This window comes from Undibacterium paludis (assembly GCF_022568815.1).
Classification (GTDB): Bacteria; Pseudomonadota; Gammaproteobacteria; order Burkholderiales; family Burkholderiaceae_D; genus Undibacterium.
On record NZ_JAKZHX010000008.1, the window covers coordinates 228448 to 329347 of the forward strand.

The following is a 100900-nucleotide window of genomic DNA, read 5'->3' on the forward strand; positions in this document are numbered from 1 at the left end:
TGCTGAAGCCATACGTGCATGCCCGGCCATATACCAACCCTTGATAGAAAAAGAATATGAAATCCGGGTCACGGTCATCGGCAATCGGGTCCTGGCGGGGAAAATTTCAGCAGATAATACTTGCGTTGATTGGCGTTATGATTCGCCGCAGGCATGTAGAAACGTGACTTTTTTTGAACTCCCAGCACATATTGCTGATAAGTGCATTTCCCTGAGCAGAAGCATGGGACTGGAATTTGGTTGCATTGATTTGATTTATTCAAAGACAGGGAATATCATTTTTCTGGAGATCAATGAGGCAGGGCAGTTTATGTGGAAAGAATTGGCTGATCCAAAATTGAATGTGCTTGATGCGTTTTGCAGATTACTAGCTGCATCGGAATTCTCTGATACTGAATTGCAAACCAAGCCTGTGATTTCGCTGCAAAATTATTTTAAGACTGACGAGTATAAAACTACATTGGGCAACATCATCAATGCCAGTGGCACAAAGCCATCCAATATTTACGAAGAGGCCTGAATGAGATTCACAGCTTGCCTATTGTTTCTTTTTTATATGCCCCTTTGTATTGCGCAAGAGCCTTGTTCCCCCGCCAAATTGAATGCAGACCTTGAACAGGTGCTGGAGCTTGACCAAGGCTTGCGCAGGACCCATCAGTTCGCTGTCTATGACCAGAAATTTTCGCCCAGTGCAGAGCATCAGGCGGCAGTGGACAAGGCTCTGTCGGATATGCGCGTTGCGGACCAGAACAACCACGCCATTGTAGAAGGTATTTTCAATACCTGTGGCGCACCTGATGCCAGGTTATTGAGCTATAAAGCTAATACAGCCTTGTTTCTGACCATACAGCATGGCAGTAAGGCTGATCGCATCACCTATTTCCCCTACTTTGAAAAACAATACCAAGACAACCAACTACATAGTTTTCGCTATGTGATGATGGTTGATCGCATGCGCTTTGACCAGGGAAAGGGGCAGCTATATGGCACGCAATTTTTCCCCAATAAAGAAGGTGTGGATGCCTACGGTAATGTGGAAGAACCCGAAAAAATCAATGAACGACGCGAAAAAATGGGCATGACACGCCTGCTGGTATTTGATGAGGTGTATCCCCCAAAAACAGAACAGGGTAAATCCATGGAGAAATCCAGGTAGTTTGTATTGAGGCATTTTTGGGGTTGACCGCTCTTGCTGCACAATGATATGAAGGTTTAACAGTTGCGGTCGGAATCTGGCCGAGAGGACGATTAAAAAGACACCCGTGGACCGTGAAAGCGGAAGTGAAGGACATGTGCCCGGCGAATCAGGGCAAGGCAAGATGTTGACAAATAAGCACAGCGATAGCTTGGCTATCGCTGGTATTTGCAACGCCGCCATGATCGTCGAGCACATGGCAGGCACTTCGCTTTTCACTGTTACGGTCCGCTAGATGCCGGATCAAGCCCGGCGTGACGTGGTTGGGACTTGTAGTCGTCAATGCATGGCTGCACACGTATCAATGCCCAAAAAATACTGTTTCTGTGAATTAAAAACTCAAATCCACACATCCAGCGCACTGGTCCTGTCACCGCCTTCATCCCCGGTATTGACCACGCCGCGTGGTTCTATCAGCAGCAGTTTGACTTCGTGTTCTGCATAGGGTTTGTGTTCGACACCCTTTGGGACGACGTACATTTCACCTGCCGAGATCAGGACATGGCCATCGCGAAAATCAATGCGTAGCAGGCCTTCCAGCACGATGAAACTTTCGTCTGTATCGGCATGGGCATGCCAGATGAAATCACCTTCCAGGCGCGCCAGCTTGAACTGGTAGTCATTCATCTCGGCAATGACTTTTTGTGACCACTGTTCACTGAACAGGCTGAACTTGTGGTTGAAGTTGATGCTTTGATAGGGTATCGATGCGGTAGTTTGCTGCTTGTCCATGTTGCTTGTCCTGTGGCTGGTTGATGGAAACATCAGCCTACAAGGACGGGGACCATAAATCTTGTACGATTGTGCGTCGTTGGTGTCTTTTCTGTAATGCTGTTTTGATAATTGCTTAAAACCGCTTAACGATGCCTGTGCATGTTCAGCCAGCGCAGCGGTGTCAGCCCAAAGGTTTTGCTGAAATGACGGCTCATGTGGCTCTGGTCGGTAAAGCCTGCATCGAGGGCGCTGTCTGCCAGGCTGCGGCCCTGCATCATCATGGTCTTGACCAGGTCCAGACGGCGCATGGTCAGGTAGCGGTAGGGGCTGGTGCCAAACAGCAGGCGGAAGTCGCGTGACAGGCTCCAGCGGTCACGGCCGCTGTGGGCTTCCAGTTCTTCCAGGCTGATGTTGCGACTGACGGCGGCGTGGATGTACTCGCGCGCTTTTTCTGCTGCATGGTAATCGGCACGTTGCCTGGTCAGCGGTCGCTGTGATACTGCATGCATGGCCTGGGCCAGGTCGTACAGGGCATCCTGCTCTTCCAGCACATCCATGGCTTTGTCCATGCCTTGCAGCAGGGGCAGGGTGGCCGCATGCAGGCGTGGGTCGGCAGAAATACCGTCCCTGATGAAAGGCAGAGCCTGGCCGCCCAGTATCTGTTGTATCAGCGCCGGTTCAACATAGATCATCCGGTAATGAAAACCATCGCCGGTACCGGCCTGGCCGTCATGTGCTTCATCCGGATGCAGGACGATGGTGCCACCCGGCAGACTGTGGCGCTCGCCACCGCGATAGGCAAAACTCTGCACCCCCGCCAGGGTACAGCCTATGGCATAGGTATCATGCCTGTGCATGGCATAGGCGCTGCCTGCGAAATAGGCTTCAATGCGCTCCAGCCGTTCAGAGCCGGGGGCGTGGTGTATCCAGTCTTGGCGTTGTGGGTTCATGATGGAATAAGGGGTGTCCAGTATATGCTACCACTCCCCCGGTTTGCCCGCAGGCATCAATACATGCCGTTACACCGGGCTTGTCAGGGCAGGGGCAGGTGATGCTATGATCGATGCCAACTTTAAGCCCGAAGACCAGCATGCAAACATCCCGACTCCTGACCAGATTGATGCCAGCGTCCATGGTGCTGGCCGTGTCCTGCCTGTCATCAGCTGTCAGTGCTGCACCTGCCTGGCAGCGCCTGCATTTACCACAGCCAGCGCAGCAGGGCGGTTATGACTTCCCTGTGTATGCCAATCATGCGCTTGCCGGTGATGCCGCTGACCTGAAAAAAATACGTGAAGTCATCCTCATCCAGCATGGCATACAACGTAATGGTGACGATTATTTTGCCGGCGCGATGGAGCTGTTGAAAGCATCTGGCCGTTCTGCTGACGAAATACTGATCATTGCCCCCAACTTTCCTGGCACGCCTGACAAAGACAAGGGCTTTGATCGCATGCCGGTGTGGAGCGTGCAAGGCTGGACTGGTGGTGATGTCGCCTTGCCCGGCGCGGGTACGCCTGTCGGTCTGAGTTCACTGCAAGTCATTGATGACATCGCCCAGCTGCTGGCTGACAAATCACGGCTGCCGCAGTTAAAGAAAATCACCTTCGCCGGTCATTCAGGTGGCGGGCAGTTGATACACCGTTATGCCGTACTCAACCATGTCGATGAAGGTTTGCGCAGCAAAGGCATAGACGTGCAATATGTGGTGGCCAATCCGTCGTCCTATCTCTACTTCACACCTGAACGCCCGGCACAATCCGGCTTTGCCATCTATGACAAGGCAGCCTGTCCCGCTTATGATGACTACCGCTACGGCATGCAAAACATGGTTGCTTATGCCAAAGGCATGTCAGGCGCAGACCTGTACCTGCGTCATTTGCCGCGCCAGGTCACCTACCTGGTCGGCAGCCTCGATACCGATCCCAACCACCGCGTACTCGACAAATCCTGCGGGGCCGAGGCAGAAGGGCCAACACGCTATGACCGTGCCCATGGCTATTGGGCTTATGAACAATACTTGGGCAAGCACATCCCGGTGGCGCGGCCTATACCGGCAGCCAACCGGCAATACTTTGACGTGCAGGGGGTAGGGCATGATCAGGGCAGGATGTTCGGTTCACAATGCGGAGTGGCGGTGTTGTTTGGGGATAAGGCTGTGGTCAGCCCGCAGGCGGCGGTTTGTCAGGTGGTGAGGCCGTGAACCGGGGCTTGCCAGCCACGACTCGTTCTCTCAACATCATTTGATTGTGGTTGTGGTTGTGCGTGTTTGGTTTTCTTACATGCGTTCGTTGATGTGAGAGTACAGGCCGGGGGTAGCCCGGCGGCTACTCACTTTTCTTGTCTCGCCAAGAAAAGTAAGCCAAAGAAGGCGCCCCAGGCGTAGCCGCCCCCTAAAGGGGGTTCCCGGTTGTGCAGTACAAAAAATGGGAAGATCCGAAAACTCACTCCCCTTGCAGGGCGCACAATCGCTTGCAAGCGATTGCCGTTACGCAGGCGTGGTGCATGCACCACGAAACCCCTGCTACACCTCAAACATCGGCTCTTCTTGATCCATTTTCTGTACCGCACAACCGGCGTCTACACATGGGAACAGCAAAAGTCAAAAGCAACAGCAACAGCAACAGCAAAGTCAAAGGCAACCCCAAACCCGTAACGGCTGATTTGCTCTTTATTTAAAAATTTGAATGCTGGCTGTATTGACGTTGTTTTTGACGTTGGCCGTTCCGATGTGTCGATGCCTTTGTTGCTAGGCAGAAAATGGATTAAGAAAGGCCGATGTTTGAGCGCCAGCGAGTTTTCGAGCCTTCCCATTTTTTGACTTGCAGCAAAGGGAACCCCCGCAGGGGGCAGCGACGCCTCGGTCGCCTTCTTTGGCTTACTTTTCTTGGCGAGACAAGAAAAGTGAGTAGCTGTCGGGCTACCCCCGACCTGTACTCGTCAATTAACGCATGCAGGCAAAAAAGATTTAACACGCACAATAATGCTGTACAGGGTGATTTCGAGACCGGGTGTTGGGCTGATGAAGCGCTAGCCCAACCTACCAAACTGAGATTGCGTCAGACGATGTTCATCGGCGGCGAAAAACTTTCAGGGTATTTCTGGAATCTGTCTTGCTGGATGAATTAGGCGAAGCCTAACCTACGAACCACAATCGACCACCAACGAATGCCGTACAAAGAAATCAGCGATGAAAGAGGCATAAAAAAATGCCCTCAAAAGAGGGCATTGTAAAGAGCGCGTCCAGATCATGACTGGAGCACTACCGGGTTTTTATCGTGTTCAGCGATTGAGCCGGTTGCTGGCTTCGATCAGGTCATTGTAGGCACGCGATACTTTTTCCTGGCTGCCGTCTACCATCCAGGCTGAACCGGGTTTCAGCATCATCTTTTCGCCTTCGCTGTAAGGCACCTTGTCGCGGATGCGGCGTACGCGTTCCTTGGCGGCTTTGCGGAAGTCTTCTGTCTTGTGCTCCAGGTTAGACCAGCCGCTGCTGGCGCTTTCGCTGTTCTTTTTGACATAGGCGATCGCTTCGTCGGTCAGGCTTTCGTAGTCGGCCAATAGCTTGGCTGCTGCGGCGGCGTCAAAGCTCTCTTCACCGATCAGGCGTATCAGGTGCTTGGCTTTGGCCATGAAGGCCATGTGCAGATAGGGCAGTTGACGGCCTTCGGTTTTTTCCAGCTGCTGCATTTCTGCATCCAGCGCCTTATCGTTTTCGACTTCGATTTCGTCGGAGAAGATGCTGCTCTGCTCTTCAAAACGTTTCATGCTTGCAGCCAGCGGCGCATGCAGTTTCTTGCCTTTGGCAAAGGCATCGTCCTTGTAGTTTTCACGGCTGTAATAGGTGTCGGCGTCGGCTACCAGGTCACCGAGTTCTGCCAGGGCGTCAATATAGCTCGCACCGGCGGCATCAAGCTTGGCCAGGGCAGGCTGGATTTTTGCTGCCTGGGCGAAGCTGTTTTTGCATTTGGCGATGGCGTCGACATCGATCTTGTAGAGTCCGTATACAACCATTTCCTTGCCGCTGGGGCCGGTCGCCATGTCCTTGACCCAGCTGCGGTAGCGGTCAATGCTGCGGTGGGCATTGCCGTCGAGCTGGTTATAACAGGCGATGTAGTCCTGCAGCTTGTTGGCATTGGCATCTGCTGTTGCTGGTGCAACTGCGCTTGCTGCTGCTGATGCACTGGCCAGTATGGGCGGCGGCGTGACTGCCGGCGCTGGTGCATCCTCATTTTTTTTACTGCAGGCGCTGATCATCAGACCCAGGCCCAGGCAGGCAAGCATGGTTTTTACCTTGTGCCTGTGTTGCCCCGGTACTGGCAGTTGCGGGTGTACGGCGGATGAACTGGGTGTTGCAGGCTGATGAGTCATGTGGGCTGTGTATCGTAGTGTTGCATTAACGTGCGCTATCTTAGCCGCTGATATTTACAAAAGCTGCAACAATTTGTATCTGTCCTCTATGTGTAGTTTGCCATGCCTGCCATGGCCATGCTCGCTTAATTTCATTGAACGTCGCTCTTTGTTACGTCTTGTTACGTGTTTGTGTCTGGCCGGTCGCAGGCTGGCGACCAGCGGTCGTTAGTTTTTATTGTTGTTTGGTTAATATATGGATGGCAATACATGGCAGGCACCGTAGGGCCTTGCTGATGACAACTTCACACCAACAACTAGCGACAAATAGAGGAAATGATCATGCGCAATCTCAATCTGGCTGTCTGTGCGGCAGCCATCATGGCGGTATTTTCAGCAGGGCAGGCAAGCGCTGCAGGTAGCAACGGTGCACAGGCGCTGCAAGTGACTCGCAGTACAGTGATGCCGCTGACCAGTGTACGTATATCGAATACTGGTGATACCGTGCAAAGCAATGTACCGGTTACGTTTGGCCAGGTATTTGCACCCGGTGATGTACCGGCCGGTTCCAGCGTGCAGGTTGGACTGACCGGTGGCGCAACCATTGCTGCCCAGGTTGATGCCAAGGCCACGCATGCCGACGGTTCCCTGCGTCATGCCGTCATCACGGCGGTGTTGCCGCAACTGGGCCGTGACGCGCCGCAAAACCTGCAACTGAGTGCAGTACCAGGCATTGCACCAGTCGGGCAGTCTGCCAAGCCGGCGGACCTGCTTAATGCCGGCTTCAGCGGCAGCGTCAATCTCACCATTGCAGGCAAGCTGTACACGGCATCCATTAACGATGCGCTGAAATCAGGCAGGGTGCAGGAATGGCTGCGTGGTCCCGTGGTGACTGAATGGATAGTCGCCAGCCCCCTGGTCGATGCTGCCGGTGTGCCGCATCCGCACCTGATGGCGCGCTTCAACGTGCGTTCTTACACCGGTTATGGCAAGGCCAGGGTCGATGTCATCATAGAAAACACCTGGGCTTACCAGCCCGGCCCGCAAAATTATCAGTATGATGCGCAGGTGGTCATTGGTGGCAATGTCGCCTATACCCAGAACAATCTCACGCATTATCATCATGCGCGCTGGCGCAAGACTTTCTGGTGGGGCGTCGCGCCGCAAACGCATATTGCCCACAACACGGCTTACCTGATTGCCAGCAAGGCGCTCCCCAATTATGACCAAAGAGTGCCGATCTCCAACACCGCACTCAATGACATGAAAACCCGCTTCAGCGGCGCGAAGGCGCAGCCCATGGGACCTGGCCTGGCAGAACCCTATATGCCAATGACAGGTGGCAGGCCAGACATCGGCTTGCTGCCAGGCTGGTCGGCCGCCTACCTGCTGAGTATGGACCAGCGCGCCAAGGAGGTAACCCTGGGCACGGCTGACCTGGCGGGCAGCTGGTCGGCACATTACCGCGACCAGAATACCGACAGGCCGATCCGCCTGCGTGACTACCCTTACATGACCATACTGGGCACTCCCGGCGACACCTATAACCCGGTCACCAAAAAACGCGAAGCCTTCCCGGTATGCGGCGGCACCTGCACCAATCCCAACGTGGCTGATGCGGCGCATACGCCGGCACTGAGCTACCTGCCTTACCTGGTGACCGGTGATCATTACCATCTGGAAGAGCTGCAATTCTGGGCGATGTGGGATGTGTTCCAGACCAATCCCGGTTATCGCAGCAACATCCAGGGCCTGATCTACAGTTCCAACGTGCGGGTGCAGGCCTGGGACTTGCGTAACCTGGCACAGGCTGCCTACATCATGCCCGACGACGACAGCATGAAGGCTGACTTTGCGACACTGCTGTCGAATAACCTGGATTACTACAACACCACCTATACCAATAATGCAGCAGCCAACAAGTTTGCCGCCATCACCGGCCCCGGTGCGATTGTCTACAACAATAACATCGGCATTGCGCCATGGATGGATGACTTCTTTACTTCGGCGATAGGGCATGCCGTTGAACTTGGTTTCACCAAGGCGCAGTCATTGCTGAACTGGAAAGCCAAATTCCCCGTCGCCCGCATGCTCGCTGCAGATTATTGCTGGATTTTTGGCGGCATCTACAGCCTCAATCTCAGAGCCACTGCCACCAGCCCCTTGTACACCACGTTTGGCGAAGCCTTTGCCGCCAGCCGTCCTGCATCGGTCAACGGGCTGGCCTGCAACAGTCCTGAAATGGCCAAGGCGCTGGGTCTGAAAGTGGGCGAAATGACCGGCTATTCCAGCAGCTATGCCGGTTACCCGTCCAATATGCAACCGGCACTGGCCTATGCCGCAGATTCTGGTGACGAAGGCGGACAGGCCGCCTGGAGAAAATTCATGCAGCGCAGTGTCTTGCCTGATTATTCTGCTTATCCTGAATTTGCGATCGTGCCACGTAGCGTGACGGGCATTGGTGCTGGTACCGTGTCGCCTGCGGGAAAATAAACGGCATCCGGTATTAAAAAAAGCACCCATGCGTAAGCTTTGGGTGCTTTTTCCTGTGCGATGTGCGGGACTGAGTTTTTGTCTTACTCAACCGTCAGCATATACGTCACAGCCTGGGACATATCACTGCCGCGCCCGCCAAAATTGATCGTATGTTTGCCAGGGCTTAATGGCTTGAGCATGACATAGTAGCCATCGGCAGCGGAGGGGAACAGTTTGATCCTGCCACCAGTCAGAGCGCCGGCGTCGAAGCAGTCAGGGCTGACCTGTCGATGCGCTTCCAGCCGGGTGGCGCGCACGCCATCTATCTCCAGTACCAGCATGTGGATACCGTCCATGGCATCCCTGACTGATTCAGTGACCGCACTGCAACTGAATTTATTCGGTACATGCGAGTTGACCATGTAATTGATCAGGGGGAAGTACAGGTATTTCCCCCTGGGGATGGTGCAAGTCCTGATCGTTCTTTGCGTGCCATAGGTGCCGGCCAGAAACCAGACCGGGCCTTGTTGCCCCAAGTGACAGAATTCGCCGCTTTTGTCTGCAACCGGGCTGTCTTCGCCATCAAATGAACGTGCCCATTGCCACCAGGCGCTTGACCATTCTCCCTGCGTTTTGTCCGCCACCACTTGCTTGGGGCTGACCAGGGCGGCGGGGGTAACTGGGGCGGCCGCAAGGCTGTTGACAGGTAGCTGACTGATAAGGGAGAACAACAGCGCCAGGGAAAGTTTGCAATTTTTCATTGAAGTGCTTGTATGTGGATCAGCTTGCCTGACAGGCGCGATTCAACTCGCCAGGCATGCTTTTCACGGATAAGGGAAGGGCGCAATTCTACCAAGCTTTTGTTCAAACAAATCTATCCAGTCAAGATGGGGCGCAAGTCATCAGCAAATCAATGCATCGCTGCCACCTCTGTTTGCCCCGGTGTGATGATGGTCCCATCAGCCTTGTCCAGCCGTCCCGCCAGCGTTGTCAAAGCCCAGGCGCCAACCACGACCAATGCACCAATCCAGGGTGTATGCATCAGGCCCAGGTGCTTGACGATCAGGCTGCCGCCCCACGCGCCGCCAGCGATACCCACGTTAAACGCCGCGATGTTGAGGCCAGACGCCACATCCACCGCCTGCGGCGCATCACGCCCGGCGCGTTGCACCACATACACCTGCAAACCGGGCACGTTGCCAAAAGCCACCGCACCCCAGGCCAGTACGGTCAGCAAGGCGGCCCATTGATTGTGTGCCGTTACCGTCAGTACCAGCAGGACCAGGGCCAGCAGGGCAAATACGATCTGCAGGGCGGCGATGGGGCCTTTTCTGTCGGCCAGTTTACCGCCCCAGATATTGCCAAAGGTGACAGACACCCCATACACCAGCATCACCAGACCAACCGCATTGGCGCTGAAACCGCTGATGTCCTGCAATATCGGCGCCAGGTAGGTGAAGGCGATGAAACTGCCGCCATAACCAAGCGCCGTCATCGCATACACCAAGAGCAGGCGTGGCTTTTTGAGGACTGCCATTTGCGTCAGCAATGATGCCGGTGCACTGCCGACGATATCAGACGGTATCAGCAGCGCGCTACCGACCAGGGCAATGACACCGAGCAGCGATACCGCCAGAAAAGTCGCCTGCCAGCCCAGGTGTTGACCAATGAAAGTGCCAAGCGGCACACCGGTCACCAGGGCCACCGTCAGGCCGGTGAACATCAGGGCTATCGCACTGGCGGCTTTTTCCTTGCTGACCAGGCTGGTCGCGATGGTGGAACCGATGGAAAAGAACACACCATGCGCCAGGCCAGTCAAGACCCGCGCCGCCATCAGCGCTTCATAATTCGGCGCGACCCAGGCAACCAGGTTGCCGATAGTGAACAAGGCCATCAGCCCCAGCAGCAATTGCTTGCGCGGCAGGTGACCGGTCAGGGCGGTCAGCACCGGCGCACCAATGGCAACGCCGAGTGCATACAGGCTCACCAGCAGACCAGCAGAGGGCACGGATACGCCCAGGTTGCTGGCGATGGTAGGGATAAGGCCGACAATCACAAACTCTGTCGTACCGATGGCAAAGGCGCTGAGTGTCAGCGCCCATAAGGCGAGTGGCATGCTTGACTCCAAAAGGGTAAATAAACAAAACCGCAGTCTGGACCCTGCCACCACAAAGAAAAATAGCGTAAGCTACACTTGACCTTTGACTTGGAATCAATAATGCTCAGTCTGGAAACCATGACAGCCCTGGTGGCCGTTGCCGATACCGGTTCTTTTTCTGCCGCCGCAGAACGCCTGGGGCAAACCCCGTCTGGCGTCAGCCGCAGCATAGCGCGACTGGAAGCGCAACTGGGCATGACGCTCATGACGCGCACCACCCGCCGTCTTGACCTGACAGAAGAAGGCCACTGGCTCTTGCAAAAAGCCAAAAAGATACTGGCCGATATCTGTGACACCGAAGAACAACTGGTTGCCCGCCTGGCCCAGCCGTCCGGCCTGGTGCGCATCAATGCCGCCACGCCCACCCTTGACCACCTGCTTGCGCCCCTCGTGGCCGATTTTCTTGATGCCTATCCCCTGATCCGGCTGGAACTGGTCAGCGGCGAAACCTATGTCGACCTCATCGAAGAACGCGCCGATATCGCCCTACGCATAGGTCCGCTCAGTGATTCCAGCCTGCATGCACGCCGCCTGGGCAGCAGCCGTTTGCGCCTGGTGGCGGCGCCACACTACCTGGCGCGTCATGGTGAACCTGCCAGCGTGGCTGACCTGGCCCGGCACCGCCTGCTTGGCTTCACCGCCCCCGCCAGCCTCAATACCTGGCCTTTACTTACCAGCAATACCGGCAGTGATGAAGCCAGTACGATGACAGAAGGCTACCCCATCGAAGCCACAGTCCACGCCAGCAATGGCGAAACCCTGCGCCATCTGGCCGTGCAAGGCGCAGGCATTGTCTGCCTGTCCGACTTTCTGACCATGGCTGACCGCGCCCATGGCAGGCTCAAACCCGTGCTGCCAGCCCTCAGCCTGCCCTGGTCGCAACCGGTCTGGGCCGTTTTCTACAAGCAGGAAGCAATCCCCCCGCGCGTAGCTGTCCTGCTCGACTTTTTGATGACAAGACTGCCGCTGGACCAGGTATGAACAAGGCTGGACAAGACTGAACAAGCCCGAACAAGGCGGGGTGGGCAAAAGAGCATCGCCTGAATAATTGCAATTTTTACCCAAATGACATTAAATGCAGCGATCCCTGATATCAAGATTTCACCACCATACCCATGCTGAACCGCCACAAACCTGAATGCTATTACTCTACCGGTGTGTTGCTGCTCATCCTTGGTTTGAGCGCCTGCCAAAAAAATACAGGCAAAGAAGTACAAATCAGCTCTGCTCAGTTCAACATAGCGGCGGCATCGCTGGCCGTGCAGCCCCCTGCTGCGCCATCTGATGACGACGATGTGGCAGCACCGGCCACGGCCCATAACAGCCCCTTCGGTCTTGCCATGGGCATCAGCGAAGCCGACCTGACTGGCCAGCTGGGTTTTACCAGGTCCGGCAAGGCTGCCCACCTGTTCCAGGGGCAGCCCCCCCGGCCCGCGCAAGAATTCAGCGATTATTACGCCGTCACCGCCCCCATCAGCGGTGTCTGCAAGGTTGGCGCATCCCGGACCATTACTGCCGTCAGCGGCAACGGCGAACAGTTGCGCGCTGCCGCTGACCACATCGCCAGCACATTGCAGCAGCAATACGGCCAGCCCAACATCAAAAAAGACAAAGCCAGGGCAGACATCTACACCCGCCGCCCGCAGTTCTGGATGGTCGGCCTCAAGGAAGGTTCCGTCAGCTATGGCTACCTGTGGGCCAGGGGTAAGACAGAGCGCGAACTGCCCGACAACATCCTCAACATCATCGTCTTCGCCCGCGCCCACGCCATCAACTACGGCGAAGTCGGTGTCAGTTATGAGTTTGCGAATTATGCCGATTGCGAGAAAGAATGGCGGGGGAAGACTGGGGCGGGGAAATTGAAAAACAAGGATTAGAATGTGCTACGCAATATGACTAACCACTCTGCATTGCAAAAACAATATAGGAGATGAATTCCACAAGCTGCTTACTCTGGTTTGAACAGTCCTGATACGTTGATAAAGCTTGTGGTGTAACTATATTTATTGCTGATTCACAGATTCCTGTCGCTCACACCCCGCAGCAGTAATTTCCCATCGTGGTATTGGACCGTTCATCATGCTACTGCGGTTTTCCACGATCAGTGCAGCATGATCTCGGGTAGTATCCAGCCAATAAGTGTATCCGCCATACATGCCCGGTATGCGGAAATGCATCCTGGGCATGGCAAGTTCCAGCATGGGTCTTAATTCAGGGAGACGCAAGGGATGGTGGTTTTGGTTGACCAGGGAAGATTTTTGCATAAGCTGATGAAAATGGATTTGTATGCAGTTCATTTCAACAGATGAATACGAATGTAAAAATACCGGTTCCAGCAAATTGATCAGATGAATGTGTCCATATCGCCTTGCAATGTCGAGCGGGCGTTCGCCTCCAGCATTGGTAATGCTGCGCCATGCGCCCATATTCAGCATTTCATGCACGATTTCAAGTGGAGCGGCTGCTTCTGCAGCCCAATGCAATGGGGTATTGAACGAAGCGCCGCTTAATTGCCAGTCGTTCGGGTTTGCCCCCTTGCCAAGCAGATCAAAAACCTGGTCCCATTTGGCAGCCTGTACTGCCCGGACCCAGTTCACACGCGCTTCTCCCCAGCCGTATTTGAGTGTGGATGACTGGATCGCTCCATCCCAGTGATGGCTATGCGAGAGAGAGATTTCTTTTTTTTCTGCCTCGGTCAAGATGTAGTCGGCATCACGGACAGCTTCTTCCTCCTGGAGGGCAGTAGTGAATTCACCATAATCAGGGCGTTGATCTTCCTGGTAGCGGACATTGATCTCAAGCATATTGGAACTACATCCACTTGCTTCCAGACTGATCCAGCTATCAGGATTTTTATAGTCCTTTGGTATGTTATACATCTGGATTTGTTTGTGATTTCCACCTGCCGGCGATAAATCCAGCGTTACTTGCAGCGGCCTGCCGGCAATATCCTGACCCAGGTCAATCAGGATCTTTTCTGCATCGAGAGGTGTAGTCGGTCCACTGTTTTCTGTCAATGCATATGCCTGGTACAAGATAGTCTTTCCTTGCCTGGCCTTACGCTTGTTGGTTAACCTGATGTGAGCCAGGTCAGGGCCGTGGATGATTGTGTTGAAAGCAGTAATTAGCCTGTCGCTGAAACGCATGATGATAGGTAAGGTATGGTTGACCTGGTGTCATTGTACTCTGCGCTTGTTTGGCTCGCACCGGCACGAGGCGCAGCATTCAGCATGCAGGGGCGTCATGCACGAATACGGCCACTGCGATCAATGCCGGGGCTTGCATCGCACCTATGATAATCAATGTGCCTTGCTGTTTGCTGTTGCGTAATGACGCAACAGCAAACAATCGTGTACAAAGGTGTGCCGTCAGCTTATCTACATCGAGATTCCGCAAGCAAATTAAATTGGCTCTTTACTGTCCCCAGCAAGCAGCAATTGCGGAACCTGGGTGAAACTTGTAAAGGCGCCGCTACCGCTTGGACGATCAAAAACCAGAACCATGTCGAAGCGGCCACCTGGCCACGGACCAGCTGGTATGTTGGTGAGCGCAGTAGTTCTGGTCTGTGAAAGCAGTTCTGTGACAATGGAATCGTTGGGATTTGGGCCCTTGGGGTCAGGAAGGATGTCCTGATGTTGCCAGCTGATGAGAACGGTGCCAGTTTGATTACTCAACACGTCCGTCACCATTTCTTGATATGAGTCTTTGTCGAATTCTACAATTGGGGATATTTTCAATTTTGCTGCCAGGGCTGAGATGGTTTCAAGCGGCCTTTGGCTGGCTTCCTTCGGCGGTTTATGTTTCTTCCCGGGTTTGTCTGGATTGGACGCATAGATCGCCGAGGGCGTCGCTAATTCCGCATTCTGAAACACGCCACAACCTGGGGCGAACAAGGCGGCGAGGCCGCCTGCCCTCTCCCATCCCTGGACGATCAGGGATTTGTCATCCTGATTTCCATTACTGTCTACACCAAAGGGCGGGGGGAGACTCGGGGATTCAGGTGGTTTTTCAGCATGGCGGATGATCATGACTTTAGTAGGACCGTTTGACATTTACAACTCCTCCTCTGGCTGATTTTTGCATGTATCGCATCACAAAGCGATCTCAGGGAAACACGGAAATCTTACCCTGTTATGTCCCTGACGAAGCTGTAAATATGAATAGCGTTTCGTTAATTGAGAAAACGTTGTAAAAATATCCCTTTTACAGATTGCCAGTCGTGGACGTTAAGATTTATTTTTAAGATTTATCTGTTTGACCTGCGTGTATGTTCTGCTGATTGTAGTTATGGACTGTCATTTTTCTTGCGCTTCTCATATACGGTCTCAACCAGCCCCATCAGCCAGCAAGCGGGGCAGCCGCGCATCAGTACAAGGGCGGTGATCACTGCCAGTGCCTGCCAGATGGTGGCCAGGTCAGGTACGGCGAAGGCGACCAGCAACAGGGTCAGCGCACTCAGGCCGCGCAGCAGGTGCTGGGTGATGGAGGTGCTACAGAACATGGCTGCCTCCATTCTGCTCAGGTATTTCAGGCGCGCCATCCTTCATCCAGTAGCCGCTGTTGAGCAATTGCTGGCGCACCTGTGTACGGGCGCGGTGCAGGCGGCTTTTGACGGCTTCCAGGCTCAGGCCAAGCTGGGCGGCGACTTCGGGCGCGGTCAGTTCGTGTACATCACGCAGTATCAGCACTTCGCGGTAGGGGGCAGACAGACCTTCCATGGCACGCACCAGGTCCAGCCGCAAGTCGGTCGGCACCATGGCGGCTACGGGCATGTCGCCTTCGCCAAGTTCATCGAGGGCATCGTGGTATTTCTTGATACGGAACAGACGAAAGCACTCACGCTCAACGATGCGGAACATCCAGGTGGCAAAGGTTGCCACACAACGCAGTGCGCCTACCTTGCGGTACAGCGCCCACAGGGCTATCTGCACGGCGTCTTCAGCATCCTCGGCGTTGGAGCAGGTGCGGCGGGCAAAACGTTTCAGGTCAGGCTGGCAGACGGCCAGCAATTCGGTGATGGCTTGTGCATCCCCTTGCTGTGCTGCTTCCAGTAATTGTTGTCTGGGCTGGTTCATGTCATTTATCCAGGTATTTACGTCCGGCCATGGCGCAGGCCGGGCAAAAACCGGCAAAGGCGGTCAAGATCATGGTGGCGGCGCTGGCAATGAGCAGCCAGTTCAACATGCCGCTTACCTTGCCGCTGTAGGCCAGCCAGGCCAGCAGCAGACCAGCGATAATGCGCAAGGCGCGTTCCCAGTGGGGCAGATTGCGTTTGAGATAGAACATGACAGACTCCTCTTGGTGGATGATACAGTGCCAGAGTGCTCATCCACGCAAAAGGATTCAGCCTTTCGAAAAAAAACTTGTTTGCCGTCGGTTACCGGTTTTGTCTGATCGTGCCCTGTGACATCGTAGGAGCGGCTTCCGCCGCGAAAGCCTGGCTGTCCCGTCATGCGATGCCGGTGATTTCCCTGTACGGGCTGTTCGCGGCTGAAGCCGCTCCTACGGGGGGATGTGCTCTGTCGGGTAGTCGTGACTTCTTTTATTTATCGCTGATGAGCCGGAAGGCTTCGACGATGTCGTGGTCGAACTGGACTTCTGATCCGATTTATCCGTAAGCATTGCCTGTTCCCTTGATGCTGTCGTCGTTGGTGGCATCGAGGGGATGCAGCTATGTAAAAGTCACACAGGAGTTCGCGCTGCGAGAAGGTTAAATCCGGCCCTGGAAAGTGGCAACGACGTTATACGCTGTCCGGTAGCGGCGAATAGTGCATTTGTCAAAGCGGGAGCCAGTGGTCCGACAGCTTCTTCACCAACACCGGTCGGCGTGTCCGCACCTTCTACGATGGCTACCTCAATGACGGGGATATCGGCCAGGTTAACAAGGCGGTAATCATGGAAATTGGACTGTAATACTGCGCCATCTTGAATGGTGATCTCCCCATAGAACGCGGCGGACAGGGCAAAAATCACCCCGCCTTCAATTTGTGCCCGGATATTCTGCGGGTTGACTGCCACACCGCAATCAATCACGGTACATATTTTGTGCAGCTTCACGCCGGCTTCCGCATTGACACTCAGTTCGACCACAGTGGCAATACTGCTGCCATTGGCACGACACAGCGCAATACCCCTGCCGTGTCCTTGTGGCAGGGCTTTCTGCCAGTGCGCCATGTCGGCGACTTTATCGAGCACAGCTTGTTCACGCCCAACAGGCAGCAGGGCGTGGCGATAGGCATATGGATCACGCCCTGCACGGTGGGCAAGCATATCAATCAAGCTTTCATAGGCGAACACATTTTGAGATGAGGCAACCGATCGCCAGAAACCCACAGGTACCCCGGCGTCAACGCTTGTTACACGCATTTGAATGGCTGTTATCTGGTAGTAGTTTGGCAGCTTTCCAACGGCAGATGTGTCAACTGGTTTCGCGTCCGCACGAAATTCCCCCAGATGGGTATACTCGTACAAAGACTCGCACGCGCTGTCTATTCGCAAGGCGACAGGCATACCGTGCTGGTCCACACCGGCCCGCAATCTGACGACGGCAGCAGGGCGGTAGTAATCATGCCGGGTATCTTCCTCACGACTCCAGATAAGTTTTACGGCAGCGCCGCAGCGTTTCGAGATTTGTGCCGCCTGTAGTGCAAAATCGAGCTCTTCTCGTCGCCCAAAACCGCCGCCAGCCAGTGTCGTGTGCACCGTTACTGCGCTGGCTGGCATGCCGAGCGCCTTGGCCACGGCAGCCTGGGTTGCGGACTGGGATTGCGTCGGTAGCCAGAGTTCGGCTGAATGCGCCGTCACATGGGCAGTGGCATTCATGGGCTCCATGGTGGCGTGCCCCAAAAATGGCACGCTGAAATCCTGATCAAGCATGTCCACAGAACTACGCATTGCCTTGTCATAGGCGTCAAGTACCTGTTCTGAACTGGATGACGAAGGAACATACAGTGCACCGTCCTGCCTGACAGCTTCATGCAGCATACCCATATACTGGGGTGTGCTGTGTGTGCTTGCCTGTGACAAGTCCCACTGTGGTTGCAGTGCATCCAGGCCCTGCCTGGCTCGCCAAAAGCTGTCTGCGACGACAGCCACGGCATCCCCAAGGTCCATGACGTGTAACACGCCCGGTTTCGCCAGGGCTGGCCGTGCGTCAAGACTTCTGACACGTCCGCCAAACTGGGGGCATTGCATGATTGTAGCCAGCAACATATCGGGCACCCTGACGTCAATGCCGTATATTGCGCCGCCGTCAACCTTGGCAGGTAAATCCAGACGGGCCAGGCTTTTCCCTATATGACTCCAGTGCTCTCGCGGCTTCAATCGGGGGTTCTCAGGTACCGGTTGATCTGCCGTCAACTGGACCAATTGGGCATATTGACTGCTTCGTCCACTGGGCTGATGCCACATAACACCGGCTTTGGTATCGCATTCATCCGGACTGACACCCCATTGCCTGGCAGCGGCACTCACCAGCATTTCCCTGGCCTGAGCACCTGCCTTGCGGAGCGGAGCGAACTGATTGGCAACCCCGCCACTACCGAACGTTGCATACTCATCCCAACCAGGATTGAAGTAGCGCGCCTCTATAGGCGCCATCTCAATACGCACGGTATTCCAGTCAAGATCCAATTCGTTGGCGATAATTTGCGCCAGTGCTGTACCTGTGCCCTGTCCAAGCTCGCTCGTATTGGACAAGAACGTCACTATTCCGTCTGATCCAATTCGTATCCAGCCACGCAATTCAGTTGAGCTGAATTTTCCAGTCGCTGCCGCAAACTCTTTCGCCGCGCCAGGAATGGCAATCAACAACCCGCCGGCTGCAACCCTCTTGAGAAATAGCCTGCGTCCGGTATTCGTCAGACTCATACCGTAGCTCCGTGACGCTCACCTCTGACCCTGGCCGCGCGCTTGATGGCAAGCCTGATGCGGCTATAGGTACCACAACGGCACAAATTGCTTATTGCCGCATCAATTTGTTCATCATTCGGCGATGGAATCTGTTTTAACAGTGCATCTGCCGCCATCAACATCCCCGACTGGCAATACCCGCACTGGGGAACCTGTTCTGCGATCCAGGCCTTTTGCAGCGGATATCTGGAGTGTGCCGAAAGCCCTTCTATCGTTGCTACGCTGGCGTCACCGATTTCGCTGACGGCAATCGTGCAGCTGCGCTGCAGTTTCCCGTCTATCTGAACAGAACAGGCGCCGCATATGCCTATGCCGCAACCGTATTTTGTCCCCGTCAGTCCCAGATTGTCGCGCAGCACCCAAAGCAAGGGAGTTTGCGGCTCAACGTCAGCGCTGTGTGAAACACCGTTTACTGAAATTGATATCAGCATCTATTTTCCTCCTGATCTGTGTATTTGATCTTTAGGACTTACGCAAAACTGCCCCGACTGCGTTGCAGCTCCCGCATTTGGCAAATTCGGTACTATTCGTACTGTCTTCGTCGCTGCGGTGTAGTCGGGATTTCAGACAACATGTTGTCTGCCGACATAACGAACAGCCCTTGCAAGGGCTGTTTCCTAAAGCCTTAGCCTTGCCGGGACAATTTTGCGTAAGTCCTGATCTTTATAGGGAGGTCACAGTATGTTGAATCACATCGTCTTGTACTAGCGACAATTTTCAACCAGGGCCATGAAAAAAACTGACCACGTCAAATCCTGACGAAGATTTTTCTATCGAAGCAATATCGAGATATTCATCGGGTGAGTGCGCATCACTGCCGATAGCGCCGAGCTTGTCAGTGCTGGCGAGGCAGGGGGGCGGGCTGGCGGCCGTTTGCACGGCAATTCTTGATGGCAGCCGCGCTGCTCAGGCGATGCTGAGTTTCTTTTCCACCGCGTTCTCGCTGTCTGCATACAGCTTGCCTATCTTCTGGAATTCATCGCTGATGCTCATGAAGGCTTCGACGATGTCCGGATCGAAGTGGCGGCCCTTGCCTTCTTTGATGATGTCCACCGCCTGCTCATGCGGCAGGGCGGGTTTGTAGACGCGGCGCGAGATCAGGGCGTCGTAGACATCGGCCAGCGCCATCAGGCGGGCTGACAGCGGGATGTTATCGCCGGACAGGCCTAATGGATAACCGCTGCCATCCCATTTTTCCTGATGGCTGTAGGCAATTTCCAGTGCGCAACGCAAAAAGTTGCTGGATGTGCCCAGCATCTGCTCGGCAGCGGCGATGGTGTCCCGCCCCAGTATGGTATGGGTTTTCATGATCTCGAATTCTTCCGGCGTGAGCTGGCCCCGCTTGAGCAGGATGCGGTCGGGGATGCCAACCTTGCCGATATCATGCAGGGGGGCAGACTTGAACAATGCTTCTATCATGTCATCATCCAGTACTTCGTAAAAGCGCGGATGTGTTTGCAGCTTCTGTGCCAGCAGGCGCACATAATGCTGGGTACGGCGGATATGGTTGCCGGTCTCATTGTCGCGTGTCTCGGCCAGCGAGGCCATGGCCATGATGGTGACATCCTGCACCACCTGCACCTGGCGGGTGCGCCGTTCAACTTCCTGTGACAGGAAGCTGTTCCTGTCGGCCAGAAAGTCGGCTGCAGCCTTGAGCTTCAGGTGCGTTTTCACACGCGCATGGACGATGGCAGGCGAAATTGGCTTGATGATGTAGTCGACGGCACCGGCATCAAAGCCGGCCTGTTCATCTTCCATTTCAGCCATGGATGTCAGGAAGATTACGGGAATGTCTTCCGTCAGGGCAGAATTCTTGAGTTGCCTGCACACTTCAAGCCCTCCAATGCCTGGCATCATGACATCGAGCAGGACCAGGTCCGGCAGCGGCTGGCTGGCGATGATCTCCAGCGCCCGTTCACCGCTGTTGGCGACCTTGACCGCATACTTGTCCTTGAGCAGGCCTGTCATCAGGATGAGATTTTCCGGTGTATCGTCAACGATCAGCAAGGTTTTGCGTTCGCCATCAGCATAGCTGGTATTCATAAGTCCTCCTGCAAGACTGTACCGGGTTCGGCGCTCTTGCGCCGTAATTGTTCCAGCGCCGCGACAAAATCGAAATTGGTCACATTGCGATTGAATTCGCTAAAATCTTCACCGACAAACAAGGTGCTGATGGCAGGTGCATGTTCCAGGAAGTAACTAACTGCTTCACCGTCATTGGCAGCCAGCAGGCTGGTCAGACGGTGCAGATGCAGGACGGCATCGCCATCTGCAATGTGCGCCGGATGATCTGGCTTGCCAAATGCGTCATTGAGTGCTGCCAGAGAGCGGCCAAGTTCGGATTTGAAGGCATCCAGTTCATCACCTGTTGTACCGTAGACCCGCAGGATATGCTCGGCCGCTGCCGCACTGGCTTGCAGACGGCGAAACCCGATTGAACCGGCTACACCCTTGATGGTATGGGCAATGCGCTCGGCAGTTTGCCTGTCATTTGCCTGCAACGCTGCGGACAGGCGCGCAACTGCATCCGCTTCCTTGTCCATGAATTGCCTTAACAGACTTTCGTAAAGTATGCGATTGCCGCCGGTATGTCGCAGGCCGCTTGCCTGGTCCAGGCCTTCAATCTCAGACAGGGGGCTATCCTTGTTTTTAATGTGGCTGTCATTGTGCCGACTGTCACTGCCGCCGCTGGCTGGCGGAGTCACTGCCTTGCCGGACTGGTCGGGCAATTTGAGCCAGCGCGCCAGGGTCTGGAACATCAGCGGCGGATCAAGCGGCTTGACGATATGATCAATCATGCCGGCTGCCAGGCAACGTTCACGTTCTACATCGAGGGCATGCGCTGTCATGGCAAAAATGGGCAGGTCGGCAAAGCGCGCATCGGCACGTATGAGCTTGACGGCTTCTATGCCATCGAGGACAGGCATCTGCACATCCATCAATACGGCATCATACCTTGACGGGCCTGCCGCTTTAAGCATATCCACGGCTTGCTGGCCATCGGCAGCGACGTCAATTTCTGCGCCGGCGCCTGTCAGTAACTCTGTCGCAATCTGCTGGTTGATCTCGTTGTCTTCTACCAGCAATAGTTTCAGGCCGGCCAGGCTGGGTTGCGATTCGGCCAGGGGAACTGCCGGGGACGGTGTGCTGACCTGCTGCCCGAACAGGGTCAGCACGGTGTCAAGCAATGAGGACAGGCTGACGGGTTTGACCAGGAAGGCGTTGATCCCTGCCTGCTCGCTTTGCGCGCGCAACTCATCCCTGCCAAAGGCCGTCACCAGCACGATGCGCAGCCGCGGGCTGATGATGCGCAGTTGCTTTGCTGTCTCGATCCCGTCCAGCCCTGGCATTTGCCAGTCCACGAATACCACGTCAAAAGGATGATCAAGTTCAGCATGCTTGACAGCCGTGATGGCATCGACGCCAGAGGTGACGGCACTGGCGGCGAAGTCGAGCGAATTCAACTGCGTCGTCAGGATTTCGCGTGCCGATGAATTGTCATCCACCACCAGCATGCGTAAACGCTTGATGTCTTCGGGCACCACCGCACGTTTTTCCTGGGACTTTGCTGATAGCTCCAGCCAGATCGCAAAGCTGAAGCTGCTGCCACGCCCAGGCTGCGAGTCGACATCAATGACGCCCCCCATCAGTTCCACCAGACGCTTGGCAATCATCAGGCCCAGACCGGTCCCGCCGTATTTGCGCGTAGTTGATCCATCGGCCTGGGTAAACGCCTGGAACAGCCGCGCCACCTGCGCCTCGTTCATGCCTATGCCAGTGTCGGTCACGGCAAAACTCAGTTGCAGCTTGTTGCCGACTTGTCCCAGGTTCTGCAGCACGATCGAGACCTGGCCCTGCTCGGTAAACTTGACGGCATTGTTGAGCAGATTAGTCAGTATCTGCCCCAGCCGCAAAGGGTCACCCACCAGGTACTGCGGTACACCAGGGGCGACGTCGATCAGCAGCTCCAGTCCCTTGTCCGTGGCTTTTTTTGCGACCAGCGAAGAAACATGTTCCAGCACATCATCAAGGGCGAAATCAAGTGACTCGATTTCCACCTTGCCTGCCTCGACCTTGGAAAAATCCAGGATGTCGTTGATGACGCCAAGCAGAGATGTGCCTGCATTGTGGATCTTGCCGACATAGTCGCGCTGCCTGGTCGTCAGCTCCGTCTTCAGGGCCAGGTAAGACATGCCGATGATGGCGTTCATGGGCGTGCGTATCTCGTGGCTCATATTGGCCAGAAACATCGACTTGGCCTGCGTTGCCTTTACGGCGACATCCCTGGCATCACGCAGGTCTTCATGCGCCTGGGCCAGACGTATGTACAGCATGCCGTTTTCCAGCAGCAATACGATCAGCACAAAATTGGCAGCCAGCAGCCCGTACAGACGGCCAGCATAAAAACCCAGGTCAAAACGCCCGCCGTTGAGCATGGCTGACAGCGCAATGTCAAACAACCAGGACAACAGCACCACCATCAACCACAGGTCCAGCACCGTATGGGGACGTCGCCGCCATAACAGCAGCAGCGCTGTCAAACTCAGTACCCAGACGCTGGAGACAATCAGCAGCATGACCGGCGTATAGCGGTTACCCTGCATGATGCTGGGCAAATAGCCATGCCCGGCCGTCGCCAGCAGGGCGAGCCCGCACACGGCAAGCATGACGGTGATGACACTCGCCAGTACCAGAAGAGCGGGATGCCGTTGGGATGATGCCGCCGTCCCTGTGCGGTCTTGATACAGCGCATAGGCAATCAGCAGCAGGGGAAAGCCGCCATGCCAGAGCATATACAGCCAGGCGGTCGTCTGCGCCCCGCCGCCCAGAACACCTTGTGCGGCAAACAGTCCGGGAAAAGTCAGTGCGTGTACGATTGCCATGCAGGCAGTAAACAGGTAGGCGCTGGCAAGTATCAGCAACGCCCTGAAACGCAAGATGCCAAACTGGCCAAACAGCAGTACCGCCGTGACCAGGTCGCTGACGATCAGCGCAGCCTGGTACGCGGGGATAAAGGCCCAGACCGGTGTCAGCGCCTGTTTGGCGAACGGCACCGCCATCGCGAAGAGCAGGGTGGACACAATTACAGTGCCCAGGGCAAGACGGCGCTGGGCTGGTGTCGCAGGCATTGTCGACAAGAAGACATAATCCCCATCAACCATCAGTTGCGGCCTTTGTGTCTGCACCCTTGCCTCCCAGGTTGAGCATGTTGCAATTTTTCATTACATCAACGACAAAGGCGATCAGCGCAACAGCATCAGTGGAATGGCAGCAACCCTGTTTGCCATAACGGGCGCCATCCATGGCATGGCCGGTCAAGCCTGCGATACCGAGTATGCCCGCAATTTCCCCGGAAAATGCAGATTTACGTCAATTTCGCGTTAAATATTGAGCAATACAGGTTTTAACCATTGTAGAAATGATATCTCAATAATACAAGCTGAACTGCAAGGCAGTCCACTGACCGCACATCAGGGATCGGTGTTGAGAATTGAACAGTTGCCCCTGGTATTGTTGCGCCCCTCCCGGCGTCATTCAGCGTGTCAGGCGGTACAGGTAAATCGCAGTCCTGATGGTGGCTCTTTCTATCGAAGAAATATCGAGGTCTTCGTCAGGCGAATGCGCACCCCTGCCGGTGGCGCCCAGGCCGTCCAGGCTGTCGACATAGGGCGCGACGAACTGGATGTCGCCGGCGCCGCGTTCGCCAGGAGGGAAAGCCTTGATCTCACCCAGGCCGGCATCATTGCTTGCCTTGGAATACAGGTCCAGCAGCGCATAGTTGCCAGGGGTGGGCGACATGGGCGGGTAGTTTTCGCTAAAGCGTATGGCAGCGCTGGTGCCGGGCAGGCTCTTGCTGACGATGTCTTTCATACGGTCTTTGGCGCGCTGTCCCTGCTCGGCACTGATGTAGCGCAGGTCGCCATGGACTTCTGCGCTGGGGGCGATGACATTGGTCTTGCCAAAGGCTGTGCCCCTGCTGCCCAGGCTGTCATAGCTGACTTCTGTGCCGCCCAGGATGTTGCCAGGGTTGAAGGTCAGGTCGGGTTCGATCAATTGTTCGCGAAAGCTGTTGAGTATGCGTGCTGTTTCATAAATAGCGCCATAGCCGTTGTAGCCAAACACGCCGGCAGAATGCCCCTGCTTTGCCTTCACATCCAGCACAAAACCGCCCGATGCGCGGCGGCCGACAGTGCCGGTGGCATTGCCATTTTTATCGAGCGCCGTGCCTTCAAAGGCCAGGGCCACATCGCTGCGTTTGGCCGCATTGACCAGGTCGGCGCGGGCGATGGCAGTGGGGTGGCCCACGCTTTCTTCATCACCAGAAAAGATGACCTGTATGCGCGTGTTGTCGAGTGCGCCCATGGCATGCAGGGCGCGCAGTGCTTCTATCATGATGACGTCACCGCCCTTCATGTCGTTGACGCCCTGGCCGCGCACCCGGTTGCCTTGCCTGTCCCACAATTGCACCGGGCTGTCTTTTTCAAAGACGGTGTCCAGGTGGCCTATCATCAGCACGCGTTTACCCTGTGTGCCTTCACGCTCTGCCAGCAGGTGCCCGGCGCGATTCATGGCGGCTGGCATGTCCGACCAGCTGGTCTTGAAACCCAGGCCATCCAGTTCAGCGCGGAACAGCTTGCCCACCTCACGTACACCCGCATGGTTTTGCGTGCCGCTATTGATGTTGACACTGCGCTCCAGCAATTGCAGCGCCGCTTCGGAGCGCGCCTTGATGGCATTGATGATTTGCTGCTCGGTCGCTGACAGCTCGCGTGCCTGTGCAGGCGCGTTGCAAAGCAGGGCGGCAAGACAGGCAAGGGTGATTCGTGGTTTGGTCAACATGGCGTTTTCCTCAGGCTGGTTTGATCAGTGATGAGGTGTGAATGTACATGGTTTTTTGCGGGTTTGCTGGGTGAATGTATGGACATCAGCATCATCGCACTTGCCTGCGGCGGCTTGCGGATAAAGCCGTTCCTGAATAGGGAGAGGGTAATGAACACAATGCACACCAAACCGTCATTCCCGCCTGCTTTTAGCGGGAATCCATCGTTGATCAATCGGGCAGGCAGTAAGGCGGGCGAGGCTGATCAGGCCTGGATACCCGCCTGCGCGGGTATGACGAACCGCAAAGTACGGTAAGCTGCAACACAGCTGGGGCGGTTTGCGTAAGTCCTGTCAAGAAAATATCTTCCACCATGGTTTTTTTAAAGACTCAGCTTGACGGTAGATAAATGCGGGCAGGGTTTGCATTTCACTGGCGACTGTCAGCGTCTGTTGTATATCGCGCAGATAGAAGCGTACCCGGCTCAGGGGATGATCGGGAAACAGGCTGTCATGACTTTCGTCATCGGCTGCATTGCGCATGAAATCTGCCTCGTGCACAGGGTCATAAGGATCACGCATCCAGTTCTTCATCTTGCCCGTTTCTTCATCAAAATGAAAATCACCATTCGCCATGACGACGGTTTCACGCATGCCAGTCGGGTTGCCTTCGAGGGATTGAAATTTGATGACGTATGAGCGGTCGCTGAACGGCAGGGTGATCGCGCCAATAAATGCCAACCCGCTGGGCTGCATGCGCACTTTGATAATGCTGCGTATGGCCGCTATTTCGCAGATGCGCAAGGTGTCGAGTTCGATAAAACCGGCCCCACCTGCTTCTGACATCTTGCGGTAATAATTTCTCAATGCGGACAGGTCGTCAAGTGAAGCGTCAATATCCGGGACCAGTGCAAAGAAATTGATGGATAACATGTCACCATTAGGGTGTCTGTAACAGGCGATGTTGCCATCTTCTTTGTCAAGCTGCCAGTCGGCACCGGGCTGAAATAGCTCGCTGATTTTCTTCATGGTTGTCGTAATTGGGGGATGATGCCCCTATACCTGTCTGTGATAAGACAGGCAGAATAACAGTGATTAATTACTTTTTGTGCTGATTCAGGTCACTTCAGCTTACTTCAGCTCAATGAAGCAAGCCCGCGCCCGGCCATCTTTCTTGGCCTGGTAAAGCTGCTTGTCGGCCGCTTCTATCAGGTCGGCGGTGTTGTCGATGACGCTGCCGGGGATGGTGGTGACCACGCCCATGCTGATGGTGACATGGGGGCTGACGCCGGATTCTGCGTGCGGTATTGCCAGGCCGTGTACGCTGGTCTGTATCTGGCTGGCGATGAAGGCGGCGCCGTCGGGGGCGGTCTTGGGCAGGACGCAGGCGAATTCTTCGCCGCCGTACCTGGCCACCAGGTCGTACGGGCGTTGCAGGCTGGTCTTGATGGCATGGGCGACGCGGCGCAGGCATTCATCGCCTTCCGGGTGACCATAGTGATCGTTATAGCGCTTGAAATAATCGACATCTATCATGATCAGCGACAGGTCGGATTTTTCGCGGTTGGCCTGCTGCCAGTGTACCTGTATGGCCTGGTTGAACTGGCGGCGGTTGGCGATGCCGGTCAGGCCGTCGATCAGGGCGATGGAATGCAGCAGGTCGGTCTGGCGTTTCAGGGCGATCTGGTTGCTGACCCTGGCCTTGGTGATGACGGCATTGATGGGCTTGTGGATGAAATCGGCGGCGCCCAGTTCAAAGCCGCGCACCTCGTCGACTTCGTCAAAGTGGGCAGTAATGAAAATCACCGGTATGCCTGATGTCAGCGGATTGCTTTTGAGTTTTTCACAGACGGTATAGCCATCCATGCCATCCATGACGATGTCGAGCAATATGACGTCGGGTAGCAGGGATGCGGCCTGTTCCAGTGCATGCTCGCCATTGGTGGCCATGAATACATCGCAATCTTCCTTGAACACTTCATTGAGCGTCAATATGTTGATCATCTGGTCATCGACGAGCAAAATGCGCGGTCGCGGCGAATCTGCTCTGAAAGCGTCAGGGAATAAGATATTGAGACTGGTCTTCACGAAACTGTTCCCTCAATCTGTTAATAAGGTGGTGATGGTTTGCGCTGCCGATGGAAAATCGAGGGCATTGATCTGTTTCACCAGCAGTGTCAACTTTTGTTTGTCTTGCTCGCCGGCCCGGCTATACAAGGCGTCCATTTTATCAAGCACGCTCAGGTTATTTGATTTTACTAGCGGTAACAGGGCTGTCAATTCCTGTTTGATATTGCTTGTTGCATCTGCCATTTGCGGCTCTTGCGCTATGATGTCTGTTGATGCTGCTGTTGTCGCCATCACCGGCGCTGTGGGGGGCATGGAGCTCTTGTAAGCTTGGGTGGCGGCATTCAACGCTACCAGGCTGCTGTCGAGCAGGTTACGCAGTTCGGTCACCGTGCTGTCGCTGAACATGCTGTTGACGGCCCTCTCAGGATGTAACTTGAGCATGCTTTCCAGCTCGCCCGCCCGCCTGGCCAGGCCGCTGGCGCCTACGGTTGCCGCCACTCCCTTGAGCGAATGCAGGGCCACCTTGGCATGATTGTTGTCGACCTGACGGATGGCAACGATCAGGTTGCCGAGCAGGCGATGGACTTCCGGCTCAAACAGCTCGAAGATGCTCTGGTACATGGGGAACTGGTTGGAAAAGCGTTTCAGTACGGTGGTCAGTTCTTCAATCTCAGCGTAGGTGTCGGTATCGGTATCGGTGTTGGTCGATGCCCGCAGGGCAGCCAGTTCTGGCCCGGCCTGGCTGCTTATGACCCCTGGCTTGGGTGGTTGTCGCGCCTGGTCTTGCTGCGGTTGAGGTGGCGATTCATTGCGCCCCAGCAATTGCAGGATGGCGGGGACGATGGTCTCAAGGTCTATCGGCTTGCCGATATGGGCGTTCATACCTGCGGCCAGGCAGGCGTCCCGGTCTGCCGGTGCGGCGTCGGCGGTGACGGCCAGTATCGGCAGGTTGGCAAAGCGGCCATCAGCACGTATGTGGCGGGTGGCTTCGCGGCCATCCATGTCGGGCATTTGTACGTCCATGATGATGACATCATATTCACGCTGTCTGCCTGTGACCTTGGCGACGCCTTCGGTACCGCCTTCGGCCAGTTCGACAATAGCGCCCTGGTTGCTCAGCAGTTCAAAGGCGACCTGGCGGTTCAGTGCATTGTCTTCCACCACCAGCAGGCGGATACCGTCCAGGCGGCGGGTTCCGGCCGGTGTCGGCAACAGGGCTTCAGTCGCCGCTGGCGTACCGGACACGGCACGCTGTACGGACTGCAATAATTGCTGTGGTGTGACAGGTTTGGTCAGCAGCTCATAAAATGGCGCCGCTGTGCCGCCCCTGGTTTCACTGAGTATCTCGCTGCCATAGGCGCTGACCATGATAATGATGGGGGCGTCGTGCGAGTCGGTCAGGCTTTGTATCTGCCGGGCGGCGGCAAGACCGTCAAGGTCAGGCATGCGCCAGTCCATCAGTATCAGCTGGTAAGGGCGCTCGCTGGCCAGTGCAATGGCGCACATCGCCACTGCATGGTGGCCGCCGTGCGCCTGGTCGGCATGCCAGCCCATGGCTTTGATGGTATGCAGCAGGATGTCTGCAATCACGGGATTGTCATCCACCAGCAATATGCGCAAATCCTGCATGGCCGGGCTGCTGTCAGGTACGGCAGGGCGTGCATCGCTGACCGGCAGGCGAAGGTCAAAATGAAAACGGCTGCCTTCACCCGGCGTGCTGTCGACCTGCAATTCTCCGCCCATCATGGCGATCAGGCGCTTGCTGATGACCAGGCCCAGGCCTGAGCCGCCGTAGCGGCGCGTGGTCGATGTTTCTGCCTGCACAAAACCGTCGAAGATGCGGGCCAGCTGTTCTTTGCTGATACCGATGCCGGTATCGCTGACGGCGATACGTATGCTGACTTCAGCATCGCTGAGTGCCAGCAGCTTGACGCTGACAACGACATGGCCTTCGTGGGTGAACTTCAAGGCATTGCCAGCCAGGTTGAACAAGACCTGTTGCAGACGCAGGCGGTCGCCGACCAGCACGGCTGGTATGTCCGGCGACAGGTCAAACATGACTTCGACGTCTTTGTCACCCTGGTTGCCGGACAGGACCACGCCGAGGTCACGCATCAGTTCTTCAAACTCAAACGGGTGCGCGTCCAGTTCCAGCTTGCCGGCGTCAATCTTGGAAAAGTCGAGTATGTCATTGAGCAGACCCAGCAGGGATTTGGCTGCCGTATGCGCCTTGACGATATAGTCCTGCTGGCGGCTGGTCAACTGGGTTTGCCGTATCAGTTGCAGCATGCCAAGCACGGCGTTCATGGGGGTGCGGATTTCATGGCTCATGTTTGCCAGGAAGCGTGACTTGGCGGCGCTGGCATCGTCAGCGTTTTTCTTGGCCAGCCGCAACTGGGTTTCCAGCTCGCGCTGGGCGGTGATGTCGCGGTTGATACCGGTTACACGGGTGGCGCGGCCCTGTTCGTCCCGTTCCACCAGGCCACCGGCCTGGATGTACTGGATCTGCCCGTCCGGCCGGCGCAGGCGGAACACCACGTCATAGATGCCACGACCGGCCACGGCCTCTTGCAGATTGGTTTCGGCGGCGTCGACATCATCTTCATGCACGCGGGTTCGCCAGTGCTGGTAATTCAGGCCGTGTTCTTTCAGCGACAGGGGCTGGTGGTACATGTCAAACATACGCTCGTTCCACTCCAGGCTATCGTCTTCGATGTTCCAGCTCCATACCCCCAAATCGGCAACCTTGGCCGCCTTGACCAGCTGTTCGCTGGCGAAGGCCAGCTTTCTTTGCTGTACATGTTGCTGGGTGACGTCAATCGCCAGTCCCAGATACCCGGCCAGCTGACGCTGGTCATCATAGATTGCCGTGACTGCCAGTGACACGGTAAGGAGGGAGCCGTTTTTGCGTACATAAGTCCATTCGCGGACTTCAGCGCCTTCCAGTTCCGGTTTATACACAAAAGTGCGGAAACCCTGTATGGGCTGGCCATATTCAGCCGATAATTCTTCACTACGTGCTTTGACCTCTTCTTGCAGATGCAACACAGACGGCGTGGCTTTACCGACCATCTCATCCGCACGATAACCGAGCATGCGTTCGGCCCCTGCATTGAAAATGCTGATGATGCCGTGGATATCAGTAGCGATGATGGAAATCTCTGAAGCCGCCTCGAGCACATTGCTGAACAAGATGTTGAGACGCTTGATTTCGTCTTCGGCCGCTTTCTTGAGTGTGATATCGCTGTACAGGCCGACATAACGCTCCACTTTGCCATTGGCGTCAAGAAAAGGCGAGACTACTGCTTCCAGCCAGAAATGACTGCCGTCCTTGGTGCGGTTGCAGATTTCCCCCTGCCAGCTCTGGCCCTTCACCAGGATGGACCAGATGCTTTTCCACATCGCCGGCGGGTGCACGCCAGAATTGAGGATGATGTGGTTCTGCCCCACCAGTTCCTCCTGGCTGTAGCCGCTGGCCTTGCAGAAATTCTCATTGACCGACAGGATGGTGCCATCTGCCGCCGTCACCGATGACAGCATTTTTTGATTGATGGTGCTGAGCAGGGCTTCATTCTCGCGCATGGCTGCATCAAGCTGCAGGCGCTTGTTGGTGATTTCGGTGATGTCATACATCAGTATGTAAAAGCCGCGTACTTCACCCTGTTCAATATCCGGCAGGTACTGCACCAGTGCATGCCGCATACCCTGGCCGTCTGCTCTTGGCATGGTGCGCTCAAAGGTCTGGATTTCACCGGCCAGGGCGGCTTCTATGTAGGGCAGACTGGTGGCATAGGCTTGCGGTCCGATCAGCTCGCGTACAGGGGTGCCGGGTACAGTTGCCGGGTCCCGGCCAAACCAGTCGATAAAGGCCTTGTTGGCGACCTGGTTGATCAGGTCCTTGTCGCAATAACCGATGACGGAAGGCACAGCATCAAGCACCGTCTGCAGGGTGCTGCGTGCTTTTTCCAGGGCAAGGGTACGCTCTGCAACCTGCTGTTCGAGCATGATGTTCATGTCCAGCATGCGCTGTTCGGCTTCTTTTTCAAGACTGATATCGCGTACCGTCTTGGATGCGCCGATGACACGGTTGTCACTGTCAAAGATAGGCGATACATTGACAGATACGTCGAGCATGCTGCCATCCTTGCGCTGGCGGCGGGTCTGGAAATGCGTGACTTTTTCACCCCGGGCGATGGCCTCCAGAATGTCTTTTTCCTGATAACGTAGTTCTGTCGGCACGATCAGGTCAACCAGTTTTTTGCCGACTGCTTCGGCCGCAGTATAGCCAAACAAATCGGTAGCCCCGCTGTTCCAGCTGGTGATCTCGCCCTGCAAGGTCTTGCTGATGATGCCGTCGCTGGAACTCGACACGATGGCGGCCAGGTGCGCCTGTTCCGCAATCAGCACCTCCCTTTGTTCTTGTGCGCGCCGCCAGACTTCCAGCAGGCAGGCCAGCAAGATGCTGATCAGCGCGCCCAGTATGAACAGCCAGTCTGGCCGTATCAGGTTTTGCTGGTCGACAAATTCGGGGCGCAGGCCGACTTCGACCTGCCAGTGACGGCCAAACACTTCAATCTGGCGTGTCTGGACTGAACTCAACAATTCGGGTTGCTGTGTCGTGTCCGAATCAAAAATCACGCTGGCAGTACCTGCCGTATGCATGTCACTGAGGCGCAATTCCGCACGGTGACCATGGGCATCAAGTCCCGCCAGCACTTCCGGCATATACAGTGGCGCATAAGTCCAGCCTATCAGGTCGTTCATGCGCCCTTCGTCAGTGGACGGGGTGCCCGCTGTCTTGTAGACCGGCAGCAGGAGCAGAAATGCCTGATTCAGCGTACCCTGGGGCTGGACCAGCGTGATCGGGCCGGTCAATTGCGCCACACCGCTGTGCATGGCTGCATGGGCGGCATTGCGGCGCTCGGTTTCTGAGGCGATGTCCAGTCCCAGCGCCGACTTGTTGGGTTCTTCTGGCTCGATGAACTGTATCAGGTATTGGTCGCCCGCATGCGGCTGCATCTGGTGTGCGTGATAATCACTGGCGTCGTCAGCCCGCACGGTTTCTACAAAACGCGCCACGTCGGTTTCTTTGACGCGCCGGATGAAGCCCACGCCGCGCGCACCAGGGAATTCAGTCTTGAGGTCGCGGCTGCGGCTATAGCGCAAGAAGGTGTCGCGCGTGATCACATCCGGACTGACGCTCAGGATCACACCGCGCGCGCCGCGCAGGCCATATTGATAACGTTGTAGCTGAAACTGGATCTGGCTGGACAGTTGCTCGGTCAGGTAGCTTGCTTCTCCATCCAGAAATAGCCGGTTCTGGCGAGACTGGTGCCAGGCCAGCAAGCCGCTGAGCAGTAAGCCCAGTATCAGGCTGAACGTGAAAAGCCTGGGGAATCTCATGTCAGTCTCTGTTCTTTCAGGGCCAGGCGTATCGGATTGTGCGGGCGGTAATTCAGGTTGCCCTCTTCCCCATGTCTGGCTGGCAGCTCCACTTGTGCATACCGCACAGGGCCATGCTGATATTTTGCATCGTCTATGAGGCGGCACAGTTGCAGGTGGGCCAGTATGCGGGCGTGGGCGACCGGGATAGGTAGCGGTTTTTGCAGAAAATCAACGCCGTCATCGCGCAGGGCCTGCAACGCGTGCGATGCAGACTCGCTTGGCGCCACAAAAATGACCATGGTATCTGCCATTTGCAGGTCAGCCATATCCTGGACAACACCACGCAGTAAGTGGATATTGCTGGCAATATCGTCCACAATCAGGATGGAACCACAAGAGTTCGTCGCGTCCGGGAACATATTCATTACCAGAAAGATAAAAGGAATAGCCGATTGACCAATGCTACGATAATTTTGAGTTCCTGCAAAGAACAATCAGGATGGCCGGATTCAATGCCAGGTATTTTGCATCTTGCTGACGTTTTCCCGGCCGGGCGTCCCCAGATGAAAGACAGTCAGGCGCTGTCTTTCACTCTGCCGCCGACAACATTCCCCCTGCGTCTTATCCTCGCATTTTATCTTTATACTTTGCCAGAAAACCCATTCCCGCTATGGCCAGCAATACACAAGCCATGCCAGAAATCTGCCTGCCATTGAGCACCTCGCCGAGCAGGCAGACCGCCAGCACCAGGGCAGAAACCGGGGCCATTGCCGTAAACAAGGCGGCTTCACTGCCACTGACCCTGGCGATGCCGGCATACCACAGCAAGAACCCGGCGACCGTCGGCACCATGGCATAGTAGACGGCAGCCCAGATGGCCAGGCTGTCAAAGGGAATGTTCCAGGGCGTTTCAAACAGGGCCGGGACCAGGGACAGCACCAGCCCAAAACCGGTCATGACAGTGGACAATGCCAGTGGAGTAAGGTCGGCCTGAAGGCGCTTGTTGAGAAGAATGAACAGGCCCTCACAAATGATGGCGGCAAACACCAGGCCATTGCCGAGCAGGGAATGGCCGTCACCGCCCGCAGGCTGGACGGCGATAGACAGCACACCCGCACCTGCCAGCAGCACAGCCAGCAACTGGCTGACTTGCGGCCTTTCGCCCAGCAAGACAATCGCAATCACCGCAGAGACGATGGGCAGGGTACCGATCATCACGCCCGCATCCGCAGCAGAAGTCAGATGCAAACCCGCAATCAGCAAGGTGGTATAACCGACACTGCCCGCACCCGCCTGCAAGACCAGCAAGAGCCAGTCACGTCTGCTCATCTTGGGCAGGCGTACGCCAAACACACGCATCAGCAGCAAAAAACAGGGGAAGGCAATCGCAAAGCGCAGCGCCGTGGCAGAAAACACCGGCAAGCCATTGCCCATGATCTTGCTTGCTACCACCGTACTGCCAACCAGCACCATCGCCAGCGCCAGGTACACATATCCCCATAATCTGTCCGACATGATCTGCTCCTCTGTTTTAAAAAACAAAAGAGTGCCAGCGGGAAGAGCAGGGGTCTTGAATAAAATTGCAGCCTTGCTTAGGCTCGGTCTGGTCTACCCCAGGCTGGCATAGCTGCCGGGTGACACGCCAAAATTGCGCACGAACATGCGCGTCAGATGACTCTGGTCAGCAAAGCCGCATTCCATCGCCACCTCCACCAGCGGCACACCCTTGCTGATCAGACGGCGGGCAAGTTGCAGGCGGCGCTGCAAAATATAGGCATGCGGCGTCATCCCCGTGACCCTGGCAAAGGCGCGCAAGAGCTGGAAGCGGCTCAGCCCGTTTTGCGCTGCCAGCGTTTCCAGGCTCAATGCAGCGGCCGGGTTGTCATCAATCAGGCTGCGCGCATGATGGATGGCAGGCATTGCCACCTGACCGGGGGCCGTTGACTGTTGCATGACACGGGCAAACAAAAACAGCATCTGCTCCTCGGCAGACAGGGCGCTGGCATGTGGCGCTGTCAGCGTGGCAAACAGTTGCGCCACACTGCGGCTGATCAGCTTGTCAGCAATCACCGGCAGCCTGAATTCGGCCTCGCTGGTTTTGCCTTCACTCAGGTCAGCCATGAGGCTGCTAATCAGTTCCGGCTCAAAATACAGCATCTGCCACGACCGCCCGGCGTCGCCCAGCGGCGCGCCATCGTGGATTTCACCGGGGTTGACCGTAATGGTATCGCCCGCCACAGCCTCGACCATACCCACGCCGCTCAAGGACTTTTGCGCACCTTGCAACACCACGCCTATGCCAAACTGCGCATGCATATGCCGCCCGAAAGAATGCTTCGATTGCGCCTGCACCGCTTCTACACCCGGCAGATGGCAGCGCAACATGACAAATGGTTTTTGAGCTGGTACAGACACAGGCAGGACTTGTATTTGAATGAAAATCAGGGCAGTTAGTGGCTGTAACAGTGTAGCGCGACCGTCAGATTCCGGCAACGACACATGCCGGCGGCTGAACATTCACAAATTCAGCACGGCCCGCACATAATTGACCGGCGCATGGTCAGCCAGGGAACGAAAGCCGACATTGGCACTCTTCCAGCTATATTCAAGCAGGTATTCTGCCCTGGCAATCGTCTGGTCCTGCAATATGTCCAGCTCGCTGGCAGCGACAATCAGGCGGGCATGGCGGTTCAGGTAATGCAAACCCCTGACATGCTCATAGTATTCCGACTCCGGCGGCAGGCTCGTGACAATATCGGTACAGTTGACATAGCGGTCCACCGCCCGGCCAGTGAAGGCAGCGACGAAGGCGGCGTCACCCACGCGCGGCGAGCCAAACGTCACCAGGTGGCTGCCATTAGTACAGGCCGCCGCCAGCGTGGCCAGCGCCGCGCCCAGACTATGCCCGGTCAGGTACACCCTGCTGGTTGCAGGCTGGCCCGCCAGCCAGTCATCGAGAGCGGCGGCAACACTGTTGTAGGCACGCAAAAAACCATCATGCACCCGCCCCGGCCCCTGCCACTGCACTGGCAAAAACAGGGCGTCGGTCAATACATCTGTCGGGTCATCCGGCTGCGTCCCCCTGAAGGCCACATACACCGAGCCAGCCTTGCTGGTGGCAAAACACTGGGTGCCGCTGTCAGCATTGACAAAAAACACCGGCACAGCAAACCCCGCCTGCGCCAGCACCGCTGCCAGCTTGTCCCTGACATTCGCTGACGCCTCAAACCGCCAGTAAGCCAGCCGCGCCAGTTCCGCACACAGGGCATGCGTCGTCCACGGCAAATCCTCCCCCAGCAGCGCAGGCTGCTCTTCAGGGTGGAACAGGGCGGTCTTGCTGGGGTCGTAAGCTGTATCGTGTGACATGTGTTTTCCGCAAAGGTGAATCGGCACTAAATGGATACGATTTAACACGCTAATTCATGATTAAAATTTTTGCAAGTAATTCTGTTGTGTCGCTGCCATGCTGCTGACGCTCGTTCGAGACGACCTGAGTGAGACATTTAATAGCAGCACTTACGCAAAATTGTCCCAGCAAGGCTATCGCTTTAGGAAACATCCCTTGCAAGGGATGTTCGTTTCGTTGGCGGACAACATGTTGTCCGAAACCCCAACTACACCTATCGCTTTAAAAACCACCCTTGCAGGGGTGGTTCGTTGCGTCGGCAGACAATTTATTGTCTGAAACCCCGACTACACCGTAGCGACGAAGACAGTACTTTAGTACGGCTAGGAGCTAACAACGCAGCTGGGGCGGTTTTGCGTAAGTCCTAAATAGCTTGTTGACAGGATAGGACATTTGTCCTAATATGATTTAGGACAAATGTCCTATTTTTGCCAACTACTCATCAAAATGCCAACACGCGACCACATCCTGGAAGCCGCTGATCAGTTGTTCTATGAGCACGGTTTCGACAACACCTCGTTTGCCGATATTGCCGATGCGGTAGGTATATCTCGTGGAAATTTTTACTACCATTTCAAATCCAAAGACGACATCCTGACGGCTGTCATCGCGTTGCGCGCTGAGAAAATCCAGACCATGCTCGAACAGTGGGACGTCGAGGGCGGCTCGCCGGAAGAGCGCATCCGTTGTTTCATCCGCATTCTGATCACCAACCGTGCCAGCATCATGATGCATGGTTGCCCGGTTGGCACACTGACCAGCGAACTCGCCAAGCTGGACCACGCCTCACAATCACAAGCCAATTCTTTGTTCACTTTGTTCCGGGCCTGGCTGACGCGTCAATTCGTCGCGCTGGGGCAGAAGAAAGATGCCGACATGCTGGCCATGCATCTGCTGGCGCGTAGCCAGGGTGTGGCAACAATGGCGAACGCCTTCCATGACGAGGCTTTCATCAAATCAGAAGTCGATCAAATGTATCGTTGGCTGGCCGCAGTCGTGGCGGGCAAACGCGGACCAAGATCGTAAACAGGTTCTAAGAGGAAAACTGTTATGCATATCGTACTACTCAAGTTCGCTGAACACAAAGATCAGGCAGCCCTGCACATGGATGCGCACAATGCCTGGCTGAAGCAGGGTTTCGATGACGGTGTTTTTATAGTGGCTGGCAGCTTGCAGCCGCGCCGTGGCGGTGCAATCGTCGCTCACGGCTGTGCGCTGGATGCGCTGCAGGCGCGTGTCGCTGACGACCCTTTCGTCGTTGCCAGGGTGGTCGAGGCGGAGATTCTTGAGATATCTCCATCCAGGGCTGATGACCGCCTCTCCTTCTTGCTGGGGTGAGGGATGGATAAGACCATAGTCTGCCCTGACGGCCTTAAACGCTGTCGCTGGTGCGCCAGCGCGCCCGAGTTCCTGCGTTACCATGATGACGAATGGGGCTTCCCGGTTGCTGACGACCGACGCTTATTTGAAAAGCTCTGCCTGGAAGGATTTCAGTCAGGCCTCAGCTGGCGGACCATCCTGGCAAAGAGGGAGAATTTCCGCGCTGCTTTTTGCGACTTCGACTTTCATCAGATAGCCAATTTTGGTGACAACGACGTGCAGCGACTCATGCAGGACGAAGGCATCATCCGCCATCGTGGCAAGATTGAAGCCGTGATTAACAACGCCAGACTCGCCAGGCTGATCGTGGAGCGGGAAGGATCGCTGGCTGCCTGGTTCTGGCGCTACGAACCAGCACCAGACGAGGTAGCTGTACCGCAAACCGTTTCTACCTCAGCAGCGTCGATCGCGCTATCGAGGGATATGAAAAAAATGGGCTGGAAATTTGTCGGGCCGACGACGGTATACGCCTTCATGCAGGCGATGGGCCTGATCAACGACCACGCCGAACACTGCGTGACCCGTGCCAGCGTCCAGCAAGCGCGGGAGAGGTTCAAGCTGGGTAAGTGAGATTAATGCACTGCAGGAATACCCCCCACCCGTCTGCCCTAGACATCCACCGCCACCTCAAACCGCCAGCAAGCCAGCCGCGCCAGCTCCGCACACAGGGCATGCGTCGTCCACGGCAAATCCTCACCCAATCAACGCAGGCTGCTCTTCAGGATGAAACGGGGCGGTTTTGCCGGGGTTGTAAGCTGTATCGTGTGACAGTGTTCTCTGCAGAGTTGAATCGACACTGAGTCACACGCTAATCCATGATTAAAAATTTTGTGTCGTCGCCAGCAAGAAAAACCAGCATCCGAAAAACTTATCCACCATGGTGGTAGGATTCATCGGTTCTGTCATTAATAATCATGATGTCGCACTCTACAGACATGACGTCTTTCTTGAAAAATACAAGCTCATAATGAGCCTCTGGTCCTCGAAAATTGAGAGTTGAACTCAAGTTTTCTACATATGTTCGATTTTTTTAGAGTCACATAAAATGTAAATTCGAGAATTCTCATCTGATGTTTTTTCAGGAAAAAAAGTAAAATGAGCTCCTGATACAAGCAAGCAGTCAATGACATCTTTGAACTTTCCTCCTTCAGATAATATCTCAACACACCCTGATCCGGAATATGAGCTATCTGGAAGAAAATAAATTTGCTTGGATGAAAGTGATTTAGCAAACACGCCAATCGTTTTAATAAATCGCTCCTGAAAGCTTACATTATCTTTAAACTCTCGCCATCTTGTATCATGTTCAAAAATAATTGAATCTTGAAACAGTTCTGCACTAAAGCCATAAGGGCCTCTTAAAGAAAAGGCTATAGAATTCGTTTCTACTGAATTGACAATACAGTTTCCCCCTTGACGCCCAAGTACGCTCCAGTTCTGAGTATATTCATCTTTAAATCGATGAGTATCTAACGCTTTTAAGCCTGCATTAACTGGAATTTCAAACGACGAATCCCATAAATCAATCACGTCCAAATGAGTTGCCTGAAGTCGCACAAGTATCTCGCTTACTTCCAAACAAGCAAGCTCAACATCCATCAATACCTCAATATTTACGCCCATATTTAACTTTAGCTATACTTAACCGAAAATTATTCGCCCAGTACTAGTAGTGAAATCGTATTCAAGTCATACGCAGTGACATCACCATTATCGTCAACTGCTTGACGAAGAAACTCTATTCCTAGTGTTTTGTCTTGGGGGACACCATTTGAACCATAGAAAAGATCTAATCCATACAATGCTTTCGCTTTCGAATTTCCACTTTTTTCTGCCCGCTTAAATAAATTGGAGGCATTCACCAGGTCTTTCACAAAAAAGTCCTCAGCATCGTATTTGACGCCGAGACGGTGTAGAGCTTCAGGATGCCCTAAATTGGCAGTTTCAGTCAGCAGATTGACTGAGCGCTGCTCAAAATCCTCATCAGTTTCTTTGCGAAGAAAACTAAATGTCGAGTATAAATATAAAGCTTCAGGACATTTAGCTTTTATTAGTGGTACCAGTATCTTATAAGCCGCTCGGCAAGAGCCCGCCTCGACTTTTGTTCGCGATTTTTGCAATAAATCATTTTGCTCTGAATTATTCATGAATTGTGATTGGCTGTTGATTTGCAGGCTGATCATGGCGTATTCGCCGGCAGACAGATTAAGAACACCTGTCAAGGTTTTGGCGGGAGCAGGGTCTGGCCGGCGCAAGTGACGGCAAGTTGCCCACCCCCATTCTACATTTCCCCTCATCCTCAAAGAAGTCAAATCCCGAAGGACTCTACCCGCCATGGTGGAGGTAGGACTCACTGGTTCTATCGTTAACAATAATCATGATATCGCCATCGACAGACATTACTTTTTTCTTAAAGAATACAACCCAGGATTGATCCTTATGTACAAGCTCATAATGAGCCTCAGGTTCTTGAAAATCAGCTAGTCTGAGGCCATTTATTTTTGCAATCTGCCGAGCTATCAATAAAACTTTTTTCTCGGTGAGTTTCGTTTTTGACTTGATTTGAGATGAAACTGTAGACTGTATCTTTGCATTTCCAGCATCTGCTATTGACAAACAAAACATCGATGCACCAAGTACCAGAAAATATTTTTTGAAATACATGGTTTTTACCAAGTGAGAAAAACAATTGCCCTTTGAAAGCCTATCAATTCTTGTGCTCACATTCCTGGCTCTATCTCAACTCTGCCATTTTCTTTCTGTACAAATACAATCGTAACTGCCCCTATCGGAAGGTCCAAGTCTCCTTCTTCGCATCCAAAAGCCCACCCTTTTTTATTTTCTTCAACTAACCTGCAGGAAAAAAGTTCTGCTTTTTTATGCGAATACCTGGCAACTGCTTCAATCGAAATTTTCTCTGCCTCTTTTAAGGTCGTAACCTTTTTATTGTTGTTATTGCCGCCTTTTGCTAAAACGGGGCCAGGCAACGCAAAAATTCCGACTGATAAAAACATAAAAAGATATTTTGCAAAACGCATAGTTGATTTCTCAAAAAAACGCATAGGTGTGGTTAGTGTAAGGTAATTTCACACATGTCTATTCTTGCAGTGTATTTGCAAAAGGATTGAATTCGCTCTCAGAATGGCGCTTCCGAATTTTGTTGAATATCCGAGCAATTGCGATGCTCAGCAATAAGCAAAGCATTGAAATGATTAAGGCAAATCCACTGGTAGTTCGGAACAATTCAGAAATGCTGATGGTGTCGTTTATTTTGTATGCCTGGAGCGCTGCATTTTTACTGCTGAAACCGACAATATCGTACATGGCATGCAATGTGACCGCTGCCACGATGGATTGATAACGTAAGGTTAGATACCCCAAAAAAAGTCCAAATAAAAAAAATGTTGGCAAAGTCGAGAAATGGGCAGCAAAAAATGCCAGGGAAGTTAAAACAAGTGCCTTTTGTTTCGACATTGTTTTTTGAAATAAATCCAGCAAGAATTTTCTGAAGAAAATTTCTTCAGCAACTGCTGCACCCACTGCAATTGCAACGATGTTTATCGCCAGTCGAAGATCAATATGCTTTGATACTTCGAATGAAATTTCTGCGACATATCCCGAAAAATACAAAAACAAAGAGAAGCTGACAAGATAAATGAATGGATACAAGCTTTGCCAAAGTTGGTTTAACCTGAATTGAAATCGCTTTTCTGCCCTCACAAATGCAATCGCAGATACCAGCAGCAACAAGCAAGCTGCCCACAGAGGTATTTTCTCTATCGGGAACTCAACAAAGATAACATTCAATGCAAAAACAAAAAACGTTGCAAAGAACAGCAAGTGATCATTCTTTTCCATTTATCTGACTTCTATGGCGAATTTAAGTGCGAACTACATTTTTCAATACTTGGCTAATGGAAACGGTCAGGTTTAAATTGCAGGATGAGGTTGAACTTTGTAAAGCATTGCGAATCTCCTAAAACCTGACCTGACTTGAAAAGCTGGCATTGATTTGATTACTTTGATCCTTCGACAATCACACAATGGTCGAGCGGGTTTTCTAACGATGCGGTTACATCGGTACCAAAATCCATTACGCGAAACGGTACTTCTTTTGAAAATTCTGAATATTTTTTTTATTGCTTTCTACGATTTTCAACGCGATCAACACTGATGTTGCGGGCACCCAAAAGGGTAACCCAATGCCATGGCATTCGTACTTTGTGGTTTGATTCGGCCAGTAAGCAAAGTGCCTTTTGCAGCTAACACCACTCTTTGCGCCAATTTTTCTGATGTAAGGTTTTACGTAGCAAGAAAATCATAAACGAAAGGCAATTTAGACTGCAAAATAAAGTTAAATATGTATTATTTGCAATTATCAACTTTCCCTAAAAAGTCATTGCTAAAATCGTGCGCACTTGGGTATTGCTGAATGGCAACGTACTTTTTAGATTTATTTGCAAATGCTTTGTCATGTACGGTGACTTGGGACTGTAAGCACGTGGTGTACGTCGATGTACATACCCAACTCACCCCAAACTCCTCTCATACTCCCCCGGCGACATGCCGACCAGCTGGCGAAAGTCGCGTACGAAGTGGGCCTGGTCGAAGTAGCCTAGTTCCAGGGCCAGGTTGGTCCAGCTCAGGGTTTTGCCGGCTTGTACTTGCGCGACGGCTTCGTGCAGGCGGTAGCGTTGTATGACCCATTTGGGGCCTATGCCTACGTATTTCTGGAACAGTCTTTGCAGGGCGCGTTTGTCCATGCCTGTGATGTCCATCAGCTGTTCGACGGCGATGATGCTGCGGTCCTGCTCGATGTTTGCCAGCAGTGCGCTGACGCGGGCGACCTGTTCGTCTGGCGGGGGCAGGTGCTGCAGCAAAAATGCTTCGGCCAGCGTGCACATGTCGGTATGGCTGTGGGCGGCCAGTATCTGCTGGCAGAAATCTGCACCGGCCTGGCCAAAGCAGTCGGTGATGGCGATGGAGCCGTTGCCCAGCGTGGCGATGGCCTGGCGGTAAAACGGGTAGAAGCCGCCTGCCTTGAACTTGATGCCGAAGACTCTTTCCTGCCCTTGTAGCTGGCGCATGAAGCGGCCGCTGTGTACGCCCCAGATGCGGGCTTCACCGTTTTCCACCACCAGGTGGATGTTGGGGTGGGGCAGGGTGGCTTGCTGTTGGGCAGGCAGGCCGCGCAGGTCCCAGGCCACGTACCAGTAATGCTCGACCAGGCCAGCGAGCGCAGGTGAGGGGGCTTGCCGGTGATGCTGGAAATCACCCTGGGCAAAGCTGGGCCGCAAGACGCCACGCGGTTTGCCTGTCGGCTCTGCTTGCTGGGCCGGGTCAGTGTTCATGCCTGCACCTTGCTGATACCTATATCTATGTCTGTCATATGGTTTGTCGGCCTGTCGCGTTTTTCCTATCATCGCCCTGTCTGTTGCTGGTCTAATCTGTCCTGTGCTGTTCACAGAGGGGACAGCCTCTTGTCCATGAGGATGCCATGAAAAAAAATTTATCCGGGTCGGGTGCAATCAGCATCATCTTGTGCGCCTGCCTGTACACTGCCATGTCGCCTGTTGCGGCAGGCCCGTCTTCACCAGCCATTATTGTAAAGGAGCAATCCATGCAACACAGTCAGCATGCCAGCGGCAGTTTCCAGGTCAAGCTTGCTCCCCAGCCAGCCACTGCGGGCATAGAAGCCGCCAAACTGGGCCGCATGAGCATAGATAAACAATTCAGTGGCGACCTGGATGCGCACAGCCTGGGTGAGATGCTGTCTGTCGGTACTGACGTTAAGGGGTCTGCCGGTTATGTCGCCATTGAACGGGTGACCGGCAGCCTGCAAGGCAGGAAGGGCAGTTTTGTGCTCATGCACACCGGTACCATGAACCGGGGTGCGCCTGAGCTGCTTATCCAGGTCATCCCTGATTCCGGCACCGGTGAGCTGACCGGTATCAGTGGCAACATGGGAATACAGATTACCAATGGCCAGCATTTTTATACTTTTGACTATAGCCTGCCTTGACATGCAGAAATGAAAACCAGGGTGATTGTTGTATTTGTCATTTACTCATGATTTTGTCTTGATCTTTTAATAATCCATCATTAAGCTGATGTGCATTTTACAAGAGAATATAACCAGACTTGTCTGGCTATGGGCACATTTTCAGCACATCATCATGAGGATTTGAAGCATGGATACTGTCAGCGCGAGCAACACGGTCATTATCACGATACCAGTCGGCACCGTTACCAGCTATGTCGGGTCCAACCCGCCAGAAGGCTGGCTCTTGTGCAACGGGCAGACGATAGATCAGGCGACTTATCCCAACCTGTTCCCGCTGCTGAGCGGTGGCAAGGTGCCTGACCTGCGCAGCCGCTTCATCGTTGGGGCGGGGCAGGGCGACAACCTGAGCAGCTATCCGATCAACCAGACCGGCGGGCTTGAGTCGGTGACGCTGACGGTGGACCAGATTCCATCGCATTCACACCAGATCAATAACGGCAATTTTGGCCTGCATTACCAGTCCTTCCAGGGGGAAAGTGACGACGACATCCCGTTTGAGAGCAATCCCAACACCAACCTGGGCGGCACCAATAATACCGGTGGCGGCAAGTCGCATGAAAACCGTCCGCCATTTTATGCCCTGACTTATATCGTCAAATACTGAAGCGGCCAAGGCGGTCAGGCCGGTGTGCAGCGGCCATTGCCTGTACGGCGCTGAGCCGCTATGCTGCACGCATGACTGCCCTCACTCCCGCTATTGCCTACCAGGTGCGGCAACCGCCGCCCCATCTTGCCGAATTTATTGAAAGCTACTGGTCCGTCACCTGCATCAGCGACATCCCCAAGAACGTGGTCGTCATGCCGGATGGCCGGGTGGACTTGCATTTTTTTTCGTCACCGCATGAGCCCTACCATGCTGCCCTGGCCGGGCTGGAGTGTGAGCTCTCGCCCGTCACGGTGATGCCGGGTTCACGCCTGACATCGGTCAGCTTTAAACTGCTGGCCATGGAATATGTGCTCGGCTCCAGCGTTGCCCATTTACTGGATGACCGCATGCTGGTCGATCCGGCAGAGTGGGGCATCTGCATGGCGGACGCGGCTGATTTTGATGTGTTCTGCGGCAAGCTCAACGACAAGATCAGCAGCCTGGTCAAACCCGGCGTGGATGAGCGCAAACGCAGGATGTTTGACCTCATCTACAGCAGCAAGGGCAGTGCGACGGTAGCGGATATTGCTGACGCAGCGCAGTGGAGCAGCCGGCAGATTAACCGCTATTTCAACCAGTGGTTTGGCATGTCGCTCAAGGCCTACTGCAGCATATTGCGCTTTCGCGCCAGCCTGGTGCAGATCAAGGAAGGCAAGTTCTATCCGGAAGATTTCTATTTCGACCAGGCCCACTTCATCAAGGACATCAAGAAATATTCCGGCATGACGCCCAAAGAATTGCATAAGAACCGGGATGACCGATTTATACAATTACTGGCGCTCAAAAAACCCTAATCTTGCTCCATTGCAGTCCACGCATGGACACTAACGGAGCAAGAATGAGCAACAACAGAATGATAGACAACAAGACCATCGCCATCATCGGCGGTGGCCCTGGCGGCCTGACGCTGGCCCGCCTTTTACAAATCCAGGGCGCCAGCGTCAGGGTGTATGAACGTGACGCCAGCCGGGACGTGCGGGTGCAGGGCGCAACCCTGGACCTGCATGCAGAATCCGGTCTCAGGGCCTTGCAGGCTGCCGGCCTGATCGCTGACTTCAGGGTCAGCTACCGCCCTGATGCCGGGCGTTTTCGCCTGATGGACAAGCATGCCCGCATCATTGCCGACCAGCATGCACAGACGGACTACAGCGAAGACAGGCCAGAGATAGACCGTGGCCCCTTGCGCGACATACTGCTCAATTCACTGGAAGCCGGCACGGTGGTCTGGAACAGCCAGTTCAAGGCCATGCAGCCAAAGGGGGCAGGCTGGCAGATCGGTTTTTACAATGGTGATACGGTTTATGCCGATATCGTCATCGGGGCAGACGGCGCCAATTCCCGGGTGCGGCCCTACCTGACCACCATCAAACCGGTCTTTGCCGGCCTGACGGCTATTGAAGGCGCAGTCTGCGACGCACAAGAAAATGCACCTGGCCTGCACGCTCTGTTAAAAGCTGGCAAAATATTTGCCTTTGGCGATGACAAGAGCCTGATACTCAGCGCCAAAGGGGATGGCAGCATCAGCTTTTACGCTGGCTTCAGGTCGGGCGAAAACTGGCAGCAGCAATGCGGTATCGACTTTGCCGATGTACGGCAAGTGCAGGACTGGTTCATGACGGACTTCCCCGGCTGGCACACTGTCTGGCATGAACTGGTGACGCAAGCCAGTTACCCGCTGATCGTCAGGCCGCAATACAGCATGCCGACCGGTTTGCCCTGGCCCAGCCAGCCCAACCTGAGCCTGCTGGGTGATGCCGCCCACCTGATGCCGCCTTATGCCGGAGAAGGCGTCAACATGGCCATGCAAGATGCGCTGGAACTAAGTATTTGTTTGGGTGGTCTACAATATCCTGACGCCACAACCGTCATCGCAGGATATGAGCAGGCCATGCGAGCCAGGGCGACGATCGCCGCAGACATGACACATGAGTCCATGGCGGCCCTGCATTCGGCAGAAGCGATCAGCTACATGTCCAGGCTGGTGGCCTGAAAACAGGCCGTGCCAGCACGGAGCACAGGCTGTCGGCGTCAAAGATCACCACTCTGGCTGACAACCAGAAACCAGTGCTGACTGCTTCCTGTCTCTGACAAGCCAGGGGGCAGCAAGCATATTGACAATTGACTCAACAACCAAACCAGGGAGGATACAACCATGAACACCACGCCAACAATCCGCACCACGTGTGTAGACATCCATACAAAAAAATACGCGCCACCACTGACATCGACAATAAGAAAACTATGAAACCAGAATCCACATCCAATTCCGCAAATTTTACCAGCTATCAAAAAATCATCCTGCTCCTGCTGGGGCTGATACAGTTTTCCGTCATCCTTGATTTTGTCATCATCGCGCCTATCGGCGACATCCTGATGAAATCGCTCTCCATCAATGTTGAACAGTTTGGCCTGGTGGTATCGTCCTATGCCTTCAGCACAGCCCTGTCCGGCATTGCCGTGGCAGGCTTCATCGACAAGTTCGACCGCAAGAAAGTGCTGCTGTTTTTCTTTACCGGTTTTATCATCGGCACCGTCTGCTGCGCCCTGGCCAGCACCTATACGCAAATGATGGCGGCGCGCATACTGACCGGTGTGTTTGCCGGTGTTACCGGCTCGGTCGTCATGACGATTGTGTCTGACCTGTTCGTTCCCCAGGTCAGGGGCCGTGCCATGGGCTTTGTACAAATGGGCTTTGGCGCGGCGCAGGTCATGGGCGTGCCGATCGGCATCTTCATCGCCACCCACCTGGGCTGGCACATGACGTTTTTGTCCATCGTTGCCGTTGCCATCGTCATGCTGGCCGCCCTGTTCTTTGTGCTCAAGCCCATGCAGGACCATATGAAGATACAGAGGGACAAAAATCCTTTCCTGCACCTGTGGCATACCGTCATCAACAAGGACTACCAGGTTGGTTTTCTGGCAGTCATGTTCCTGACCATAGGCGGCTTCATGATCATGCCTTTCAGCTCGATCTTCCTGATCAATAATGTGCACCTGACGTATGAACAACTGCCCTTTGTCTTCATGTTCACCGGTCTTGCCAGCATGATTTCCATGCCCGTCATCGGCAAGCTCAGCGACAAGTTTGACCGCTACAAGCTGTTTGTCTTTGGTTCCGGCCTGGCAGCCATCATGATTCTGATCTACACCAACCTGCACGTCACACCGCTGTGGATGGTGGTCATCATCAATATCCTGGTGTTTGTCGGCATCATGTGCCGCATCTCACCGGCGCAGGCGTTGAATTCCATGGTGCCGCAAAAAGAAGACCGTGGTGCATACATGAGCATCTCGGCCTCCCTGCAACAGACCGCAGGCGGCCTGGGTTCTGTCATCGCCAGCATGATCGTCTTCCAGCAGACCAAGACCAGCCCGCTGCAAAACTTTGATGTACTCGGCTACGCCATCGTCTGCATCTTTGCCATGTGCGTATTCTTTGTCTACCGCGTCAGTGTCAATGTGAAGGCGCAAGCCGCACAGGCGGCACAGACAAACCTGACGCCACAGGCAGCGCGCTGATTTGCTGATGCGTTAGTAAAAGTATTGCCGTCATGCCGGGCTTGAACCGGCATCCAGTGCCGTTCATGTCGCCAATGTCACTAACTTGCCATGTTGGTTGGCGCAAGTCGCTGGATGCCAGATCAAGTCTGGCATGACGCAAAGAAGAGCCGGGGACGTTCGCCTCTGCAACTCTCTGCCCCCATGCGACCTGGCATGAATTCCGCACACCATACATCATATTCCATCTTGTTTATCTGCAAACAGTCCACCTGAGCTGCACAAGGGATGTCCAGATCCTGTCCGTTTTATGTCATTGCGTCATTTATTGAACGCTGACTATTCGCTATCCTTGCTTTATTCCCCAAAAACAGCGTTTGTCGGCCTGGTACTGCGTTTATCGCAAGCTGGCCAGTAAGAGGCAATATGCCGTCACAATGAAGCCATCTTGACTATGATGAGACAGGAAAAATGAAACCTTATTTTGTGACAATTCCGGCAACTGTGACCTTAATCCTTGCTGCCTTCATGGGAAGCGCGTCCGATAACCTGCCCGCAGGCTGGGAACTTACCGGCGATTCACCGGCGCTATATGTGGCGGGAATCGATGACAAGGTTGATGGCGGCACCGGTGACAGCAAGTTTCTCAAATTTACCGAAGGGAACAAAGTCTCCTGGGCGATACTGAAGCAGAGTATTTCGGCAAAACAGTATCTGGGACAGCGCGTGCGCTTTCAGGCCAGGATGAAGACCAGGGGTGTTGATGAGTACTGGGCCGGGATTTATTTTCAGGTCAAGAAGGACAATGGCCGGAACGCCTTGTTCTATAACAGCTGGGATGCCCCTATGAAAGGAGACAACGACTGGCAGGTCAGGAATGTGGTGTTTGATATTCCTGACGATGCCGGTACGATTTCCTATGGTTTCATGGACGGAGGGCAGGGTCAGGTCTGGGCAGACAGCATGAAGTTCGAAATTGTCAGCAAGGACGTGCCTGTATCCAGGGTACAGAAGGTACCCGGACCTCTGAAAAAAACACCAAATCTGTTATAAGCACCATGCAGAAAGATAAAAGAAAATGAAACCTTTCATGGCATCGATTGCTGCAACAATCGCCCTGGTGCTCACAGCGGTGGCTGGCAAAATTCCTGAAAAACTGTCATCAGACTGGCGCGTTACTGGCGATTCTCCAAAATCTTATGAGGCTGGCATTGATTCACAGGTAAAGGGTGTGCATAGGAATGCCAAGTTCCTGCGTTTTGTTGAGGGGAACGGCACGTCCTGGGCGGCACTGACTCAGAATATCTCTGCCGAAAATTATCTGGGCCGCAGAGTGCGCTTCCAGGCCAGGCTTAAGACCAGGAATGTCGATCAAAACTGGGCCGGTATATGGTTTCGTGTCGCCGGTGAGGACGGGACTTCAAGAATTTTGTATAACTGCAGTGATGTGCCCCTGACAGGTGACAACGACTGGCAGGCAAGAGAGGCTGTTTTTGATATACCTGAAGATGCAATCATGATTTCGTTCGGGTTGCTGGTCGGCGGCAAGGGGCAGGTCTGGGCAGACGATATGAAGTTTGACATCGTAGGCAATGAAGTCCCGGTATCGCAGCAATACCGGGACAGGCCGACAGAGAATAAAACATTGGAAAAACCCCACCTATGAAGATGAAGAAATATTATTCGCTGGTTTTTGACAGCGGCCATGACAGTGCATTTGGCGCTGCCAATGATGACAGCCATCGAACCGTGCCGGAGCAGGTCAGCGAAGCACTGGGTTTTACCTGGCGGCAGGCTGGCTTCACGCTGAGCGCGACACTGGTACTGTGGGGGCTGAGCATATGGCTTCAGATGGAAAACTGGTTTGCCCTGTATGCATTGATGTTTCTCCCCGCAGCAGCCAGTTGCCTCATCATTCTGGCCAGCCAGAAATGGCGTATGCTGGGCAGGAACTGGATTACCGTCTGGGTGTTGCTGATCGTGCTGGTACTGGCCAGCAGTTCTGCGGCGACCGCCCTATACTGGTCGTGGACAAAAGAATGGCACTGGGTCAGGCCGTCGATGATAAGCTGTCTTTTGCTGACGCTGGTATTCAGTTTTCTTGGCCTGGGCCTGCCCTTGTGGAAGGTGCAGATGCAGACCCGGGCTTTTCAGATCGCCAACCTGAAAAGCGCCATACTGAGTGCAGAACTCAAGGCGCTGCAGGCGCAGATCGAACCGCATTTCTTGTACAACACGCTGTCCAATGCACGCTATCTGGCGCGCCATGATGCAGAAAAAACGGTGTTCATGCTCGATCACCTGATCTCCTACCTGCAATGTCTGCTGCCGGACCTGCGCAGCCAGACTGCCAGCCTGGAGCGCGAGTTTGAACTGGCCGGACACTACCTGGCGCTGATGTCGCTACGTTTTGGCGACAGGCTGGAATACCAGATCCATTTGCCCGAAGAGCTCAAGGCAGTGCAGATTGCGCCCATGATGCTGATGACCCTGGTAGAAAACGCAGTGCAGCATGGCGTTGAACCCACACCCGGCCAGGTGGCCGTGCGGCTGATCGCAGAGCGGCGGCATGGCAAGTTGCGCATCATGGTGACAGATAGCGGCGCCGGGCTGGGGCAAAAAATCCTGGGGACGGGGGTGGGATTGCGCAATCTGCGTGACCGTCTGTGCGCCATGTACGGCAAGGCCGCTGATCTGAGCCTGCACCGGCTGGATTCGCAGGTAACAGTGGCAGAACTGACATTGCCCATGACTGAACTACAGGTGACAGCATGAGACCACACAGTACAAACATACGCATTCTCATCGCTGATGATGAACCCATGCTGCGGGCAGAATTGCGCGAATCACTGAGCCTGCTCTGGCCAGAGGCGCAGATCGTCGGCGAGGCAGCTGATGGCATCGAAGCCCTGCGTATGGCGCGCGAACTGTCGCCGGATGTCGCCTTTCTCGATATCCGCATGCCCGGCATGAGCGGCATGGACGTGGCCCGCACATTCGGCTCGCGCACCCATGTGGTGTTTGTGACGGCATACCAGGAGCACGCCGTGGCCGCCTTTGAAGAAGGTGCACTCGACTACGTGGTCAAACCCGCCAGCGCCGCACGCCTGGCACGCACGATCAACCGCGTGCGCGAACGCATCATCACACCGCCGCCCGATCTGTCAGCCGTCATGCAAAAGCTGGACCCCAAGCCGACAGCGCCGACCTGGTTGCAGGCGTCGGTGGGCAATACCATTCATTTCATCGACCTGTCAGACGTGATCTATTTCAAGTCAGAACTCAAATACACCCGCATCGTCACTGACAAGATGGAAGCGCATATCCGCACACCTATCAAGGACCTGGCGGCCTCACTGGAAGAAGCCGGCTTTTGGCAAATCCACCGCAGCTATGTGGTTGCTGTCAAGCGCATCGCCAGCGTCATTCGCGACCAGGACGCCGCAGTCTGGCTGAACCTGCGCGACCATGCCGTTCGCCTGCCTGTCAGTCAGCGATATCAGCATCGTTTCAAGGGGATGTAGAAGCGGCCTCTGATAGCGCCCCCTGACGGCGCGCCCTCATCCCGTGAAGAACGCACAGACTTTGCCGCCTGCAATCTGTAGCGGCCGTAAGCCAGAATCATTTCAACGCCATCTCAAACCGCATCTCAGCAAAGGGCTGTGGTGCGGTTTGCTGTTCTTGTGCTGATCCTCGTCTCACATGCATTGCACCTGCCTGTACCTGAAGCGGGCGAGCAGGTGTGTTTCTTCGGTAGTTCTTCTCGCTCTTGCCCGGATTAAACATCGTCAAATGCAGGAATAGTGCAAATTTAACAAAATAATACTGGTAAAATTGTTAACATATAGTAAAGTCATATTATTAATTTTTACCTGAACTGTAAGGCGGTATTGCAAGCCGATATTGCAGGGCGGGGCCGCTGTGGGGATTGCGCTGGTTTCATGGAACCGCAATCCCTTTTTCATCCTTGTTGCAATTCACCATCCAGTCACAGGAGAGACGTAAATGAACACGCCATTGGCTCTTGCCAGCTACACAGCCCGCGGGGAGCAAGCATGATACGATTACACCTATCCCCCATCACCAGCGTTGCCGATGCACAGGCGATGTTGCAGACCGCCATCAATGTTGAATTTGGCACGCTGCCACCTTATCTGTATGCACAACTGACGCTGCTGCCGGACAGTAATGCAGCAGCCAAGGCGCGCCTGCAGACGATTACCCATCAGGAGATGATCCATCTGTGCCTGGGTGCAAACATCCTCAATGCCCTCGGTGGCAGTCCCAAGCTGGTGCCGCCGGTTTATCCCGGCCCCTTGCCTGGTGATATCGGCTTTGATGGCAAGGTGTTGACCTTGCACCTGCTGCCGTTTGGCAAGCCAGCGATGAAGCAGGGCATGGATATAGAAATGCCTGAGGACCCGATAGATTTTCCGCAGCTCAAACTGGCGGCGGCGCCTTTGGCTCAGCCTGTCACCATAGGCCAGTTTTATGAGGCGCTCGACGCCTATCTCAAGACCCTGCCTGCCACAGCCTGGCAGGGGGGCCGTCACCAGATTGTCGACAAGCAGTTCTTTCCCGGCCAGCTGTTTGCCATCAACAATTATGATGATGCGCACAAGGCCATACAGATCATTGTCTCTGAAGGTGAGGGGGCGAGTACCAGCCCGCTGGACTTCAGCAATGAACTGGCGCACTTCTACCGTTTTGAAGAAATGTACCGCAACCAGGTACTGACCAGCAGCGATTCCAAACAGGGTTTTTCCTGGGGTGGGCCGTTGGGCGTCGATTACACTAAAGTCTATCCGGCCATTGCCGACCCGCAGTTGCTTGATTATTCCAAACAGCCCGATGCCGCCAGACTGGCGCAGCAGGCCTGCACCACTGCCTACACGGCCATGGTCGACAGCCTCAATCTGGCGCTCAATGGTGAGATCACCCAGTTGGGCATTGCCGTGCGCAAGATGTTTGATTTGCGTATGGCGGCAATTCACGCCCTGCAGACGCCGCTGGCAGACAAGAACACCGTCGCCGGCCCGGCCTTCATCTACAAAAAAGCCTGAGTGCATCTCAAATAAACCTGAATCGGGAGAGAACAGCATGAGTATCCTGCAAACGCCGCGCATCCATTTCAAGGGGCAGATATCCTGGGACCCCATCGTTACCAATAATTACCAGAGTTTTTATAACGAAAACGCTTCGCAATCTGTCATCACGCCAGCAGAAAGCATGAACCAGTTCCGCCAGGCCGCCATCGAATCGGCCAAAGCGGGTAACTGGAATCCGCATGGCACCCACAGATCACAATTCTTTGAAACTGCCGTGTCGGCAGTCGACTTGGGAAAGGGCCTGGTCACCACGGACAAACTCTGCGGTGCACCCGCCACATTGAACGCCATGCTGGTTGACCTGGAACCGTATGGGGTGTGCAGTTCGCAACTCTATTTTGACAGACTCAACTTTGGCATTGATGGCGGCTGCCGCATTGTCGCTTCGCGCAATGAACGTTTCACGGCGCGCTACATCAACTTTGCCCGTAATCCTGGCCGTTTCAGTGCTGGTGTTGCGTCGGTCAACTGGCAAACTACCTTTGCCAAGGATCACCTGATCATCGACGCCCACAAAAGCGAAGCGCTGGTTGCGCTGCAACACGCCTTGAGCGAGCCCGACGCCCTGGGCCTGGTAGTCAGCTTCAATGCCTACCGCACCGTGTATTTTGATGATGCCAGCTTGATCAAGGGTGACCCGGTGCCTGTCCAGGTGCAAAAAGGCATTCTGTACCGCAAGCTGCTTGCTGGAGGCTTTCAGCCCAATCCGGCACGTAGCCTGATTGTTGGCACCATTGGTATCTGGCGACAGGGTGAACCCAGACACGAGCCTGGTGACCGCGCCCTGCTGCCTGACGCTAACGCCAAGGTATTTGTCGGCACCGCCCATGCCCGCATCGACAGGAAACATGTCACGCTGGACTTGTCCAACAGCATCAGCGAAACCGGGGCCGACCTGCAAAAACAGGATCTGGGCACCCTGCAAGTGTATGCTGTGGACAAGGCCAAAAAAGAAGAGCAACTGCTGGGCAGTTTCGATTATGCCAAATATGATCGCGCTGCCTACGAGGCCAGTGCCGGTATCGTCAGCTTCCCCATCAGCGATATCCACACGACGTATGCCGAAAAAACCGACTGGGAACTGCGCAGTTCCACCCAGGGCATACTGCTGTCAGAATCGGCCTTGCGCATCATCCCCGCTTCTCCCAATCTCTATCTTGACGAGGGGCAAACCGGCGCCAGCAAGTTCCAGGTCTACAAACATGGCAAACCCCTGCATCAGGTCAGTGATGTCAGCTTTGTCCAGACATCGGCGGATGGTTCAGACATCACCACCACCCTGCAACTGAAAACCAATGCCGAAGGCCAGGTCACCATCAACCCTTCCACCACCACGGGGAAAGTGTTTGCCTATGTGCCGTTTGCAGGCAAGGACCTGCCTGCGCCCGACCAATGGCAAGGTATTATTAATAATACCCAGACCTACACTTATGCCTATGTGCGCGTGCTCGGAGCCGACAGCGATATCGCCGCGCTCTCGCCTACCTGGACCAATGTGTACAACAACGTGCTCATCAACTGGAACGCCATGGCCCCCTGCATGGACAACTGGCTGGACCTGGCCAACCCGGTCGACGTGCATGCCTATGACAAGATAATCCGCCGCCTGACCGACCCTGCCGCCTTTGAAAGCTACATGTACATGCCCGTCACCCGCGACCTGACGGCAGGCCAGCGCACGCTGCTGTACAAGTTCCTCAACAGTACGCCAGCACATCTGGCAGAAGCAGGCGAGGCCGCAGCCCCGGTACTGGCGGCAGCGGTGCAATCTGAGGATGAGAAAGCCGTCCCGGCCGATTTTGCCAAAATCAGCCGTTCACTGCGCAACCCGGACAGTCATTAAGACGGGAAGGGATGCGGGCAATGCCAGTGTTGCCCGCATCCCGTATTGATCAAGCCGCCTTGTTGGCATCTGCTTTGATATTCGTGCACAAGACAATAGCTGAAAACTGTCAGTGACAGGCAATGATAAAGGCGGCAATGTTTTTGCTGTGGTACTTGAGCAGTTCATGCCAGGCCGGGGACGCGCACCTGCCTATGCATGCCCGCCAACAGAAAAAACTTCGCTTTCTCTGTGTATTCTCTTCGCCACCTCTGTGTCTCTGTGGTGAGCTTCTCGGTCTTGAATTGGTTTTAATTTTGACCGAAAACCTCAATCCACAAACACAATATCCCCCTTGGCCTGCGGCGGTATCTTGATCGCTATCGCCTTCACCGGTCCGCTGCTGACGATACTGCCGGCATGCGCTGTACCCTTGGGGATGACGATCAGGCTGCCAGCTTTAAAATCTTTGCGTTCACTGCCCAGCCACATGCTGCCGCTGCCTTCGATGATGTACTGGATTTCATCGGTCTGCGGGTGGATATGCTTCGCGACATTGCCCGACTGTATGCCCACGGTGGCATGGTCCGTCGTCACCAGCGTGCGCGCATTGAGGTCGGCATTGGTGGTCTTGGGCAAGTCATCATGTTTGATCGCCAGCAGATCGATCACCGCCGCCGACAGCGCAGGTGCATCAGCACGGGCATCGCTGACGGCGTGCTGTATCAGCGGCGAGGCGACGATGCCGGCAAAGAAGGCGAGGGCGATGGCGGGTGTCTTGGCGATGCGCATGGAGGGCTCCTGTTCAGGGTGATGTGATCTGACGAAGAATCAGTGTGCAATACAAAGCCATTGCAATCAACTAACGGCATTCCCAGATTAGCGAAATAATGTGCTGGCGGTGTTTTGTAACAACATGGCGGTGCAGGGACCATGTACTCCTGACCGAATTTGCAAAGCAGTGTCGTAGGTTGGGCTGGGCTTTATCGAGCCCAACTCCTGGTCCTTGACTGGTTGATGCCGGTTATTTGTGTGGGTGCTCAAGTGACAAAATTTTAGCCTATATGACCGGTCACAAGCTGCGATACAGAATCGGTGCGCACGGCGCACCCTACGTAGACCGTAGCCTGTAGGGTGCGCCATGCGCGCCGATGAAGACAAATTTTCTTTGAAAATTTTTCCCGCACACCCATCGCATTCCGGCATCCATGTAGCAGGTTTTTCCGTTTTCCCACATCTTACTCTACAAACTCCCGCGCCAGTTTCACAAAGGCGTCAACCAGGGGCGCCCGTTCGCCCTGGCGTTGCACCAGCAGCAGGGCGGTGGTGGCGGCAGCGTCCGCAATGGGCACGTAGCAGACACCTTCCAGATGGATACGCTCGAAAGAAGCCGGCAGGATGGAGATGCCGCAGCCAGCCGCCACCAGGCCGATGATGGTCGATGATTCACCTGCCTCTTGCGCTACCCGGGGGGCAAACCCGGCATCGCGGCACAGGCCGACAATCTGCGGCACGATGCCAGTTCCGGCGCTTTGCGGGAACAGTACAAAGTCTTCCTGCGCCAACTCTTTGATGGCAACCTTGCGCCGCGCAGCGAATGGGTGATCGTGTGATAACACCAGCACCAGCCTGTCCTTGAGCAGGCGCGTCACCTTGAAGGTGTTTGCCGCCATACTGGCCACGCCCCCTGCCGGTGGACGGATAAAACCGATGTCCATCGTCCGCTGGCTGATGGCGTCCAGTTGCGGCTGGGTCGCCATTTCATGCAGCTTTAAGCTTACCGCCGGGAACTGCTGGCGATAGCGGTTGATGAGCGCTGCAAACAGCGGCGTAAACGGAATGGAGAAGGTAAAGCCTATACGTAATTCACCAGCCTCGCCGCGCTCGGCGCGCCGGGCCGTCTCACTGGCCTGCTCCGCCAGGGCCAATATGCGGCGGGCATCCGCCAGGAACAGTTTGCCCGCTTCCGTCAGACGTACCCAGCGTTTGCTGCGCTCAAACAGTTGCGCACCGATGTCGGCCTCCAGTACCTGTATCGCCTGACTGAGCGGTGGCTGACCGATGTGCAGCCGTTCTGCCGCCCGCGAGAAATGCAGCTCTTCAGCAACGGCGACAAAATAACGCAGATGACGTAATTCCATGATGCTCAGATGAGTGATAGGGAAGCTTAATAAATGAATTTTTCACAAAATACACAAGCCAGGACATACGCAAAATTGACCCAGACGGCTTTTGTGTCGGCCATACATGCATACATTGCAATGAACACAATGCACCCCCAAAACCGTCATTCCCGCGTGCTTTTAGCGGGAATCCATCGTTGATCAAGCGCGCAGACTTAAGACAGGCGCGGCTGATCAGGCATGGATACCCGCCTGCGCGGGTATGACGAATTGGAAAGTACGGTAAGCAATAAGCTCTGGGGTGGTATTGCGTCAGCTCTGCAAGTAAATAAATAATCGATTTTTTATATTATAAACGTCAGAGATATATATTGGACAGTATAAATATCCAATCTTAAGATGGCCATGTCGTCACACAGCAAGGCCATCATGAACAGCACAGCGGTCAGCCACACAACTGGTCATTCAGACAATATCAACACCGGTGTCAGCAAAGGCGGAGCAGGTCTGTCCGCAGTCCCCAAAATCACCGCAGGCACGCCAGAATTCAGGCGCATCAACCGCGCCATGGTGTTTGGCGGCTTCTCGGTATTTGCGCTCTTGTATTGCATACAACCATTGATGCCGGTGCTGGCTGCAGAGTTCAGCCTGAGCCCGGCGCAAAGCAGCTGGGTCTTGTCGATATCGACACTGACGCTGGCCCTGTCCCTGGTCATCAGCAGCGCCGTCAGTGAAAAACTCGGTCGCCAGCCCCTGATGGTGTTTGCCCTGGGCTTGTCCGCCTTCACTACCGTACTGTGCGCCTTTGCCCATAACTTCGAACAACTGCTGCTACTGCGCGGCATCATGGGCATTGCCCTCGGCGGCATGCCCGCCGTGGCCATCGCCTATCTCGGTGAAGAGATTGAAGCCAAATCCCTGGGCCAGGCCATCGGCCTGTATATCGCCGGCAGCGCCCTGGGCGGCATGCTGGGGCGCTTGCTGGTGGCGGTGGTGACGGACCATTTCTCCTGGCGCGTCGCCATGACGGTGATGGGGACGGCGGGCCTGTATGCCGCATGGGAATTCTGGCGCAGCCTGCCTGCCGCACGCCACTTCAAACCGGCCAGCCAGGTCTGGGGCACGATAGCCGGCGGCCTGCGCCTGCATTTTGCTGATGGCGGCCTGACACTGCTGTTTGGTCTGGCGTTCCTGCTGATGGGCTGCTTTGTCAGCCTCTACAACTACATGGGTTATCGCCTGCTGGCCGCACCCTATGGCCTGAGCCAGAGCAGCGTCGGTGCGATTTCTGTCATGTACCTGCTGGGCATGGGCAGCTCGGTCTGGATAGGCAGACTGGTGGACAGGGTAGGCCGTCGCGGTGTCTTGTGGATCGTCATGCTGACCATGTTTTGCGGTCTGCTGCTGACGCTGTTCAATGCACTGCCGCTGATATTGCTGGGCACCGCCATCTACACCTTCGGTTTTTTCGCTTCGCATTCCGTCGCCAGCAGCTGGGTGGCCCGTCGCGCCACCGCCCCAAAAGCGCTGGCATCGGCGATCTACCTGTTCTTTTACTATCTGGGTTCCAGCCTGATCGGTTCCTTCACCGGCATCATGTGGGCCAGCCACGGCTGGCACGGCGTGGTCGCCGTACTGGGCGCCATACTCAGCGCGGGTTTGCTGATTACATTAAAGCTGCGCAAGCTGGAGCCGTTGGCAGCGTAATGTCTCGTGTACGTTGCCCTGGTTCAGGCATGCCCATGCATCAGCCGCATGGCAAGGCTTTGTACTTCTGCCCAGCTGATTCCCTGTTTTTGTTGCAGATACAAAGGGTGATCGCACTCCTGCAATTCTATGCAAGGCCGTTCACCGACCGGCCTGGTATGCAGCTTGGCTTTCAAGTGCAGTGTTGTCGTTTCGTAGGGCAGGGCGGATGAAAACCAGGCAAAATACGGTGGTTCATTCTCGCGTCCCTGCTCTTCCCATAGCTCATGGGTCCGGACAAAATTCTCTTTGCTCAAGGACACCCAGGCCAGCCAGACAAACATGTCGTCTGAATCTATGATCGGTATCTCGACACAGCCAAGTACAAAATAATGATCGTCATCGACCATGCATACTTCTGGCGACAGCAGGCAGCGCTGCTCGCGTTCTGCTTCCGGTATATTAAACCAGAGCTGCGGTGCAGGCGGTCCGTAGCATAAGGGATAGCCTTCATGAAATTCACCACAGGTGGTGCATTGAAAACCGGCTGGCATGGATGATTCCCTCCTCTTAGCTTGCATCAAAGTTGAGCATGTGCGGGTAATTCACATGTTGATGCAAGCACCTCGTGAACCCGTTGACGTACCTTGCCCGTAGCATTAAATCTGCGCGGAGAGTCCAATAAAGTCAGCGAGCATGTGAGCAAACACTACCGGCCACAACTTGCGACTGCGCCAGTAATACGCCGTAAAGATAACGCCGAAAACAAGGATAGACACTGCACCTACCGGCCCCTGGTAAAGGTGGTAAAGCAGTCTGACCAGCACGCTGATGCCTATTGCCGTTGATGCCCCCAGTTTGTTGACAGCAGTCATCAGATAGGCCAGGAGGAATGTCTCTTCATACCAGCCATTGATGATGGACATCAACAGTACGCCCGTCATTGTCGGATGCGATTGCAAAGCCATTTTTTCGATGGGCTCTCGCATATAATGTGCGGCATTAAAGAACTGGCACACGAAAGCCCAGGCCAGGTAAGCCACCAACAGTAAAAGGCAGCCAGTACCACTGTCACGCCAGTCTGGCGCAGCTAGCAGAGACTTTAAGGGATAGGCTTGCCAGCGCAAGACCATCATCGCCAAAAAAGTGAGCACGCATTCTGTTAATGCTATGTTGATCAGGTAGCTATCACTAAACCCGGCCCCACTGGGAAATCCGGCAGAGACAGCCTGCAAGGACCAGTAGATGAATATACCAAAACAAATGGTGGTAACGATGATGACTTCTGTTGCACTGGACTGCCGGGCTTGTATTTCTTTCATGCGGTATTTTTTTGTGTGAATGTCGGGGCAGTGCGTGGGTTTGCTGATAATGCCTGAGTGTCAGCGATAGCTCAGCGATGGGTATCCTCATGGATTGTCATGACCTGCTTTTGTTCAACAAGCGGTTGCTCAAAACGGCCTGCGACGATGGGCTCGAAGTTTTCACCTTTGAGCAGGAACAGCCTGGTCTCATGATTCTGTGATTCAACGGATTGCACATTCCCCAGACTGTAATGCATGAACGGGTCCAGCGGTATGATCAACATCTTCGGCACATCTTTGGCGCTGGTGACCAGGACCTTTTCAACACGGACATGCAAGCGTATGGTATTGCGCAAACCCGGCCCGGTCATTTCTTGCCTGCTGGTGATTTTCTTCCCCTCACCATCGATCATGTCGACATCAACGACTTTGCCGGTCAGTATGTGATCTGCCTGACTAGCCATTTCTTTCTGTGTGATCTGGAGTGGGACCGATGCCTGGGAGTAGCTGGTGACGAGCGTAAAGATGATGGCGATGATTGATTTCATGACAATGAATGCTTTTGGCTTGCTGCAATGGTGTGTTCAGTATAACAGTTCAGCCAGGCGTAAACTGGCGCAGCGACATAGAACAAGGTCGGCACTGAGCTCAAGTGCACAGGGGGGCTGATTTTTATTCGGGCAGACTGTTGGTGTGAGACAGCATGCTTGTCGACATCAGGTGTTGCAGTATTTAGGTTATTTCATTCGCAGGCATCGCCATTGATAAGCGTTCAGGCAACAGGCACTCGCTCAGCCATAGCGTTGATCGGGATGCCAACGTACTGCCAAAAAGCTGTTTTCTTAACCAGGTAATCATCGCAGGGACGATGCGGACCATGCCTTCTGCTGCGCAGTGTGTCATCCCCCGCATGAGCCAGACTTGGTTGCCAGGATATTGTGCAAAAATGGTACTGTCGCGTTGAGGGATGTATTGATCAAGTTCTCCGTTGATGAGCAGCATGGGGGCACAGGTACTTTGTTCGAGCAGGCCCTGGCCCCTGAGTGAAAAGGCTTGCATGCGTGAATTCAGATCTTCATCATCCGGCATGGCGTCAAGCCCCCAGGCATTGGCGATAATGCCTGGCATACCATTGGGAAGTGCGCGGGCGAAATCACTGCCAGCATCAAAGACGACAGAAGGTCCGCCAAGATTGACCGCAGCGTCCACAGCCCCGAGCAGGGCAAGTTTGGCTGCCCAATGACCACCGAAGCTGACGCCGATGATCGCTTTGCGTCCGGTGGGTGCAAGCGTGGCAAGCAGATCCCGGTAGATGTTTTCCGCATCTGCTGTGAGCGCCATCCGGTTTTCACCCGTCCCTGGCATGTCCATGGCTGCGACGCGAAATCGCCCTATTTTGGCGAGCAGGTAGGCGAGCCGGTGCAACTCCATCTTGCCGGTATCGACGCCGCCTGAGAGCAGAACCAGGGGCTGATCACCTGCGGAAGATGGGGCATACAAATGAATCGGTATGATGCCATCGATAGAGCGTTTGAGCTTGACCTGGCGTCGTTCGAAATGAACAGGCAAGCTGCGCATGGCCTTTTCAAAGCAGGCAACCTGACAGCTAAGCGCATGTTCGCGCATGGGGGTGACGATGACTGGGAACCGCGCCGCACCATACAGCATGGCAGCCCGCAAGAAGCGCCCTTCTGCTTCTGCTTTCTCTGCTTCTCGCAGCCATTCATCAGTCCAGCCACCGGGGCCTTCATGCCAACTGTCGCGTACTTGGGCCTGTACGCGAGCGATGGTGTTGCGGGGGATGCCCCAACTGGCAAATTGTTGGCTACGCTCCAGAAAAAGCTCGTCAGGGTCGAGAGGGAAGGTGAACATGCGGCGTTCCGATCGTTTTTGAGGTGATACCAGTCAGGATAATAGCAAAGACGGATGCAATATGGTGGCGGCTCTCCTTGCCAGACGAGGCCAGGGCAGAGTTTGGACGCCTGGCCTGTATTGATGATGTGCAACAACGTTATGCAATTTTGCGTAACCTCTTGAAAAAAGTGCGGCGGGAGTGATGGGGCTGCCCAAACAATCACAGGCATCACTCAATTGATAGGGAGCTCACCTCACATCTTGGCCAAACGGCGTGCAGTGCCAATGACAATTCGGTAGCCAGGCACGACAGATCATCTGCGGCTGTTTCATGTAAAGCTTCAGCGACGATCAGGGCGGAGGTGGTGGCCTTCTGTACAGCCGAATAGCCGCTTTGCCGGTTCGACCATCTTCTTGCATGCGCGCGCCCGTGTTGATCAGCAAAAATAATTTCCCCCGCTTCAGGGTTTTCCAGCTTGCCTGAAAAGGCCTCGTAGGTTTCCCGCCCGGTTGCAGGGCGTACTTCCAATCCGTTCCCGATTTGTTCCGAGTCAAAAACTGCGATGGGGATACCATAGGCAAGCGAAGCCGTATTGCAAAGATCAACAAGGGGATGCAGGCTGGGTAGCATGCCCTCCTTGCGAAAACGGCGTAACAGCGATTCGGACGCGCACCTGTATTGTGTTGGTTTCAGTCCCATTTTAGAGAAGGTGCGCCTCCATGCCTGTATTTCGATGAAATTGCCCTCATTTGATTGCGATAGCCGCTCAGAGGCAATGGTGGTGAATCTTTGGGATACACTAAAAATGTCCGCAGTAGCGTCAATATGTTGTACATGCAAGGTACGTGTGGATAACTCAGGAAAGGCGGAACGGATGGGAGCCGCATAGCGGAAAAAAATACTCATTTAACTAGTCCATGATGATGAGGTCGGATACCTGCTATTTTCTGCCCTGAAAATCCGCTTGTCTTGAACAAAATTGCAGGCGGAGTATATGCCTGCGGTTTCTGCCCTGGTACTGCCGATGCATCGCTACGGTCAGGAGGATCGCTCATCCCCTCCCGCCATTCGTTCCCCTCAATCGTGTCCCAGACAGCGCAGACCGTCACTCATCGCAAGGCACTGGAGAACGCCCCGGGCTTTGCTTACAGTGCATGGCGATCAGACTTTATTTGCCAGAAAGGATAACCATGCATTCCCCCGTATCAACATCCCCAACAAGCTTGCAGGCCCAGCCTGGGCCTGTGCGTGACTGGGCCGGTTTTGCTTTCAAGCACACCACCCGCCTGTGGTGGACCGTCACCCTGGCCGCACAACTGCTGTTTGCCGTGACGATTGCTGCATTCTATGGCCGTGCAGCAGCGCGCGGCGACATCGCCGCCTGGAACCGTTACATGCAGCATGGCTATGACCGGGGCGATGCATTCGGTAATACCCTGGTGGCGATACACCTGTTGATGGCGCTGCTGGTCATCATTGGCGGCGCCCTGCAACTGAGCACGACGCTGCGTGCCCGTGCGCCGCGTTTCCATCACTGGCTGGGGCGCAGCTATATTGCGGCGGCTTACCTGATCAGTCTCAGCGGCCTGTACATGATGTGGGTGCGCGGCACCATAGGCGGGCTGGCCCAGCACATGGGCATGACGATACTGGCGCTGATCATCATGTTCTGCGCAACCAGGGCCATACAGGCCGCTATGGCGCGCAACTTTGTGCTGCACAGGCAATGGGCGTTGCGCCTGTACCTGTCCATGAGCACGGCACTGTTCCTGCGTGCCGGCCTGTTCCTGGCATTCCTGATACCGGCAGATTATCAGGAAGCCTATGCCATCGTCGTCAACTATGCCCAGTTTGTGCTGCCTTTGACCATGCTGGAAGTTTACTTGCGCATCAGTCACCAATCCGGCAATGCCAGACGTTACGCCATTGCCGCCAGCATGCTGGTGCTGACCCTGGTGATGGGCGGCGGCCTGGCGGTCGTGACCCAGGCAAACTGGCTGCCACAGATCAGAATGGCGATGGCCAATCGCCCCGCGCTGACCGAGCAGATCGATGTCACCATCCGTGCCGAAGGCGTTGATGCAGGCATTGCGCAATACCGAACATACAAGGCCAACCCGGCAACAGCGGCTGACATCAAGGAGGGCGACATCAACCGCCTCGGCTATCGCCTCATCACCGCCCAAAAATACCAGGACGCCATCCGCATACTGCAATTGAATGTTGACGCCTACCCGCAATCAGGCAATGCCCATGACAGCCTGGCCGAAGCATATATGCTGGCTGGTGACAAGGCGAGGGCGGTAGCTCACTATCAGCAATCCCTGCGCCTGAAGCCGGACAATGACAATGCGGTGGCGATGTTGAAGAAGTTGAGATGATTTGAGGGAAGACCTGACAGCTCACCACAGAGGCACAGAGACACAGAGAAAACCAAGAGAAAACCAATAGGACTTACGCGAAATTGCCCAGACTTTTTTGCGTCGGCCATGCCTGCATCTCATTGAGCACGATACACCCAAAACCGTCATTCCCGCGCGCTTTCAGCGGGAATCCATCATTGATCAACCGAGCAGACAGTAAGACGGGCGAGGTTGGTCAAACATGGATACCCGCCTGCGCGGGTATGACGAATTGGAAAGTACGGTAAGCTGCAAGCTTGATGGCGGTTTTGCGTAAGTCCTAACCAAGAGAAAACCAAGAGAAAACCAATTTGAAATTGGGTTTACATTACCGAATATTTTCTTGCGTATCTCTCGTCCTTCTCTTGAATTTCTCTGTGACTCGGTGTCTCTGTGGTGAGATTTTTGGTCTAAGAATTTTTATGTCCGGTTGATCGACACCCCACCATCAACCAGCATCGCCGCCCCCGTCATGAAGGACGAGGCATCCGACGCCAGGTACAACACAGACTGCGCGATTTCTTCCGGCTGCGCCAGGCGCTTCAAGGCATGCAGGCTGGCGACCTGGGCCAGCGCTTCGGGCGTGCCATTCATCTGCTGCGCCATCGGTGTCATCGTGCCGCCAGGCAGGATGGCATTGACGCGTATGCCCTGCGGGCCAAATTCAGCCGCCAGCGCCTGGGTCAGCCCGACCAACCCCGCCTTGCTGGCCGCATAGGCAGCCGCACCAGGGAAGCCTGCCGTATGGCCGACAAAGGTCGACGTAAAAATCAGCGAACCACCACCGCGTTGCTGCATGGCCGGCAGCTGGTATTTTGCACCCAGAAAAGCACTGGTCAGATTGGTTTCCAGCGTGTCGCGCCAGCCAGTTGCAGACACATCCGGTGTCGCGCCCAGCTCACCCAGGCAACCGGCATTATTGAAGGCGATGTCGAGACCGCCAAATTCCTTCACGGCCAGTTCCACCAGCGCCTGTGCATAAGCTTCGTCCCTGACATCACCGGCCAGGCAGATAGCCCGCCCGTCTTCTTTGCGGATGTCTGCCACCAGATCCGCCAGCTCTGCCTGCCGCCTGGCCGCAACGATGACGCTGGCGCCCATGCGGGCAAACAGCAAGGCCGTTGCGCGGCCTATGCCAGAACTGGCGCCGGTGACGATGGCGACTTTGTTGTGTAGTGAATGGATGGTGTTCACGTTTGTCCTTTTCTGTGGTGTTCAACAAGAGCAGGCAGTATTGGTTTTTAGTGTGTGACTGTCTCGCTGCAAACGGACGCGAGATTGTCGATGTCTGCTTGGCAGGCAATCAGCCTGCAGGTCTTGAGTCAGATGCAGCCAATCGACGCAAGTCTTTGCGCCGTCATGCTGGACTTGATCCGGCATCCAGTGTCGTTAAACCCGCGAATATGACGCCAGAAGACGGTGCTTAAAAAATCGACGACAGTTTCCTTATCATCGGCCTGTTGCAATATGTACGCACTAATTTGAATAAATTCGTCATTGCATGCTTGATTTATTCAAATTCATGTGGCAAGATGCTTTCACTGTAGACAGCAGCAAGTGCGTTGCAGTCGCCTGAAACCGCAGGCAATATCAATGAATCGCAGCATCAGAGAAAAGAGAATGATCGTGAAAACCACTGCACAACAACACAGCCAGAACGTGCGCCAGCGTGCGCAGGGCGCGTTGCGTGTGTGGCAGAACCTGGCACTGCTGCCGGGCGATCAACTGCGGCCCGCCACACAATGCAAGAGTGTTTTTATACAAGCAGATTTGCCGGCCCAGCCGTCGCCGTCTGATTTGATCAACTTTGCCTTGCCCACGACTTTATCGGGCACAGACTTACAACCCAGCATCCGGGGCGCAAGCCCGCAGGTTTTTGCCCCGCATTGACGGCGCACAACACCTGAAGCGACCAGCCCGGATGCCCTGAAAAGTATCCGGGCTTTTTTATTGCCAGCAAAAATGCAGCGGCAAAAAACAGCAAAAGCCCAGCAGTGAAACCCGCGCAAGCGGTCACGGCCAGCGCATGCTCGTCATGTATGCGACGACCGTGGTAACACGATCACACCGTTCCGCTCTGCTGACCGGCGTGATCAAAAAGAACAAAGGAAGCGTGGCAGAGTGGTTTATCGCACCAGTCTTGAAAACTGTGAGGCCGCAAGGTTACGTGAGTTCGAATCTCACCGCTTCCGCCAGTTTTAAAAGAACAAAAAACTCGTTAAAAAAATACAGAGTCAAAAGAAAGTACAAAAGAGAGAAAAAGAGAAGGGCGGAAATCCGTTCATCGATTTTTACAACAGGGGATTAGCCAAGTGGTAACGGCAACCGGCTTTGAACCGGTCATCCGGGGTTCGACTCCCCGATCCCCTTCCAGTTTTTTGAAGTAATCGGTGTGTAGCGCGTCTGCTTTGGGAGCAGAAGGTCCGAGGTTCAAATCCTCGCACGCCGACCAGAATTTTTGTAGCATAAGCACGTGTGGTGGAACAGGAAGACACACTGGTCTTAAACACCAGTGCCAACATGGCGTGCGGGTTCGAGTCCCGCCACGTGCACCAGCTTGTACAGTAGCAGCAAACATCCAAATATGAAAACGTGGCAGAGTGGACCAATGCACCTGCTAACATACAGCATCGCTGTCGGGGGCCGTGAGTTCGAATCTCACCGTTTTCAGTTTTTGGGATGAACATATTCCGGTCGGTGGTGATACGGATGCCTGCCACACATAAAAAAGTTGCATGCTGTCAGGATGCTTTGCTGCGAACGGTACATGTAACGGCGCGCAAAACTTTGCACTGGCTTGCGAATAAATTTGAATTTTTATCCTCCCCCAAAAAAACCGCTATTGCGGGTTAAATCCCAGTTGACCAATGTGTAATTTGACGCCGACTTCACCCCTCATTACGCGATAGAGTATTTGATTATCTGTCGGTAAGTCTGTTGTAAGCTTATTAATTCACTGGCAATGCCAGGCTAAATCGACAACGGCAGCAGAAAAAAGGAATGATCGTGAACCACACTCCGCTACAACAACCTAAACAGAGCCTGCGCCAATGTGCACAGAGTCCGTGGTGTGTTGGTTTTCCGATCCGCGAAAATTGGAACTAAAATGGTTATATCTACCTAAAAGTGTAAACAACAAAATTTCCTCTATGAGAAATATTGATTGCTTAGCTGTGCAGATAAATTAAGGCATCTCTGATTAAGTCCAAAATCGTAAAATTAATGCTCGAAAAATCAATAACTTACAAATGGTATGCTGGAGTTAATCAGAGGTTCCTTAAATAGATCACTATGAAAGATTAATATGACAACGGCGGAGACTTGCCTATCATGTACTCCGATCGTGGCACCACTATCATTGGTTTGGGTAATATTCGTGGGTGCACAACGCAAAGTCGATTCCTTCGATGTCGCGCAAAGTGGCACGAATTTATTTGCGCGCCACTTTTGTGGCACGAAAACATTACACTATTGAAAGTCTGCAGACTCAACTAATTTCCCGCCCACGATACGCGATTCGAATTCTCCATATGCATTGGACCGCAAAAAAAACTTGGACCGCCAGCAGTGTGTATCCAACCAGAGATTGGCACTTATGTCTTTTTCTCTGGTGCAGTACCTCATGCGGTTACACCTGTGTCCTCTGTTGATCGCATATTGTTGGATTGATTGCCGACATTTTCAATGTAAAAGCAGCTTTTGAAGTCATGATTGGCGGGCTTGTTGTGCTCGGCTTCGTTTTTGCTTTGCACGCGCCCGTGCCGAAAAGGGATGGGCAAGTGGCGACCGGTTGAATTGATCAACCGGCATAATATTTCGACCAGAATCGTCGACGCCACTATGCATCTTGGTAAAGGCATGTCGACAACGAGTCATTTTCCACTTAAACATGCGCATGCAATAATGTGACCAAGAAATATCAGTCGCTAAAATTATAGAATCTCTGATTAAGTCCAAAATCGTAAAATTAATGCTCGAAAAATCAATAACTTACAAATGGTGTGCTTGACTTAATCAGAGGTTCCTTAGATTTAGCAATAAAAAGTGGCATTACGACAACGTAGGCATTAGCGCGTTGGACAGTATGCAATTCACCGCCGTTTAATTCTGGGAGTCATTCATGTTCCGATACACTAGGTTTTTCATTACGGCAGCCGTAGCCATGGTAGTCGCGCCACCTGTCTTGGCTCAGGAAATTACTATCGGTATGTCGTCCGAGGCCTCCTCGATGGATCCGCACTATCATCTATTAACTCCCAATGAGCAGCTCAGGAAACATATTCATGAATCGCTGACAGGATTTGACCTGCTGCGCCGGGTCAAACCGGTATTAGCCGAATCATGGAAAGAGACCGAACCTGGAACATGGGAATTCAAGCTTCGCAAAGGCGTCAAGTTTCAGGACGGCAGCCCGTTCACCGCGCAAGATGTGATTTACTCTTTATGCAGAATACCTAAGGTCGTCAATAGCCCGGGGTCGTATTCCATCGCTATGCGTAAAATTGTAAACGCAACAGCAAAGGATCCCTTGACTGTCGTGCTGAAAACCGATGGCGTCTATCCTTTGCTGCCGAACGAGTTGTCGAAAATCGGCATCATCTCTGCAACGGTTAATAAAGGCGAGAACGTCATATTCAACCATGAAGGATGCGCCGCACCATCTTGGCCTGCAACCAAGGATTTCAATAACGGCAAGCTTTCAATCGGAACCGGCCCTTACAAATTCAGCGAATTTTCTCCTGGAAGCCGTATTGTGCTTACTCGAAACGACCAATATTGGGGAACCAAACCGCAATGGTCGAAAATCACTTTTCGTCCTTTAGTGGCTGCAGGGCCGCGTGTCGCGGCACTTTTGTCGGGTGATGTGGACTTAATTGAAGCGCTGTCGCCCCAGGACGCCGCGCGGCTGCGCAGCGATCCGCGTTTCAAGTTGGTGAGCGAAAAATCCGCACGCGTCATTTTTCTTGGGGCCAATGTCAGTGCCAGCAATCCTGCGGTCGCGGGTCCCAATCCTTTCAAGGATGTTCGCGTAAGAGAAGCAGTCAGCCGCGCGATTGACCGTTCCGCCATTACCAGCAAAGTGCTGGGCGGTTTCGGGGTGCCTGCAGGTCAATTGATGTATGGGAGTGAAGATGGCATCAGGCTCAAGGATTGGTACGACGTTGCCAAGGCAAAAGATCTGTTGACCAAAGCGGGATATCCGAACGGATTTGAAGTGACCTTGTCCGGTCCAAACGATAGTTCGCTCAATGACTCGCAAATTGTCCAAGCCATCGCGCAAATGCTCAGCGCAGTCGGCATCAAAGCCAAAGTCAATTTGATGACATCCAGCGTCTTCTATTCGAAGAAAAACGAGGGATCGCTTGGTTTTTATATGGGGGGATGGTTGGCAGCCACCGGCGAAATGTCATATTCATTGCGGTCGCTGGTGGCGACAAAGGATAAGGAAAAAGGTTACGGCAATGCCAATCCCAACAAATACTCGAACCCGGCTTTGGACAAACTGCTAGACGAAGCTTTGTTGACGAGGGATGATATGAAGCGGCATGACATTCTGCAACGGGCAAGCAATCTCGCCATGGACGATTTTGCAGTCATACCTCTTCACTATGAAGTCAATTTGTGGGCAATGAAAAAAAATATCGACTACAAAGGCCGGTGGGATCGGGAAACTCATGTTCCGGAAATCACACTAGGGAAATAGAAATGTCATCACCGATAAGCGCTGCAAATTGCTGCAATGTTGAATACGATTTAATTTCTTGGGAGGTTGTATGGAGGTGACCCGTCATTTGGGTAAATGGGCAGCGGAAGTGTCGCCCCAGTGGTCCGAGTCCGTAATAGATTTGGCGTTGCATGCATTGGAAGATACCTTTGCCAGCGCCGTTTCCGGCGCGACCGATTCCGGTTCCGCCATTATGCGCGAGACGATTCAAGGTCAGGGACGTGCCACCGTTATCGGCAGCACGCAACGTGTCCCCGCAACAGTAGCCGCGCTCGCCAACGGCTATATAGCCCATGCCAGCGAAATGGACGATAATTTTCTTCCCGGCTTGGGCCATGCCGGATGCGTCATTTTTCCGGCGCTTTGGGCGCTGGGCGAAGAGATCGACGCTTCGGGCAAGGCAATCCTCGATGCCTTCATTGTGGGAACCGAGATCATGGCCCGAATCGGTGGCGGCATAGGACGGGCACATACCGACCGTGGCTGGCATGGCACCTCGACGGTCGGCGCGCTGGCCGCAGCCGCCGCAAGCGGCAGGCTGTTGAAACTCGATGCGGCAAAAATGACGGCGGCAATCAGCCTGGCCGTGAGCATGAGCGCAGGCGCAAAGGGACAGTTCGGCACGGCGGCCAAACCGCTGCAAGCGGGCCTTGCCGCACAGTCCGGCGTGCTGTCTGCGAAACTGGCTGCCAACGGCCTTGCAGGGAACGAAGCGATCTTGGAAGGACAATCCGGCTTCGGCGATCTGTACGCCGGCATTGTTCCGCCCGACTGGTCATTCGCCGAAATACAATCGAACGAATCACTTGCAATTGAAAAATGGGGATTTTCGTTCAAACGCCATCCCTGTTGCGGATCAACGCATCGCGCCGTCGATGCCATTCTTGAACTGCGCCATGAACATGGTTTCTCGGCAGCCGATGTCGCAAACGTAGTCGTGTATGTCGGTTATGGAAACATGCTCAATCTCCGTTACCCCGAGCCGCACGACGCGTTGGAAGCGCGCTTTTCGATGCCGTATTGCGCTGCCGTGGCTCTGCTCCGTGGCCGGCTCGGTTTGGCGGATTTCACCAATGCGGCCGTGCAGGACCCGACGACACGCGCATTGATGGCAAACATCGACATGCGGCTGCTTCCGCATGCCAAAGAAGGCATAGAGAGCAACGATCCCGCTACGCATCTCTCGCATTCAGCGGTGGTCACATTGAAGAATGGCAAATCTTTTGAGCGCAGCGTGCATTTTGCCAAAGGCACATTACAGAATCAGTTCGACGCCGCCGACCGGCGTGCAAAGTTCGACGATTGTTGCATCGGTATTCTTCCTGAGAACAGCATCGAACCAATACGATCGGCGCTCGCCAATGCAATGGCGCTACCGACGATCTCCGATCTGATGCGGCATGTCGCTTTCGAGGTATAACGAATACCGCATAGCAGCATCGACCTCGAATGCAGGCCGCAGCGCTTGGAGGGGGAAATGCGACGGACGGCATTTCTTGAAGCTACCCGGTCCAAGCGCTGTTCATGCATTACCCCGAACGCACGGTTGGCCACTCCTTATGCCTCTATCGGACGAGCGCAAACTTTATTGCGCCCTGCCAGCTTCGCTTCGTAAAGCGCTTTATCGGCATTGCCGAACAGCGACTGCGCATCGTCGACAGAATTGGGAATGGCGGTCGAGGCGCCTATACTGACGGTGATCGGTATTTTATTCCCGTCAAAAAGAAATTCCAACATGTCGACCTGACGGCGAATAAGTTCGGCAATGTGGATAGCGCCGTCTAAATCGGTATTGGCAAGCAGTACCACAAACTCCTCTCCGCCATAGCGGAATACCTCGTCACAGGAACGGCGCAATGTCTGTTGAATTGTATTTGCGACACACCGCAAGCAAACGTCGCCGCAAGGATGGCCATAATTGTCGTTCACTTTTTTAAAATGGTCGATATTGACCATCAGTATGCTGATCGCCGTTTTAGCCCGGTGCGCCCGCCGCCATTCCGTATCGAATCGTTCGTTGAAATAGCCCCGTGTTATGGACACCGGTCAGCGCATCGTAGCGACTCAAGTCGCGCAACTTCTCGTATGCGGTCGACAGACAACTCATCATTTCCTTGAGCGCCTGCATCAGTTCGCCCACTTCGTCTTTTCCAACCACGGAAAATGTGGTGGAAAACCCGCCGCTTGCCACTTCCTTAGCAATGGCCACGGCTTGCAACAGTGGGGAAATGATGTTGAGGGTGATGATCTAGGCAATGGCCGCGCCGATAACGACTGCGATAGCGCTACTAAACAGCAGTAACAGTTTCAGTTTTGAGTCGTCTTCGTTATATTTCAGCAGCACTTCGTCCTCGACGGTCTGCTGGTTATCTACGAGCGCATTAATTTGCCTGATTACTTTCTGATTCAACGAATCGACGCGGTCGGTCAGGATTTTCGCTGCGCCGTCGGGATTGAATGCGAGATCTTGCGTTACCGCCTATTTGACCGACTCCCGAAGTAGCTCATCGATTTCGGAAATGTTGTCGACAATACCTTTTTTCATCTTGGTTAAGCACATCGCGACAAAACTGTTCCTTGTCCAGACGAATATCGCGCGTTCCCCTTCAGCCACTTTTTGGATTTTTTGGAGTAAATCCAGGTCGGAGGTCAGTCCAATGTTGCGCAGGGATATGCCGCCTTCGAGCAACGCGCCTTTCATTGTTATCGCCAATCAACTTTTACGTTCAACGATCTTCAACCCTTCCAACAATTTGGCTTTACTTTGGGCATGCAGGACGCGATCGATTCCCGTCATCGCAACCAAGATCAACAAAATCGCACCAAACCCCAGGATCAATCGCGTGCCGATACGGAAATCCCGCAAGCCGAACACATCTCCATTTTTAAAGTTTGATCATCCATCCTCCTGGATATGGGTTTTTCTGAAATTCGCCAGCAAATATTTTCAACAGCGCGTTCAACCCACTATTGCGGCGCTCTCAATCCAACAAGCACTGGCCGCTAAAAATTGTCTGTAGCACTATGCATGTTGGTAAAGGCGCGTCGACAACGGGTCATTTTCCATTTGAACGCGCACGGGCAATAATCTAGCCTACGAAACACGGAAAATGCGATCGAGTGGCAATGCTGACTGCGAATGAAGAATTTCCAATCACGGCTTACCCTCCTTTACAAGCTCACAATATGCAACACAGTCGGCGCAATTATTGGGGGGCTGCCGTGACCAATCTGTTGGATTAAATGATATCAAACACATATGAGAATTTTGATGCATAAAAACTACACACTGGTGCAACCGGATGACGCTGTTCCGCTAGTGATGGATTCGCCACACAGTGGCGTAGATTACCCGGCGGATTTCGAATATGCTTGTTCGCTTGCGGATTTGCGTTATGCTGAAGACACTCATGTCGAAAAGTTATGGCAAAACGCGCCTTCAATGGGCATACCGCTCCTGGCTGCAAATGCGGCGCGCACATACATCGACTACAATCGCAGCCTTGACGATCTCGACGTTAATATGCTTTCCGACAAATGGCCTAATGCGATCAATCCCGGCGAAAAGTCTAGCCGCGGTTTTGGTTTGATTTGGTCGAATATCGCAGAGGGAAAGCCGATCTATGCTACCAAACTTTCCTCCAGTGCCGTATCAAAACGCATTGAAGAATATTATTTACCATACCATAGTCAGCTCAACGAATTGCTGGATAGCCTGGCCGATCGGCACGGCGGTGTCTGGCACCTGAATCAGCATTCAATGCCGGCTGCTGCGTACGCCAGGATGGGATTTTCGGGCGACAGGGTACTGGCCGACTTCGTACTAGGTACGCGAGATGGCACAACCTGCGATCCGGAATTTGCGGATTTGATCGCAAACGTATTAAGGGGTCTCGGCTATTCCGTCAGCATCAATGAGCCATACAAGGGCGCAGAGTTGGTTCGCCTGCACGGCAGGCCGCTGGAAAATCGCCATAGCCTCATGATTGAAATCCACCGTCGCCTTTATATGAGCGAGCTCACCCGTGAAGTCCATGACGGCTTCGGTGTCTTGCAAAAGGATTTGGATCGCCTGTCGCAGACGCTGGTCGAATACGTCAAGCATAAGATTTCGCGCACCGGAGAATGAATGTGCAATTATCCGTGAAAATCATTGAGACGCGAAGCTACGTACTGATCCAGCCGCGGCATGCGGTCGCATTGATCATGGATTCACCAAATAGCGGTGCGACCTATCCCGATGATTTCGGTTATACGTGCCGCTTGGAAGACTTGTGTTCCGAAGAAGACACGCACGTCGATAAATTGTGGTCGGTAGCGCCAAGTCTCGGGGTTACTTTGCTCGCAGCCAATGCTCCGCGATCCTATATCGACTGCAATTGCAGTTTGACGGATGTCGATTGTGAAACGAATGACAACCGATGCGGCGTTTCCGTCCATCAAGCGGATCTTACCGATATGCGGCATGGCGTCGTTTGGAGAAATTTGAGCGGAGGATCGCCCATATATTCCGTCAAGCTGTCGCCGCTGGCGGTGCGCAGCCGCATCGAAAGCTACTATCTTCCGTACCACGATGCACTGAGGAAGACGATTAAGTCACTGCGCAGGAAGCACGGCGTGGTTTGGCACTTGAACCTGCATTCCGTAACGGCGAACGAGCACGGGCGTTTTGGTACGGCGTCAAACAAGCCGCTGACCGATTTTGTTTTAGACGACTGCGACGGAACAAGCTGCGCGTATCAATTCACAAAAATTGTGACCAAACTCTTGCGCGAACTGGGCTACACGGTAAGCATCAACAAGCCGGGCAACCTGACGGAGATCGTGACGCGGCATGGCCGGCCGCGACAGAAGCGGCATAGCTTGCAAGTGGGCGTAAGACGTAATCTATATATGGATGAGCGGACCAGGGAGCCTAACGCTGGATTCGAACTGCTAAGGGCCGACTTGGCACTGGTCACCAAGTCATTGGTGTCAACTTTGTCGGACTTGACGAAAAAATTGTACAAACCAAAAGTGCCTAGTAAAAGAAGTATTGGAAAAGTGCGGAACTCTTAACATGCGACATCATATCCGGTCATGCCTTTTGCAAGGTATCTCCTCGCAGTAAGCCGCGAAGTATCAAGACAAAATTAATTACAAGAATGAACGCATCAAGGCGCGGGGCAACGTCACCCAAAGAGATAAAATTGACGATCAAATAGTTTCGCTCGCTTATGAAATAACGAAGTTAGATGTAGCAATAAAAAGTGGCACTACACCGACGCCGGCATTAGGGGCGTAGAACAGCATGCAATTCACCGTTTTTCAATTCAGGAAGTCAATCATGTTTCGACTCGCTAGATTCTCATCACCGCTGCCGCAGCCATGCTGGTCCCATTACCCGTCTTTGCGCAGGGAATCGCCATCATCCCGATTCACTATGAAGTCAATTTGTGGGCAATGAAAAAGAATGTCGACTTCAAATACCGCTGGGATCAGATAACGTATGTCCCAGAAATGGCATTGGCCGAATAGAAAAATTAGTCAATCACAACAAGTAAATTGAAACTATCCGCATTGCGGATAGCTTGGAGGAGGAAAAAAATGTTGGCGTATCTTTTGAGGCGGCTTTTGCAAAGTATGGCGGTTTTGCTTGCAATGGCCACAATCGTATTTCTGGGCATCTATGCGATCGGCAATCCGGTAGACATCATGCTCAGCCCGGATGCCGATCAATTGGAGCGCGATCAGCTGGTTCAACGGCTGGGCCTGGACCAGCCGCTGTATATGCAGCTGGGGAGGTTCCTGGTGCATGCGGTACAGGGCGATTTGGGCAATTCCTTTGTGTACGGCGAACCGGCGATGACACTCATCCTCCAACGGCTCCCCGCAACGCTGGAACTGGCTGTCGCTGCCATGGTGATCGCGATTTTCATCGGCGTGCCTTTGGGTATCATGGCCGGTTTGAAGCCCGATGCATGGACATCGCGCACCATCATATCCGGTTCCATCCTGGGTTTTAGCTTACCCAATTTTTTGGTGGGGATGATTCTCATCATGTTCTTTTCCGTGTATCTCGGTTGGTTTCCATCCGGCGGTCGCGGGATGACGGTGCAGGCACTGGGTGCAGACACCTGGAGCATATTTTCCGTCAGCGGCTTGCGGCATATGTTTCTTCCGGCATTAAATCTTGCGATTTACAACCTGGCCTTAATCATTCGCCTGGCCCGGGCGAGTACCCGTGAGGTCGCTTCCCAGGATTACATCAAATTTGCGCGTGCAATCGGATTGTCGCAGAGACGCATTGTCGGTGTCCATGTTCTCAAGAATATTATGATTCCCCTCGTCACGATCATCGGTCTCGAATTTGGTTCGCTCATGGCATTTGCCGTGGTCACCGAGCGCGTGTTTGCATGGCCAGGGATGGGGAAACTTCTGCTTGACAGTATCCTCCACTTGGATCGTCCGGTTGTCGTCGCGTACATGATGTTCACTGTATTTCTGTTCGTGTCCATTAATTTTTTGGTCGACGTGCTTTACGCGGCGCTCGACCCTCGTATCAACTTGCAGGGGAAAAGCGTATGAGCACCAAACGCGAAGAGAATCCATGGGGCCGTTTCGCAAGTAATTTTTGCGCTAGCCGGCTCGCAATAGTCAGTCTAGTCGTATTGGTTGCATTGATCGTTTCGGCATTGTGTGCCCAATGGATCACGCCGCAAAATCCGTACGACCTGACCCAGATCAATATCATGAGCAGCACTTTGGAGCCCGGCACACCGGATCCTGGTGGCCACTACCGCTTTGTGCTCGGCTCCGACGATCAGGGGCGTGATATTCTGAGCGCAATTATCTACGGATTGAGAATCAGCCTTGGGGTCGGTATCGTCGCTACGCTCGGCGCCTTGGTCATCGGTCTTTTTTTGGGACTACTGGCCGGATACGTCGGAGGTTGGGTAGATAGTTTCATCATGCGTTTGGTCGATTTCCAGCTTTCGTTTCCGGCAGTGTTGATCGCATTGATCTTGCTGTCCCTGTTGGGGAGCGGCATCGATAAAGTGATCTTTGCCTTGATTGCCGTCCAATGGGCTGTCTATGCCCGCACTGTGCGCAGCGCGGCGCTGGTGGAACGCTCGAAGGAATATGTGGAGGCCGCAGTTTGCCTGGGCCTTTCCGGCTGGCGCATCGTTACCCGCCATCTGCTGCCGAATTGCCTGCCGTCGTTAATGGTGATCGCGGCGGTCAACGTCGGTCACGCAATTGCGCTGGAAGCGACGCTTTCTTTTCTGGGTCTCGGCGTCCCGGTCACCGAGCCTTCGCTCGGGATGCTCATCGCAAATGGGCAGCAGCATATGCTTGCGGGCGCTTTTTGGATCAGCCTATTCCCGGGACTCGCACTCCTGCTGACGGTGATCAGCATCAATCTTGTCGCGGATCAGTTACGCGATGTCCTCAACCCACGCTTGCAACGTTAGGAGCATCTCGATGTCTGGCACATCTTCAACACTCGAAGTACGCAATCTGCGCACCTACTTCGACACGCGCGACGGCGTACTCAAAGCAGTGGACGATGTCAGTCTCACTGTAGGGCGCGGCGAAGTCGTCGGCCTGGTCGGCGAATCAGGCTCCGGAAAAACCGTGACCGGCTTTTCCATCGTCGGCCTAATCGACCAACCCGGCCGCATCGCCGGCGGCCAGATCCTGTTCCATGGAGAAGACTTGGTCAAAGCATCGCCGGAACGCCTGCGGCAGTTGCGTGGCGCAAAAATTTCCATGATATTTCAAGACCCGATGATGACCCTCAACCCAGTGCTGCGGATCGACACGCAAATGATCGATGCCGTGCTGGCGCATGAAAACGTCAGCCGCGCGGTCGCGCTCGACCGTGCGCGGGAGACACTCGACAAGGTCGGCATACCATCGCCGGACGAGCGCCTGTTCTCCTATCCCCATCAATTTTCCGGTGGCATGCGTCAGCGGGTCGTCATCGCGATCGCCATGCTGAACAAGCCTGACCTGATCATTGCGGACGAGCCGACCACCGCGCTCGATGTCACGATCCAGGCACAGATATTGTACGAGGTGCAAAAACTGGTGAAAGAAACCGGTACCGCGCTGATTTGGGTCACCCACGACCTTTCCATCGTGGCCGGCTTGGCGGACCACATCAATGTCATGTATGCCGGCAAGATCGTAGAAAGCGGAACTGTGAACGCAGTGTTGCATCATCCGCGCCACCCGTATACACAGGGCTTGCTCGCTTCGCTGCCAAGCAACAATCAACGCGGACAACGGTTGAAACAGATTCCTGGCATGACGCCCTCGCTGGTGGGCCTGGCGCCCGGCTGTGCATTTCGCAACCGCTGCGAGCATGCGACGGATACGTGCAAGACCCAGCCGGAATCCCAAGCAAGTGTAACTGGCCAGATGGTCCGGTGTTTTCATCCTCTAGGGGGCCACGCATGACTACCCTTCTTCAATTGAGCGGCATAAGCAAACATTTTTCCAAAAAAAGCGATGTGGTTCAGCGTCTTTTAAACCGGGTTGGCGGGCGTTATGAAACCGAGGTGGTTCGTGCCGTCGATGATATCAGCCTTGCGATCAAAGCTGGAGAAGTAGTCGGATTGGTCGGTGAATCGGGCTGCGGAAAATCGACCCTGGGGCGCATCGTGAGCGGCATATTGCCGGCAACCGCGGGGCACGTCCTGTATCGCGGAAAAGAAGCCGCGCAAATGTCCCGGGCTGAACGCGACGCGATGAGTTTGGAGGTCCAGATGATTTTCCAAAATCCGATGGCCTCGCTGAACCCGCGCATGAAAGTGCGCGACATCATCGGGGAAGCTCCGGTCGTGCATGGCTTGATCAAATCGTCCGAACGCACCGACTATGTCAACAACTTGTTGAGGCAGGTTGGACTCGATCCCGCTTATGCCAACCGGTATCCTCATCAATTTTCCGGCGGGCAGCGACAACGCATTGGCATCGCCCGAGCACTCGCGGTCCAACCAAAAATCATTGTTTGCGACGAATCGATCGCTGCGCTTGACGTTTCGATTCAAGCGCAGGTGCTCAATCTGTTCATGGACCTGCGCGAACAGCTCGGTCTCACCTATCTTTTCATCAGCCACGACCTCGGCGTAGTTGGGCATCTATCGGACCGAGTAGCAATCATGTATCTGGGCCGCATCGTGGAATTCGGCAAAACAGAGGAGCTGTACGCCAACCCGCAGCATCCTTATACAAAGGGATTGCTGGCGGAATTGCCCAGCGTGCGCTCGACTCGGAAGCAATACATCCCTATCAAAGGCGAGATGCCGTCTCCGCTGCACCCGCCGCCAGGGTGCCATTTCCATCCACGCTGCCCGTACGCAATGCCGCGCTGCGAAACCGAACGCCCGGAACTGCGTGCACTGTCGCCGGAAAGATCGATGGCTTGCCATTTGGAGGCCTGAAAAAAGAGCGGCCCGAAATATCGCGCCGCACTTCCCCATGCAATGGCAATCAATATTTTCGGAAAGAAGCGCGCGGTAGAACCCTGTCCTGCCGCATCCACATCGGATGCGGAAAGAAAAAACTTGTACATGTCAAACCAACACTAAATTCCTTCATATCTCACCCTGCGCGGCCTCGGCCCATGACGCAATTACCTCGAACAAATCGACCGCGTCACACCGCATCTGGGCTCGCTCGTCCACTGGGTCGAAACCATTAAGCACCCCAAGCGCATCTTGATCGTCGACGTCCCGATCGAACGCGACAACGGCACCGTCGCACACTTCGAAGGCTACCGCGTACAGCACAATACGTCGAGCGGCCCCGGCAAAGGCGGCGTCCGTTTCCACCAAGATGTGACTCTGTCCGAAGTGATGGTCTTGTCGGCCAGGATGACCGTCAAGAATGCCGCCGTCGACCTGCCATACGGCGGTATCAAAGGCGACATCCGGGTCGATCCGAAGAAGCCCTCTCGACCGGCGAACTGAAGCGCATGACGCACCGCTACACCAGCGAAATCGGCATCGTCGTCGGACCAACCAAAGACACTCCCGCGCCGGACGTCAATACCAACGAAAAAGTCATGGCCTGGATGATGGATACCTATTCCATGAATCAGGGCAGCACCGCATCCGGTGTCGTGACCGGCAAACCGATTTCATTGAGAGGTAGCCTCGGACGCCAGGAAGCCACCGGGCGCGGCATGAAGATCAATGGCGCGCGCATTGCCGTGCAAGGTTTCGGCGACGTCGGCGGCATCGCCGCGCGCGTGTTCGTCGAGGCCGATGCCGAAGAGATTCGAGACCGGTACCAATTCCGGGCGCTCGATTGCAATATCTTGATCCCGGCTGCGTTAGAGCAGCAGATCACCGAAGACAATGCAAACAAGTTTTTCGCCACCATCATTCTCGAAGGGGAAAATGGTCTGACCACGCCAGAGGCCCACGACATTCTGTGTGACAAAGGAGTGCTGGTGGTACCGAAGGTGATCGCAAATGCGGGCGGCGTCACGGTCGGTTACTTCGGGTGGGTGCAGGATATCTCCAGCTTCTTCTGGACCGAGGACGAAATCAACTTGCGCCTCAAACGCATCGTGCACGAAGCCTTTTCCGCTGTGTGGCCAGTGGCCGAAGACAAGAAAGTATCGCTCCGCACTGCCGCGTTCATCATCTCCTGTACCTGGGTACTGCAAAGGCGCGAAATGCGGGGCTTTATCCCTGATTCGGAACGGGCATACTGATCTTCAACAGGATGAAAGGGGTTAACATGACCGATGTCATGGAGATGCCCGTTTTGCCGACTAGGATTTCGATACGAAATTATGCGACGCAATTCGAATTGCATCGGCTGTATACGGTACGCGACCCGGTCTCGACACAGAGCACGATAAAAAATACGGCATGTGACCCCGCGCCTAAAATTTTATCTACCGGCGCGGCGCCCTCTGTGGTGTTTGTGCCTGAAAATGCAATAGAACGGATTTTCAGCCTGCAGCCAGTCATGCAATGCCACCTTCAAATCGGCCTGGTCGTTGCCATCCGTAAAAGCCAGCGCCGTATCGTCGCAGCATCGGTCTTGGATCATGTATTCGGCTACGCGATCGGTTTCCATATGGTGCGCGCAGAAGAACCGGATGCGCATTGCGCGAGCATGGTCGATAACACCGCCAACACGCACACCTGGTCAGGCCGATTACTGCCGCGGCGCAATTCGACCCAACGCCCGTTGCCAAAACACTGGCATTCGGCATTAATCGTGAAGCAACACAGCAGCGCGGCACGACGATCGCATCGCCAGGACTGTGAGCGAGGCGTTTGCGCGTCTGTCGCAGCGATCCACGGCGGCGTCCGGTGACCATATTTTTATCAGGCCATTGGAACAGTACATTACGACCCGGTCCGGCGATACCTTTTTGTTGGCGGAAATCGACGGCTTGGACATACTGCGCGCAAAGACAGTGTAAGTATTTGTGCGCACAGTGTGACTTGGGTATGAAGGACAAAATATAAATGAACAAGCCCCTGCGGAATGCGCTGGCCTACCACGCCACGCGACAACCCGGCAAAATCGCCATCCACGTTACAAGAGCCGGGTCAGACCTTGATTTGAAACACCGGATTTGAAACATCGGAACAGACGGAGAAAATACCGTTTCTCGCATCCTCTTGTAATCGACCTTATTTGCTCTCGCCAATGGCGCTGCAATATTTCGCAACCTCGTCCATCAACCAATCTTTGAAAGTAATCAAGCCGGCCATATCGCTTTTTGCCTTTGGATAGCACAGATGGAAACCCCGCTTGGATTCTATGGACAGGTCAAAAGGCGTCACCAACCGGCCCAATTCCAAGGCCTGTTCCAACAGGCAGCGCGGCAGAATGGCAACCCCAAGTCCCGCAACGGTCGCTTCGATCAAAATGCTGACATAATCAAATTCGCGCCCGAGCGCCGGTTCCTCGTCAGCCAGTCCCACCTCTTTGAACCACGCCGACCAAATGCCGGGCGCACTCCTATGGCAAAGCAATTGCTGGCTCAAAAGGTCGCGCGGCGTCTTAAGCCCAAGCGCCGTCTTGGGACTACAGACAAGGATATTTTGTCGGCCGATTACATAATCGCAACAGACCAGCGGGATATCCAAGGGTTTTGCCGAAATTACCACATCCGGGGTCTGGTCTGAAAAGTCGCATCCATCGTAGTTGTAATGGACAAAACGCAAAGTGATATCCGGATGTAGCGCTTCATATCGATAAAGCCTTGGCACCAGCCAATTGCTGAAAAAAGTAGGCGCGACGGATAAGGTCAATTCTTTTGTGCGCGATGCCATACGCAATTGGCTAGAAACACTCTCGATCACGTTCAGTGCGGGACCGACCTTATCCAGAAACGCCTTGCCTGTTTCGGTCAGTTCGGTCCGACGATTCCCGCGCACCAATAACGGGCAACCGAAATGATCTTCCAGGCGCGTAATGGCTCGGCTGACTGCACCTTGCGTCACGCTGAGTTCATTGGCTGCGAGCGTTACGCTACCTAACCGGGCTACGGTGGCCAGTGCATGCAGTTCTGTGATCGGAGGAGAGTGTAGCCGCATTATGATTGTTGGGAATGGCTTGCCGACAATAGGTCGCTTTTCTTTCCCCACCCCTAAGACAATAATTAAACCAATCGCTGCATACGCCAACAAGGCTGTGAATAAAAGCGAACTTTACTAAGACAAAATAGTACACGAAAAGTGCTGCCTTGGGAAAAAACGGAGGAGTGAAAAATCATGAAGAACCTGCAGAAAAAACAAGAAAAAAAATGTTTGACACATAAAATCACAATTGGCTTTTGGCGCAGCAAATTGCGTTTGATGAAATTACTGGCATGCACATGGGGCTTGGGGCTGGCCGCATTCTCGAGCGTAGCTTACGCCGAGATCGGCGTAAGCGATTCTCAAATTCTGTTGGGTCAATCTGCAGACCTGAACGTTAACGGCCTGACCGGTCAAGCGATTACTTTTCGCGATGGCGCGCTACTCTATTTTGACAGCGTCAATCAGGCGAGCGGCATTTACGGCCGCAAGATCAAGTTGATTTCCTTAGACGACAATAACAAAAGTCTAGTGCAGTCTGCGGAAAATACCAGGAAATTGATCCATGACGAAAAAGTATTCGCATTGACGCATTACACGGATACGGCACCCTCAATGCAGGCAATGATCATGGCGGAAAAGGCCAATGTCCCCTTTTTTTCTCCAAACGTCGGCGCCGAAGAATTCTACGCGTACAGGAAAAATGTATTCACCTTCCGTGCAAGTTTCAAAGATGAGTTAAGAAGAATTATCCGTCATTTGGCGACGCTAAAAATCGATCGTATCGCGATAGTTTATAACGACTTGAATTCCGGCAAAGTATTACTTGCCCAAGCCAACGAGTTGCTAGCCGTTGAAAATCTCAAATTGGTGTCGCAAGGCATGATGAAATTTAATTCCAACGATCCGACTGATGCAGTACGGGCAGTGGCGAAGGGAGCACCGAAGGCGATTATCATCGGCGTTTCCGGCAAGGATGCCGCTGCGTTTGTGCATAAGATGAAGCAGCAACCGGGCATACCACCTATCTTCTATGCGCGCAGTATTATCAATCCCAAAACGCTGTTCAAGGAACTGGGTACAGAGTCCTACGGTATCGCTGTTACGCAAATAGCGCCAAATCCGTTCAATCCAATCACGTTGATCGCGAAAGAATATCGCACGCGTTTGGCTGAAAAAAATACGGCGTTGGCAGCGGAAGGAAAACCGCAAATCAAGCCGGAATATAGCGGATTCGAGGGTTTTATTTCGGCCAAGATTTTGGTGGAGGGAATGCGGCGAGCGGGCAAGACGCTAACGCGTGAACGCCTGATTGATGCGATCGAGTCGATCCATGAGTGGGATTTAGGAGGCTATATCGTCGGCTTTTCCAAGAAAAATCACAACGGATCCGGATTCGCCGATATCACCATGATCGGATCCAATGGCCGGACTGTCGATTGATCGTAACTTGGGATTGATTCTGACGCCCGCGCAATGTAGAAGGCGCCCGATCGTATCTGGCCGTACCCTGTCCCGTTTCTCGCCAAAAAATCACAGCATGAATTGGATCAAGATTACATTTCCGGAATAGGGAAATAAATCAACATTAGCACCGTTGACACGAATATGAATTGATTCGTGTCTCATTTTAAATGAGCACTTTCCGCCATACGGCATAATTTTCCAAAAAAAGGGAGTAGTTTTATGAATAAGAAGTTGATAGCCATTGCGATTGGCGCTGCATTTTTCATCGAGCACAGTGCTGTCTCGCTGGCTGCGGAAGAAGCAGCCAACAAATATACTACTGTAAATGTTGCGGGAACCGATATCACACTGAGCGGACGTATTGATGTTAGTGAGGATTTGGCACGAGTCGGGCCGGCGCGCACCACGCATTCGATCGTTGACAATACTTCTCGCCTCGGTCTCACCGGCATTAAAGATATTGGCGACGGATTGAAGACCCAGTTTGGTTTGGAATACGGCCTTAATGTGGATCAGGGGACTTATCTTGGTACTTCTACATCCACAACAACGGCCAATACTGCACAGTTTCGCTCTGCTTACGGCGCTTTGCTCGGAGGTTTCGGCGCGCTGGCTGTAGGGCGCTTGGATTCGTCCAATCCGACCGGTTCCCCGTTATATTCTCAAGTCACGTCAAGCATCACTTTCGCCGCTCATGATGGAGGTTCTACCGCCATCGGTACTTCAGTGCTGAACGCACGCAACCGTACCTCCAACTCAATTGGCTATATGACGCCGAAATTCGGTGGCGCTTTCAGTATCCGTGCACGCTATTACACTTCCGGACCGGAAAATACTTACAATGCCGGCACGATCGGCGGCGTCGCTACCGAAGGTGACTACAAACAATTCGACCTCGGTTTCAACTACAACAAGGGGCCATTAAACGCCGGTATCGGTTATGGCAGTGATTCAAAGCGGGGCGGCTTGTTGGCGAATAACTTCAATCACAAATGGCAACTTGTCGGCTCCTACGATTTCCGTGTAGTGAAGCCATACGCTTTCTTCGGCAGAGATACATTTGACCTGACTACCGCCGCTACCCGTAGCTCTGTAAACTACTGGCTCGTTGGTGTTGACGTTCCGTTTGCCGGTTCGCATAAAATTGTTGGTAATTACATGCAGCGTGACGTCCAAAGCGATAAGAATGGCAAGTTCAAGAAAGCACAAGTCGCCTATCAGTATTTCTTGAACAAGGATGACATCAAGCCAAGTTTTCTGTACGTTTCCGTTGACGTACAAGACCCTAACTCCAATGTGGCAAACGACACACAAAAAGTGTTGAGTCTCGGCTACCAACTCAATTTCTGATAACGGTATTGAACTAACGCCGCAGAAACAGCCTTTATCGGATCTGCGTTAGTGGCTGGCGAATCGGCATCCGCTTTGATTTTGGGTATGAAGCATACGTTTTGATCATCATTGTTAACCTCCGACGGTTAAGTAGTTATGCTGAAATGTGTTTCCTGCCCATCGCACAAATACCCTCGGGTATTTGTGCGATGGGCAGGAGCAGTTTGCCATTGAGCTTGCCCGCAAAAAACGTATCCCTTACTGAGGGTTTAAAATTCAGTTAAGGAGAGAAGCATGTCACAAAACAAACGAGCACGCTATACGCAGGAATTCAAGATTGAAGCGGTCAGGTTGGTGCGAGGCGGGTAAAGCATTGCTGCAGTCGCTCAAACACTCGGGATAGCCGATCAAACCTTACACAATTGGGTCAAGGCGGATGAGCAAGGCAAGCTTGCAGTAGCGTCAGCCAAGCCTGTCAGTGCCGAGCAAATGGAAATTAGCCGACTACGTGCCGAACTGGCGCGGGTCAGGATGGAGCGAGATATCCTAAAAAAAGCTACCTAAACTTTAGTCTGGTTCATAAAAGCGGCAAACCAGCATATCATCAGTGCACCAGACACCCATGTCAACGACCAAGACTTGATTTGCGTTTTACCCGCGTTCTGCATGTTCTATCTGTGCAACCTGGGGCATTCGCTATTGGCCAGACTACTTGACTCTTGTTGATGACTGGTAACGCTGGTTATGAAACACTGCATTTATTTCATGACGGCTGGCTAAAGGTCACTCGAACAAATCTTCAACTTGGTTTTGTTAGGTGGGGGGCGATTTTCCCAGCTTTACTTTCTTCCATCGGGGGTGATATGTCCATATTGTCAAAGTTTTTACTTTCCGCGTTGTTGGCTTCAGCAGGAGCTGCCCAGGCGCAAGCCGTGCTCAGTCCGGCAGAAATTGAAGGCATTACCGGTCTCAAGGGCATCAAAGAGGTTCCACGTGACCCTGGCAAAGGGGCGGGTGGTGCGTTCAATTATGCAGACAGCACAGGCAAGCTGGTCTTGCTGGTGATGAAAGAACCGATGTCGACCCTGAAAACCTGGAAGGACCGTTACAAGAAATGCGAGCCGGCGCCAGAACTGGGGCCTGACGGCTGTGTGGCAAAGTCTGATCCGCCATTTGGCTTCATGCTTGGCTATGCTTTCTTTTCAAAAAACAATCAGGCTATCTGGCTGCAACAGATGGGGAACAAGCCAGACGATGTCCGCAAGCCCAATATAGAAAGGCCGGAGCTGATCAAGCTGGCGAATCTGGCATATAAGAATATCAAGTAAGCTGACTCAGGGCGGCGCGGTAAAAAGCGACTCCCTGCGTGAATCTGAGTGCTGCCCGTTATGCCTATAGCGTATGCCGACCATATCGCTTAACTGATCGTGACAAACACCATGCTCTCTTTAATAAAACAAACCGTACCATGGGCAGTCCTGGCGCTTGTCGGTTCGCCATACGCCCAGGCAGGCGATAAATTCCCTGTGCAAGCGGACTTTGTCCTTTCTTGTCAAAATCCGGTAAAGAAAGGCGATACCGCACAGAGTCTGATGAAGCGCTACCAGGGGAACGCCATGCTGCAAGAGACAGAGGGCGCAGAAGGCAGCAGACAAAAAATACTGGTTCTTTACCCGCATAATATGGACTTGCCCTACAGGGCGGAGGTGTTCTTTAATGACGACGCAATGACCAGCCTTGCTTCTGTCCGTATCAATATAGAAAAAAGCCAATGGACCTACCAGGGCTTGAAAATCCTGGACCCCATTCAAGCAGTAGAAAAACAAAACGGCAAGCCGCTTACCCTGTTTGGTTTTGGCTGGGATTATGGCGGTCATGTCACCAGTTTCAATGGAGGTGCTTTTTCAAAGCCATCCGGAGATTGCGCCCCGCATTTTCGCTTCCAGATACGCTCCGGTAAAAGTCTTCCCAAGACAATTTCGGGTGAACAAAAAATCAAATCCAGCTTGCCCGAATTATTTCAGGCACAAGCTTATCTGAGTGAGATATCGCTGGATTTTGTTGATTCCAAATAGTCGTAACAATGCGGCGCAGCCTGTTCGATAACGGCCCGTGTTATGTCTTATCTGACTTGCATAAATCCATACGAGTGCCTGGCTACAAATCCACCGCTGTTCAGGCAGGTATTGTATTTGTTGGACATGGTGACGTCTGCACACATGCCACATCTTGCACACGCCTGGGTGAGATCAGTTGGCAGCTTTGACCTGCTCTACTGGACCATAACAGCAAGTACGGTCAGTCCATGCTTTATCAGTATTTATTTTCCTAGCACATTACCTGCCCAAGATGGCCTCTATTTGGTAACAGAGTTACCAATCTTCCTCAACGCGCGTCAGGCACATGATGGCGGCGTCTCTCTAGAAGACTGTGATACTCGTCTTTGTTGCGCAAAACTGCTGTTACCGAATAAAACAGATGCTTACAAAATAACAATAAAATTGCCATACAATTAATTGCACAAAAATAAATACGTGCATTTTGTAAACACTTTTATTTCTCAATGGATTGCCTATGACCCGATTATTACACCGCCTTAAAACGAGTCTCTTTTGTTGCATGCTCCCTCTGCTCGCAGGGAGTGCGTATGCTGATCAAAAAGGAGAAATCTACACATCCAACAATGCCCCTTACCCCAGCCTGACCGCCTTTCAATTGAAGGGCCTGCAACCTGACCTGTGGCCTAACCAGGATGAAATCACCGGCAACAACACCAAGCGTGTCGTGGTGAATCTCGCGTGGTGGGAATGGGAACCCGAGCGATTGGTTGTTGCTGGTAATCAGTCTTGTCCAGCTGGCTATGAAAAATATGATGGCCACTGTTTCAAGATTAATGCTGTCAGGGACGATGACCTGCGTGGGTATTCCGACAGGGGTGTCGCCGTCACCGCCCTGGTGTATGGTGCGCCGGCCAGTTGGGCCATTTCACCCAGCTGCAAAGCGCCTGCAGACAAGAGAAATTTTTGTGCTCCGGTCAATCCAGACGATTTCGCCCGCTTTGCCGGCATGGTGGCGCGTCGCTACAATGGCTTGAATGGACATGGTAGGGCAGTAGACTTTGTAATCCACAATGAAGTCAACGCGCAAGAGTGGTTTGATACGGCGTGTTCCCCTGATTGTTCCGGCGGAGCTGCCAACCTGTGGGTGCAGACTTATGCGTCCAATTACAATAAAGCTTATGACATCATCAAACGTGAACAGAGCGCAGCAAAGGTATTGATACCGCTGACACATGATTTCTCAAAGTCGCTGGATAATTTTTATGCAGGACAGGGGCCTATCGTTTTGTCGACCCAGTCATTCATGGAAAAATTTGTTCCTTTGATAGGTGGACGCCAATTCCGCCTGGCCTACCACTCTTATCCCAAAGATTTGTTCAGCCCTACTTTTGGCGCAGACGATTTACCCTATGTCACTTTCGGGAATATCGGCGTCCTGGCTGGATGGCTGCGCAAGACATATCCTGATAAACCGTATGCCTGGGAAATCCAGCTGACTGAGAATGGCGTCAACTCTTCCCAGACCCAAGAGGCGCAGTCAAAGGGCGTATGCGACAGCTTCCGCAATGTACTGGGTACGCCAGGAATAGAGAGTTACATCTATCACAGGCTGCGTGACCAGAAAGATGAAGGCGGTCTGGCAACAGGGTTGCGTGATAATGCCGGTAATCCAAGGCTGGCATGGGCAACCTGGGCGCTGGCCAATCGCAATGATCTCAATCCGCCGCAATTGAGCTGCGGTTTTGAAAACCTGCCTTATGTAAAATTGACGCGCAGCCTGGTACCAGCACGTGGGCATTGGGCTTCGACACGTATCGCTCCAAGCGGTTCGCTCGGTCCGACAATAAGTGAGGCTTCCTGGAAGATATTGCGTGACGCCGCACCAAACACCAGAATGATCTATGAATGCCAGGTAGGTGCAAACGGGCAGAGCCACAATCTGCTGTCACCGGATGTGAATTGTGAAGGCTTGCAGACGCTGGGGCCGGTCGGTTATTTTTACACTACACCCAATGCCGCACCGGGGCTTGTCCCACTGTATCGGTGCAGAGTAGGGCAGGGTACGGATCATTTCATCAGCCCGGCTGCGAACTGCGAAGGCACGGTCACGGAAAGCCTGCTTGGCTATGTAAAATCCATGTGATTTTAATGGTTAACTTGTAAGTAAAGCGGGGGAATATCCCCCCGCTTCAGCGGCATTGCAAACCTCATGGTGTCATCGTTTCAATCAATCCAAATCAATGCTAAGTCGCCGCAGAAAGCGGATAGATTTACCTACCTTTTGTTTTGTCCATCCGGTGATTTTTTCCTGAGCTTTTCCACTGGCACGCTAATCGCGTGGTTTGCAGATGTGCCGTTTTCATGCGCAGGTCGCAGCCTGCTTCAGGCCTGAATGAAATCGACTGTAACTGATGGAGTGTTACAGTCCACCAGTATGAAAAAATGACTATCTGAGGGGAATCTTTGCTGTTTCGACCAGAGGAGAGAGCAAGTAACAAAACGAATTTGATCCTGCTGTAATGATCTGTCCCCTGTCGTTGATGGCGACGGCATTTGTGAGGGAAATGCCAGCGGGCAAGCTAACCAGGGTATTGATATCCCGCATGTTTGCGCCATTGGCTTCGGTCACAAAGGCATACAATTCTTTGCCGCCAGCCGCGCTCCAACCGACGACCTGGCCTTGCTTATTGATGCTGTTTGCCTGGCTATCGGCATCTTTGCGGAGAGCACCTAAATCAATCAAACTCTTTCCATCAGGGGCGGTGATAAAGGCATGTTTATAAGACTCTTTATTCTCTGCCTGTCCAACAATCTGCCCCTTATCATTGATCCCATAAGCGTCGCTTTGGGTTTTATCGCCGGCCAGGACGCTGATGTTTTTTATCGCCAGGGTGTCGGATGCCAGAGAGGCGGCATTGGCATAAAGAACATTCGCAGCCGGGATGCGAGCGTCGACATAGATTGTTCCTGCTATCACGCCATTATCATTGATACTGCTTGCGCGGAAAAACTGTGGCAACTCATGCTTGCCTTTGCCGTCAGGGCCTGTGATGTAGGATTTACTGGGAGATCCACCAACGGACATGCTGAAAAAAACCTGTCCTTTGGCGTTGATGCCTTTGGCTTCACTCTCTGCTCCTGGTTCATTGTCCAGTTCACGCATGTTCTTGCCATCGGGGCCGGTAATAAACGCCCGAGAACGCCAGCTATCATTTTTTTCTGCACTGCCTGCCACCTGCCCGCTTTCATTGACAGCATGTGCCCGGCTTGTATTGCCGCCCAGGGTGCCCAGATCAGTGATGCCTGCACCATTAGGCCCGGTAATGAAAGCGCGATTGCGTTCCTTTTTGTCATAGGACACACCGACCACTTGTCCCTTACTATTCATGCCACTGGCAAAGCAACTCTTGCCACCCAGTGTGCCAATATCCCGGACGCGGTACTTGATTTGCTTCCCGGACTGGTCTTGCGATGAAGTAGTCTGCGTATCTGAGGGGGACATGACATCCAGATATCGCTGCGCATCCACATTGCCGCTTTTTGCAGCCTGACGAAACCAGTTGACGGCCTCAAGGTCATTTTTGGCAATGTTCTGGCCTTGATAGTACATTGCACCCAATAACCAGTACGCATCCACATTGCCTTGTGCCGCTGCCTTTTTAAACCAGGATGCCGCCTTTTCACCATCTACCGGGACACCTGCACCAAGGACATGCATCATGCCCAGCGAAAGCTGGGCAATCGTATCGCCATTTTCTGCCAGCCTGGTATAACCTGACAGTGCAGTGGCGTAATCCCCTTTGGCAAAGGCCGCTTTTGCCTGCTCTATACTTTGTGCACTGGCGGCAGTTGCCGACAGCGTCATTGCCAGGATGATGATCCAAGGGAGTTGTTTCATTTTTTGATGTAATAGATATAAAGTACTGGCTGGATTGATAACCACTATTTCCTTGTCAGGAAGCAGGTAAGCACATCGCTGTGTGAAGCATCGCCAATCTTACCCCGCCAGGTATGCTCTGGCAAATCGCCAGGGTAAGCGTGACAGCGCGTGTCGTACCCCCATCGTGTCCCCATGTGCCCCCATATCGTCGTACTACAATGATTGTAAAAGCATGAGCAGGATACGCCACGTGCTGCGCCCCCTTGCGCGGCAAAATAAGTTTGCTCAAATGGCTACCGTGACAGCCGGGCGCATGGTGATGAAACCCAATGCCTTGTGTCCTGCGATGACGCCATCTGCTGCCAAAAACCTCCCACAATTTTCAAAATAGTAATACACTCCTGCCTTTGATACGCAGCTCTTTTATCGGACGGGATGGCAGTGGTAATGAACAGTTTTTCGTCTTTTCATTATCGGTATGATCTGCAAAATGCACCATGCCGTACATAAACCACTTTGAGGAATCGGATGATCAAAGTCACACAACTGCAATTTGATTATGGGCGCAAGCGCGTCTATGACGATTTTTCGCTGACGCTGGACAAGCCGGGTGTGTATGGTTTGTTTGGCCGTAATGGCAGCGGCAAGTCGACGTTGCTGAAGATCTTGTCGGGCCTGCTGTTTCCGCATGGCGGCCAGGTGGAGGTGCTGGGTTATAAACCGGCGGCGCGCCAGCCTGCCTTTCTGGAACAGGTCTATGTCGTGCCGGAAGAATTCCATCTGCCCGACATCAGCCTGGCGGTGCTGCATAAAACCCAGGCGCCGTTTTATCCGCGCTTCTCTGGCAGTGATTTTTTAAAGTATGCCGATATTTTTGAAATCCCGCGCGACAAAGGTTTTGCAGCGATGAGTCTGGGGCAAAAAAAGAAGGCCGTGATCGCCTTCGCCCTTGCCACGCACACACCTGTGCTGCTGATGGATGAGCCGACCAATGGCCTTGACATTATCGGGCGTGCGCAATTCAAGACCATCCTCGGTGGCAAGGAACATGCCGACCGCAGCGTCATCATCAGCACCCACCAGGCGCATGATCTGGAAAGCCTGATGAGCCATGTACTCTTCGTTGACGATGCCCGGCTGGCACTCTCTGCCAGCATGGACACCCTGCAAAGGGCATTGCATCTGGGTGTGGCTGATAAGCAGGCTGATATTGCAGGCAGTATCTATCAAGAGGCGTACGGCCATCAATGGGCCTATGTGGCACGTAATAACGGGGGCGAGCCAGGTGCGGTCAATCTTGAACTGCTGTACAAGGCGCTGAGTATCAACAAACAAGGCGTACTCGACGCCGTGGCGAACTGCCAGCATCCTGCGAAGGAATTGCAATGACAGATTTTTTTGACATGGAACGCTTTGGCCGCCTGCTGCGCGCGCACTGGGCCGAGAGCTGGCGCGAATACGCCTGGTTTGCCGGTGTGCTGGTGGTACTGGATCTGATTGCCATGCTGCTTTCTTTCAGCCTCGATTACCGGAGTGCATTTTCGCAATTCCAGTACCAGGGGCAGATGGGATGGTATATGTCGGGCCTGGCGGTGTCGGCCATTATCTTTGCGGGCCGCTATTTCAAATACCTGCTCAATCCCGGCGCCAGCCTGATCGCATTGATGCGCCCTGCATCGGTATTTGAAAAATGGTTGATGGCTTTTCTGGTGATCAGTATTTTTTACCCGCTGGCTTATACCCTGCTGTATGTGATATTGAATTATCCTGCTGTCCTGCTTGCCAAGGCCCTGGCTGCACAAGTACCGGTCTGCCAGTATTGCACCGTTGACTTTCATTTTTATTTTCCTTTCCTGACGGAGGATGTTTCAGAAGCCGGCGTACGTAATGCAGCGCGTATCATGAGGTTACAGCTGTTTTTCTTCCTGCTGCTGTCATGCGGGCAGGCACTCATCGCAGGCGGCACGGCTTTCTTCAAACGTTCGCCCGTATTGCGCACCGTGCTTGGCAGCTTTCTGCTGTTTATTATCTCAAGCTGGATAGGCAATACACCGCAGGCAGGCATATTTGCCCCGTACTATGGTAAAGAGATCATCGTCTACAGCCCCATGGAATACGGTCTTTCCATCGGTATGTGGCTGGGCTTGCCTTTGCTGCTGTGGGCGGCGCTCTTCTTTCACATCAAGGAAAGGGAAGTCGCATGATGTCCCGTCATTTTTCCAAAGTCGGTGTCTGGCTTTTCATGGCGGCTTTTGCCTGGTATATGGGGGGCAATTTCCTGCTCGGCAATCTCAAGAAAGAACAGATTGCTGAGGCAGAAGGCAAACACGTCAAAGAGCAGCATGCCGATCTGGGCAGCAATAAACAGGTCGTGATACATGCCCCGGACAACAATTATTACGCAGACCGCATTACCCTGGTTTTTGACCCCGCCACGACACAGGCATCGATCCATAATGAAAACCTGCGGCTGGCAGCCAGCACACAACTTGTTGACGGCGTTTTTCATATCAACATGAGCAAGGTAAATATGCCGGAATACCACCACCGGACCGGCCAGACAGAAATCCGTCTGCCTGCGTCCGTGAACAAAGTGAGTCTTGCCGGCATTCGTGATCTTGAAATTTCTGGCCGCCTGCCGGCGCCGGAAGCTGAGTTGACACTGGAAGATACGGACTGTACTTCACAGGTGAAGATGAAGCAGTTGTCCGTCAATCGCCTTAAACTGGTGGCCGTTTGTCAGGCTCCGCCCAAAAAAGAAGAGTGCTGCGCAAGCAACTTCAATCTGCTTGAGCAAATCCAGGTAGGCACACTGGACGTTGCCATGCGTTACGGCAGTCTGGAATTTTCTGGTCAAACTGCTCCACGGCAAACCCTGCTGAACGTCAGTGACAACGTGCAGATCACAGGGCGGCGCGGTTTTTTGCAATCACTGCGTTTCAATAATGGTTCGCCATAGCAGAACCTGAGCAAAACCTGAGCAGAGCTGATCACGGAGCAGGGCGCATGACGATGCGCCCTGCTTACCGGTGATTACCTCATCATGCGACAGCAGCAGTCTTACCTGCCCTCATTCAAAAAAAACAGCCAGTCTGCCTGGTAATCCGTATTCCTGATCCCCTGCCCATGGTAAGGGTTATTACCCGCCGCATTGCCCGACAGGGACTTGCTGAAGACCCGTACATGGTCAACTGGTATCTTCAGACTGATGTAGGACGCTGCCAGCAGGTCTGCCGTCGCCTCCTGCGCATGGTAGCCGCCAAACCATTTGTCCATGGGTGTGACGCTGCTCATGGCTATCCATGGGGCCAGCTGGCGCCTGCCGTCTTTCAGGTAAAAATCCCATGGGCTGGAAAACAATATCACCCTGGCGACCAAAGTCCGTTTGGCGATCAGGGCCGCCATGCCCGCCCCCTGTGACTGCCCGGCCAGGCTCAGGCGTGACCAGTCAATGTCGCCCTCACGCAAATACTGCTTCCATTGCTGTTGCGGGTACTGCCTGTCGAGGTAATTGAGCAGGCTCAGCAACCTGGCCGATATGGATTCTTCTGCGTTGTTCCTGATGGAGGCATCAGGCAGCACGGGCTTGCCGTCAATGCGCATCAGCCTGAAGTTTTCTGAACAGGCCAGGTCAGGCCGCCTGGGGCAATACACGGCAATCGATGGCTCATCGTTATAGGCGAGTGAAATCACACGGTAACCAGCCTGCATGGCCGTCTCCAGAAACCGCATCGGCCCCGGCGGCTTGCCACCCGTGCCCGGCATGAAGACCAGCAAGGCTTGTTGATCACTTTGACGGGCAACATCAAAGCCGACCCAGTGCTCATCATCATATTGCCGTATGGTGGCATTGGTGGCAGATGGTTTGATGCAGGCTGCAAAGCGTTCGGCAGTGGCTGCGCAATAGGTTTTGCCGTCAGCGGCAAGGGCGGACGGGCCGGGTGAGATGGACAGCACCAGCCATGCTGATAGCAACAGGTTTTTCATGTCAGGGATCTGATGACTAAAAATAACACTATACAATTTTCATGCTGTGCTCTTGTATCATATTGATATACTGATGGGCACTAAAAATAAAGTATCTGTTACATCTGCACCGAACTGTCGTCAGCAATGAATAACTTATTTGTAGAAAGAGAATGATTTAATGAAGAAAGTACTTTTTCTCAGTATCCTGCTTGTCGGTTGCCAGTCAGTGTCACCAGTGACGCCAGTTGGTAAAGACACTTATATGGTCGGAGCAAATTCTCGTGGCGGATTTACTTCTGACGCAGAAGTAACGGCATTGAGCCTGAAACGTGCAACAGAGTGGTGCGAAGGATTGGGCAAGCAGATGGAGCTGGTCAACTCGACGAATTCTGGAACCCAGGGATGGACTCCTCAACAATCACAGGTTACTTTTAGATGCGTACCGAAATAAATTTTTTCGATGGTTAAAAGGCTTGCAGGGTAAAGCATGTGAGCATGCTGCATCTGTGATCATTTCAGGCCCGCCATTCTGAGCTGTGCCAGGTACCCATGTACTGCATTGATGCATGCCGAAGATGCTGATCCAGCAACCGGGAGTGCCCTACTGCCCGGTGTGCTGGACGACTGTGATAGCCCGTTATTCTCTCGGTATCAGGTGAAACGACGCAAAATACGCAGCTACCTTGGGCGAGTATTCTTCGCTCTTGGGGCCGGTGATTTCGACCACATACACCGTCTTGCCGACCAGATAGAAGTTCACCATGTGCAGCAAGTCATGATCAAGCAGGCGCAGGCTGCGGCCTGCGTAGCCGTCCAGTTGCAGCGGTCTTTCATCGATACTGGTGCTGTCATAACCTTCGCTCATATCGTTGCGTAATTCATCCAGCGCTTCGGATATATTGGCGGGGCGCTCTGGCAAGTCATAGTGGCTGACCCCATACAGCAATTTGCCGGATTGCAGGCTATAGCTGTGGCCATCGTTGATGTCGGCATATTGTCCGCTGTCCGCTTTGGGGGCACCGGGCATGCTGATGCTGAAACGACGGTCGGGCGAGGTGAATTCTGCAATCGGCAATTCTTTCGGCGGCCTGCTGGCTTTGGTAATGGCCACATAACCAATGATCGACGCAAAGGCCGCAAAGATAATCACATTGCGCAAATCATGGTTGGAATCCGGTATCGCCTCAGGCGCACCCAGATAGCCGACGGTATATCCCTCATCCTTCAATCTTGCCCTGGCATGGTGATTCAAGATCAGCAACGTGATCAGGTTGATGATGGGGATAAAGGCCAGCACCAGCACAATTATCTTGGTCACTGTCGACCAGCCAAAGCCCTTGGCCATGCGGATCATGCCATAAATGCTCATACACCCCACCAACACCGCCAGGAACAGCGCCAGCACCAACTGCGTGCGGTCAGTCAGCCCGACAAGCCTGGTCCACAGGCCCAGGCCGATATTGCAGATAATTGCCAGACGCATCAGTCTTTGCCCGCTGGCGATATTGCCGACGGCCTTGTCCTGATCCGTTTCAATGACTGTATTGCTCGCCACGCTGGGCCGCGCAACCCGCGACATCTGCCCGCCATCCTTGCCTGCGCCGGATGAACGCATCGCGTCGGTCATCAGCGCATCGGTATTGATGATGTCGCTGCGGCTGATCATCCAGTTGTAGATGGCGCGCTGCTGCGCAAAGACAGACGCCCTGGCCTGTATCGTGATCGCGATCAGCATGCTGTCCGTACGCAGGCACAGCACCAACATGTGGCTGGTTTCGCTCTCACCAGGTTCTGCACCCTGGTATTCCATGGCAATACCCTGGATACGGCTACCCCAGCTTTCGCCTTTGAGAACAATCGGCGACCCGGTCTTGCTCATGTGGGGTTTTTCTTTTTCAAAAATCGGCAGGCGCATGGCGACCCATTTTTCAATGGGGACATCAGCGCGGGCAAACCCGGTCGCTTCCAGCCGGCTGCCAGTGGCCGGGTCAACCAGTATCAGCGAACGCGAATTTTTTTCTTCGCGCCAGGCAGCTGGCACATACAACTCCAGCCCCAGCTGCGTATTGACGATCTGCCTGGGCTTCAACTGCGCGATGTCATGGCCCGTTAATTCACGCTGGCTCGACGGAACAAAGGCGACCGGTTTGCTGGTTGCTGGCGATTCGTCCCACTCTTCCAGGCGCAGACCGCCGGATGCAGCAGACGGGTTGGCGGACATCGGTGTCATGGCTTTATATGTCATGGCGGTAAATAATGGTCAGTGTCTGCGCAGGCAAACAATGTAAATAGGGTAGGGGGAAAATCGGCCAACAAGGACGGTCGCGACGACAGATTGTCGCAGCATGCCGATAGCAAAGCGGGGATTAGACCACCCATACTGCAATTGTGTCAAATCGTTTCAGTGCTATCCAATGTGATGAAATTGCTGTATGGAAATTTAAGCAGGCAAGGGCAAAGCCAATGCCGCTGCCAGATCAGCAATAGTACAATGCAGCCTCCGATGACCACAGACGCCAGGGTATGCCAGCAAAGATACGCTCTACAATAACAATAGTCCTGATACTGGCACTGTCGGCAGCAGCGAATGTGCCCACCCTGGCAGAAATCGGCGCACAAGACAAGCTGGGCCTGCCTGCCGTGTCACAAGCAGATGATGCTGCCAAAAGCACCCTCGGCCAGCAACTGTTCTTTGACAAAAAACTCAGCCGCGACAACACCATCAGCTGCGCCAGCTGTCACCAGCCAGAACATGCCTTCAGCGACGCACGCAAGCTTGCCCAGGGCATCAACGGGCAGGCTGGCACCCGCAACACCCCCAGCCTCATCAATGCCGTCTTCAACCAGAGCCAGTTCTGGGACGGCCGCCGCAGCACGCTTGAATCCCAGGCGGCAGACCCCTTCCTCAACGCCCGTGAACACGGCCTGCCCGATGCCGCAGCCCTGCTGGCCAAATTACGCCACGACCCCGCCTATCGCCTGCCTGTACAAAAAGCTTATGGCATCGCCCCCAATGCATTACAGCTCCAGCACATCACCGGCGCACTGGCCAGTTTCGAGCGCACCCTGGTCGCTGGCAACTCAGCCTTTGACCGTTACTACTACAAAAACGAAAAAACCAGTCTCACACCCGCAGCGCAGCGTGGCCTGCAACTGTTCACCGGCAGCGCCCAATGCGCCACCTGTCACAAGATAGACAAAAACGACGCCCTGTTCACCGACAACCAGTTTCATGGCCTGGGGGTCGGGTTCAAAAAAATAGAAGCCCGGCTGCCACAACTCACCCAACGCCTGGTGCGCGCACAAGAACAGAACAACAGCCTCGACCAGGCCGTACTCAGTGAGGAAGACATCGCCGAACTGGGCCGCTTTGCCGTCACCCTCAACCCCGCAGACATCGGCAAATTCCGCACCCCCAGCCTGCGCAACGTCGCCCTGACCGCACCTTACATGCACGACGGCAGCGTCGCCACACTGGCAGAAGCCGTCGAACTCGAAATCTACTACCGCAGCGCCGAATCACAAAAACCGCTCATCCTCACCCCGCTGGAAAAAGCCGACCTCGTTGAATTTTTAAAAGCCCTGACCAGCCCGACAGCGCAAAAAAGCCCCATCCAGAATCAAAACCAGTAGGGCGATAGACCGTGATCCCCTCCCTTTCAAGGGGATGTCGTCGGGGTGTCACAGAGCATGCTTTGTGCCGACAGAATCTAAGCCGCTTGCAAGCGGCGCAGCGGACGGTTAGGGAGGGGATTGGTTTTGGTCGATCAACGTAGTGACACGAAAATCCATTCCCTCCATGCCAACCATGCCCAACATTCCCGCCGCATCACTTGAACGCTGATGCAGCAAAACTCTCCCTGAAAAAATCCGCATTCATGACAAATCAATGACAAAACACATACTGGAAACAAAATAGTTTGAGAAAACAAAAGTAAAAATAAATATCTGAAATTGCCTTTTTTGAATTGTTAATGTGTACAATGCAAAACTTTAACATTAATGAACTATTTCCCGTTGGAAAGCCTCCTGTGCCAGGGGCAGACACGGCAATAGCAAGCGATGCAAAGGGATGGCAATGCAGCACAGGTTTGGCTTCACACATGAACATGCATGCTTGCTGGCTGCCATGTTCGCACTCGGTTTTTTCCTTGTCGCTGCCGTAAAAAAAGCATACCGCAAGCCCGTACTGCTGGCGCTCATCCTCACCTGCAACCTGTCCACCCCGGCCTTTGCCGCCGATGTGCAGTATGTGTATGACAAACTGGGGCGGCTGGTGAACGTGGTATCACCCGACGGCAGCAGTGTGGTGTATACCTACGATGCCGTTGGCAACATCAAGGGCATACAAAAGAATGCCAGCACCGCATTGTCGATCGCCGAGTTCTCACCCTCCAGCGGCAGCGCCGGTACCGTAGTCACAATTTCTGGCAGCGGTTTTGATGCCGTTGCGGCAAACAATATCGTCAAGTTCAACGGCAAACCCGCAACAGTGACAGCTGCTACAGCAAACAGCCTGACAGCAAGCGCACCTGCAGATGTCAGCACAGGCAAGATCACCATCAGCAACGCCAACGGCACAGCCACCAGCAGCAATGACTTCGTCGTGGGCGCAGCTGCTGCGCCGACCATCACCGGCTTTACCCCCAATATGGGCAGCAGCGGCACTGTCGTTACGGTCAGCGGTGCGAATTACCAGCCAGTCAAAACCGATAACAAGGTCAGCTTTGGCAACAGCTTTGCCGCCGTGTCATCCGTGACTGCCAGCAGTTTGCAGACCTCACCGCCTGCTTCGCCGGTGTCGGGCAAGATCAGCATATCAACACCTTATGGCCAGGCGATCAGCGCTACAGATTTTTATGGCCTGCCAGCAGGCACCAGCGCGGCGGATATTGGTTATGCAGGTCGCCTCAGCGTCAGCGCCCCGTCAACCAAGGTCTCGACCACCGTCGCCGGTAAAAAAATCGTGCTGCTGTTTGAAGGAACAGGCCAGCAATACCTGTCCCTGCTCTCGGTTGGCGGCACATTTGCCAGCAGTCTTAGCGCCTCAGTATACCGGCCCGATGGCCTGGTCCTGGCCACCGGCACCTTGGGTAATCTGACCAATTACGATATGCCAAAGTTGCCGATCAGCGGCACCTACACCATCCTGCTGACGCCAGGTTCCAGCGACAAGGGCGACCTGAACCTTTCCGTCATGCCAGCCGCCACCCTGAACATGGATGCAGCAACCTCCGTCAGTGTTACTGCAGGCCAGATGCAGCGCTACACCTTTACAGCAGTAGCAGGCAAGGCCTACGGCTTTGGCCTGACTGGCCTGACGTTTACCGGCACAGGTTCAGGTGCAAAAAATGTCACCATCTATCTTGAAAAAGGCGACGGGACAGCGCTTTACAATACAACATTCACCGCTGATGGCAGTTGCGATTTTTATGTTCCGCAATGGTTCTCAGAAAGCGGTACCTACGTCATCCGCTTTGTGACAAGTTCCACGTATACCGCCAGTTTCAATGGCTGGCTGTCAAAAGACATTGAGGCTGGCAACCTGGTGCCCGGTGCT

General features: G+C 53.8%; 90 protein-coding genes, 4 tRNA genes and 2 pseudogenes (1 of these 96 cut by a window edge). 51 read left to right on the forward strand and 45 right to left on the reverse strand.

Annotated features, from left to right (window positions below; genetic code table 11):
• Both LZ463_RS15305 and LZ463_RS15310 read left to right on the forward strand, forming a co-directional pair.
• Nucleotides 1-520, forward strand: partial view of an MvdC/MvdD family ATP grasp protein gene (locus tag LZ463_RS15305; RefSeq protein ID WP_241456690.1) — the 3' end only. 587 nt of this gene lie to the left of the window's left edge; 520 of the gene's 1107 nt are visible here — the last part of the coding sequence; the start codon falls outside the window, past its left edge; the stop codon is at nucleotides 518-520.
• Nucleotides 521-598: 78 nt separating this feature from the next.
• Nucleotides 599-1156 carry a hypothetical protein gene (locus LZ463_RS15310; protein WP_241456691.1) on the forward strand — a complete coding sequence of 186 codons (558 nt, stop codon included), beginning with the start codon at nucleotides 599-601 and terminating at the stop codon, nucleotides 1154-1156.
• A 378-nt stretch (nucleotides 1157-1534) separates the two neighbouring features.
• Here the strand turns inward: LZ463_RS15310 and LZ463_RS15315 are convergent, their stop codons facing one another.
• Both LZ463_RS15315 and LZ463_RS15320 read right to left on the reverse strand, forming a co-directional pair.
• Nucleotides 1535-1927: a cupin domain-containing protein gene (locus tag LZ463_RS15315; RefSeq protein WP_241456692.1), complete on the reverse strand. Its 393-nt coding sequence runs from the start codon at nucleotides 1925-1927 to the stop codon at nucleotides 1535-1537.
• A 125-nt stretch (nucleotides 1928-2052) separates the two neighbouring features.
• A complete protein-coding gene (locus tag LZ463_RS15320; protein WP_241456693.1) occupies nucleotides 2053-2859 on the reverse strand; it encodes an AraC family transcriptional regulator in 807 nt (268 codons plus the stop codon).
• A gap of 140 nt (nucleotides 2860-2999) precedes the next feature.
• Here LZ463_RS15320 and LZ463_RS15325 point away from each other — a divergent pair, with 140 nt between their 5' ends.
• Complete coding sequence (locus LZ463_RS15325; RefSeq protein ID WP_489686123.1) at nucleotides 3000-4109, forward strand: hypothetical protein; 1110 nt, start codon at nucleotides 3000-3002, stop codon at nucleotides 4107-4109.
• A 1079-nt stretch (nucleotides 4110-5188) separates the two neighbouring features.
• On the opposite strand, the gene LZ463_RS15330 is transcribed toward LZ463_RS15325, so the two are convergent.
• Nucleotides 5189-6277: a YiiG family protein gene (locus tag LZ463_RS15330; RefSeq protein WP_241456694.1), complete on the reverse strand. Its 1089-nt coding sequence runs from the start codon at nucleotides 6275-6277 to the stop codon at nucleotides 5189-5191.
• A gap of 321 nt (nucleotides 6278-6598) precedes the next feature.
• On the opposite strand from LZ463_RS15330, the gene LZ463_RS15335 reads away from it, so the two are divergent.
• Nucleotides 6599-8749: a hypothetical protein gene (locus LZ463_RS15335; RefSeq protein WP_241456695.1), complete on the forward strand. Its 2151-nt coding sequence runs from the start codon at nucleotides 6599-6601 to the stop codon at nucleotides 8747-8749.
• 83 nt (nucleotides 8750-8832) lie between these two features.
• Here the strand turns inward: LZ463_RS15335 and LZ463_RS15340 are convergent, their stop codons facing one another.
• Together LZ463_RS15340 and LZ463_RS15345 are read right to left on the reverse strand one after the other, a co-directional pair.
• Nucleotides 8833-9492 (reverse strand): hypothetical protein, encoded by a 660-nt coding sequence (locus tag LZ463_RS15340; RefSeq protein WP_241456696.1) that lies wholly within the window; start codon nucleotides 9490-9492, stop codon nucleotides 8833-8835.
• A 149-nt stretch (nucleotides 9493-9641) separates the two neighbouring features.
• Entirely contained in the window at nucleotides 9642-10847 is a 1206-nt protein-coding gene (locus tag LZ463_RS15345; protein ID WP_241456697.1) for an MFS transporter, read from the reverse strand.
• Between the two features lie 102 nt (nucleotides 10848-10949).
• Here LZ463_RS15345 and LZ463_RS15350 point away from each other — a divergent pair, with 102 nt between their 5' ends.
• Both LZ463_RS15350 and LZ463_RS15355 read left to right on the forward strand, forming a co-directional pair.
• Nucleotides 10950-11870 carry a LysR family transcriptional regulator gene (locus tag LZ463_RS15350; protein WP_241456698.1) on the forward strand — a complete coding sequence of 307 codons (921 nt, stop codon included), beginning with the start codon at nucleotides 10950-10952 and terminating at the stop codon, nucleotides 11868-11870.
• A 134-nt stretch (nucleotides 11871-12004) separates the two neighbouring features.
• The gene (locus tag LZ463_RS15355; protein WP_241456699.1) at nucleotides 12005-12766 is read left to right on the forward strand and encodes a hypothetical protein; all 762 of its coding nucleotides are present in this window, start codon (nucleotides 12005-12007) and stop codon (nucleotides 12764-12766) included.
• A gap of 126 nt (nucleotides 12767-12892) precedes the next feature.
• Here the strand turns inward: LZ463_RS15355 and LZ463_RS15360 are convergent, their stop codons facing one another.
• The 5 genes from LZ463_RS15360 to LZ463_RS15380 form a co-directional block, all read right to left on the reverse strand.
• Nucleotides 12893-13924, reverse strand: a complete 1032-nt coding sequence (locus LZ463_RS15360) for an ankyrin repeat domain-containing protein (RefSeq protein WP_241456700.1) — start codon at nucleotides 13922-13924, stop codon at nucleotides 12893-12895.
• 366 nt (nucleotides 13925-14290) lie between these two features.
• Nucleotides 14291-14941 (reverse strand): hypothetical protein, encoded by a 651-nt coding sequence (locus LZ463_RS15365; RefSeq protein ID WP_241456701.1) that lies wholly within the window; start codon nucleotides 14939-14941, stop codon nucleotides 14291-14293.
• 233 nt (nucleotides 14942-15174) lie between these two features.
• Entirely contained in the window at nucleotides 15175-15390 is a 216-nt protein-coding gene (locus LZ463_RS15370) for a hypothetical protein (protein WP_241456702.1), read from the reverse strand.
• Nucleotides 15380-15964: an RNA polymerase sigma factor gene (locus LZ463_RS15375; protein WP_241456703.1), complete on the reverse strand. Its 585-nt coding sequence runs from the start codon at nucleotides 15962-15964 to the stop codon at nucleotides 15380-15382. The genes LZ463_RS15370 and LZ463_RS15375 overlap by 11 nt, the downstream gene beginning before the upstream one ends.
• 1 nt (nucleotide 15965) lies before the next feature.
• Nucleotides 15966-16175 (reverse strand): YgaP family membrane protein, encoded by a 210-nt coding sequence (locus LZ463_RS15380; RefSeq protein WP_241456704.1) that lies wholly within the window; start codon nucleotides 16173-16175, stop codon nucleotides 15966-15968.
• A 35-nt stretch (nucleotides 16176-16210) separates the two neighbouring features.
• On the opposite strand from LZ463_RS15380, the gene LZ463_RS15385 reads away from it, so the two are divergent.
• Nucleotides 16211-16507, forward strand: a complete 297-nt coding sequence (locus LZ463_RS15385; protein WP_241456705.1) for a hypothetical protein — start codon at nucleotides 16211-16213, stop codon at nucleotides 16505-16507.
• Nucleotides 16508-16571: 64 nt separating this feature from the next.
• Here the strand turns inward: LZ463_RS15385 and LZ463_RS15390 are convergent, their stop codons facing one another.
• The 14 genes from LZ463_RS15390 to LZ463_RS15455 all read right to left on the reverse strand — a co-directional run bounded on the left by LZ463_RS15390 (nucleotide 16572) and on the right by LZ463_RS15455 (nucleotide 36440).
• Nucleotides 16572-18758: a xanthine dehydrogenase family protein molybdopterin-binding subunit gene (locus LZ463_RS15390; RefSeq protein ID WP_241456706.1), complete on the reverse strand. Its 2187-nt coding sequence runs from the start codon at nucleotides 18756-18758 to the stop codon at nucleotides 16572-16574.
• Nucleotides 18755-19231: a (2Fe-2S)-binding protein gene (locus LZ463_RS15395; protein ID WP_277624065.1), complete on the reverse strand. Its 477-nt coding sequence runs from the start codon at nucleotides 19229-19231 to the stop codon at nucleotides 18755-18757. Before LZ463_RS15395 ends, LZ463_RS15390 begins: the two co-directional genes overlap by 4 nt.
• 286 nt (nucleotides 19232-19517) lie before the next feature.
• Entirely contained in the window at nucleotides 19518-19679 is a 162-nt protein-coding gene (locus LZ463_RS15400; protein ID WP_241456707.1) for a hypothetical protein, read from the reverse strand.
• A gap of 27 nt (nucleotides 19680-19706) precedes the next feature.
• On the reverse strand, nucleotides 19707-20843 hold the full coding sequence (locus LZ463_RS15405) for a response regulator (protein WP_241456708.1): 1137 nt from the start codon (nucleotides 20841-20843) through the stop codon (nucleotides 19707-19709).
• A complete protein-coding gene (locus LZ463_RS15410) occupies nucleotides 20840-23986 on the reverse strand; it encodes a hybrid sensor histidine kinase/response regulator (protein ID WP_241456709.1) in 3147 nt (1048 codons plus the stop codon). Before LZ463_RS15410 ends, LZ463_RS15405 begins: the two co-directional genes overlap by 4 nt.
• Nucleotides 23955-24104, reverse strand: coding sequence for a hypothetical protein (locus tag LZ463_RS15415; protein ID WP_241456710.1), 150 nt, complete (start codon nucleotides 24102-24104; stop codon nucleotides 23955-23957). The genes LZ463_RS15410 and LZ463_RS15415 overlap by 32 nt, the downstream gene beginning before the upstream one ends.
• Before the next feature lie 231 nt (nucleotides 24105-24335).
• Entirely contained in the window at nucleotides 24336-25640 is a 1305-nt protein-coding gene (locus LZ463_RS15420) for a M20/M25/M40 family metallo-hydrolase (protein WP_241456711.1), read from the reverse strand.
• Nucleotides 25641-25973: 333 nt separating this feature from the next.
• Nucleotides 25974-26648, reverse strand: a complete 675-nt coding sequence (locus tag LZ463_RS15425; protein WP_241456712.1) for a hypothetical protein — start codon at nucleotides 26646-26648, stop codon at nucleotides 25974-25976.
• Between the two features lie 102 nt (nucleotides 26649-26750).
• Complete coding sequence (locus tag LZ463_RS15430; protein WP_241456713.1) at nucleotides 26751-27707, reverse strand: diguanylate cyclase domain-containing protein; 957 nt, start codon at nucleotides 27705-27707, stop codon at nucleotides 26751-26753.
• A 12-nt stretch (nucleotides 27708-27719) separates the two neighbouring features.
• Nucleotides 27720-33092 (reverse strand): PAS domain S-box protein, encoded by a 5373-nt coding sequence (locus tag LZ463_RS15435; protein WP_241456714.1) that lies wholly within the window; start codon nucleotides 33090-33092, stop codon nucleotides 27720-27722.
• Nucleotides 33089-33493 (reverse strand): response regulator, encoded by a 405-nt coding sequence (locus LZ463_RS15440; RefSeq protein WP_241456715.1) that lies wholly within the window; start codon nucleotides 33491-33493, stop codon nucleotides 33089-33091. Before LZ463_RS15440 ends, LZ463_RS15435 begins: the two co-directional genes overlap by 4 nt.
• 202 nt (nucleotides 33494-33695) lie before the next feature.
• A complete protein-coding gene (locus tag LZ463_RS15445; protein WP_241456716.1) occupies nucleotides 33696-34589 on the reverse strand; it encodes a DMT family transporter in 894 nt (297 codons plus the stop codon).
• Between the two features lie 93 nt (nucleotides 34590-34682).
• Nucleotides 34683-35459 carry a helix-turn-helix transcriptional regulator gene (locus LZ463_RS15450; RefSeq protein ID WP_241456783.1) on the reverse strand — a complete coding sequence of 259 codons (777 nt, stop codon included), beginning with the start codon at nucleotides 35457-35459 and terminating at the stop codon, nucleotides 34683-34685.
• A gap of 132 nt (nucleotides 35460-35591) precedes the next feature.
• Complete coding sequence (locus LZ463_RS15455) at nucleotides 35592-36440, reverse strand: lipase family protein (RefSeq protein WP_241456717.1); 849 nt, start codon at nucleotides 36438-36440, stop codon at nucleotides 35592-35594.
• Between the two features lie 487 nt (nucleotides 36441-36927).
• Here LZ463_RS15455 and LZ463_RS15460 point away from each other — a divergent pair, with 487 nt between their 5' ends.
• From LZ463_RS15460 to LZ463_RS15470, 3 genes are read left to right on the forward strand one after another with little or no spacing between them, the layout of a single operon-like run.
• Nucleotides 36928-37506 (forward strand): TetR/AcrR family transcriptional regulator, encoded by a 579-nt coding sequence (locus LZ463_RS15460; RefSeq protein ID WP_241456718.1) that lies wholly within the window; start codon nucleotides 36928-36930, stop codon nucleotides 37504-37506.
• 24 nt (nucleotides 37507-37530) lie between these two features.
• Nucleotides 37531-37818 (forward strand): YciI family protein, encoded by a 288-nt coding sequence (locus tag LZ463_RS15465; RefSeq protein WP_241456719.1) that lies wholly within the window; start codon nucleotides 37531-37533, stop codon nucleotides 37816-37818.
• 3 nt (nucleotides 37819-37821) lie between these two features.
• Nucleotides 37822-38430, forward strand: coding sequence for a DNA-3-methyladenine glycosylase I (locus LZ463_RS15470; RefSeq protein ID WP_241456720.1), 609 nt, complete (start codon nucleotides 37822-37824; stop codon nucleotides 38428-38430).
• Nucleotides 38431-38871: 441 nt separating this feature from the next.
• On the opposite strand, the gene LZ463_RS15475 is transcribed toward LZ463_RS15470, so the two are convergent.
• The 6 genes from LZ463_RS15475 to LZ463_RS15500 form a co-directional block, all read right to left on the reverse strand.
• Nucleotides 38872-39483: a hypothetical protein gene (locus LZ463_RS15475; RefSeq protein WP_241456721.1), complete on the reverse strand. Its 612-nt coding sequence runs from the start codon at nucleotides 39481-39483 to the stop codon at nucleotides 38872-38874.
• Between the two features lie 29 nt (nucleotides 39484-39512).
• Nucleotides 39513-40043, reverse strand: coding sequence for a tetratricopeptide repeat protein (locus LZ463_RS15480; protein WP_241456722.1), 531 nt, complete (start codon nucleotides 40041-40043; stop codon nucleotides 39513-39515).
• A 142-nt stretch (nucleotides 40044-40185) separates the two neighbouring features.
• Nucleotides 40186-40524 (reverse strand): hypothetical protein, encoded by a 339-nt coding sequence (locus LZ463_RS15485; RefSeq protein WP_241456723.1) that lies wholly within the window; start codon nucleotides 40522-40524, stop codon nucleotides 40186-40188.
• 56 nt (nucleotides 40525-40580) lie between these two features.
• Nucleotides 40581-40898, reverse strand: coding sequence for a hypothetical protein (locus tag LZ463_RS15490; protein ID WP_241456724.1), 318 nt, complete (start codon nucleotides 40896-40898; stop codon nucleotides 40581-40583).
• Nucleotides 40899-40956: 58 nt separating this feature from the next.
• Nucleotides 40957-41718, reverse strand: coding sequence for a CPBP family intramembrane glutamic endopeptidase (locus LZ463_RS15495; protein ID WP_241456725.1), 762 nt, complete (start codon nucleotides 41716-41718; stop codon nucleotides 40957-40959).
• A 671-nt stretch (nucleotides 41719-42389) separates the two neighbouring features.
• On the reverse strand, nucleotides 42390-43211 hold the full coding sequence (locus LZ463_RS15500; protein ID WP_241456726.1) for a helix-turn-helix domain-containing protein: 822 nt from the start codon (nucleotides 43209-43211) through the stop codon (nucleotides 42390-42392).
• Nucleotides 43212-43357: 146 nt separating this feature from the next.
• Here LZ463_RS15500 and LZ463_RS15505 point away from each other — a divergent pair, with 146 nt between their 5' ends.
• The 11 genes from LZ463_RS15505 (at nucleotide 43358) to LZ463_RS15555 (ending at nucleotide 55019) form a co-directional block, all read left to right on the forward strand.
• Nucleotides 43358-43882 (forward strand): DUF3224 domain-containing protein, encoded by a 525-nt coding sequence (locus LZ463_RS15505; protein ID WP_489686124.1) that lies wholly within the window; start codon nucleotides 43358-43360, stop codon nucleotides 43880-43882.
• A gap of 169 nt (nucleotides 43883-44051) precedes the next feature.
• On the forward strand, nucleotides 44052-44528 hold the full coding sequence (locus LZ463_RS15510; protein WP_241456727.1) for a phage tail protein: 477 nt from the start codon (nucleotides 44052-44054) through the stop codon (nucleotides 44526-44528).
• A gap of 71 nt (nucleotides 44529-44599) precedes the next feature.
• On the forward strand, nucleotides 44600-45364 hold the full coding sequence (locus LZ463_RS15515) for a helix-turn-helix domain-containing protein (protein WP_241456728.1): 765 nt from the start codon (nucleotides 44600-44602) through the stop codon (nucleotides 45362-45364).
• A 44-nt stretch (nucleotides 45365-45408) separates the two neighbouring features.
• Complete coding sequence (locus LZ463_RS15520) at nucleotides 45409-46560, forward strand: FAD-dependent oxidoreductase (protein WP_241456729.1); 1152 nt, start codon at nucleotides 45409-45411, stop codon at nucleotides 46558-46560.
• A gap of 251 nt (nucleotides 46561-46811) precedes the next feature.
• A complete protein-coding gene (locus LZ463_RS15525) occupies nucleotides 46812-48089 on the forward strand; it encodes an MFS transporter (protein ID WP_241456730.1) in 1278 nt (425 codons plus the stop codon).
• 450 nt (nucleotides 48090-48539) lie between these two features.
• A complete protein-coding gene (locus tag LZ463_RS15530) occupies nucleotides 48540-49121 on the forward strand; it encodes a transcriptional regulator (protein ID WP_241456731.1) in 582 nt (193 codons plus the stop codon).
• Between the two features lie 37 nt (nucleotides 49122-49158).
• Nucleotides 49159-49734: a transcriptional regulator gene (locus LZ463_RS15535; RefSeq protein WP_241456732.1), complete on the forward strand. Its 576-nt coding sequence runs from the start codon at nucleotides 49159-49161 to the stop codon at nucleotides 49732-49734.
• Complete coding sequence (locus LZ463_RS15540; protein ID WP_241456733.1) at nucleotides 49731-50843, forward strand: sensor histidine kinase; 1113 nt, start codon at nucleotides 49731-49733, stop codon at nucleotides 50841-50843. Before LZ463_RS15535 ends, LZ463_RS15540 begins: the two co-directional genes overlap by 4 nt.
• Nucleotides 50840-51592, forward strand: a complete 753-nt coding sequence (locus LZ463_RS15545; protein WP_241456734.1) for a LytR/AlgR family response regulator transcription factor — start codon at nucleotides 50840-50842, stop codon at nucleotides 51590-51592. The genes LZ463_RS15540 and LZ463_RS15545 overlap by 4 nt, the downstream gene beginning before the upstream one ends.
• Before the next feature lie 531 nt (nucleotides 51593-52123).
• Nucleotides 52124-53131 (forward strand): ferritin-like domain-containing protein, encoded by a 1008-nt coding sequence (locus tag LZ463_RS15550; RefSeq protein WP_241456735.1) that lies wholly within the window; start codon nucleotides 52124-52126, stop codon nucleotides 53129-53131.
• 37 nt (nucleotides 53132-53168) lie between these two features.
• The gene (locus tag LZ463_RS15555; protein WP_241456736.1) at nucleotides 53169-55019 is read left to right on the forward strand and encodes a hypothetical protein; all 1851 of its coding nucleotides are present in this window, start codon (nucleotides 53169-53171) and stop codon (nucleotides 55017-55019) included.
• Nucleotides 55020-55328: 309 nt separating this feature from the next.
• Here the strand turns inward: LZ463_RS15555 and LZ463_RS15560 are convergent, their stop codons facing one another.
• Both LZ463_RS15560 and LZ463_RS15565 read right to left on the reverse strand, forming a co-directional pair.
• A complete protein-coding gene (locus LZ463_RS15560; RefSeq protein WP_241456737.1) occupies nucleotides 55329-55790 on the reverse strand; it encodes a cupin domain-containing protein in 462 nt (153 codons plus the stop codon).
• Between the two features lie 446 nt (nucleotides 55791-56236).
• Nucleotides 56237-57139 (reverse strand): LysR substrate-binding domain-containing protein, encoded by a 903-nt coding sequence (locus LZ463_RS15565; protein ID WP_241456738.1) that lies wholly within the window; start codon nucleotides 57137-57139, stop codon nucleotides 56237-56239.
• 411 nt (nucleotides 57140-57550) lie between these two features.
• Between LZ463_RS15565 and LZ463_RS15570 the strand changes: the two genes are divergently transcribed.
• Nucleotides 57551-58828: an MFS transporter gene (locus LZ463_RS15570; RefSeq protein ID WP_241456739.1), complete on the forward strand. Its 1278-nt coding sequence runs from the start codon at nucleotides 57551-57553 to the stop codon at nucleotides 58826-58828.
• 23 nt (nucleotides 58829-58851) lie between these two features.
• Here the strand turns inward: LZ463_RS15570 and LZ463_RS15575 are convergent, their stop codons facing one another.
• The 5 genes from LZ463_RS15575 to LZ463_RS15595 all read right to left on the reverse strand — a co-directional run bounded on the left by LZ463_RS15575 (nucleotide 58852) and on the right by LZ463_RS15595 (nucleotide 62872).
• Nucleotides 58852-59361 (reverse strand): DUF2199 domain-containing protein, encoded by a 510-nt coding sequence (locus LZ463_RS15575; protein WP_241456740.1) that lies wholly within the window; start codon nucleotides 59359-59361, stop codon nucleotides 58852-58854.
• Between the two features lie 105 nt (nucleotides 59362-59466).
• A complete protein-coding gene (locus LZ463_RS15580; protein WP_241456741.1) occupies nucleotides 59467-60129 on the reverse strand; it encodes a CPBP family intramembrane glutamic endopeptidase in 663 nt (220 codons plus the stop codon).
• A 71-nt stretch (nucleotides 60130-60200) separates the two neighbouring features.
• Nucleotides 60201-60659 carry a hypothetical protein gene (locus tag LZ463_RS15585; protein WP_241456742.1) on the reverse strand — a complete coding sequence of 153 codons (459 nt, stop codon included), beginning with the start codon at nucleotides 60657-60659 and terminating at the stop codon, nucleotides 60201-60203.
• Nucleotides 60660-60843: 184 nt separating this feature from the next.
• Nucleotides 60844-61983 (reverse strand): alpha/beta fold hydrolase, encoded by a 1140-nt coding sequence (locus LZ463_RS15590; RefSeq protein WP_241456743.1) that lies wholly within the window; start codon nucleotides 61981-61983, stop codon nucleotides 60844-60846.
• 211 nt (nucleotides 61984-62194) lie between these two features.
• On the reverse strand, nucleotides 62195-62872 hold the full coding sequence (locus LZ463_RS15595; protein WP_241456744.1) for a B3/B4 domain-containing protein: 678 nt from the start codon (nucleotides 62870-62872) through the stop codon (nucleotides 62195-62197).
• Between the two features lie 284 nt (nucleotides 62873-63156).
• Here LZ463_RS15595 and LZ463_RS15600 point away from each other — a divergent pair, with 284 nt between their 5' ends.
• Complete coding sequence (locus tag LZ463_RS15600; RefSeq protein WP_241456745.1) at nucleotides 63157-64347, forward strand: DUF2306 domain-containing protein; 1191 nt, start codon at nucleotides 63157-63159, stop codon at nucleotides 64345-64347.
• A 441-nt stretch (nucleotides 64348-64788) separates the two neighbouring features.
• On the opposite strand, the gene LZ463_RS15605 is transcribed toward LZ463_RS15600, so the two are convergent.
• Nucleotides 64789-65553: an SDR family oxidoreductase gene (locus tag LZ463_RS15605; RefSeq protein WP_241456785.1), complete on the reverse strand. Its 765-nt coding sequence runs from the start codon at nucleotides 65551-65553 to the stop codon at nucleotides 64789-64791.
• 408 nt (nucleotides 65554-65961) lie between these two features.
• On the opposite strand from LZ463_RS15605, the gene LZ463_RS15610 reads away from it, so the two are divergent.
• The 7 genes from LZ463_RS15610 to LZ463_RS15640 all read left to right on the forward strand — a co-directional run bounded on the left by LZ463_RS15610 (nucleotide 65962) and on the right by LZ463_RS15640 (nucleotide 71513).
• Entirely contained in the window at nucleotides 65962-66258 is a 297-nt protein-coding gene (locus LZ463_RS15610) for a hypothetical protein (RefSeq protein WP_241456746.1), read from the forward strand.
• A gap of 217 nt (nucleotides 66259-66475) precedes the next feature.
• A tRNA-Ser gene (locus LZ463_RS15615) sits at nucleotides 66476-66563 on the forward strand.
• Between the two features lie 103 nt (nucleotides 66564-66666).
• Nucleotides 66667-66741 (forward strand) — tRNA-Gln (locus tag LZ463_RS15620).
• Nucleotides 66742-66837: 96 nt separating this feature from the next.
• A tRNA-Leu gene (locus tag LZ463_RS15625) sits at nucleotides 66838-66923 on the forward strand.
• Nucleotides 66924-66954: 31 nt separating this feature from the next.
• Nucleotides 66955-67038: transfer RNA gene (locus LZ463_RS15630), tRNA-OTHER, on the forward strand.
• A 1450-nt stretch (nucleotides 67039-68488) separates the two neighbouring features.
• Entirely contained in the window at nucleotides 68489-70072 is a 1584-nt protein-coding gene (locus LZ463_RS15635) for an ABC transporter substrate-binding protein (protein ID WP_241456747.1), read from the forward strand.
• Nucleotides 70073-70142: 70 nt separating this feature from the next.
• Nucleotides 70143-71513, forward strand: coding sequence for an MmgE/PrpD family protein (locus LZ463_RS15640; RefSeq protein WP_241456748.1), 1371 nt, complete (start codon nucleotides 70143-70145; stop codon nucleotides 71511-71513).
• Nucleotides 71514-71650: 137 nt separating this feature from the next.
• Here the strand turns inward: LZ463_RS15640 and LZ463_RS15645 are convergent, their stop codons facing one another.
• From LZ463_RS15645 to LZ463_RS15655, 3 genes are all read right to left on the reverse strand, one after another.
• The gene (locus tag LZ463_RS15645; RefSeq protein ID WP_241456749.1) at nucleotides 71651-72136 is read right to left on the reverse strand and encodes a diguanylate cyclase; all 486 of its coding nucleotides are present in this window, start codon (nucleotides 72134-72136) and stop codon (nucleotides 71651-71653) included.
• Nucleotides 72069-72341: a HAMP domain-containing protein gene (locus LZ463_RS15650; RefSeq protein ID WP_347176273.1), complete on the reverse strand. Its 273-nt coding sequence runs from the start codon at nucleotides 72339-72341 to the stop codon at nucleotides 72069-72071. Before LZ463_RS15650 ends, LZ463_RS15645 begins: the two co-directional genes overlap by 68 nt.
• A gap of 231 nt (nucleotides 72342-72572) precedes the next feature.
• Nucleotides 72573-72794 carry a hypothetical protein gene (locus LZ463_RS15655; protein WP_241456751.1) on the reverse strand — a complete coding sequence of 74 codons (222 nt, stop codon included), beginning with the start codon at nucleotides 72792-72794 and terminating at the stop codon, nucleotides 72573-72575.
• Between the two features lie 570 nt (nucleotides 72795-73364).
• Between LZ463_RS15655 and LZ463_RS15660 the strand changes: the two genes are divergently transcribed.
• The 9 genes and pseudogenes from LZ463_RS15660 to LZ463_RS15700 all read left to right on the forward strand — a co-directional run bounded on the left by LZ463_RS15660 (nucleotide 73365) and on the right by LZ463_RS15700 (nucleotide 81418).
• Nucleotides 73365-74222, forward strand: a complete 858-nt coding sequence (locus LZ463_RS15660) for an N-formylglutamate amidohydrolase (RefSeq protein ID WP_241456752.1) — start codon at nucleotides 73365-73367, stop codon at nucleotides 74220-74222.
• A gap of 14 nt (nucleotides 74223-74236) precedes the next feature.
• The gene (locus LZ463_RS15665) at nucleotides 74237-75151 is read left to right on the forward strand and encodes an N-formylglutamate amidohydrolase (RefSeq protein ID WP_241456753.1); all 915 of its coding nucleotides are present in this window, start codon (nucleotides 74237-74239) and stop codon (nucleotides 75149-75151) included.
• A gap of 309 nt (nucleotides 75152-75460) precedes the next feature.
• Entirely contained in the window at nucleotides 75461-75610 is a 150-nt protein-coding gene (locus LZ463_RS15670) for a hypothetical protein (protein ID WP_241456754.1), read from the forward strand.
• A 69-nt stretch (nucleotides 75611-75679) separates the two neighbouring features.
• Complete coding sequence (locus tag LZ463_RS15675; RefSeq protein WP_241456755.1) at nucleotides 75680-76660, forward strand: ABC transporter permease; 981 nt, start codon at nucleotides 75680-75682, stop codon at nucleotides 76658-76660.
• Entirely contained in the window at nucleotides 76657-77547 is an 891-nt protein-coding gene (locus LZ463_RS15680) for an ABC transporter permease (protein WP_241456756.1), read from the forward strand. Before LZ463_RS15675 ends, LZ463_RS15680 begins: the two co-directional genes overlap by 4 nt.
• A gap of 10 nt (nucleotides 77548-77557) precedes the next feature.
• Nucleotides 77558-78538: an ABC transporter ATP-binding protein gene (locus tag LZ463_RS15685; RefSeq protein ID WP_241456757.1), complete on the forward strand. Its 981-nt coding sequence runs from the start codon at nucleotides 77558-77560 to the stop codon at nucleotides 78536-78538.
• Nucleotides 78535-79524: an ABC transporter ATP-binding protein gene (locus LZ463_RS15690; protein WP_241456758.1), complete on the forward strand. Its 990-nt coding sequence runs from the start codon at nucleotides 78535-78537 to the stop codon at nucleotides 79522-79524. The genes LZ463_RS15685 and LZ463_RS15690 overlap by 4 nt, the downstream gene beginning before the upstream one ends.
• A 147-nt stretch (nucleotides 79525-79671) precedes the next feature.
• Nucleotides 79672-80804: pseudogene (locus tag LZ463_RS15695) on the forward strand (Glu/Leu/Phe/Val family dehydrogenase).
• Between the two features lie 26 nt (nucleotides 80805-80830).
• Nucleotides 80831-81418: a hypothetical protein gene (locus tag LZ463_RS15700; RefSeq protein WP_241456759.1), complete on the forward strand. Its 588-nt coding sequence runs from the start codon at nucleotides 80831-80833 to the stop codon at nucleotides 81416-81418.
• Nucleotides 81419-81741: 323 nt separating this feature from the next.
• Here the strand turns inward: LZ463_RS15700 and LZ463_RS15705 are convergent, their stop codons facing one another.
• Nucleotides 81742-82743 (reverse strand): LysR substrate-binding domain-containing protein, encoded by a 1002-nt coding sequence (locus LZ463_RS15705; protein WP_241456760.1) that lies wholly within the window; start codon nucleotides 82741-82743, stop codon nucleotides 81742-81744.
• Between the two features lie 84 nt (nucleotides 82744-82827).
• Between LZ463_RS15705 and LZ463_RS15710 the strand changes: the two genes are divergently transcribed.
• The 6 genes and pseudogenes from LZ463_RS15710 (at nucleotide 82828) to LZ463_RS15735 (ending at nucleotide 89634) form a co-directional block, all read left to right on the forward strand.
• Nucleotides 82828-84075 carry an ABC transporter substrate-binding protein gene (locus LZ463_RS15710; protein WP_241456761.1) on the forward strand — a complete coding sequence of 416 codons (1248 nt, stop codon included), beginning with the start codon at nucleotides 82828-82830 and terminating at the stop codon, nucleotides 84073-84075.
• Nucleotides 84076-84318: 243 nt separating this feature from the next.
• Nucleotides 84319-85449, forward strand: coding sequence for a porin (locus LZ463_RS15715; RefSeq protein WP_241456762.1), 1131 nt, complete (start codon nucleotides 84319-84321; stop codon nucleotides 85447-85449).
• 276 nt (nucleotides 85450-85725) lie between these two features.
• Nucleotides 85726-85989: pseudogene (locus LZ463_RS15720) on the forward strand (transposase); the annotation flags it as partial.
• Nucleotides 85990-86294: 305 nt separating this feature from the next.
• Nucleotides 86295-86759 (forward strand): hypothetical protein, encoded by a 465-nt coding sequence (locus LZ463_RS15725; RefSeq protein ID WP_241456763.1) that lies wholly within the window; start codon nucleotides 86295-86297, stop codon nucleotides 86757-86759.
• Nucleotides 86760-86870: 111 nt separating this feature from the next.
• Nucleotides 86871-87506 (forward strand): hypothetical protein, encoded by a 636-nt coding sequence (locus tag LZ463_RS15730; protein WP_241456764.1) that lies wholly within the window; start codon nucleotides 86871-86873, stop codon nucleotides 87504-87506.
• Between the two features lie 544 nt (nucleotides 87507-88050).
• On the forward strand, nucleotides 88051-89634 hold the full coding sequence (locus tag LZ463_RS15735; RefSeq protein ID WP_241456765.1) for a DUF5722 domain-containing protein: 1584 nt from the start codon (nucleotides 88051-88053) through the stop codon (nucleotides 89632-89634).
• 303 nt (nucleotides 89635-89937) lie between these two features.
• On the opposite strand, the gene LZ463_RS15740 is transcribed toward LZ463_RS15735, so the two are convergent.
• The gene (locus LZ463_RS15740) at nucleotides 89938-91389 is read right to left on the reverse strand and encodes a hypothetical protein (RefSeq protein ID WP_241456766.1); all 1452 of its coding nucleotides are present in this window, start codon (nucleotides 91387-91389) and stop codon (nucleotides 89938-89940) included.
• A gap of 510 nt (nucleotides 91390-91899) precedes the next feature.
• Here LZ463_RS15740 and LZ463_RS15745 point away from each other — a divergent pair.
• The 3 genes from LZ463_RS15745 to LZ463_RS15755 are packed head-to-tail and all read left to right on the forward strand — an operon-like array spanning nucleotide 91900 to nucleotide 94330.
• Entirely contained in the window at nucleotides 91900-92760 is an 861-nt protein-coding gene (locus tag LZ463_RS15745; protein ID WP_241456767.1) for an ATP-binding cassette domain-containing protein, read from the forward strand.
• Nucleotides 92757-93575: a hypothetical protein gene (locus LZ463_RS15750; protein ID WP_241456768.1), complete on the forward strand. Its 819-nt coding sequence runs from the start codon at nucleotides 92757-92759 to the stop codon at nucleotides 93573-93575. The genes LZ463_RS15745 and LZ463_RS15750 overlap by 4 nt, the downstream gene beginning before the upstream one ends.
• Entirely contained in the window at nucleotides 93572-94330 is a 759-nt protein-coding gene (locus LZ463_RS15755; RefSeq protein ID WP_241456769.1) for a hypothetical protein, read from the forward strand. The genes LZ463_RS15750 and LZ463_RS15755 overlap by 4 nt, the downstream gene beginning before the upstream one ends.
• A 101-nt stretch (nucleotides 94331-94431) precedes the next feature.
• On the opposite strand, the gene LZ463_RS15760 is transcribed toward LZ463_RS15755, so the two are convergent.
• Nucleotides 94432-95358, reverse strand: a complete 927-nt coding sequence (locus LZ463_RS15760; protein WP_241456770.1) for a BPSS1187 family protein — start codon at nucleotides 95356-95358, stop codon at nucleotides 94432-94434.
• Between the two features lie 160 nt (nucleotides 95359-95518).
• Here LZ463_RS15760 and LZ463_RS15765 point away from each other — a divergent pair, with 160 nt between their 5' ends.
• Nucleotides 95519-95791, forward strand: coding sequence for a hypothetical protein (locus LZ463_RS15765; protein ID WP_241456771.1), 273 nt, complete (start codon nucleotides 95519-95521; stop codon nucleotides 95789-95791).
• Nucleotides 95792-95977: 186 nt separating this feature from the next.
• Here LZ463_RS15765 and LZ463_RS15770 read toward each other — a convergent pair whose 3' ends face one another.
• Nucleotides 95978-97570, reverse strand: a complete 1593-nt coding sequence (locus LZ463_RS15770; protein ID WP_241456772.1) for a hypothetical protein — start codon at nucleotides 97568-97570, stop codon at nucleotides 95978-95980.
• 293 nt (nucleotides 97571-97863) lie between these two features.
• Here LZ463_RS15770 and LZ463_RS15775 point away from each other — a divergent pair, with 293 nt between their 5' ends.
• Together LZ463_RS15775 and LZ463_RS15780 are read left to right on the forward strand one after the other, a co-directional pair.
• The gene (locus LZ463_RS15775) at nucleotides 97864-98973 is read left to right on the forward strand and encodes a cytochrome-c peroxidase (RefSeq protein ID WP_241456773.1); all 1110 of its coding nucleotides are present in this window, start codon (nucleotides 97864-97866) and stop codon (nucleotides 98971-98973) included.
• Between the two features lie 445 nt (nucleotides 98974-99418).
• Nucleotides 99419-100900: IPT/TIG domain-containing protein (locus LZ463_RS15780; RefSeq protein WP_241456774.1), on the forward strand; the 1482-nt coding region annotated here is incomplete at its 3' end.

Coding starts and splice junctions, on each gene's coding strand:
- LZ463_RS15315 (WP_241456692.1), bottom strand. CDS start 1,927: ATGGACAAGCAGCAAACTACCGCATCGATACCCTATCAAAGCATCAAC.
- LZ463_RS15320 (WP_241456693.1), bottom strand. CDS start 2,859: ATGAACCCACAACGCCAAGACTGGATACACCACGCCCCCGGCTCTGAA.
- LZ463_RS15325 (WP_489686123.1), top strand. CDS start 3,000: ATGCAAACATCCCGACTCCTGACCAGATTGATGCCAGCGTCCATGGTG.
- LZ463_RS15330 (WP_241456694.1), bottom strand. CDS start 6,277: ATGACTCATCAGCCTGCAACACCCAGTTCATCCGCCGTACACCCGCAA.
- LZ463_RS15335 (WP_241456695.1), top strand. CDS start 6,599: ATGCGCAATCTCAATCTGGCTGTCTGTGCGGCAGCCATCATGGCGGTA.
- LZ463_RS15340 (WP_241456696.1), bottom strand. CDS start 9,492: ATGAAAAATTGCAAACTTTCCCTGGCGCTGTTGTTCTCCCTTATCAGT.
- LZ463_RS15345 (WP_241456697.1), bottom strand. CDS start 10,847: ATGCCACTCGCCTTATGGGCGCTGACACTCAGCGCCTTTGCCATCGGT.
- LZ463_RS15350 (WP_241456698.1), top strand. CDS start 10,950: ATGCTCAGTCTGGAAACCATGACAGCCCTGGTGGCCGTTGCCGATACC.
- LZ463_RS15355 (WP_241456699.1), top strand. CDS start 12,005: ATGCTGAACCGCCACAAACCTGAATGCTATTACTCTACCGGTGTGTTG.
- LZ463_RS15365 (WP_241456701.1), bottom strand. CDS start 14,941: ATGTCAAACGGTCCTACTAAAGTCATGATCATCCGCCATGCTGAAAAA.
- LZ463_RS15370 (WP_241456702.1), bottom strand. CDS start 15,390: ATGTTCTGTAGCACCTCCATCACCCAGCACCTGCTGCGCGGCCTGAGT.
- LZ463_RS15375 (WP_241456703.1), bottom strand. CDS start 15,964: ATGAACCAGCCCAGACAACAATTACTGGAAGCAGCACAGCAAGGGGAT.
- LZ463_RS15380 (WP_241456704.1), bottom strand. CDS start 16,175: ATGTTCTATCTCAAACGCAATCTGCCCCACTGGGAACGCGCCTTGCGC.
- LZ463_RS15390 (WP_241456706.1), bottom strand. CDS start 18,758: ATGAGTCTGACGAATACCGGACGCAGGCTATTTCTCAAGAGGGTTGCA.
- LZ463_RS15395 (WP_277624065.1), bottom strand. CDS start 19,231: ATGCTGATATCAATTTCAGTAAACGGTGTTTCACACAGCGCTGACGTT.
- LZ463_RS15405 (WP_241456708.1), bottom strand. CDS start 20,843: ATGAATACCAGCTATGCTGATGGCGAACGCAAAACCTTGCTGATCGTT.
- LZ463_RS15415 (WP_241456710.1), bottom strand. CDS start 24,104: ATGGATGGCGCCCGTTATGGCAAACAGGGTTGCTGCCATTCCACTGAT.
- LZ463_RS15420 (WP_241456711.1), bottom strand. CDS start 25,640: ATGTTGACCAAACCACGAATCACCCTTGCCTGTCTTGCCGCCCTGCTT.
- LZ463_RS15425 (WP_241456712.1), bottom strand. CDS start 26,648: ATGAAGAAAATCAGCGAGCTATTTCAGCCCGGTGCCGACTGGCAGCTT.
- LZ463_RS15435 (WP_241456714.1), bottom strand. CDS start 33,092: ATGAGATTCCCCAGGCTTTTCACGTTCAGCCTGATACTGGGCTTACTG.
- LZ463_RS15440 (WP_241456715.1), bottom strand. CDS start 33,493: ATGTTCCCGGACGCGACGAACTCTTGTGGTTCCATCCTGATTGTGGAC.
- LZ463_RS15445 (WP_241456716.1), bottom strand. CDS start 34,589: ATGTCGGACAGATTATGGGGATATGTGTACCTGGCGCTGGCGATGGTG.
- LZ463_RS15450 (WP_241456783.1), bottom strand. CDS start 35,459: ATGTTGCGCTGCCATCTGCCGGGTGTAGAAGCGGTGCAGGCGCAATCG.
- LZ463_RS15455 (WP_241456717.1), bottom strand. CDS start 36,440: ATGTCACACGATACAGCTTACGACCCCAGCAAGACCGCCCTGTTCCAC.
- LZ463_RS15460 (WP_241456718.1), top strand. CDS start 36,928: ATGCCAACACGCGACCACATCCTGGAAGCCGCTGATCAGTTGTTCTAT.
- LZ463_RS15465 (WP_241456719.1), top strand. CDS start 37,531: ATGCATATCGTACTACTCAAGTTCGCTGAACACAAAGATCAGGCAGCC.
- LZ463_RS15470 (WP_241456720.1), top strand. CDS start 37,822: ATGGATAAGACCATAGTCTGCCCTGACGGCCTTAAACGCTGTCGCTGG.
- LZ463_RS15475 (WP_241456721.1), bottom strand. CDS start 39,483: ATGGGCGTAAATATTGAGGTATTGATGGATGTTGAGCTTGCTTGTTTG.
- LZ463_RS15480 (WP_241456722.1), bottom strand. CDS start 40,043: ATGATCAGCCTGCAAATCAACAGCCAATCACAATTCATGAATAATTCA.
- LZ463_RS15485 (WP_241456723.1), bottom strand. CDS start 40,524: ATGTATTTCAAAAAATATTTTCTGGTACTTGGTGCATCGATGTTTTGT.
- LZ463_RS15490 (WP_241456724.1), bottom strand. CDS start 40,898: ATGCGTTTTGCAAAATATCTTTTTATGTTTTTATCAGTCGGAATTTTT.
- LZ463_RS15495 (WP_241456725.1), bottom strand. CDS start 41,718: ATGGAAAAGAATGATCACTTGCTGTTCTTTGCAACGTTTTTTGTTTTT.
- LZ463_RS15500 (WP_241456726.1), bottom strand. CDS start 43,211: ATGAACACTGACCCGGCCCAGCAAGCAGAGCCGACAGGCAAACCGCGT.
- LZ463_RS15505 (WP_489686124.1), top strand. CDS start 43,358: ATGAAAAAAAATTTATCCGGGTCGGGTGCAATCAGCATCATCTTGTGC.
- LZ463_RS15510 (WP_241456727.1), top strand. CDS start 44,052: ATGGATACTGTCAGCGCGAGCAACACGGTCATTATCACGATACCAGTC.
- LZ463_RS15515 (WP_241456728.1), top strand. CDS start 44,600: ATGACTGCCCTCACTCCCGCTATTGCCTACCAGGTGCGGCAACCGCCG.
- LZ463_RS15520 (WP_241456729.1), top strand. CDS start 45,409: ATGAGCAACAACAGAATGATAGACAACAAGACCATCGCCATCATCGGC.
- LZ463_RS15525 (WP_241456730.1), top strand. CDS start 46,812: ATGAAACCAGAATCCACATCCAATTCCGCAAATTTTACCAGCTATCAA.
- LZ463_RS15530 (WP_241456731.1), top strand. CDS start 48,540: ATGAAACCTTATTTTGTGACAATTCCGGCAACTGTGACCTTAATCCTT.
- LZ463_RS15535 (WP_241456732.1), top strand. CDS start 49,159: ATGGCATCGATTGCTGCAACAATCGCCCTGGTGCTCACAGCGGTGGCT.
- LZ463_RS15540 (WP_241456733.1), top strand. CDS start 49,731: ATGAAGATGAAGAAATATTATTCGCTGGTTTTTGACAGCGGCCATGAC.
- LZ463_RS15545 (WP_241456734.1), top strand. CDS start 50,840: ATGAGACCACACAGTACAAACATACGCATTCTCATCGCTGATGATGAA.
- LZ463_RS15550 (WP_241456735.1), top strand. CDS start 52,124: ATGATACGATTACACCTATCCCCCATCACCAGCGTTGCCGATGCACAG.
- LZ463_RS15555 (WP_241456736.1), top strand. CDS start 53,169: ATGAGTATCCTGCAAACGCCGCGCATCCATTTCAAGGGGCAGATATCC.
- LZ463_RS15560 (WP_241456737.1), bottom strand. CDS start 55,790: ATGCGCATCGCCAAGACACCCGCCATCGCCCTCGCCTTCTTTGCCGGC.
- LZ463_RS15565 (WP_241456738.1), bottom strand. CDS start 57,139: ATGGAATTACGTCATCTGCGTTATTTTGTCGCCGTTGCTGAAGAGCTG.
- LZ463_RS15570 (WP_241456739.1), top strand. CDS start 57,551: ATGAACAGCACAGCGGTCAGCCACACAACTGGTCATTCAGACAATATC.
- LZ463_RS15575 (WP_241456740.1), bottom strand. CDS start 59,361: ATGCCAGCCGGTTTTCAATGCACCACCTGTGGTGAATTTCATGAAGGC.
- LZ463_RS15580 (WP_241456741.1), bottom strand. CDS start 60,129: ATGAAAGAAATACAAGCCCGGCAGTCCAGTGCAACAGAAGTCATCATC.
- LZ463_RS15585 (WP_241456742.1), bottom strand. CDS start 60,659: ATGAAATCAATCATCGCCATCATCTTTACGCTCGTCACCAGCTACTCC.
- LZ463_RS15590 (WP_241456743.1), bottom strand. CDS start 61,983: ATGTTCACCTTCCCTCTCGACCCTGACGAGCTTTTTCTGGAGCGTAGC.
- LZ463_RS15595 (WP_241456744.1), bottom strand. CDS start 62,872: ATGAGTATTTTTTTCCGCTATGCGGCTCCCATCCGTTCCGCCTTTCCT.
- LZ463_RS15600 (WP_241456745.1), top strand. CDS start 63,157: ATGCATTCCCCCGTATCAACATCCCCAACAAGCTTGCAGGCCCAGCCT.
- LZ463_RS15610 (WP_241456746.1), top strand. CDS start 65,962: ATGAATCGCAGCATCAGAGAAAAGAGAATGATCGTGAAAACCACTGCA.
- LZ463_RS15635 (WP_241456747.1), top strand. CDS start 68,489: ATGTTCCGATACACTAGGTTTTTCATTACGGCAGCCGTAGCCATGGTA.
- LZ463_RS15640 (WP_241456748.1), top strand. CDS start 70,143: ATGGAGGTGACCCGTCATTTGGGTAAATGGGCAGCGGAAGTGTCGCCC.
- LZ463_RS15655 (WP_241456751.1), bottom strand. CDS start 72,794: ATGAAAGGCGCGTTGCTCGAAGGCGGCATATCCCTGCGCAACATTGGA.
- LZ463_RS15660 (WP_241456752.1), top strand. CDS start 73,365: ATGCATAAAAACTACACACTGGTGCAACCGGATGACGCTGTTCCGCTA.
- LZ463_RS15670 (WP_241456754.1), top strand. CDS start 75,461: ATGCTGGTCCCATTACCCGTCTTTGCGCAGGGAATCGCCATCATCCCG.
- LZ463_RS15675 (WP_241456755.1), top strand. CDS start 75,680: ATGTTGGCGTATCTTTTGAGGCGGCTTTTGCAAAGTATGGCGGTTTTG.
- LZ463_RS15680 (WP_241456756.1), top strand. CDS start 76,657: ATGAGCACCAAACGCGAAGAGAATCCATGGGGCCGTTTCGCAAGTAAT.
- LZ463_RS15685 (WP_241456757.1), top strand. CDS start 77,558: ATGTCTGGCACATCTTCAACACTCGAAGTACGCAATCTGCGCACCTAC.
- LZ463_RS15690 (WP_241456758.1), top strand. CDS start 78,535: ATGACTACCCTTCTTCAATTGAGCGGCATAAGCAAACATTTTTCCAAA.
- LZ463_RS15700 (WP_241456759.1), top strand. CDS start 80,831: ATGACCGATGTCATGGAGATGCCCGTTTTGCCGACTAGGATTTCGATA.
- LZ463_RS15710 (WP_241456761.1), top strand. CDS start 82,828: ATGAAGAACCTGCAGAAAAAACAAGAAAAAAAATGTTTGACACATAAA.
- LZ463_RS15715 (WP_241456762.1), top strand. CDS start 84,319: ATGAATAAGAAGTTGATAGCCATTGCGATTGGCGCTGCATTTTTCATC.
- LZ463_RS15725 (WP_241456763.1), top strand. CDS start 86,295: ATGTCCATATTGTCAAAGTTTTTACTTTCCGCGTTGTTGGCTTCAGCA.
- LZ463_RS15730 (WP_241456764.1), top strand. CDS start 86,871: ATGCTCTCTTTAATAAAACAAACCGTACCATGGGCAGTCCTGGCGCTT.
- LZ463_RS15735 (WP_241456765.1), top strand. CDS start 88,051: ATGCTCCCTCTGCTCGCAGGGAGTGCGTATGCTGATCAAAAAGGAGAA.
- LZ463_RS15740 (WP_241456766.1), bottom strand. CDS start 91,389: ATGAAACAACTCCCTTGGATCATCATCCTGGCAATGACGCTGTCGGCA.
- LZ463_RS15745 (WP_241456767.1), top strand. CDS start 91,900: ATGATCAAAGTCACACAACTGCAATTTGATTATGGGCGCAAGCGCGTC.
- LZ463_RS15750 (WP_241456768.1), top strand. CDS start 92,757: ATGACAGATTTTTTTGACATGGAACGCTTTGGCCGCCTGCTGCGCGCG.
- LZ463_RS15755 (WP_241456769.1), top strand. CDS start 93,572: ATGATGTCCCGTCATTTTTCCAAAGTCGGTGTCTGGCTTTTCATGGCG.
- LZ463_RS15760 (WP_241456770.1), bottom strand. CDS start 95,358: ATGAAAAACCTGTTGCTATCAGCATGGCTGGTGCTGTCCATCTCACCC.
- LZ463_RS15765 (WP_241456771.1), top strand. CDS start 95,519: ATGAAGAAAGTACTTTTTCTCAGTATCCTGCTTGTCGGTTGCCAGTCA.
- LZ463_RS15770 (WP_241456772.1), bottom strand. CDS start 97,570: ATGACACCGATGTCCGCCAACCCGTCTGCTGCATCCGGCGGTCTGCGC.
- LZ463_RS15775 (WP_241456773.1), top strand. CDS start 97,864: ATGCCAGCAAAGATACGCTCTACAATAACAATAGTCCTGATACTGGCA.